84 protein-coding genes and 2 riboswitches (1 of these 86 only partly in view) are annotated in these 96,385 nt (G+C 71.0%); of the genes, 35 read left to right on the plus strand and 49 right to left on the minus strand.

From position 1 onward, the window contains the following. Positions 1 to 635: the 3' portion of an IclR family transcriptional regulator gene (locus tag ACFYWS_RS18415; RefSeq protein WP_389277096.1), read on the plus strand. 145 nt of this gene lie to the left of the window's left edge; the window shows 635 of its 780 coding nt (coding positions 146–780); the start codon falls outside the window, past its left edge; it ends in the stop codon at positions 633 to 635. Positions 636 to 672: 37 nt separating this feature from the next. On the opposite strand, the gene ACFYWS_RS18420 is transcribed toward ACFYWS_RS18415, so the two are convergent. The 10 genes from ACFYWS_RS18420 to ACFYWS_RS18465 all read right to left on the minus strand — a co-directional run bounded on the left by ACFYWS_RS18420 (position 673) and on the right by ACFYWS_RS18465 (position 17,022). Further along, positions 673 to 1,479, minus strand: coding sequence for an NAD(P)H-dependent oxidoreductase (locus ACFYWS_RS18420; protein ID WP_389277101.1), 807 nt, complete (start codon positions 1,477 to 1,479; stop codon positions 673 to 675). Positions 1,480 to 1,552: 73 nt separating this feature from the next. Further along, positions 1,553 to 3,343: a serine/threonine-protein kinase gene (locus tag ACFYWS_RS18425; RefSeq protein WP_389277104.1), complete on the minus strand. Its 1,791-nt coding sequence runs from the start codon at positions 3,341 to 3,343 to the stop codon at positions 1,553 to 1,555. Between the two features lie 236 nt (positions 3,344 to 3,579). After that, entirely contained in the window at positions 3,580 to 5,136 is a 1,557-nt protein-coding gene (locus ACFYWS_RS18430) for an MDR family MFS transporter (RefSeq protein ID WP_389277107.1), read from the minus strand. A gap of 38 nt (positions 5,137 to 5,174) precedes the next feature. Further along, a complete protein-coding gene (locus tag ACFYWS_RS18435) occupies positions 5,175 to 5,876 on the minus strand; it encodes a TetR family transcriptional regulator (protein ID WP_389277110.1) in 702 nt (233 codons plus the stop codon). 28 nt (positions 5,877 to 5,904) lie between these two features. Next, positions 5,905 to 6,558 carry an aspartate/glutamate racemase family protein gene (locus ACFYWS_RS18440; RefSeq protein WP_389277113.1) on the minus strand — a complete coding sequence of 218 codons (654 nt, stop codon included), beginning with the start codon at positions 6,556 to 6,558 and terminating at the stop codon, positions 5,905 to 5,907. Positions 6,559 to 6,585: 27 nt separating this feature from the next. Then, the gene (locus tag ACFYWS_RS18445) at positions 6,586 to 8,541 is read right to left on the minus strand and encodes a glycoside hydrolase family 127 protein (RefSeq protein ID WP_389277117.1); all 1,956 of its coding nucleotides are present in this window, start codon (positions 8,539 to 8,541) and stop codon (positions 6,586 to 6,588) included. Between the two features lie 65 nt (positions 8,542 to 8,606). Continuing rightward, positions 8,607 to 9,899, minus strand: coding sequence for a four-carbon acid sugar kinase family protein (locus ACFYWS_RS18450; protein ID WP_389277121.1), 1,293 nt, complete (start codon positions 9,897 to 9,899; stop codon positions 8,607 to 8,609). Further along, positions 9,899 to 11,146: a ribulose-bisphosphate carboxylase large subunit family protein gene (locus tag ACFYWS_RS18455; protein WP_389277124.1), complete on the minus strand. Its 1,248-nt coding sequence runs from the start codon at positions 11,144 to 11,146 to the stop codon at positions 9,899 to 9,901. The genes ACFYWS_RS18450 and ACFYWS_RS18455 overlap by 1 nt, the downstream gene beginning before the upstream one ends. Positions 11,147 to 11,178: 32 nt before the next feature. After that, positions 11,179 to 13,821, minus strand: coding sequence for a family 78 glycoside hydrolase catalytic domain (locus ACFYWS_RS18460; RefSeq protein WP_389277126.1), 2,643 nt, complete (start codon positions 13,819 to 13,821; stop codon positions 11,179 to 11,181). A 138-nt stretch (positions 13,822 to 13,959) separates the two neighbouring features. Beyond that, positions 13,960 to 17,022, minus strand: coding sequence for a glycoside hydrolase family 2 TIM barrel-domain containing protein (locus ACFYWS_RS18465; protein ID WP_389277129.1), 3,063 nt, complete (start codon positions 17,020 to 17,022; stop codon positions 13,960 to 13,962). Positions 17,023 to 17,294: 272 nt separating this feature from the next. On the opposite strand from ACFYWS_RS18465, the gene ACFYWS_RS18470 reads away from it, so the two are divergent. Next, positions 17,295 to 18,314, plus strand: a complete 1,020-nt coding sequence (locus ACFYWS_RS18470; protein ID WP_389277132.1) for a LacI family DNA-binding transcriptional regulator — start codon at positions 17,295 to 17,297, stop codon at positions 18,312 to 18,314. 162 nt (positions 18,315 to 18,476) lie between these two features. On the opposite strand, the gene ACFYWS_RS18475 is transcribed toward ACFYWS_RS18470, so the two are convergent. Next, the gene (locus ACFYWS_RS18475) at positions 18,477 to 20,567 is read right to left on the minus strand and encodes a beta-galactosidase (RefSeq protein WP_389277135.1); all 2,091 of its coding nucleotides are present in this window, start codon (positions 20,565 to 20,567) and stop codon (positions 18,477 to 18,479) included. Further along, the gene (locus ACFYWS_RS18480; RefSeq protein WP_389277138.1) at positions 20,564 to 22,078 is read right to left on the minus strand and encodes a DUF4038 domain-containing protein; all 1,515 of its coding nucleotides are present in this window, start codon (positions 22,076 to 22,078) and stop codon (positions 20,564 to 20,566) included. The genes ACFYWS_RS18475 and ACFYWS_RS18480 overlap by 4 nt, the downstream gene beginning before the upstream one ends. 154 nt (positions 22,079 to 22,232) lie before the next feature. On the opposite strand from ACFYWS_RS18480, the gene ACFYWS_RS18485 reads away from it, so the two are divergent. The 4 genes from ACFYWS_RS18485 to ACFYWS_RS18500 all read left to right on the plus strand — a co-directional run bounded on the left by ACFYWS_RS18485 (position 22,233) and on the right by ACFYWS_RS18500 (position 27,066). Beyond that, a complete protein-coding gene (locus tag ACFYWS_RS18485; protein WP_389277141.1) occupies positions 22,233 to 23,231 on the plus strand; it encodes a hypothetical protein in 999 nt (332 codons plus the stop codon). A gap of 693 nt (positions 23,232 to 23,924) precedes the next feature. After that, the gene (locus ACFYWS_RS18490; RefSeq protein WP_389277144.1) at positions 23,925 to 25,250 is read left to right on the plus strand and encodes an ABC transporter substrate-binding protein; all 1,326 of its coding nucleotides are present in this window, start codon (positions 23,925 to 23,927) and stop codon (positions 25,248 to 25,250) included. A 17-nt stretch (positions 25,251 to 25,267) separates the two neighbouring features. Beyond that, a complete protein-coding gene (locus ACFYWS_RS18495) occupies positions 25,268 to 26,164 on the plus strand; it encodes a carbohydrate ABC transporter permease (protein ID WP_389277147.1) in 897 nt (298 codons plus the stop codon). Continuing rightward, entirely contained in the window at positions 26,161 to 27,066 is a 906-nt protein-coding gene (locus tag ACFYWS_RS18500) for a carbohydrate ABC transporter permease (protein ID WP_389277150.1), read from the plus strand. The genes ACFYWS_RS18495 and ACFYWS_RS18500 overlap by 4 nt, the downstream gene beginning before the upstream one ends. A gap of 57 nt (positions 27,067 to 27,123) precedes the next feature. On the opposite strand, the gene ACFYWS_RS18505 is transcribed toward ACFYWS_RS18500, so the two are convergent. Further along, positions 27,124 to 27,330, minus strand: coding sequence for a hypothetical protein (locus ACFYWS_RS18505; RefSeq protein ID WP_389277153.1), 207 nt, complete (start codon positions 27,328 to 27,330; stop codon positions 27,124 to 27,126). A gap of 343 nt (positions 27,331 to 27,673) precedes the next feature. On the opposite strand from ACFYWS_RS18505, the gene ACFYWS_RS18510 reads away from it, so the two are divergent. Together ACFYWS_RS18510 and ACFYWS_RS18515 are read left to right on the plus strand one after the other, a co-directional pair. Beyond that, positions 27,674 to 30,856 carry a glycosyl hydrolase gene (locus ACFYWS_RS18510; RefSeq protein WP_389277156.1) on the plus strand — a complete coding sequence of 1,061 codons (3,183 nt, stop codon included), beginning with the start codon at positions 27,674 to 27,676 and terminating at the stop codon, positions 30,854 to 30,856. A gap of 135 nt (positions 30,857 to 30,991) precedes the next feature. Next, entirely contained in the window at positions 30,992 to 31,519 is a 528-nt protein-coding gene (locus tag ACFYWS_RS18515) for a GNAT family N-acetyltransferase (protein WP_389277391.1), read from the plus strand. A gap of 32 nt (positions 31,520 to 31,551) precedes the next feature. On the opposite strand, the gene ACFYWS_RS18520 is transcribed toward ACFYWS_RS18515, so the two are convergent. Together ACFYWS_RS18520 and ACFYWS_RS18525 are read right to left on the minus strand one after the other, a co-directional pair. After that, complete coding sequence (locus ACFYWS_RS18520) at positions 31,552 to 32,979, minus strand: sugar porter family MFS transporter (RefSeq protein ID WP_389277159.1); 1,428 nt, start codon at positions 32,977 to 32,979, stop codon at positions 31,552 to 31,554. Then, entirely contained in the window at positions 32,972 to 33,853 is an 882-nt protein-coding gene (locus ACFYWS_RS18525) for a phytanoyl-CoA dioxygenase family protein (RefSeq protein WP_389277162.1), read from the minus strand. The genes ACFYWS_RS18520 and ACFYWS_RS18525 overlap by 8 nt, the downstream gene beginning before the upstream one ends. A 183-nt stretch (positions 33,854 to 34,036) precedes the next feature. Between ACFYWS_RS18525 and ACFYWS_RS18530 the strand changes: the two genes are divergently transcribed. Beyond that, a complete protein-coding gene (locus ACFYWS_RS18530; RefSeq protein ID WP_389277165.1) occupies positions 34,037 to 35,056 on the plus strand; it encodes a LacI family DNA-binding transcriptional regulator in 1,020 nt (339 codons plus the stop codon). A gap of 39 nt (positions 35,057 to 35,095) precedes the next feature. On the opposite strand, the gene ACFYWS_RS18535 is transcribed toward ACFYWS_RS18530, so the two are convergent. After that, positions 35,096 to 36,145: an aldo/keto reductase gene (locus ACFYWS_RS18535; RefSeq protein WP_389277168.1), complete on the minus strand. Its 1,050-nt coding sequence runs from the start codon at positions 36,143 to 36,145 to the stop codon at positions 35,096 to 35,098. 68 nt (positions 36,146 to 36,213) lie between these two features. Between ACFYWS_RS18535 and ACFYWS_RS18540 the strand changes: the two genes are divergently transcribed. Further along, positions 36,214 to 36,750 (plus strand): TetR/AcrR family transcriptional regulator, encoded by a 537-nt coding sequence (locus tag ACFYWS_RS18540; protein ID WP_389277171.1) that lies wholly within the window; start codon positions 36,214 to 36,216, stop codon positions 36,748 to 36,750. Positions 36,751 to 36,832: 82 nt separating this feature from the next. Here ACFYWS_RS18540 and ACFYWS_RS18545 read toward each other — a convergent pair whose 3' ends face one another. The 3 genes from ACFYWS_RS18545 to ACFYWS_RS18555 all read right to left on the minus strand — a co-directional run bounded on the left by ACFYWS_RS18545 (position 36,833) and on the right by ACFYWS_RS18555 (position 39,824). Continuing rightward, on the minus strand, positions 36,833 to 38,188 hold the full coding sequence (locus ACFYWS_RS18545; RefSeq protein ID WP_389277174.1) for an MFS transporter: 1,356 nt from the start codon (positions 38,186 to 38,188) through the stop codon (positions 36,833 to 36,835). Between the two features lie 125 nt (positions 38,189 to 38,313). Then, positions 38,314 to 38,778 carry an RpiB/LacA/LacB family sugar-phosphate isomerase gene (locus tag ACFYWS_RS18550; protein WP_389277177.1) on the minus strand — a complete coding sequence of 155 codons (465 nt, stop codon included), beginning with the start codon at positions 38,776 to 38,778 and terminating at the stop codon, positions 38,314 to 38,316. Between the two features lie 50 nt (positions 38,779 to 38,828). Then, positions 38,829 to 39,824: a LacI family DNA-binding transcriptional regulator gene (locus tag ACFYWS_RS18555; RefSeq protein WP_389277180.1), complete on the minus strand. Its 996-nt coding sequence runs from the start codon at positions 39,822 to 39,824 to the stop codon at positions 38,829 to 38,831. A gap of 138 nt (positions 39,825 to 39,962) precedes the next feature. Between ACFYWS_RS18555 and ACFYWS_RS18560 the strand changes: the two genes are divergently transcribed. Together ACFYWS_RS18560 and ACFYWS_RS18565 are read left to right on the plus strand one after the other, a co-directional pair. Then, positions 39,963 to 40,730, plus strand: a complete 768-nt coding sequence (locus ACFYWS_RS18560; RefSeq protein WP_389277183.1) for a haloacid dehalogenase type II — start codon at positions 39,963 to 39,965, stop codon at positions 40,728 to 40,730. Positions 40,731 to 40,821: 91 nt separating this feature from the next. Further along, positions 40,822 to 41,115, plus strand: coding sequence for a hypothetical protein (locus ACFYWS_RS18565; protein ID WP_389277186.1), 294 nt, complete (start codon positions 40,822 to 40,824; stop codon positions 41,113 to 41,115). A 241-nt stretch (positions 41,116 to 41,356) separates the two neighbouring features. Here ACFYWS_RS18565 and ACFYWS_RS18570 read toward each other — a convergent pair whose 3' ends face one another. From ACFYWS_RS18570 to ACFYWS_RS18590, 5 genes are all read right to left on the minus strand, one after another. Further along, on the minus strand, positions 41,357 to 41,605 hold the full coding sequence (locus tag ACFYWS_RS18570; protein WP_389277189.1) for a hypothetical protein: 249 nt from the start codon (positions 41,603 to 41,605) through the stop codon (positions 41,357 to 41,359). A gap of 33 nt (positions 41,606 to 41,638) precedes the next feature. Beyond that, complete coding sequence (locus tag ACFYWS_RS18575; protein ID WP_389277192.1) at positions 41,639 to 42,313, minus strand: (2Fe-2S)-binding protein; 675 nt, start codon at positions 42,311 to 42,313, stop codon at positions 41,639 to 41,641. Continuing rightward, positions 42,310 to 42,696 (minus strand): (2Fe-2S) ferredoxin domain-containing protein, encoded by a 387-nt coding sequence (locus ACFYWS_RS18580; RefSeq protein WP_389277195.1) that lies wholly within the window; start codon positions 42,694 to 42,696, stop codon positions 42,310 to 42,312. The genes ACFYWS_RS18575 and ACFYWS_RS18580 overlap by 4 nt, the downstream gene beginning before the upstream one ends. Positions 42,697 to 42,757: 61 nt before the next feature. Then, positions 42,758 to 42,880, minus strand: a riboswitch (cobalamin riboswitch). 252 nt (positions 42,881 to 43,132) lie between these two features. Then, positions 43,133 to 44,605 (minus strand): PepSY-associated TM helix domain-containing protein, encoded by a 1,473-nt coding sequence (locus tag ACFYWS_RS18585; RefSeq protein WP_389277198.1) that lies wholly within the window; start codon positions 44,603 to 44,605, stop codon positions 43,133 to 43,135. 145 nt (positions 44,606 to 44,750) lie between these two features. Beyond that, complete coding sequence (locus tag ACFYWS_RS18590; RefSeq protein ID WP_389277200.1) at positions 44,751 to 45,494, minus strand: hypothetical protein; 744 nt, start codon at positions 45,492 to 45,494, stop codon at positions 44,751 to 44,753. A 97-nt stretch (positions 45,495 to 45,591) separates the two neighbouring features. Next, positions 45,592 to 45,734, plus strand: a riboswitch (cobalamin riboswitch). Positions 45,735 to 45,763: 29 nt separating this feature from the next. Here ACFYWS_RS18590 and ACFYWS_RS18595 point away from each other — a divergent pair. The 5 genes from ACFYWS_RS18595 (at position 45,764) to ACFYWS_RS18615 (ending at position 50,835) form a co-directional block, all read left to right on the plus strand. Continuing rightward, positions 45,764 to 46,822 (plus strand): ABC transporter substrate-binding protein, encoded by a 1,059-nt coding sequence (locus tag ACFYWS_RS18595; protein WP_389277203.1) that lies wholly within the window; start codon positions 45,764 to 45,766, stop codon positions 46,820 to 46,822. Positions 46,823 to 46,872: 50 nt separating this feature from the next. After that, a complete protein-coding gene (locus ACFYWS_RS18600; protein WP_389277394.1) occupies positions 46,873 to 47,925 on the plus strand; it encodes a FecCD family ABC transporter permease in 1,053 nt (350 codons plus the stop codon). Then, on the plus strand, positions 47,922 to 48,713 hold the full coding sequence (locus tag ACFYWS_RS18605; RefSeq protein WP_389277206.1) for an ABC transporter ATP-binding protein: 792 nt from the start codon (positions 47,922 to 47,924) through the stop codon (positions 48,711 to 48,713). The genes ACFYWS_RS18600 and ACFYWS_RS18605 overlap by 4 nt, the downstream gene beginning before the upstream one ends. A 54-nt stretch (positions 48,714 to 48,767) precedes the next feature. Continuing rightward, entirely contained in the window at positions 48,768 to 49,454 is a 687-nt protein-coding gene (locus ACFYWS_RS18610) for a haloacid dehalogenase type II (RefSeq protein WP_389277209.1), read from the plus strand. Positions 49,455 to 49,581: 127 nt separating this feature from the next. After that, complete coding sequence (locus ACFYWS_RS18615) at positions 49,582 to 50,835, plus strand: amidohydrolase (protein WP_389277212.1); 1,254 nt, start codon at positions 49,582 to 49,584, stop codon at positions 50,833 to 50,835. Between the two features lie 39 nt (positions 50,836 to 50,874). On the opposite strand, the gene ACFYWS_RS18620 is transcribed toward ACFYWS_RS18615, so the two are convergent. Together ACFYWS_RS18620 and ACFYWS_RS18625 are read right to left on the minus strand one after the other, a co-directional pair. Next, the gene (locus ACFYWS_RS18620; RefSeq protein ID WP_389277215.1) at positions 50,875 to 51,393 is read right to left on the minus strand and encodes a DinB family protein; all 519 of its coding nucleotides are present in this window, start codon (positions 51,391 to 51,393) and stop codon (positions 50,875 to 50,877) included. Positions 51,394 to 51,553: 160 nt separating this feature from the next. Next, on the minus strand, positions 51,554 to 53,041 hold the full coding sequence (locus ACFYWS_RS18625) for a glycosyltransferase (RefSeq protein ID WP_389277218.1): 1,488 nt from the start codon (positions 53,039 to 53,041) through the stop codon (positions 51,554 to 51,556). Positions 53,042 to 53,347: 306 nt separating this feature from the next. Between ACFYWS_RS18625 and ACFYWS_RS18630 the strand changes: the two genes are divergently transcribed. Then, on the plus strand, positions 53,348 to 54,745 hold the full coding sequence (locus ACFYWS_RS18630; protein ID WP_389277221.1) for a DUF6056 family protein: 1,398 nt from the start codon (positions 53,348 to 53,350) through the stop codon (positions 54,743 to 54,745). A gap of 1 nt (position 54,746) precedes the next feature. Here the strand turns inward: ACFYWS_RS18630 and ACFYWS_RS18635 are convergent, their stop codons facing one another. The 4 genes from ACFYWS_RS18635 to ACFYWS_RS18650 form a co-directional block, all read right to left on the minus strand. Continuing rightward, complete coding sequence (locus ACFYWS_RS18635; protein ID WP_389277224.1) at positions 54,747 to 55,592, minus strand: HpcH/HpaI aldolase/citrate lyase family protein; 846 nt, start codon at positions 55,590 to 55,592, stop codon at positions 54,747 to 54,749. Then, positions 55,589 to 56,473: a hypothetical protein gene (locus ACFYWS_RS18640; RefSeq protein WP_389277227.1), complete on the minus strand. Its 885-nt coding sequence runs from the start codon at positions 56,471 to 56,473 to the stop codon at positions 55,589 to 55,591. The genes ACFYWS_RS18635 and ACFYWS_RS18640 overlap by 4 nt, the downstream gene beginning before the upstream one ends. A gap of 32 nt (positions 56,474 to 56,505) precedes the next feature. Continuing rightward, a complete protein-coding gene (locus tag ACFYWS_RS18645; protein WP_389277230.1) occupies positions 56,506 to 57,855 on the minus strand; it encodes an MFS transporter in 1,350 nt (449 codons plus the stop codon). Between the two features lie 153 nt (positions 57,856 to 58,008). Next, on the minus strand, positions 58,009 to 59,010 hold the full coding sequence (locus ACFYWS_RS18650) for a LysR family transcriptional regulator (RefSeq protein ID WP_389277233.1): 1,002 nt from the start codon (positions 59,008 to 59,010) through the stop codon (positions 58,009 to 58,011). A gap of 121 nt (positions 59,011 to 59,131) precedes the next feature. Between ACFYWS_RS18650 and ACFYWS_RS18655 the strand changes: the two genes are divergently transcribed. Beyond that, positions 59,132 to 60,346 carry a CaiB/BaiF CoA transferase family protein gene (locus tag ACFYWS_RS18655; RefSeq protein ID WP_389277236.1) on the plus strand — a complete coding sequence of 405 codons (1,215 nt, stop codon included), beginning with the start codon at positions 59,132 to 59,134 and terminating at the stop codon, positions 60,344 to 60,346. 61 nt (positions 60,347 to 60,407) lie between these two features. Then, complete coding sequence (locus ACFYWS_RS18660; RefSeq protein WP_389277239.1) at positions 60,408 to 61,577, plus strand: acyl-CoA dehydrogenase family protein; 1,170 nt, start codon at positions 60,408 to 60,410, stop codon at positions 61,575 to 61,577. Here the strand turns inward: ACFYWS_RS18660 and ACFYWS_RS18665 are convergent. After that, positions 61,552 to 61,929, minus strand: coding sequence for a recombinase family protein (locus tag ACFYWS_RS18665; RefSeq protein WP_389277241.1), 378 nt, complete (start codon positions 61,927 to 61,929; stop codon positions 61,552 to 61,554). The two genes, ACFYWS_RS18660 and ACFYWS_RS18665, sit on opposite strands and share 26 nt — an antisense overlap. Before the next feature lie 93 nt (positions 61,930 to 62,022). Beyond that, a complete protein-coding gene (locus ACFYWS_RS18670; RefSeq protein WP_389277244.1) occupies positions 62,023 to 62,481 on the minus strand; it encodes an ATP-binding protein in 459 nt (152 codons plus the stop codon). A 192-nt stretch (positions 62,482 to 62,673) separates the two neighbouring features. Here ACFYWS_RS18670 and ACFYWS_RS18675 point away from each other — a divergent pair, with 192 nt between their 5' ends. From ACFYWS_RS18675 to ACFYWS_RS18685, 3 genes are all read left to right on the plus strand, one after another. Continuing rightward, a complete protein-coding gene (locus ACFYWS_RS18675; RefSeq protein WP_389277247.1) occupies positions 62,674 to 63,543 on the plus strand; it encodes a helix-turn-helix domain-containing protein in 870 nt (289 codons plus the stop codon). Then, positions 63,540 to 63,791: a DUF397 domain-containing protein gene (locus ACFYWS_RS18680; protein WP_389277250.1), complete on the plus strand. Its 252-nt coding sequence runs from the start codon at positions 63,540 to 63,542 to the stop codon at positions 63,789 to 63,791. Before ACFYWS_RS18675 ends, ACFYWS_RS18680 begins: the two co-directional genes overlap by 4 nt. An 82-nt stretch (positions 63,792 to 63,873) precedes the next feature. Beyond that, positions 63,874 to 64,689, plus strand: a complete 816-nt coding sequence (locus ACFYWS_RS18685) for an SAM-dependent methyltransferase (RefSeq protein ID WP_389277253.1) — start codon at positions 63,874 to 63,876, stop codon at positions 64,687 to 64,689. Here ACFYWS_RS18685 and ACFYWS_RS18690 read toward each other — a convergent pair. Beyond that, positions 64,679 to 66,139 carry a hypothetical protein gene (locus ACFYWS_RS18690; RefSeq protein ID WP_389277255.1) on the minus strand — a complete coding sequence of 487 codons (1,461 nt, stop codon included), beginning with the start codon at positions 66,137 to 66,139 and terminating at the stop codon, positions 64,679 to 64,681. The genes ACFYWS_RS18685 and ACFYWS_RS18690 overlap by 11 nt on opposite strands. A gap of 235 nt (positions 66,140 to 66,374) precedes the next feature. On the opposite strand from ACFYWS_RS18690, the gene ACFYWS_RS18695 reads away from it, so the two are divergent. After that, entirely contained in the window at positions 66,375 to 67,067 is a 693-nt protein-coding gene (locus ACFYWS_RS18695) for a DUF899 domain-containing protein (RefSeq protein ID WP_389277258.1), read from the plus strand. 13 nt (positions 67,068 to 67,080) lie between these two features. Here ACFYWS_RS18695 and ACFYWS_RS18700 read toward each other — a convergent pair whose 3' ends face one another. Both ACFYWS_RS18700 and ACFYWS_RS18705 read right to left on the minus strand, forming a co-directional pair. Further along, positions 67,081 to 67,302 (minus strand): hypothetical protein, encoded by a 222-nt coding sequence (locus ACFYWS_RS18700; protein WP_326016114.1) that lies wholly within the window; start codon positions 67,300 to 67,302, stop codon positions 67,081 to 67,083. Between the two features lie 122 nt (positions 67,303 to 67,424). After that, positions 67,425 to 68,309, minus strand: a complete 885-nt coding sequence (locus ACFYWS_RS18705) for a universal stress protein (RefSeq protein WP_389277261.1) — start codon at positions 68,307 to 68,309, stop codon at positions 67,425 to 67,427. A 192-nt stretch (positions 68,310 to 68,501) separates the two neighbouring features. Between ACFYWS_RS18705 and ACFYWS_RS18710 the strand changes: the two genes are divergently transcribed. The 9 genes from ACFYWS_RS18710 to ACFYWS_RS18750 all read left to right on the plus strand — a co-directional run bounded on the left by ACFYWS_RS18710 (position 68,502) and on the right by ACFYWS_RS18750 (position 79,545). Beyond that, positions 68,502 to 69,707, plus strand: coding sequence for a serine hydrolase domain-containing protein (locus tag ACFYWS_RS18710; RefSeq protein ID WP_389277264.1), 1,206 nt, complete (start codon positions 68,502 to 68,504; stop codon positions 69,705 to 69,707). Between the two features lie 30 nt (positions 69,708 to 69,737). After that, positions 69,738 to 70,451, plus strand: coding sequence for a TetR/AcrR family transcriptional regulator (locus ACFYWS_RS18715; protein WP_389277267.1), 714 nt, complete (start codon positions 69,738 to 69,740; stop codon positions 70,449 to 70,451). 417 nt (positions 70,452 to 70,868) lie between these two features. After that, positions 70,869 to 71,396 (plus strand): cupin domain-containing protein, encoded by a 528-nt coding sequence (locus tag ACFYWS_RS18720; protein ID WP_389277269.1) that lies wholly within the window; start codon positions 70,869 to 70,871, stop codon positions 71,394 to 71,396. Positions 71,397 to 71,539: 143 nt separating this feature from the next. After that, positions 71,540 to 73,303: a PP2C family protein-serine/threonine phosphatase gene (locus tag ACFYWS_RS18725; protein ID WP_389277272.1), complete on the plus strand. Its 1,764-nt coding sequence runs from the start codon at positions 71,540 to 71,542 to the stop codon at positions 73,301 to 73,303. Positions 73,304 to 73,497: 194 nt separating this feature from the next. After that, on the plus strand, positions 73,498 to 75,111 hold the full coding sequence (locus tag ACFYWS_RS18730) for an AMP-binding protein (RefSeq protein WP_389277275.1): 1,614 nt from the start codon (positions 73,498 to 73,500) through the stop codon (positions 75,109 to 75,111). 44 nt (positions 75,112 to 75,155) lie between these two features. Further along, positions 75,156 to 76,349 carry an acyl-CoA dehydrogenase family protein gene (locus tag ACFYWS_RS18735; RefSeq protein ID WP_389277278.1) on the plus strand — a complete coding sequence of 398 codons (1,194 nt, stop codon included), beginning with the start codon at positions 75,156 to 75,158 and terminating at the stop codon, positions 76,347 to 76,349. After that, positions 76,346 to 77,704: a phosphotransferase family protein gene (locus ACFYWS_RS18740; protein WP_389277281.1), complete on the plus strand. Its 1,359-nt coding sequence runs from the start codon at positions 76,346 to 76,348 to the stop codon at positions 77,702 to 77,704. The genes ACFYWS_RS18735 and ACFYWS_RS18740 overlap by 4 nt, the downstream gene beginning before the upstream one ends. A gap of 44 nt (positions 77,705 to 77,748) precedes the next feature. After that, positions 77,749 to 78,579: a crotonase/enoyl-CoA hydratase family protein gene (locus ACFYWS_RS18745; protein WP_389277284.1), complete on the plus strand. Its 831-nt coding sequence runs from the start codon at positions 77,749 to 77,751 to the stop codon at positions 78,577 to 78,579. Positions 78,580 to 78,630: 51 nt separating this feature from the next. After that, positions 78,631 to 79,545, plus strand: a complete 915-nt coding sequence (locus ACFYWS_RS18750) for an enoyl-CoA hydratase-related protein (protein WP_389277287.1) — start codon at positions 78,631 to 78,633, stop codon at positions 79,543 to 79,545. Positions 79,546 to 79,616: 71 nt separating this feature from the next. On the opposite strand, the gene ACFYWS_RS18755 is transcribed toward ACFYWS_RS18750, so the two are convergent. The 3 genes from ACFYWS_RS18755 to ACFYWS_RS18765 form a co-directional block, all read right to left on the minus strand. Then, a complete protein-coding gene (locus ACFYWS_RS18755) occupies positions 79,617 to 80,639 on the minus strand; it encodes a phosphotransferase family protein (protein ID WP_389277290.1) in 1,023 nt (340 codons plus the stop codon). After that, positions 80,636 to 82,186: an acyl-CoA synthetase gene (locus tag ACFYWS_RS18760; RefSeq protein ID WP_389277293.1), complete on the minus strand. Its 1,551-nt coding sequence runs from the start codon at positions 82,184 to 82,186 to the stop codon at positions 80,636 to 80,638. Before ACFYWS_RS18760 ends, ACFYWS_RS18755 begins: the two co-directional genes overlap by 4 nt. A 124-nt stretch (positions 82,187 to 82,310) precedes the next feature. Further along, positions 82,311 to 83,378 (minus strand): AraC family transcriptional regulator, encoded by a 1,068-nt coding sequence (locus ACFYWS_RS18765; RefSeq protein ID WP_389277296.1) that lies wholly within the window; start codon positions 83,376 to 83,378, stop codon positions 82,311 to 82,313. 205 nt (positions 83,379 to 83,583) lie between these two features. Between ACFYWS_RS18765 and ACFYWS_RS18770 the strand changes: the two genes are divergently transcribed. Then, positions 83,584 to 84,714, plus strand: coding sequence for an NDMA-dependent alcohol dehydrogenase (locus tag ACFYWS_RS18770; RefSeq protein ID WP_389277299.1), 1,131 nt, complete (start codon positions 83,584 to 83,586; stop codon positions 84,712 to 84,714). A gap of 37 nt (positions 84,715 to 84,751) precedes the next feature. Here ACFYWS_RS18770 and ACFYWS_RS18775 read toward each other — a convergent pair whose 3' ends face one another. After that, positions 84,752 to 85,435 (minus strand): GAF and ANTAR domain-containing protein, encoded by a 684-nt coding sequence (locus ACFYWS_RS18775; protein ID WP_389277302.1) that lies wholly within the window; start codon positions 85,433 to 85,435, stop codon positions 84,752 to 84,754. Between the two features lie 109 nt (positions 85,436 to 85,544). Then, positions 85,545 to 86,225, minus strand: a complete 681-nt coding sequence (locus tag ACFYWS_RS18780; RefSeq protein WP_389277305.1) for an acyl carrier protein — start codon at positions 86,223 to 86,225, stop codon at positions 85,545 to 85,547. 218 nt (positions 86,226 to 86,443) lie between these two features. Between ACFYWS_RS18780 and paaI the strand changes: the two genes are divergently transcribed. After that, positions 86,444 to 86,824, plus strand: a complete 381-nt coding sequence (gene paaI / locus ACFYWS_RS18785) for a hydroxyphenylacetyl-CoA thioesterase PaaI (RefSeq protein WP_389277397.1) — start codon at positions 86,444 to 86,446, stop codon at positions 86,822 to 86,824. Here paaI and ACFYWS_RS18790 read toward each other — a convergent pair. From ACFYWS_RS18790 to ACFYWS_RS18830, 9 genes are all read right to left on the minus strand, one after another. Beyond that, entirely contained in the window at positions 86,805 to 87,305 is a 501-nt protein-coding gene (locus tag ACFYWS_RS18790; protein WP_389277308.1) for a DUF1348 family protein, read from the minus strand. The genes paaI and ACFYWS_RS18790 overlap by 20 nt on opposite strands. 29 nt (positions 87,306 to 87,334) lie before the next feature. Beyond that, on the minus strand, positions 87,335 to 88,495 hold the full coding sequence (locus ACFYWS_RS18795) for a thiolase family protein (RefSeq protein ID WP_389277311.1): 1,161 nt from the start codon (positions 88,493 to 88,495) through the stop codon (positions 87,335 to 87,337). A 52-nt stretch (positions 88,496 to 88,547) separates the two neighbouring features. Further along, the gene (locus ACFYWS_RS18800) at positions 88,548 to 89,306 is read right to left on the minus strand and encodes a 3-hydroxyacyl-CoA dehydrogenase (protein WP_389277314.1); all 759 of its coding nucleotides are present in this window, start codon (positions 89,304 to 89,306) and stop codon (positions 88,548 to 88,550) included. A gap of 37 nt (positions 89,307 to 89,343) precedes the next feature. Then, on the minus strand, positions 89,344 to 90,501 hold the full coding sequence (locus ACFYWS_RS18805; RefSeq protein ID WP_389277316.1) for an acyl-CoA dehydrogenase family protein: 1,158 nt from the start codon (positions 90,499 to 90,501) through the stop codon (positions 89,344 to 89,346). Between the two features lie 78 nt (positions 90,502 to 90,579). Next, on the minus strand, positions 90,580 to 91,494 hold the full coding sequence (locus ACFYWS_RS18810; protein WP_389277320.1) for an acyl-CoA thioesterase: 915 nt from the start codon (positions 91,492 to 91,494) through the stop codon (positions 90,580 to 90,582). Further along, complete coding sequence (locus tag ACFYWS_RS18815; protein ID WP_389277322.1) at positions 91,491 to 93,170, minus strand: class I adenylate-forming enzyme family protein; 1,680 nt, start codon at positions 93,168 to 93,170, stop codon at positions 91,491 to 91,493. Before ACFYWS_RS18815 ends, ACFYWS_RS18810 begins: the two co-directional genes overlap by 4 nt. Before the next feature lie 23 nt (positions 93,171 to 93,193). After that, on the minus strand, positions 93,194 to 94,339 hold the full coding sequence (locus ACFYWS_RS18820) for a CaiB/BaiF CoA transferase family protein (protein ID WP_389277325.1): 1,146 nt from the start codon (positions 94,337 to 94,339) through the stop codon (positions 93,194 to 93,196). Further along, on the minus strand, positions 94,336 to 95,103 hold the full coding sequence (locus ACFYWS_RS18825; RefSeq protein WP_389277328.1) for a crotonase/enoyl-CoA hydratase family protein: 768 nt from the start codon (positions 95,101 to 95,103) through the stop codon (positions 94,336 to 94,338). The genes ACFYWS_RS18820 and ACFYWS_RS18825 overlap by 4 nt, the downstream gene beginning before the upstream one ends. 227 nt (positions 95,104 to 95,330) lie before the next feature. Beyond that, a complete protein-coding gene (locus tag ACFYWS_RS18830) occupies positions 95,331 to 96,203 on the minus strand; it encodes a universal stress protein (RefSeq protein WP_389277331.1) in 873 nt (290 codons plus the stop codon). Between the last annotated feature and the right edge of the window lie 182 nt (positions 96,204 to 96,385).

The raw sequence follows: 96,385 nt of genomic DNA on the forward strand, positions 1-96,385 counted from the left end.
CGGACGGCTTCGTGGTCCATCTGCCGGAGGAGCGGCGCTACGGGCTCGGGGTCAGCGCCTTCGAACTCGCCTCCGGCTACGAGCGCCAGGCCCCGTTCCAGCGCCTGGCGCGGGCTCCGCTCGCCGCGCTCGTCGACCGCACGGGACACAACGCGAATCTCGCCGTGCTGCACGGACGCGAGGTCATCTACGTCATCGAGGAACGCGCCCCCGGCCGTCCGCCCCTGGTCAGCGAGGTCGGCGTCCGTCTTCCCGCGCATCTGACGGCGAGCGGCAGGGCGGTCCTCGCCCTGCTCCCGCCCGCGCAGGTGCGCGCCCTGTTCCCCGACCGTTCCGCCTTCGTGCAACGCCATGGGGCGGGCCCGGCGACACTGACCGCGCTGCGCACCCTGCTCACCCAGGCACGGCGCCGCGGTTACGCCACGGAGGAGGGCGAGGTCACCCCGGGCCTGTCCTCGGTGGCAGCGCCCGTCCTCGACCACCACGCCCACCCGATCGCAGGGATCGCGGTGACGTTCCCTGAAGAGACGGCCGACGAGGCGGAGCGGCGGCGGATCGCGGAGCATGTGGCGCAGACGGCGCGGGAGCTGACGCGGCGGGTGGGAGGCGCCCCGCGGCCAGGCGGACCACGCTGACTTCTCGACGGCGCGGACGGCGCGGACGGCAACGGGATCAACTTCGGCGGCGGACCGGGCTGGCGCTTCCCTCGCGACGTTGGTGGACTCCCAGGTCGTCGCGGCCCGGCGCGAGTTCGGGGCGCAGGACGAGTTCCTCGTCGTACTCACCACCCGCCTCGGACCGGTACGCCAGCGGTTCCTCGTCGGGCAATGTGCGCAGGCGCTCGCGCAGAGCGGCGGACGTACGGGCGTAGTCCGCCGCGTCGTGCCGGTCCGCGCCGTACGCCACGAACGGTTCGAGCGGCGCCATCCCCGTGTACCAGAACGTGCCGTGCAGCAGCGGGAACAGCACCTGGTCCATCCGCCCGTGGATCCCGCGCGGCCCGAACCCGGACGGCCGGGCCCCCACCGACGTGACGATCAGAGCTCGTTTTCCGGCCAGACCGCCGTCGCCGTACCGCCGGGTGTGCCCGTCCGGTGCCTTCACACCGAACCCGAGCCCCTGCACCAGGACCCGGTCGAACCAGCCCTTGAGGATCGCCGGAGGCCCGAACCACCACAGCGGGAAGTGCAGGACCACTGCATCGGCCCAGGCCAGCTTCTCGATCTCGGCACGGATGTCGGCGCTCAACTCACCTTCCGTGTACGCGCGTTCCTGCTCGGCGCCGACGAAAAGGCGCTCCCTGTCGCACGCCCCGCCGCCGAAATCGTCGGCGTCGACCACCGCCTTCCACTTCATCGCGTACAGGTCGGACACCTGGTGCGCGTGCCCGAGTTCGTCCAGGGCGCCGAGTGCGTCGGTCATCAAGGAGCCGTTGAGGGAGCGCTGTTCGGGGTGGGCGAAGACCCAGAGGATGTTCATGTCTTGAGCGTGCGCCCTCACCCTCGTACGACATCAGTGGCCAGACGGCCATAGGGCGAAAGAATCTGGCCAGCTACCTCACGTAGTGCTTGTCCTCGGCGTTGCTGGTGAGGCGGTAGAAGCCGTCACCGTCGCGGTTGTAGATCTCGTGCGCCCCCATGGTCATGCAGTAGGCCCCGGCGGACGACTTGTCCGCGGCGGCCGAGCCGATCTTCAAGCGCCTTCCCGAATCCGTGACGGCCAAGAGGCGGCCGGTGTACGTGCACTGGGAATAGTCGCCAAGGGTGGAGTGGACGACGTTGTCGCCGACCTCCCCGTCGGAGATGCGAATGGTCGCGGGCACGTACGTGGTGGCTCCGCCACCGCCTCCCGAGAACGTCCAGGTACCGACGAAGTAGTCGGCCACCGCCCCCGACCCGCCACCGGACGAGGAGTCCCCGCCACCGGAGGAACCCGACGTCCCGGCCCCCGTCGACCCGCCCCCGCCGGAGACGTCCGCTCCCGAGCCCGTACCTTCGTCCGCCGCGGCGTCGTCCGCGGCCTCCCCGCCGCCCGATGCCCCCTTGCCGGGCGCGGGGCCCGGGTCCCGCTGCTTCTCACCTTTCTCCTTGCCGGACGCGGACTCGGATGCGGAGGCGGACGGCCGGGCCGGGGCGGTGGTCGCACTCCCGGCCGGTGTCGGGGAGGCGGTCGCGGCCGCCTCGGGGGTGCGGTCCGTGGCGTACGGGCCGAGCACCAGCGCGGTGCCGCCGCCGACCACCACGACCGCCACCACCGGCACGATCACCGGCCATCGACGCTTTCGCCGGCGCTCGGGCTCCGCGGTCGGCGACGGCGCGGGCGCCGGTTCCGGGGCCGCGGCGCGCGGCTTCAGGTCGTACGTCGCGCGGTCCGTGGGCTCCTCGCGCAGCGGCACCGCCTCGACGTCGAGCAGCATGGCCGCACGCTGCGCGAGGGCAGCGACGAGCTGCGGCGGCAGCCACGCCCCCTCGGCCGCCTTCGGGGTCGTACGGTCCGGCGCGTCGAGGAGACCGGCCACGGCGGGGCGCGCCCCGACGTCCTTGGTGAGACAGCGCGCGATCAGCTCACGCAGCGGGCGATCGCGCACCCGGCCGAGGCCGGGCTCGGACTCCACCGCGTGGTAGTTCACGGCGTGCTGATTGGTCGCGCCCTGTCCGAATGCCAACTGCCCCGTGGCCGCGTACGCGAGGACACAGCCGAGCGAGAAGACATCGCTGCCCGGGCCGATCTCCTGACCCTTGATCTGCTCGGGCGACATGAAGCCGGGCGAGCCGACGGTGACACCGGTACTGGTCAGCAGCGACTCGACCGAGGTCTCCAGGGCGCGGGCGATGCCGAAGTCGATGACGCGCGGCCCCGCGACGGCCAGCATCACGTTGGACGGCTTGAGGTCGCGGTGCACGATGCCCGCCGCGTGGATGTCGCGCAGAGCGTGCAGCAGTCCGTCGGCCAGGGCGTGCACGGAGGCGGCGGGCAGCGGCCCGTAGCGGCGCACGGCCTGTTCGAGAGAGAGCCCGGGGACGTAACCGGTGGCCACCCAGGGCCGGTCGGCATCCGGGTCCGCGTCGAGGACCGGCGCCGTGTACCGCTCGCCCACCCGGCGGGCCGCCTCGATCTCGCGCCGGAAGCGGGCCCGGAAGCGGGCATCGGCGACGTGCTCCTCGTGCACCACCTTCACGGCGACGGTGCGCCCGCCCTCGGAGCGTGCGAGGTAGACCCGGCCCATGCCTCCCGCGCCGAGTCGGCCGAGCAGCAGGTACGAGCCGATCCGGGCCGGGTCGTGGGCGGTCAGCGGGTCGAGGCCCTCGACGGCCCATTTCCCACTGTTGTTCTCCTCGCTCATACGTCGGCTGCCCCTTCGTGGCGTCCGCCCGAACTCCCGTGAGCTCGGGGCACATTGACACATTGACGATGCCGCAGATGATTGCGCATCTGGTGTGGTTCACGACGCCCAATGGGACAGGAAGGTTTCAACAGCCATGCGGAATCGGCACGTACGCCCGCCAAGTAATGAATCCAGTCCTGAAACGCACGGGACCCGAGGACGGATCGTCCGTCCTCGGGTCCCGTGCGTTCGGGTCAGCCGACCCGTGCCGCCGACGCATCGGCTCCGGCGTCGGCCTCCTCGGCGAGTCGCTCCATGCCGCTGGTGTCCTTCAGCGACTTCTCCTTGATGAACACGACCACGATCAGCGCGAGCAGCGCGAACGGCGTGGCCACGAGGAAGAGATCACCCGTGGCGACTCCGTAGGCGTGCTGCACGATCTCCCGCATGGCGGCGGGCAGTTGGGTCATGTCCGGGACGCTGTGACCGCCGCCCTCCGTGGCGCCCGCGGGAACCCCGGAGTCGGCCAGGCTCTTGGTCATCTCGGAGGTGACACGGTTGGCGAGGATCGCGCCGAGGACGCTGGTGCCGATGGTGCCGCCCATGCTGCGGAAGAACGACAACACCGAGGTTGCGGCGCCGAGTTCGGCCGCGGGGACATCGTTCTGCGCGGCCAGGACGAGGTTCTGCATCAGCATGCCGACGCCGATGCCGAGGATCGCCATATAGATGCTGAGCAGGCCGAAGTGGGTGTCCGCGCCGATGGTGGACAACAGGGCGAGGCCCACCGTCATGGCTACGGCGCCGGCGACCAGGTACGCCTTCCAGCGGCCGGTGGCACTGATGATCTGCCCGGCGACCGTGGAGGAGACCAGCAGGCCCAGGATCATGGGCAGACTCATCAGGCCCGCGACCGTCGGGGACTTGCCCAGGGACACCTGGAAGTACTGCGAGAGGAACACCGTGCCACCGAACATGGCCACACCGACCAGCAGACTGGCCAGTGTCGTCAGTGACACCGTGCGGTTGCGGAAGATGCCCAGCGGGATGATCGGCTCGGCGACCCGCGACTCGACGAAGATCGCGGCGGCGAGCAGCACCACTCCCCCGCCGGTCAGCGCGGCGGTCTGCCAGGACGCCCAGTCGAACTGGTTGCCCGCCAGGGACACCCAGATCAGCAGTGCGCAGATGCCGGCGACGATGAGGAAGGCACCGAGGAAGTCGATCTTCGCCTCGCGGCGGATGGTGGGCAGCTTCAGGGTGCGCTGGAGCAGCACGATGGCGAGCAGCGCGAAGGGGACACCGATGAAGAAGCACCAGCGCCAGCCCAGCCAGGAGGTGTCGACCATGACGCCGCCGATGAGCGGCCCGGCGACGGTGCCGACGGCGAACACGGCCCCGAAGATGCCGGCGTACTTGCCCAGGCGGCGCGGCGGGATGATGGCAGCCATCACGACCTGGGCCAGAGCGGTGAGTCCGCCCGCACCGATGCCCTGCGCGACACGGCTGAAGATGAGCAGACCGACGTCGTTCGAGAACCCGGCGAGCAGCGAGCCGACGACGAACATACCCAGTGACAGCTGGAGCAGCAGCTTCTGGTTGTAGAGGTCGGACAGCTTGCCCCACAGCGGCACGGTCGCCGTCATGGCCAGCAGTTCGGCGGTGACGACCCAGGTGTACGAGGACTGGCTCGCGCCGAGGTCGGCGATGATGCGCGGCAGTGCGTTGGCGACCACGGTTCCGGCCAGGATGGCGACGAACATGCCCGCCATCAGCCCGGACATGGCCTGGAGTATCTGCCGGTTGGACATGGCAGTCGGTGGCGCCTCTTCAGGCGCCGCTGTTGAAGTCACTTCGTCTCTTTCGCAATATGAGATTCGGGCAGCCCGGCGGCCACCTGCTCGAACACCTCGCGGAACACATCCGCGAACGTGGTCTCCTCCTGCCGTACGCACCAGTGCTCGACGGCGATGCGGACCGCCGTGGCGCCGACGGCGGCCAGCAGCCGGGGGTAGAGCCCCAGCGCCCGCCGCCGCTCCTCGTCCTCGGCGGTCGACCCCGTCCGGCGGTCGCCGGAGAACAGCGGGGAGCCGGCGCCGACCCGTTCGGCGAGCGCTTCGGCCAGACCGATCTCGTCGGCCATATGAGCGCCGATGCTGCGCGCCAAGAGGTCCGGGGAGCGGCGCAGCACGTCGGCGTGCAGACGCCACAACTCCTGCTGATTCTCGATCTCTTGGAGCTCCGTCGCCATGGCGTCGCGCAGTGCTTCGAGCGCCGTGGATTCGGGCGGCGCGTCGAGCACGGCGCGCCGGACCCGGGCGCTCGACTCCGCGCCGACCATGACGAAGACCTCGTCACGGGAGTCGAAGTAGTTGAAGAAGGTGCGCGCGGACACACCGGCCGTCTCGCTGATCGCGTCGACGGTCACGTTCTCCACCCCGTGCTCCGCGGCCAGCCGTATCGCCGCTTCCACCAGAGCGGCCCGCGTGGCCTGCTTCTTGCGCTCCCGCCAACTACTGTCCGGGGCTGCCCTCTTGTTCACACTTTGCATAATACGCAAAAATGCAGGATCTGCAATCTCACGTGATGTCGCCCAGCACCCCGGCGATGCGCCGCATCCCGAGCTCCGGGCTGCTCAGGACCGGAACCGTGTCGGTGGAGCGGCGGGCCGCCGTCGCCATGGACGCCTGGGCGAGGACGACGACGTCCGCTGCGGCGGCCTGGCGTTCGACGGCGTGCGACACCAAGATGTCGTGCTGCTCCCGGTCACCCGCCGCGACGGCCTCGAAGGCGCCCGCGACGACCACCTCCGTGAGCTCGACCTCCCGCCCGAGCAGCCGCGCCCGTTCCCGCAGGAGCGCCGCGGTGGGCCGGAGCGTGGTCTCCAGCGTCGCGACGACGCTCACCCTGTCCGCGCCGCCCACGGCTTCGTCCGCCATGGCCTCGTCGATGCGGAACACCGGGATGCCCAGTTCCTCGGCCAGCGGGGCCGCGTAGGCGGAGATGGACGAGCAGCTGAAGACGAGTGCCGAGGCCCCGGACGTCGCCGCCGCACGCCCCAGCGCCGAGAGCCTGGCCGCGATGCCCGCGGGGGCGGCCCCGCGGCCCAGGTCCGCGACGATCCGGTCGTCCAGGAGGTGCTGCACCTCCATGCCGGGCAGAAGCTCCGCGGCGAGCCCGGTGAAGGTGGGGATGACCACCGCTCCGGTGTGCAGGAATGCGATGCGCGTCATGGTGAGGTTCCCTTCGTCGGGGGGCGGCTAGCGGAGCAGTTGGAGCCAGACGGACATCTCGCCGGGGCCGCGGTTCGCCCACAGGGCATAGGGCACGAGCGTGAGGTCGAGGTCGGTGGGCGGGGTGGTGTCCAGCTCTCCGTAAAGGCGGCCCACGGGGACCTGTTGGGGCAGGCGGGCGGCCGTCGCGCGGAGCAGTACGTGTCCGGCGAAGATGCCGGCGCCGCGCTCCTCCGTGAACGTCGTGGACGCGCGGAGGGCCACCGATTCGACTCCGACGCCCTCGGGAAGGTCGGCGCTCTCGACGCAGTACACCACCGGGCCGCGTACGGCGCAGACCTGGTTGGTGACCTCCTCCACGAAGTGGTGGGCCACCGTCAGGCGCGTGCGCAGCGGGATCCGCACGGATACCGTGGTGTCGCCCCGCCACTCGCGGTCGACGACGACGTAGCCCTTCTCCCTGCGGTCGACCGCGACGCCGTCGACGTCGACCCGCATCTCGTCCGCCCAGCCGGGGATCCGGATGCGCAGCGCGCCGCGGGCCGGGGCCTCGGCGCTCACCGTGAGGGTCACATCGCCGGACGCGGGGAAGTCCGTCGACTGCTCCACCCTCACCGGCACACCGTCGAACACGGTCGTGGCGCGGCCCGTCACGAACTGATGCACCCACAGGTCGGTGGGGCCCGCCGCGTAGACGTAGTAGGGCAGTTCGGCGATGACACGGGTGACGTTCGGCGGGCAGCAGAAGCAGGCGCGCATGTACTCCTGGCGCATCCGCTGGTCCGACGCCGGCGGCACCGCGTCCTTCGGGTCGCCGGGGCGGCGCAGCGGGAACGGCAGTTCGCGCACCTGCCGCAGCGGATTCACGTAGAAGTACGTCGTGGCATCCGCGCCGATCATGGCGGGCAGCGCGTTGTACAGGACGCGCTCGATCGCGTCCGCGTACTGCGACTCCCCGGTCAGGGCGAGCATGCGCCAGGCCCACATGACCAGGCCGAGGGAGGCGCAGGACTCGTTGTACGCGGTGGTGTTGGGCAGTTGGTAGGGGCGGCCGTAGGCCTGGTGGGTGCGGGTGACCGCCCAGTAGTTCTGGCCGCCGTCGGGCGAGGCGCCGTCGTAGAGGGCGCCGCAGCCGCCGGTGACGTAGATCTTCGACCTGTCGAGGTCGGCCCAGATGCTTCTGAGCGCTTCGATCATCTGAGGGTCGCCGGACTCCAGCGCGTAGTCCGTCATGCCCGCGTAGAGGTAGTTGGCGCGCACCGCGTGGCCGACGGCCTCGCGCTGTTCGCGGACGGGCAGGACGTCCTGGTTGTCGTCGCCGCCCTCGGGGCCCTTGCCGCCGTGCAGGTCGAGGAGGCGTCCGGCCAGGTCGAGGTACTTGGCGTCGCCGGTGACCCGGTACAGCTCGACCGTGCCCATGTAGTGCGAGGGGCAGATGTTGCAGTCGGCCAGCAGTTCGGGCGTGATGTCGGCGACCTTGATCAGGAAGTCGGCGACGCGGATCGCCGAAGTCAGGAAGCTGTCGTCGCCCGTCATCCGGTGGTGGAGGCAGGCCAGGGTCATGAGGTGGCCGAAGTTGTAGGTCTCGAAGTCCATGCGCTCGGCGAACCGTTCCCGGCCCGGTTCCGCACGCTGCGCGATGGTCGTCTTCGTATGGAGGTACCCGTCCTCGTCCTGCGCCCGCCCGATCGCCGTCGCGGCCTTCGCCAGATGGGCCCGCAGTTCGCCGTCGTCGGTGTCGGCGACCGCGAACGTCGCCGCCTCCAGCCACTTGTAGAGGTCTCCGTCCATGAAGGGCGGGCCGTCGTGGGCGCCTTCGCTGTCTCCCGCCGCCACGAGGAAGTTCTCGTAGGCGTGGGCGACGGTCGGGGAGAACATGATGGAGCCCATGCTCGGGATGGTGGTCTCCAGGGCGCGCTTGCGGAGCGTCGCGAGCGGGCTCTCGCCCGTCATGACGCTGCCGCCCGCCACGACGGAGGTCATGCGCGCATGAGGGCTGGCGCTGGTGTCGGTGAGCATTGCTGCCTTTCGGGTGGTCGGGAGCGGTGTCAGGGGGCGGGCGTCGCGGGGAGGCTCGGATCCGCTGGGGCGCCGCTCTCGTGGCGGCGGCCCTTGCGTACGTCGTCGAACAGGTTCATGTGGCCCATCTGGCCGCCCTTGAGGACGACTTCGACCCGTCGCAGGTGGGGTGTGGAGCCGACGGCGACACACAGGACGACATTGCCCCAGGGCTGACTCTCGATGGAGAGTCGTCGGATGCCGAGGCGCCGGAGCACGTTGCCGGAGGTGTCGCCGCCGCAGAGCACCAGTCGGGTCGTCGGGTCCTGCCGCAGGCAGGCGTCGGCGATCTCGGCCAGTCTCTCCTCGATGGCGGAGCTCGCGAGGGCCGCCTGGGGCATGGACGCGGTCGAGTCCACCGCGACCTCCCGGCCGAGGGCGAGGTACCGGCGAATCCGCCGCACCGCGCCGGCGCCGAACGGGTCGACGGTCTTCCAGCCTGCTTCCCCGGCCGCCGTCAGCTGCCGCTGTGTCAGTGCGGAGCGGCTGCCGCTCAGCACCAGGGTGGGGCCGGGAGAGGCGGGGGCGTCGGTGCACAGGGCGCCGAATCGCTCGTCGACGTCCAGCGCGCGGCCGAGGGCCTTCGACAGGCCGCCGGCTCCGAGGGCGAATCGGGGCCTTGCCGAACCGGCCAGAAAGGCCACGGCGACAGCGTCGAGGTGGGTGTCGTCGAAGGCGTCGCACACGACGGCCGCCTCCGCCGCCTCACCGAGGACCTCGGACACGTGGGCCGGGTCGGCGAGCTCCGGCCAGTGCAGGGAGCCGAGGGGCAGTTCGGTCTGGGCCGCCAGGTGCAGGCGCAGGTCCGACTCGGTGGCCGGGGTGACCGGGTGGCTGCGCATGGTCGGCTGCCGGTCGAGCCGGTGCACCGTTTCGCCGTCGCGGGCGAAGTGATGGCCGAAGACGGTGTAGCGCCCGAAGTCGGGCTGGGCGAAGGCGACCGGCACGGGTCCGGACGTCGGGAACACCTCACGGGCGAGTTCGAGGACCCGTCCGAGGCTGCCGACCTCGGGCGACGAGTCGGCCGTCGAGCACGCCTTGTACTGCACCACCTCTACGTCCAGTTCCCGCAGCCGGGACAGGGCGGGCCCGACCTCCGCCGCCATGTCCGAGGTCGCGAGCGACCTGGCGGTACCGGCGATGCCGACCACCTGCGCATCACCCGGCGGGAGTTCCGCACCCGGCGAGGTGACCAGGACGCCGCTCAGCCCGGCCACCCGGTACTGAAGCAGCGCGTCCACCGACCCCGTGAAGTCGTCACCGTAGAAGCCGACGCGGGGCATCAGCGCCGCCCGAACGTGGCGAGGGCCGTGGCGAGTTCGGGCACGGCGGCGGCGCGACTGTCCAAGGGCTCCCCGTCGAGCGCCGACGCCCACGCCTCGCGCATGGCCCGCACCCCGGCGGCCGAGCCGTCCGGGTGTCCGTGGATGCCGCCGCCCGCCAGCACCAGCAGGTCCTGCGTGCCCACGGCCTCGTACGTGGCGTGGGCCAGTCCTGGGGTCTGGCCCGAGGAGAGCACGGGCAGGGCCGCGTAGCCGCCGAGCAGGGGTGTGCGGACGTCCCGGATCGAGGCGAGGACCTCGTCGTCGGACTCGTAGAACTTGTTCGCGATGCCGTTGGTGTGCAGGTGGTCCGCCCCTGCGAGCCGGGCGAGCTTCTGGAACGCCCGGAAGGCGATGCCCAGTTGGGGTGACCTGGAGTACGCGCCGAAACCCGCGCGGTGGCCGTGGATGGGCAGTTCGCAGCGGCGGCGGAGGTAGTCCGTCCCGGCGAGGCCCACCGAGTTGAGGCACACCATGACGCAGCTGCCGCCCGCGTCCCGTACGAGGTCGTGGTGGTACGCGAGCCGGTCGATGTCGTCGGTGATGTTGAAGGCGTACATCGGCATGTGGCCGGTGCGCTCGGCGGTCCGCTTGAGCACCTCCATGACCGCGGGCACCCGCTTCGCCAGCGGCAGGCCCGGCGGGTTGGCCTGGAGCTCGTCGTCCTTGATGAAGTCGATGCCGGCCTCGGCGAGTTCGGCCACCAGGGCGCACAGTTCGTCGATGCTCAGGCCGATGCTCGGCTTGACGATGGTGCCGAGCAGTGGACCCTCCGCGCGGCCGGCCAGGCGCCGGGTACCGGTCACCCCGAACTGCGGGCCTGGATAGGCATCGGCGAAGGCCGCCGGTAGGTCCAGGTCGACCAGGCGCAGGGCGGCGGCCTCGCGCAGCTCGAACAGGTTGCCCGCGACGGCGGCGAGCAGACTGGGCAGCGAGGGGCCGAAGTTGACGAGCGGGAAGTCGATGGTGACGCGCCCGCGGCGGATCTCCGTCGCCTCGCCGGCGGCTCCCGGGAGCGGAGTGGCGCCGCTGAGCGGCAGTTCCTCGACGGAGCGGACGGTGGCGGCGTGCCGGGCGCGCAGTTCAGCGGTCTCCCGGGCGACGGCCACGAACGTCCCGCACGACTGCTCCCCTGCCATCACCTCGGCGACCGCCTCCAGCGGCAGCGCCGACTCGATCTCGTAGACGGCCGTGACGGTGTCTCGCACGAAATCCTCCCTCTGGATGGTGGTGGCCGGTGTCATGGGCGGGCGAGTGCGGGGGAACCGGACCCGTCAGGGTGGCTCCGCGCGTCCGGATCGGCGGGCAGCGGGGCCGAGAAGGTGTGTAGGCCGCTCGTCACGTACTGGGCGTCGGCGCCGGGGAGTTCGACCACGCCGTCCGCGCCGGTCGGCACGGTGACGCTCACCTCCAGGCGGTCGTCGGAGATCTCCCAGGTGATGGCGGCGCGCCCGAAGGGTGTCTCGTGTTCGGCGTTCGCCCAGGTCAGTTCGCCGCCGGGGCGCGGCCGGAAGCGGATCGTGCGGTAGCCCGGCGCGGCCGGCTCCAGGCCCGCGACCACGCGGTGCAGCCAGTCGGCCACAGCGCCGAGCGCGTAGTGGTTGAACGACGTCATCGCTCCGGGGTTGACCGTGCCGTCGGGCAGCATGCTGTCCCAGCGCTCCCACACGGTCGTCGCCCCCTGGGTGACCGCGTACAGCCAGGACGGGCACTCGCGCTCCAGCAGCAGGTCGTACGCCGTTGAGGTCGCGCCGGACATGGTCAGCGCGTCGCAGATGATCGGGGTGCCGGCGAAGCCGGTGGCGATGCGGTTGCCCGCCTCGCCGACGAGCTCGGCGAGCCGCTCCCCGGCCGCCTTCAACTGGGCTTCGCCCGTGATGAGTTCGAAGGCGACGGCGAGCGCGTAGGCGGTCTGCGCGTCGCTGGTCATCCGCCCGTCGTCCCGGACGTACGCGGCGGCGAACGCCTCGCGCACCTGGTCGGCGAGCCGCCCGTAGCGGGCCGCGTCGTCCGCCAGACCGAGGACCTCGGCGCTGCGCGCGAGATGGCGGGTCGACCAGGCGAAGTAGGCGGTGGCGACAAGGTACTTGTCGGTGCGGGCATCGGCCGGGTCGTCCGGGGGAGCCGCCGGGTCGAGCCAGTCGCCGAGCTGGAACCCGTCGTCCCACAGGTGGGTGTCCCCGGCCAGGCGGTCCATCAGATCCACCCACGCCTTGGCGCTGTCGTACTGACGGCGCAGCACTTCGATGTCACCGAACCGCTGGTACAGCACCCACGGGGTGAGCACGGCGACATCGCCCCATACGGCGCCGGGACGGATCGGGGTCCACATGTCCTTCGCCGGGATGACGGGCACGTACCAGGGCACCGTGCCGTCCGGGAGTTGCTCGACGGCGACGTCCTTGAGCCAGCCCGAGAGCATCCCTGACACGTCGTAGAGGAACGAGGCCGTGGGAGCGAACACCTGGAGGTCGCCGGTCCAGCCGACGCGCTCGTCGCGCTGCGGGCAGTCCGTCGGGATGTCGAGGAAGTTGCCGCGCATGCTCCACACGACGTTCTCGTGCAGGCGGTTGACCAGCGGGTCCGAGCAGGAGAACCAGCCGGTTCGGTCGAGGTCGGTGTGCAGCACCCTGGCCCGGACGCCGCCCTCGGCCACCGCGGCCTCCAGGTCGCCGGGCCACCCCTCGACCTCGACGTAGCGGAAGCCGTGGAAGGTGAAGCGCGGCTCCCACTCCTCCGGTTCACCACCCTTGAGCACGTACACGTCGGTGGACTCCGCCAGGCGCAGGGGGCGCCGGTAGACCTCGCCGTCCTGCAACACCTCGGCGGTGCGCAGTGTGATGCGCCGCCCGGCCGCACCGCTCACCGTGAAGCGGACCCGGCCCACCAGGTTCTGCCCGAAGTCGAGGACGAGCGCGCCCTTCGGTGTGCGCAGGACCCCGACCGGGGTGACCTCTTGGGTGCACCGCACCGGCGGACCGTCCACGGCGACGAGGGTGGCCGGATCGCGCTCCGCGAGCTTGACGGGTGTCCACTCACTGTCGTCGTAGCCGGGGTTCGACCAGCCGGTCCGCTCCTCGCGGGCGTCGTAGACCTCGCCGTCGTAGTTGCCGGCGCGCAGGATCGGGCCGAAGGAGGCGCGCCACTGCGGGTCGGTGGCGACCAGGTCGCGGCTGCCGTCCGCGTAGAGGATCTCCAGTTGACCGATGAAGGACAGGTCGGAGCCGTAGAGGTTGCGGAACCCGCCGTGCCAGCCGAGCCGGCCGCGGTACCAGCCGTCCCCGAGCCATGCCCCGAGCACGTTCTCGCCCTCGTGCAGCAGGTCGCTCACGTCGTACGAGCAGTAGCGCAGCCTGCTGCCGTAGACGGTCCAGCCGGGTGCCATGACGTCGTCGGAGACCCGCTCCCCGTTCAGCTCGGCCTCGTACAGGCCGTGGGCGCTCGCGTACAGCCGCGCCCGGGTCACCGGGCCGCGCACCTGGAACGCGCGCCGGACCAGGGAGGGTCGCCGGTCGGACTCCGGGTCCTCGGGCCAGGCGCCGCCGACCGGCACGGCGGACCAGTCCGCCGCGTCGAGCAGGCCCGCCTCGACGACACCCGGTTCGCTCCACTCGGAGGGGGTGCCGTCGGCGCCGACGACACGGACACGGACGCTCAGGCGCTCGCGGGAGCACAGCGCGGGGGCGGGCCAGGGCACCAGCACCGAATCCTGTGATGCGACATGCCAGTTGGCGGTGGCTCGGTCACCGGAGACCTCGATCTCGTAGGCCGTCTGGCGCCAGCCCGGCTCGGCCCGCGTCTTCCACGACAAGCGTGGCGCGGGGACTCCGATACCGAGAGCAGCACCGAGATGCTCGAAGGTCGGGGCGGAAGGGGTGGCCATGGACGGGCACGTCCTCTCAGGTACGGCGAGGGGCGGTTGACGGGGTACGGCACCGCCCACGAGTACGGCGTGAGCATAACCATCCTTTGACACGTTCCAAAAGGGCGGTGACGACGTGAAAGACGGAGGCACGCGTCGTCAGCGACGGCTCGGGCGGCTTTCCTCTGCGAGCCGGAAGCGGACCTTGAGCGCCGCGGGTTCGAGCGGCACCTCGTAGCGGGCGGGCAGCGCGGGGCCGCAGGACGAGGATCCGAGGCCACGCTGTCGGACGTCCAGGTTCAGCCAGAGGGTGCCTGAGCGGACCAGGTCCACGGGATGACGGGCGCGCTCCAGCGCCTCGCTGGTCCACGGTCGGGCCGTGAAATCGAAGGTCGTGCCCGGCGCCGCCTCGACGCGCAGCGCGGGAACGCCGGGGCCGCGCAGTACCAGCCAGCGGGTCTCCAGGTGGTTGCCGTTCTCCTGCGGCACCTCGAACGGGACCTGCAGCGCGTCGATCCCGGCACTGAACCGGCCCACTCGCGAGGCCGCGCACGCGTCGGCGTAGGACTGTCCCGGACCACGGCCGAACCACTCGACGCTGTCGTACGACCCGGGCAGTCCCAGCCGGAGGCCCAGACGTGGCGGCCGCACGGTGTGGTGCCCGTGCGGTGTGTCGTCCCAGTGGCCGGTGAAGTCGAAGGACGCGTCCAGGTCCACCCCTCCCCCGGCGGTCGCCGTCCACGTGAGGCCGGTCCACAGGGCGATCGTCTGGGTCGCGGGACCGCTGCGCACGCGCACCCGCAGTGTGTCCTCGTCGTGGGACACCCCGAGTGTGCGGTGGAGGAACCGGTCGAGGCCGACGGCCTTCCACGACCCCGCCGCGTTGTTCCGGGCGCCTTGGCCGCGGTCGTTCTCGGTGGGCGCCCGCCAAACATCGGGCATGACACCTTCCACAGGGATACCGAGCAATTCCGTGATCCGGTTGATCGCTCCGTCGTGACGGACGAGCGCGGAGAGTTCTCCGCCAGAGGGCCAAGTACCTTGCTGTGAAGGCTTGTTGTGCGCCGGTGTACTGTCCGCCCGCGCGGCAGTCGTGTGTGGCCGCGAGCCAACGCGCACCTGACCGCTCCCGACCACATGTCCGGCCGGCGCCCACGGCGCCGCCTCCTGGAGCACCGCCGTGACCGTGAGCCACTCCTCCGCGCTCCCGTCCGGCACACGTTCACCGACCAGTCCCTCGGCGGGCAGCTCGATGTCCCGGTCGGCGCGGGGCGCTGTCGGCGGGACGGCGAGCGTGCCGGACCGAACGGGTGTGCCGTCCGACTCGACGGTCCAGGTGAAGGCGAACGCCGACGTGTCCGTCGTGTCCTGCGCGTTCCGGATGCGTACGGTGCCCGCGGCCAGGTCGAAGCCGAACCTGACGACCGCGAAGGCCGCCGCGAGTTCGGCGTACGCGGGTGTCGGCGAGCGGTCGCTGTTCAAAATGCCGTCGAGACAGAACCGGCCGCCGTTCGGCCGGTAGGAAACGTCCGCGCCGTGGGCGAAGATGCGCCGGCCCTGGGGGTCGACCGCCGCGAAGCCGTGGTCGATCCACTCCCAGACGAACCCTCCGCAGAAGCGCTCGTACGACTCAAGGATCTCCCGGTAGTCGAGCAGCGACCCCGGGCCGTTGCCCATGGCGTGGGCGTATTCCACCAGCAGGAACGGCAGGTCCCGTCGCCTGACGTCCGCGGGCGAGCCCGGTTCGATCCCCTCCGGCGTCGGTTCCTGACGGCGCCCGATCGCCTCAAGCGCGTCCAGCGCGGGGTACATCACCGAGTAGAAGTCGGAAGGGGCGTACGAGGGGTCACGCTCGTACAGGACCGGGCGGCTCGGGTCGCGCTCGCGCAGCCACGCACGGGCCGCCATGAAGGCCTCGCCGGAGTCGCTCTCGTTGCCGAGCGACCAGACGACGACGCTGGGAGCGTTCTTGTCCCGCTCGACGGTGCGCCGGATCCGGTCCAGGATCGCCCCGTGCCAGCGCGGTTCCGCGGGCGGGTTGCCCTCCCAACCGGCGTACACGAAACCGTGCGTCTCCACGTCGGCCTCCGCGACCACCCACAGGCCGTACTCGTCGCACAGCTCGATGAACGCGGGATGCGGCGGATAGTGGCTGGTGCGGACGGCGTTGACCCCGGCACGCTTCATCAGGACGACGTCCTCGCGCATGGTCTCGACGTCCAGGGCCCTGCCGCGCTCGGCGTCGTGCTCGTGGCGGTTGACCCCGCGGAAGAGTACCGGGACGCCGTTCACGAGGAGCCGACCGTCCTCGATCCGCACGGTGCGGAAACCGATGCGCAGCGAGACCGTCTCGCCCGGGGTGCGCAGCGTGCCGTGGTAGAGGCGCGGGGTCTCGGCCGACCAGGGCTCGACCCGGTCGACGCGCAGGGTGCGGCCCGCGCGCGTGCGGATGCCGAGTTCGGGGATCTCCAGCTCGGCCGGTACGTCCGTCTCGACAAGCAGGGTGCCGGATCCGTCGCGGTGGTCGTAATCGGCGACCACGCGATGGTCCCCGATGCCGTCCGCGGGCCGGTGCAGCAGGTCGACACCGCGGAAGATGCCGGGGAGCCACCACATGTCCTGGTCTTCCAGGTACGTTCCGGCGGACCAGCGGTGCACGCGCACCACGAGCACGTTCCCCCCGGGCTTGAGCAGGGCGCCGACCGGATACTCCACGGGCAGCCGGCTGCCCGTGGACCAGCCGACGGGCTGTCCGTTGAGCCACACGGCGCCGCAGGAGTCGACTCCCCCGAACCGCAGCAGCGCGCCCTGATCCAGCGGCCAGCTCCGCGGAAGGTCGAACCGGAGCCGGTAGTCGGCCGTCGGCGCGTCGTCGGGCACGTACGGAGGGTCGATGGGGATGGGGAAGGCGGTGTTCGTATAGAGCGGCCCGTGCTCGTCGAGGCGCGGGGCCGGCAGCTTCGGCTCGTCGGCCCAGGGCACGGTCACGTCCTCGAGGACCCAGTGGGACGGCACCTGGATCTCGTCCCACGTACTGTCGTCGAACTCGGGCTCCAGCGGCGCTTCGCCGCCGCCCTTCGCGGTGGGCCACAGGCGAAAGCGCCACCGGCCGTCCAGACTGAGGGCGGCGGCGTCGCTGTGCGCCCAGGCCCGGGGTTCCGTGCGGCCCGAGCCGCCGTTGGTCGACTCCCAGTACCGGTCTTCGACTTGGTGGTCCGACACACTCTTCTCCTCGCAGACACGGGTCCCGCGCCGCCCTCCTGGACAGGAAGACGCCGGGCCCCTCCCCGAGATGCTAAGCAGGAGTTTGACACGTTTCAAGAAGGCGTTCGGCCGCCCTCGACGCTCCGGGGCCACGCTCCGACCACGGCGGTCTTCGCGTAGGGTCGTCCGCGAAAGCCCCTGCCGCGACGGGGCTCCCGTGGCGCGGCGCATGACGGAGTCAAACCGTGCTTGACTCGTATCAAGGCGGGCAGAGGAGGACAGGGAACGCCATGGCAAGAACCGGCATCCGGGACGTCGCCAGCCTGGCGGGGGTCTCGCACGGAACCGTGTCGCACTACCTCAATCATCCGGAGCGGGTGTCACAGAAGCTCGCGGAACGCATCCAGCAGGCCATCGAGACGCTGGAGTTCGTCCCGAACAACGCCGGACGCCAGTTGAGACGAGGCTCCAGCACCGCCCTGGCCTACATCGCCCCCGATGTCAGCAACCCGTACTTCGCCAGCATCGCCGAAGGCGTCGAGGAGCAGGCCGCGGCGCGGGGCTTCTCCGTCTTCATCGCGAACTCCAATCGCAGCCGCACCCGCGAGGACGCCTACCTCGACCTCTTCCAGCAGCATCAGGTGAGCGGGATGCTCGTCGCCTCGCACGAGCCGATCGAAGACCGGCTCTCCGTCATCAGGCGGCGCGGCACCCCGAGCGTCCTGATCGGACAGGCCGCCGTCGATCCGAAGCAGGCCTCGGTCTCCGTCGACGACGTGATGGGCGGCAGACTCGCCGCCGAGCACTTGGTGTCCGTGGGCCGCCGCAGGATCGCCTACGTGGGCGGCCCGTTGGGCGTCAAGCAGGTCGGTGACCGCCTGGACGGAGCCGGGGGCGTGCTCCAGGCGACGCCCGGCGCGGTCATGGAGATCCTCACCCTCACGGACCGGACCATCCGCGGCGGGCGCTCGGTCGCCCGGCAGATCCTCGACCGTCCCGACGGCTACCGCCCGGACGGGATCTTCGCCGCGAACGACCTGATCGCACTGGGACTGATGCACGAGCTGGTCAACGCGGGCGTGCGCATTCCGGAGGACATCGCCGTCATCGGCTACGACGACATCGAGTTCGCGGCGGCGTCCATCATCCCGCTCAGCTCGATCCGGTCCCCGCACGAGGGGTTCGGGGCGACGGCGGTCGACCTCCTGGTGGACAGCATCGAGAATCCCGCCGCGGCCCGTCACTCCGTGTTCCAGCCGGAACTCGTCGCGCGCGCCAGCACGGTGGGGGCGGCGGCGGGGCGGGAATAGCGGGTGGGCGGTCACCTGGCGCCGACTGGGGCACCAGGCCGCGGGGCTCCGCCGCGGAACCGGGGCCTCGAACGCCGCGGAGGCTTGAAGGATGTCCGGCCGTCGCTCGCCGGCCGAGGAAAGGAATCGGGCCGACGCCTCGCACCGCCCCGATCCCCCCGCCTACCCCCGCTCGGCCCAGACCGCGACGCCCCAGGCGGTGAGCCGTACGGAGCCGCCTCGTGTGTGGTCCACGGAGGCGAGCACGTCGCGCACAGATCGCGCCAGTCGTACGTCGACGGGGTCCGGGGACCAGTTGTGCACCACCCACACGCGGCCGATCGGCCCGGCCAGGGAGTGCGCGGTGACGGTGGACGGCCGCTCCGTCAACGGTGACTCGACGGCTGCCGGGCCCGCGGCGCCCGCGATGACACGCGCCATGAGCGCCCGGTCCAGGAGGGTGCCGACGACCGTGATCTCCCCGCGTCCGACCGTACGGCGGGTGGCCGCGGCCCACCGCCCGTAGTGCGGATGCCGGTAGCGGGCCAGCACCTCCGCGTCGTCGGCCACGAGCGCGTCCATCCAACGGCTTCCCTCCCCGCTCTCGCCGTCCAGCTCCACCGCGACGGGCTCGGCGAGCGCCGCGAACTCCTGGTAGTGGACGCCCGCCGGGCCGCTCAGGACCGCCGGTGCCCGCTCGGCGCGCAGGCGTCCCTCGTCGTCCCCGTAGCCGGTGCGGGGCCCGATGACGAGCCGGCCGCCGCGCCGCGCGTACTGCGCGAGAACCTCCAGCGTGCGGTCCCCGGCCGCGATCAGTCCGGCGACGACCAGCACCGGGAACCGGTGCAACAGCTCGCCTGCGTCCGGTAGTTGACGCTCATTCACGTACTGGACCTGCAGGCCCGCGTCCAGGGCGCCACGGCCGAACGCGCCGACGACATGCGCGTACGAGGCGCGGTCGCCGCCTCCGGGACCGGCCAGCGGCGGCTCGAAGGCCGTCATCCACTCGCTGTCGTGCGCGTACAGGAGGCCGACGGTCGCCTCCGGCACGGCGTCCGCCAGCCAGGGCGCCGCGAGTGCGAACTGCCGCCCGATCCCGGCGATCTCCTCGTACACGCGCCCGGGTCGCAGGTCGTGGCCGAGGACGCCGCCCCAGTGCACCTCGGCGCCCGAATGCAGGCTGTGCCAGTGCCAGTACGAGACGAGCCGGGCGCCACGGGCCGCCAACAGCCAGGCGACCTGGCCTAGTTGGCCGTCGTACGGCGGGCGGGTCAGATGCGCGGGGCCGATGGAGGCGGCGCCCGTCTCGGTCACCAGGAACGCGTCCTGCCGGGTGGCCCGCATACGGTCGGCCATCAGCACGAGCTGCGCGACGTCGTCCGCGTACCACTGCCCGCCGGCGCCCTCCCGGCTCGCGTCGAGACCGTCCTGTGCGAGGTAGTAGGCGTTGCCGCTCGCGATGTCCAGCTCGGCACCGACCGCGACGTCGTCCATGGCGGGACGCTGCAGCGCGATGCAGGTCGTGAGGAACGTGTCGTCGGCGACCAGCTCGCGGGCGATCCCGGCCTGCCAGCCGATGAACTCGGCCGTGAGTTCGGCCTGGAACCGGCGCCAGGCCAGGTCGTAGGCGGGCGTGGTGTTGCCGGTCGGCGCCCAGAGCTCGTCCCAGTCGGCGATGCGGTGCGACCAGTAGGTCAGCCCCCACTCCCGGTTGAGGGTGTCGGTGTCCTTGTACCGGTCGGCGACCCAGCGGCGGAATCGCCCGACGACGTGGTCGTTGTGGATGAGGTGCAGCCCGGCCTCGTTGTCGAGCTGCACGCCGATGACTGCGGGGTGTCTCCCGTGGCGGCCGAGGACGGCGCGGATGATCCGCTCCGCGTAGCCGCGGAAGACGTCCGATGTGAAGTCCACCTCCTGGCGTGCTCCCCACGGCACGGGCTGCCCGTCCCGGCGGACGACGGCGAGTTCGGGATGTTTGCGGCTGAGCCACGGCGGGATCGCGTAGGTGGGTGTGCCGAGGACGACGTCGATGCCGTGCTCGGCCGCGGCGTCGAGGACCGGGGTGAGCCACTCCAGGTCGAACTCGCCGTCGCGCGGCTCCCATGTCGACCACACCGACTCCCCCACGCGTATGCAGGTGATGCCGGCCTCCGTCATCAGGCGCAGGTCGGTGTGCAGGCGGGAGGGGTCGGGCAGGTATTCGTTGTAGTAGGCGACGCCCAGGCGCGGGCCGCCGCGCCAGGCCCTGAGGCGGTCGGCGCTCCGTCCGGTCACCTGACGACTCCTTCCTCGCGCGTGATGCGCAGGGCGATCGCCTCACCGACCGGGAGGTCGAGCGGGGCGGACTTCCCGTCGAAGGCGTCGTTGCGCCGGGTGCGCGTGACCGTGAACGGCCGCTGTACCCGGGTGACCGTCATGTTCCAGGTGTCGATGACCTCCACCGTGAAGGTGTCTCCCTCCTGGACCCGCTCACCGGGACAGCCGATGGGCAGCCGGAAGTCCCACCGCGCGGGCGCCGAACGGCCGAGGTACTGCACGTACTGGCGGCGCGGCACGCCCGCGACATGGGCCGGGTCGTCCCACTTGTCGATCGGGTCGAGTCCCGGTACGGCGAGTGTGTCGAGGACGTCCCGCAGGAACCACAGACGGGCAGGTGACGTGCCGCGCAGCTTGCCGCCCTCGACCATGTGCAGGCTCCCGCTCTCGGTGCGGTAGCTCTCGCCGTGCGAGGCATAGCAGCCCGCCACGGTCGTGATCCAGAACTGGTGCACCAGTTCCCGGGCGTCGAGGTTGCCCCACCGTTCGGGGATGTCCCCCTCGTACTTGATCTCGTCGAGCACCACCGGCTTGCCGTACACGTCGCGGTACAGGTTCGCACGCCCGAAGTCCGTTGTCGCCGAGCCGTTCTGGAGCGAGGCGTGGGTGACCCACGGCCGGTTGTTGTCGTACAGCTCGATCCAGTTGTGGATGGATCGCGGATGGTCGTGCGGGTCGATCTCGGCGAGCAGGGTGCCGGCGCGGTCCCACCGTTCGGCGGGCCGTTCCATCTGGTCGAACTCGTTGCACAGGGACCACCACACATGCGGGTACCCCGAGAGCCTGGCCACCACGTAGCGCAGGTAGATGGCGTCCTGTTCCTCGGTGAGCGTGTCGAAGCCGAAGTGGCCGCGGTCGTAGGCGTTGTAGAGCAGCACCTCGGCCTGGATGCCACGCTCCCCCAGGAGTTCGACCGCGGCGTCCAGCCTGCGGAAGAAGGCGACGTCGGGGCGTGTGACGTCCCAGCCGTCCGCTCCGCGCTCGAAGGGCAGCAGGTCCGGGTAGTGCTCGACGTACCCGCCGGCCTGCGGAAACACCATGAACCGCAGCTTGTTGAAGCCGGCGTCCGCCAGCGCGTCGACCGTCGAGGAGAAGAGTGGCTCCTCCTGGTGCAGCCAGTTGTACGCCGTGGTGCCCACCGGGTGGAACGGGGTGCCGTCGGCGTGGGCAAAGTGGAATCGGTGGGCCACCCGCACCGGGCCGGGGTCGTCGCCGGGATGCACCTCGAAGTCCCCGGAGGTGTGTCCGGTCCGGACCCTGTTGCCCTCGACGGACCATGACCACACCCCGGTGGCACTGGGCGAGAAGCGGACACGGTAGGTCGTGCCGCCGTCCCAGAACCCGGGCACCACCTGCTCTCCCGCCTCGGGGTGACGCAAGCGGATCGACAGGGGCGGCTCGTCGGACAGGGGTGGTGTGTCGTCCCCTTCGAACGACAGCACGACCGGACGGTGGAGCTCGTAGCGCATCGTCAGCCCTTTCGTATTCCTGGACGCGAATTCGGTGCCGCCCCACCAGGGCTGTGCGGTCGACCGTCCATGGACTATTATTTTTGACACGTTTCAACAACACCAGATCCGCCCGGTGTTTTCCATACGGGCACCCAGAGGAGAGGTCCACACCGTGGCCACGTTCCCGCCGCAGGCGCTTCCCACCCACCGCACACCGGAACTCGTCGTCGCACCGACCTGGCGCAGCGGCGACTGGAACAGTCACGGCGTGGACTGTCCCTTCGTTTTCCGCAAGGAGGGCCGCCTCGGGATGACCATGGTCGGCTGGGACGGCATCGGGTACCAGACGGGCCTGAGCTGGTTCGAGGGCGGCCGGTGGGCGCCGCCCCGGCTGATCTTCGCGCGGGACGCCTCCTCCGCCCACCGGCGGCACAACGCGGCGCTCACCTCGATCCTGCGCGACGAGCAACTCCTCGGCGACGGCGAGCTGTTGTCCGTCGACGGCTGGTACTACGGCACGTACCACGCCTATCCCGACGCCGGCTACGAGAGCGGGTCCGCCGTCATCGGGACCGTCCGCTCGCGCGACCTCCTGCACTGGGAGGAGTACGGCGAGCTGCTGCACCCCGAGGACGGGGGCGCCTGGGAGCGCGGCGGTCTGTACAAGTCGTGGCTGCTGCGGCACGGGGGGAAGTACTGGCTCTTCTACAACGCCAAGGACCGCTCCGAGGGGCGCTGGGTGGAGCAGACCGGCGCGGCCGTCTCCGACGACCTGGTCCGGTGGCGGCGGGTCGGCGCCGAGCCGCTGCTCCCGCACGGCGGAGCGGACGCGCCGGACGCGCGCTTCGCCTCGGACCCGTGTGTGCTGCGCGCACCGGACGGCACATGGGTCATGTTCTACTTCGGCCTCGCCGCGGACGGCCACGCACGGGAGTTGGCCGCCACGTCCGACGACCTTGTCACGTGGCTGAAGAGCGGGGACGTCCTCGTCGATGTGGGCCGCCCCGGCACGCTGGACGACTGGCACGCGCACAAGCCCGCGGTCATCCGCAACGGGGGCCGACTGGAGCACTATTACTGCGCGGTCGGCCGGCTCGGCAGCCCCAGGCTCATCGGCGACTACGCCCAACCCGAGCGCCGGGGCATCGGCATGGCCTGGTCGGCGGTGTGACAGGCGGCGGGCGACAGGGGACGATCGTTCGGGCATGCAGCGTCCGGGTCGCCAACGCCCGGTCTCCGGCGGCTCGTTCGCGGGGCCAGTCCTGTCGTGCATGTGATGGGGCCCTTCCGGTCGTGCGATCGACACCAAACCCGAGGGACGACGGCGACATCGAGGCATGCCGACCGCGACCGCCACCGCGAACTTGAATCGCTTCATCCCGTGGCATCCTGCGACTCGGGCGCGCACCCGTCAAGGGCGCGCACCGCTTGCGACAACAGGGCGGCCCGCACCCGGCCGCCTTCTTTCCCGCGCTCGTCGCACACATGACCAGGCCGGGCCATCTCCACGAACTCCCAGGCCAGAACGGCGTGGTGGTGGACGCGCCGACCACCCTCGGCCGCACACCGCAGGGCGGCCTTCGGAAAATATCGATGTCGGCTTCCTTGTGCTGGCACGTCGAGGCATCTAGCGTCTCGGCACGCGGCCGACTGCGCGACGATCTCACCGAGCCCGCGCATCTCAGGACCGCGCGGCCGCACCCCACTCCGCATCTGAGCCACCCGGGACATCTCGCGCACAACAGAGAATCGGCCTGGTCGACGCAGTCCGGAGCCGCGACCACCGGTCGCATCCGCCGCACCTCGCCCCCCTCCCCGCCCCGGACGCTCCGGCCCACCCGAGTCTCACTCTGGAGTACGCGACATGTTTGACACGTTCCAAGGCGGCCGTCGGTGCTCGGTTCGGCGGGCCCTGTCCGCCGGCATCGTTCTCGCCCTCACCGTCACGGGCTGTGGCGCCACGGCCGGCGGCTCGGTGGGCAGTCAGACGCCCTCCGCCTTCACGTTCCTGTCCGCCACCGAGAACCCTCAGGTGGCCGATGAGCTCAAGAGCCTGGCGGCGGGCCCGTGCAAGGCGCAGGACACCGCGCTCCCTCTGAAGATCCAGACCCTGCCGCAGGCCGAGGTGAACAACCGGGTGACCTTGCTGGCGAGCCAGAAGGCCCTGCCCGTCATGTTCATCAGCCCGACCGAACAGGCCAAGGAGGGCGGCGACATGAACCAGGCGGGCGCCCTCGTCGACCTGTCCAGGGAAATGGAGCGGCTCGGCGTCCGGGACGATCTCCTGCCCGCGGCGACGGACGTCGCCGAGGCCGCGTACGGCTCGGTCGTCTCGCTCCCGTTCCAGTACAACATCGAGGGCTTCTGGTACAACAAGGCCCTCTTCCGCAAGGCCGGCATCACGGTCCCGACCACGTGGTCCGGGTTCCTCAAGGCCGCGGACCGGCTCAAGAGCCGCGGCGTCCAGCCGCTCACCGCGTCGGGTGCCCAGCCCTGGACGATCACCCGGTATCTCAGCACCTATCTGGCACGCACCGTGGGCGTGAAGGCCCTCGAACAGGTCAAGGAAGGCAAGGCCCGGCTGACCGACCCCCGGTACGTGCGGGCCGCGCGGCAGCTCGCCGCCCTGGGCACGTCCAAGTTCTTCGGTGACGGCGTCACCTCACGTGACTACAACTCGATGATGCAGGACTTCTTCGGCGGCACGGCCGCCATGATGTACCAGAGCAGCTCGGTCCTCGCGAACGTCTACGACACCAAGACCAACACGGTCGGCAGGGGCGACGTCGGCTTCTTCCCCTTCCCCGCCGTCAGCGGGGGCAAGGGACACATCACCGACTACCCGTCCACAACTGGAACGGTCACCGCCCTCTCGGCGGTGCAGTTCAACGGCGAGGTCGGCGACTGGGTCTCCTGCATCGCGCGGAACTACGGCAGCAGCCTGCTGAATCACCAGGGCGCCATCTCCGGGTTCAGGCGCAACCAGCCGGTCAAGGAGTCCCGCCCGCTGGTGCGGGACATCCTGCGCCGCATGCAGCAGACCACCGGCTCCTTCCCGTGGTTCGAGGCGCAGTTCTCCCAGCGGTTCGCCGACCTGGCGACCCTGTACGCGCCGTATCTGCTCGACGGAAGCATGTCGCCCAGCACCTACATGAAGAAGCTTCAGAACTCTCTCGACGCCGGCCGCTGAACGGGGAACGCATCGCCATGCACAACATTCTCGGCGACAAGAAGACCATCGCGATTCTTCTCGCCCCCGCCCTCCTTCTCTACACGCTCATCAAGGTCGTTCCCATCGCCTGGTCGCTCGGCCTGACCTTCTTCGACGGGAACGTCCTGCGGGGTATCCACCCGGTGGGACTCAAGAACTTCAGCCGGCTGCTGCACGACGATGTGTTCTGGCAATCGGTCGGCTTCACCCTCAAGTACGCCGCCGTGGCGACGGTCTTGCAGGTCGTGGCGGGCTACGCCCTGGCCCTGCTGTACGTGTTCGCGCTCAAGCGGTCCTCGCTGATCGTGCGCACGGTCTGCTTCTTCCCCGTCATCCTGCCGACGGTCGCGGTGTCGCTGCTGTTCAAGCAGATCTTCGCCATCCACCCCGAGCCCGGACCGGTCAACGCGATCATCGAGTTCTTCGGCGGCACGAGCGTGGACTGGTTCGCCGGTGGCGAGAGCACCTTCTGGGTTCTGATCACCATGGACGTGTGGCGGTCGATGGGCTTCTTCGCGGTGCTGCTGTTCGCCGGCCTCGTCGACATCCCTGACGAGCTCATCGAGTCGGCCCGCCTGGACGGTGCCACGGGCCTGCGGCTCATCCGGCACATCGTGGTCCCGCTGTCGCTGCCGGTGCTGCTCTCCGCCGTCGTCTTCGCGATCAACTCCACCATCAAGGTCTTCGACGCCGTCGTCGCCCTCACCAATGGTGGTCCGGGCTTCGAGACCACACCGCTCACCCTGTACATGTTCCGCACCACGTTCACCTACAACGAGTACGGCTACGGCAGCACCTTGGCCCTCGCTCTCACGTGCCTGGCGTTCCTCGTCACGCTCGCGGTGTTCCGGTGGTCGCGGCGCGACATCACAGCACCGGAGGCCAAGGCATGACCACCGTGACCACCCTGCGCCGTCCCACGGCGGCCACTCCTCCTCCGGCGCGGCGCCGCCACCGGCCGAGCGCGACCGCAGCGTTGCGGAGGCTGCCACTGCGGCTGCTGGTGGGCCTCCTGATCGTGGTCGAGGCCGGCCCGATGGTGTGGATGCTGCTCAGTTCGTTCAAGTCGCAGAACGCCATCGTCAGCGGCGGGGTGTTCAGCCTGCCGTCCTCCCTGGAGTGGTCCAACTACAGCGAGGCGTGGCTCACCGGGGACTTCGCGCACAACGTGTGGATCTCCGTTCTCGTGACGTTCCCGGCGCTTCTTCTGCTGCTGCTCTTCGGAGCCGCCGCCGGATTCGCCCTGGAGATCATGGTGTGGAAACGGCGCAACAGCACCCTGCTCTATTTCGTCGCGGGCATCATGGTGCCCGCGCAGATGCTGCTGGTCCCGTTGTTCCTCGCCTATTTCCGGCTGGGGCTCACCCAGACGGTGTGGCCGTTCATCCTCACGTACTCGGCCATGGGCCTGCCGCTCACCGTGTTCATGATGGCCGCGTACTTCCGGGCGCTGCCGCGCGAGGTCTTCGAGTCCGCGACGCTGGACGGCGCGAGCATGCTGCGCTGCTTCTTCTCGATCGCGCTTCCGATGTCGTCCAACGCACTCATCACGCTGGGCCTCGTGGAGTTCTTCTCCATCTGGAACGACCTGCTGATCGCGCTGACCTTCGTCACGAATCCCAAGCTCGCCACGGTCCAGGTCGGCCTGCTGAACTTCAGCGGCGAGTTCGGGCAGACAGCCTACGGGCCGCTCTTCGCGGCGATCTGCATGAACGTGCTGGGGACTCTGGTGATCTTCCTCGTGCTGAACCAGCGCATCATGAAAGGCATGGTCTCCGGCGCCGTCAAGGGGTGAGGCGCCGCGCCCGCTCGTGCAGGCGTGGAGAGGTCGTTCCCGTGCCGGGTGGCGTTCCTACTCCACCAGGGAGAGGGCGAGCGCCACCACGATCAGCCCGCTCGCCAGCCCGACGAGCACGAGGCGCAGCGCCGCCTCGCGGTTGCGCCTACGTTCGGAGTCGTCGCGCTCGCAGGCGGTCCGCCCGTTTCCGAGCGCGGGTGAATCGAGCCAGTACGGATCGGTCGGCTCGGCCTGTTCCTCGGCGCGCACGGTGTCGCTCATACCGGGGAAACGACACTGCGCCGCACGCGGGCGCGGACCTGCCCGAACCGTTATGGCGCCCTCACCGAATGGTCACAGTCCGGCGGCGGCGGTTCCCTCTGCTCGCTGGTTCGCCGCCTGACGATTGAAAGCGTTCAATCACTGCCGCGCCGCTTCTTGCCGCGCCCTCAAGTACGCACGTAGGCACCGGATTTCCCGCACGGCATCGGGAAATCCTGTCCACCTCATTGACGCCCCGCAGCCCCACCCATACCGTCCGCCTAAATCGATTCACCTACGCTGCGAGGTCATCGTGATCAGTAGAAGGAGCGTCCTGACAGGGACCGCCGCCGTCCTGGGAGTCGTGGCAACAGGGCCCCTCGGGTCCCTGCCCGCAGCCAGTGCCACCGCCGCTGCCGCCGCGGGTGGCGCGTACGCCTTCGCCGACCGGATGCGGCAGGCGTACCTCGGTGTCGGCGTCGAGTTCCGGCCCGAGGTGCGGTGGTGGCTGGCCGAAGGGCTGAACACGGATGCCACGTTGCGCGGGAACGTCAAGCAGATCTCCGATCTCGGCTTCGGCGCCGCGGAGTTCCTCGCCATGCCGGAGGAGGGCGCGGACGACAAGACCTACGGCTGGGGCTCCGACGAGTGGACGCACGACTCGCGGCTCGTGATCGAAGAGGCCACGGCGCGCGGGCTCGGCTTCAGCCTGACCAGCGGTACGCACTGGGCGACGGCCAACCTCCCCGACACGTTCACCTGGGACGGCGCGGCGTTCGACTACGACAACAAGGCGGCGTCGAAGGAACTCGACTACGCCACCGTACTGTTGGACTCCGGTGAGGCGTTCGAGGGTGCGCTGCCGCGTGCCGTGAAGCCGAAGGAGTCGGCGGACTCGAAGGAGAACGTCTTCGAGGGAGTCGTCGCCGCGAGGGTCGTCGAGCCCCGCACCGACAGCGGCCAGGCCCCCGGGTACGGACAGGGCACCGGCACCGGCAAGCTCGAATTCGGCTCCCTCACCGACCTCTCCGACAAGGTCGTACGGGACGGCGACACGTACACACTGAACTGGACGGCCCCGGACGACGGCCAGTACGCCCTCTTCGTCTACTGGATGCACGGCACCGGCGAGATCTTCGATCCCTCGACCAGCAAGAACTACACCATCAACTACGTCGACCGGTACGGCATCGACGCTCTCAAGGACTACTGGGAGGCGAATGTCCTCACTCCCGAGCTGAAGGAGACGATGTGGCGCAACGGCCGCGGCGAGATCTACATGGACTCCCTGGAGCTCGCCAGTTATGGCGCGGCAGGTGTGCTGTGGGGCCACCACTTCAAGGACGAGTTCCGCTCGCGGCGCGGCTACGACGTGACTCCGTACCTCCCGATCGTGTCCTGGGACAAGACGCGGCACGACTCCGGCACACCACCGCGGTTCGACTACGCCGTCGCGCGCGACGCGGACACCGCCCGTGTCCAGAAGATCCGCAACGACGTCAACCAGACGTTCTCCGAGCTCTACGAGGAGAACGTGCTGAAGCCGCTTCAGGCCTGGCTCCACGGGCTCGGCATGACGCTCAGGGCCGAGCCGTCGTACGGGATGGTGTACGAGATCTCGACGCCCGCGAAGTACCTCGACGGTGTCGAGACGGAGACGTTCGCGCAGAACGGTGACCTCGATGTCTACCGCGGCATGCTCGGCTCCGCGCACATGTACGGCCGCCCGTTCTCCAGCGAGACCGGCGCCGTCGGCGGCCACAACTACTACTACGACATGGACTACTGGACGCGGATCGCCTATCTGCAGTTCGCGGGAGGCGTCAACCGCACGGTGTTCCACGGCTATTCGGCCATCGAGGGGTCCGAGGCGGACACCCACTGGCCGGGGCACGAAGGCATGTACTCGTTCTTCTCCGAGCGGTTCGGGGGCCGTCAGCCGGCGTCGATGATGTACCCGGAGTGGACCGAGATGCTCGGCCGCGTCCAGAAGGTGCTGCGGCAGGGCAAGCCGCGCCGGGACATCGCGATCCTCAGAACGGACAACGCGTTCATCTCCTACGGCCAGCCGCGCGCCAACACCCCGGCCGAGAACAGCTACTTCATGAACGACAAGCCGTACTTCTGGCGCGATCTCGCACTGCAGCACGCCGGTTACACCTACGACTACTTCTCCCCGCAGCTCCTGGAGGACACGGCGAACGTCCGGTGGACTCGGGACGAGCTGCAGCCGGACGGGCCGGGCTATCAGGCCGTCATCCTGTACCAGGACTCACTGGAACTCTCCGCCGCCAAGCGGCTGTTGGCGATCGCCAAGGGCGGGCTTCCGGTGCTGTTCGTCAACAACACCTCCGAGATCAGGTCGCACGAGGGGCCCGAGATCGCGTACGAGAAGGCCGCCTCGACCACCCGGTTCGCGCAGGACAGCGAGGAGGAGCTGGGCCGGGTCGTCGCCCGCATCAAGGCGCTGCGCAATGTCGCCGAGGTCGACCGGGCCGAGGACGCCCTCGCGGCGCTGAAGAAGCTCGGCGTCGAGCCGCGGGTCGCCTACGCCTCGCCGAACGACACGATCATGACGATCTCCCGGCTCGACGAGAAGACGAACGTCCTTTACACCTTCGCCTACAACTTCAAGTTCGAGAAGAACAAGGGCAAGGCCGCCACCGCCTTCACCCTTTCCATGGCGGCGCGGGGCAAGCCGCACACCATCGACGCCTGGACGGGGGCCATCGAGCCGGTAGGTGCCTACGACGTCAGCGGCGGGCGCACGAACATCGAGCTGTCACTGAAGCCCGGCGAGGCCGCCGTCATCACGCTCGACCTCAAGGATCGCGCCCGGCGCACCCACGCGGTCGCCACCACGGCGGACCGGGTCGTCGAGGACGGGGCGCGGATGTCCGTCCTGGCCACCCGGGGCGGCACGTACACCACCACGTTGAGCAACGGCCGCAAGGCGCGCAGCCACGTGCGGGTTCCCGACCCGATACCGCTCGAACGCTGGGACATCACCGTCCAGGACTGGAACGAGGGCGAGCGCAAGGTCAACACCGAGAGCAAGTTCGGCCACGAGACGAAGGAGGTGTACTACACGACGAAGAAGACGGACCTGTCCTTCCCCGACAGCCGGCTCGTGCCGTGGAAGGACCTACCGGCGACGGACGAGCAGCTGTCGCGGCTCGCGGGCGACGACCCGTCGATGTCACACGTCTCCGGCATCGGCACGTACGAGACGACGTTCCGGCTCCCGCGCAGCTGGAGCAAGGCCAACGGCGCGTACCTGCGCATCGGTTCGACCAACGGCGACCAGGCCCGCGTCCTCGTCAACGGCCGCCGAGCGGCCGGGCTCGACCTTCGCAGCCTTCAGGTCGACATCTCGGACCTGCTGCGCGCGGACGGCGAGAACACGGTCGAGATCATCGTCGCGACGACACTCACCAACCGCCTCCTCCAGCGCGGCTACGAGACGCAGGGCGGGACGCAGGACTACGGATTGACCGGCGATGTGTCGATCGTGCCGTACACCGTCGCGGAGGTGTCCGCCGGCTGACGTAACGATCACGGCACTTCGGCTGTCAGTGGCCCCGCGGCGCCGCACGATGAGCACATGTCGGACGCCACTGACCGCCGAAGAGGCACACACACGACGTACGTGACGCGGCTCGGCTCCATCGCGCTGGAGCACATGGACGGGGCCGCGGCCGTGCGGGCCGAGGGCGCCTTCAAGCTGGTCTACGCCGAGGCGTTCGCCGGCCCTCCGTACGACGAGTCCGAGGACGACGTCGACGCCGCCTTCCGCCGCTTCCCCGTCCAAGCTCGGAAGCCCGGCTTCCGCGCCGCCCTCGCCCGGACCGAGGACGGCGAGCCGGTCGGCATGGCGTACGGACACGCACTCGGCCCCGACGCGGTGTGGTGGGACGAACTGACCGAGCCGGTGTCCGACGACATGCGGCGCGAGGACGGGCAGCGCACCTTCGGGCTCATGGAACTCGCGGTGCGCGACGCGTGGCGCGGGCGGGGTGTCGCACGGCGTCTGCACTCGATGCTGCTCGACGGCGTCGGAGCCGAGCGGGTGCTGCTGAACGTGCACCCGGCGAGCGGGGCGGCACCGGCCGCCTACCGCTCGTGGGGATACCGCAAGATCGGCGAGGCCAGGCCGGGAGGCCGGGCAGCCGTCGACCTGCATGACGTGATGCTGCTCGGCCTGCGGTGAGGCGGGCCTGCGGGCGGCCGTCCCACCGTCTCTCAGCCCTCCTCCAGCGCCTTCCGGAACGGCAGCGGGCTGTGCAGTGCCTGTTCGATGCGTTCCAGTGAACGCCCCTTGGTCTCCGGCACCTTCAGGGCGACGAAGGCGATGCAGGCCACGTTCATCAGCGCGTAGAAGAAGAATGTGCCGGAGCGGCCGATGGTGTTGATCGCGGTCAGGGCGGTCATGGCGATGAGGAGGTCGAAGCCCCACAGGCAGACCGTCGCCAGGCTGGTGGCTTGGCCGCGGACGCTGAGCGGCAGGATCTCCGGGCCGATGAGCCAGACGACGGCCTGCATGCCGACACCGTTGAACAGGATGTAGGCGAACAGCGCGATGATGACGGTCCAGCGCTGGGTGGCGGAGTCGCCGAGGACGCCGAAGGCGAGCGCGAGGACGGTCATCGCCAGGGCGGAGCCGGGCAGGAACCACAGGATCGTGCGGCGCCGGCCCGTCTTGTCGACGGCGATGGCGCCCACCACTCCGGCCACGACGAGCATCGTGCCGATGCCGATGCCCGTGAGGAGGGCCACCGAGTCCCCGAAGCCGGCGTCGGCCAGGATCGTGGGCGCGTAGTAGACGATCGCGTTGATCCCGGTGAGCTGCGAGAACGCGGCGATGCCCACGGCGATCAGCAGCGCGGGGCGCAGCCAGCGCTGCCCGAGGCTCCGCCAACTGCCGCCGCCCGCCGGCGCGTTGGCGGTGACGGCCGTGATCTCCGCCGCCTCGGCCGCGACGTCCGTCCCTGCCGGGCGCAGCCGCCCGAGTGTGCGCAGCGCCGCTTCGGTGCGGCCGTTCTCGATCAGCCAGCGGGGGCTTTCGGGCAGGAAGGTCATGCCGATCGCCAGGGCCGCGGCCGGGATGACGGCGAGGCCGAACATCACCCGCCAGCCTCCGCTGTCGTTCAGCGCCCAGCCGCATACGTAGGCGATGAGCTGGCCGATGGCGACCATGAGCTGGAAGACGACCATCAGCCGGCCGCGGATCGCGGGCGGGGACAGTTCGGCGATGTAGACCGGCACCATGTTGGACGCGCCGCCCACCGCGAGGCCCAGTACGAAACGGGCTGCGATCAGTGTCGCCACGCCGGGCGCGAGGGCGGCCGCGATCGCTCCCAGGGCGAAGATCACCGCGACGGCGGCGACCACCCTGCGGCGTCCGTGCCGGACGGCGGCGCGGCCCGAGACGACGGCGCCGACCATCGCCCCGAGGAGGATGACGCTGACCACGATCTCCTGCTCGCGCGAGCTCAGGTCGAGGTCGTCCCGGAGGTGGAGCAGGGCGCCGGAGATGATGCCGGTGTCGTACCCGAAGAGCAGGCCGCCCAGCGCCGAGACGGCGGCGACGGCGTAGACCAGCGCGGGGGTACGCACCTTGCCGGTGCCCTGGTCGGGGCTCCGCGTGGCCAGCGTGGTGGGCTCAGGCATCGCCCATGACCAGGCCCTCGATGGTGTGCTTCTGGGTGACGGGCGTCAGTTCGTCGACGACCGGGCAGTCGAGGTGGCGGCGCACGCGCTCGGGCAGCGTCTCCCAGTACGCGTGGGTGACGGCGGTGTCGTGCCGGTCGCCGTTGGTGGCTTCGGGCCCATCGATGCCGAGGATCAGCACCGGCCGGGAGGTGGCCGACTCGTTCTTGGTGCCCCGGTGGATGGTGAGCGCGGTGCGGGCCGAGATGTCGCCGCGCTGCGGGTACTTGCGTACGGCGCGCTCCTCGTAGCGGGCGTAGTGCTCGCGGGGCGGGAACATGCCGTGCTCGAAGTCGGGTTCGTCGTCCCACTGGGTGCCGGGGGCGATCTCGAAGGGACCCATGTCCTCCTTCGTGTCGACGGCGGTGACGTTGAACGCGAGGGAGGTCAGACGGCGTTCGGTGCGGGTCTCGTCCGGGATGGGGAAGTCGCGGTGCCAGGGCTGGTTGACGGCGCCCTCCAGCGGTACGTCGAAGCCGAGTTCCACGATGCGGTAGTCGGGGCCGAGTGCGGCCGTGGCCACCGAACGCACCCAGGGGTGGTCGACCAGGTCGACGAAGCCGCGCAGCTGTTCGGGGTGGATCTCGACGTAGTAGCGGTTCGGTCCGCGGCCCACGGCGCCGCCGGGCCGGGCGCGCGCCTCTTCGTAGGCCGCCTCGATGTCCTCGCGCAGCCGGTCGGCCCACTCGGCGGTGAAGGCGCCCTTCCGTGCGGTGATGCCGTCGGTGTACAGGTTCTCGACATCCACGGACACGTCGACATCGAGCTCGGCGGGAACGACGCCGGGGAATGCGCCTCCGGGAGATACGACGCCGGTCGAAGCGTGCACAGCCATCCTTGCCTCCTTGCAAGCAGAACTTTCGCGAACAACATTGCATCGATGTATGCAACGTTGCAATACCCTTCTGGAAAGCAATTTCGAGACGACGGGCCGGTGCGGGCCACCGCAGGCGTGACGCGAGTACGACGGCGGCCACGCGCCTCAAGTGCCACACGGGCCGCGTGAAAGGATGAGCCGGTGAGCAGCCGTCTGAAGGATGTGGCCGCGCGGGCCGGGGTCTCCGTGCGCACGGTGTCGAACGTCGTCAGCGGCTCCGCCGCGGTGGCCGCCGAGACCCGGCAGCGCGTGGAGGAAGTCATCGAGGAGCTGGGCTACCGGCCCAATCTGGCCGCGCGGAGCCTGCGGGCGGGCCGCACCGGGATCATCGGCCTGGCCATCCCCGAGCTGCACTCCCCCTACTTCGGCGAACTCGCGGGCCTGCTCGTGGAAGAGGCCCAGCGCCGCTCCTGGACCGTGGTGATCGACCAGACCCGCGGCGACGCCGACGCCGAGCGCCGACTGCTCACGCGCAGCGGCGGACGCGTGGTCGACGGGCTCATCATCAGCCCGTGGGCACTGGACCCGGCCGAGCTGACCGAACTCGCCGCCACCGCCGCTCCGGTGGTCCCGCTCGTCCTGCTGGGCGAGCGCAGCCCGCGCGGCGCCCTGGACCGGGTCGCCGTGGACAACGTCGCCGCCGCCGACGACGCCACCACCCACCTCGTGCGTCTCGGCCGACGGCGGATCGCCGCCATCGGCCTCCAGCCGCACCTGCAGAACGGGACGGCGCAGCAGCGCGCGCAGGGCTACCACCGGGCACTGGAGCGGGCAGGGCTCCCCCGCCCAGCTGACGCTCTGCAACGCACCGTCGCCGCGCTTCACCGCGCGGACGGCGCCCGCGCCATGGCCGAACTGCTCGACGGCCCCGAGCCCCCGGACGCGGTCTTCGCCTTCAGTGACGAACTCGCCCTGGGCGCCCTGCACTTGGCCCACGAGCGAGGGCTGCGGGTGCCGGAGGACATGGCGATCGTCGGCTTCGACGACATCGAGGACGGGCGCTACAGTCATCCCCCGCTGACCACGATCGCCCCCGACAAGCACCAGATCGCCCTGCGCTCACTGCAGTGCCTGGCCGACCGCATATACAGCCCCGACAACGCCGTGCCCGCACAGGATCTGACGGTGTCTCACCGGTTGGTGGTGCGGGGGACGGCGTGAGGCGAAAGCAGCCCCAAGTCCTGGACTGCGGGCGGTGTTTCACATCACCGGGACGACCGGTCCGTCGAGGAGGCTCCGGTCTCCGTCCGTACCGTGGGCCAGCGCGGCGGACACGTCGTCGTGCGGGGCGCCGAGCCGGATCGCGCTGACCTCGTCCAGTTTCTGGTAGTGGTGCGGGGCGAGTTCGACGTTCAGGGCGTCGAGGTAGCCCTCCAGGTGGGCCGGGGTGCGGGGTCCCACGATGGGGAGCAGCGAGGTCCGGGCCCGCGCCGCGCGCTCACGGAGCCAGGCCAGTGCGACCTGGACCGGTCCTGTGCCCAGCTCATCGGCCACGGCGAGGACGGCGTCGAGCACGGCGGTGCGCCGGTCGCCACCCTCGCCGTCCACTGTGGCCCGCGCGCTGAGGCGCCCCTGCTCGCCGCGACGGTACTTTCCGGTCAACAGGCCGCCGGCCAGCGGTGAGTAGAGGACGACGCCCAGTCCGTGCGCCTCGGCCATCGGGAGGAGTTCTCGTTCCGCGGAGCGTTCGGCCAGGCTGTACTCGGTCTGGACGCCGACCAACGGCATCCGGCCGCTCAGCTCCGATCTGACGGCGGCGCCCGCCACCCGCCAGGCCGGGAAGTTCGACAGCCCGCCGTAGCGGATCTTGCCCGCCCGGATCAGGTCCTCGAAGGCGGCCAGGATCTCCGGCAGCGGGGTGACCCCGTCGGGAAAGTGCGGCATAAGGACATCGACGTAGTCGGTCCCCAGCCGCCGCAGGCTCTCCTCCAGGGACCGGACCATGGTCTTGCGGCTGTTGCCCGTGGTGCCGGGGCGGACCTGGGCATCCCTGCTTCCGCTGTACTTGGTGATCACGACGTAGTCGTCGCGCTCGCGGCCCAGCAGCTCGCCGAGGACGGTCTCGGCCTCGCCGTTCTGGTAGATGTTCGAGACGTCGAAGGTGGTGCCGCCGGCCGCCACGAACGAGTCGAAGATCGCCCTGGCCCCCTCCACCCCTGCCGCGGCCGGAGCCGAGCCGAAGTTGGCCGTGCCCAGCACGTATTCCGACACCCGTAGGCCGCTGTGCCGTCCGAAGGTCCGGTAGCGCATGGGATCCCTCCTCGGATTCTGCGGTACGGTCGACGACACTAACACGTAAAACGAATGGTCATTCTCTTATGCCGAAGGTCAGCCAGGCCCACCTCGCCGCCCGCCGCCAGCAGATCATCGACGCCGCCCGCACCCGCTTCGCCACCGACGGCTTCGCAAGGACGTCCATGCCGGACATCGTCAGGGCCTCCGGGCTCTCCACCGGGGCGATCTACCGGTACTTCAAGGGCAAGGACGAGATCGTCGCGGCGATCTGCGAACAGTCGAGCCAGGCGTTCCCCGCGGAGCTGACCGCCGAGGCCGTCCAGGACTTCCTTGAGCACATCCGCACCCTCGCGCGCGAGGAGGGCCACGCCCGACTGGTCGCCCAGATCTACGCCGAGGCCGCCGTCTCGCCGAGCCTCGCCGCGCTCGTCGACCACCAGCTCGACGAACTGCGCGCGGCGGTCGTCGCGCTGCTGCCGGGCGACGACCCCGCGCGCGCGGGCCGGATCGCCGAGACCTTCGTGGCCCTCTGCCAGGGCTACAGCCAGCAACTCGCGGTGCGGGGCGATGTCGACCCCGCCCCGTACACGGCGGCTCTGGTCGCGATCATCCAGTCGTAGATCCGGGTCGCGCCGCAGGGTGTCCTCGCTCGGCGACCACATCCGCTACGAACACCAGCTGCTCGGCGCGCCCGCAGGACACTCAGGACACGGGGGACGCCGCGGCCGGCGCCGCGCTCTGTTCCTCGGCGACAAGGCCGCGTACCCGCTCGCGCTCGGCACGCCCCCAGGTCTCCTTCGTGACCAGGATGCCGATGAGGCCGATCACGGCCGCGCCGAGATAGAGCAACGCCGCGCCCGGCCAGCCGAAGGCCCCCACGAGGGCGGCGGCGAGCAGGGGCGCGAAGCCGCCGATGGCCGCCGCGATCTGGTAGCCGAGCGAGGCGCCCGACGTGCGCGTCGCGGTGCGGAACTGCTCGGTGAGCAGGGAGCCCTGGGTGCCGGTGAGCGAGGCGTGGATGAGGCCGATGCCGATGATGAACACCGTGACGACCAGGGCGGGTTGGGCGGAGTTGGTGAGCAGGTACATGGGGAACGCGAAGAGGATGGCCGCCGTGCACCCGGCGAGGTAGATGGGTCGGCGTCCGATGCGGTCGGTGAGCGCCCCGGCCAGGAAGGTGACACCGATGGCCAGGACGCTGGCGACGGTGATCGCACCCAGGGCGACGGACCGCAGCTCGGGGTGGTGGTCGGTGATGTAGCTGAGCAGATAGGTCGCGGTGGAGTAATAGGCGAAGGACTCGACGACGCGCAGCGCGATGACCCGGAGAATTCCGCGCCAGTCGCCCGCCAGCGTCGCCAGGAACGGGTTCTTCTCCGTCCTGCCCTCGGCCCGCGCCTCCTGGAACTCGGGGGATTCCGAGAGCCGCGAGCGCACGATCAGCGCGGCGATCACGAGGACGGCGCTCACCAGGAACGGGGTCCGCCACTGCCAACTGCCCTCCAGCGTGGCACTCCAGGCGAACACACCACTGGCCAGGGCGATGCCAAGTGGGTTGCCCGACTGGGGTATCGCGGCGAACATGCCGCGCCGGTGCCAGGGCGCGTGTTCGTACGCCATGGTGATCGCCCCGCCCCATTCGGCGCCGAAGGCGAGGCCCTGGACCATGCGGATCACGGTGAGCAGGACCGGGGCGAGCACACCCACCTGTTCGTACGTGGGGAGCGCGCCGATGAGGAAGGTGGCCGCACCCATCACGATCATCGCGGCCACGAGGACGGGCTTGCGGCCGAACTTGTCGGCGAAGTAGCCCCCGACGGCGCCGCCGAGCGGGCGCATGACGAAGCCGACCGCGAGCGTGGCGAACGAGAGCAGGGTCCCGACGAAACGGTCGCTGTCGGGGAAGAACACGGCGCCGAAGTACAGGGCGGACGCGGTGCCGTAGGCGATGAAGTCGTAGTTCTCGACACTGGTGCCGAAGGCGGCGGCGATCGCGGTTTTGACGCGGTCCTTGGAGCCGAGCACGCTTGGCTGCCCGGCGGGGGTGCGGGTGGACATGGGGATCTCCTGCGGGTTCGGGGCACGTGCGGGTACGCCGAGGGGACGCGCGGCGCGCACTGCGCGCGGGCGTTGGGCAAAGGAGCGGGGGTGGTGCGGTGCCTGTGCGGCGGGAGGGGGACGCGTCAGGCGGTCGTGGGCGTGCTCGTCAGGTCGTCGAGGGCGTTGAGTTTCGCGACGCGGCGGCGGGTGTCCGCGTCGTCGTCGAAGGTGGCGCCCAGGAACTCGCGGACGATGTCGGGCACGAGCGCGTGCGGCACGAGCCAGGCGCCCATGGCGATGGCGTTGGCGTCGTCGTGCTCGACCGACTGATGGGCGGAGTACGGCTCGTGGGCGAGTCCGCAGCGGATGCCGGGCAGCTTGTTGGCCGCCATGACGGCGCCCTGTCCGGTGCCGCACACGAGCACGGCGCGGTCGGCGGCGCCGCTGAGCACCGGCTCGCACGTGGCGCGGGTGATGTCGGGGAAGTCGACGGGTTCGCTGCTGTGGGTTCCGCAGTCCACGATGTCGTGCCCGAGCGCCTCGATGGCCTGCCGGACGGTGTCCTTGAGCGCGAAACCGGCGTGGTCCGCTCCGAGGGCGACCCTCATGTGGTGTCCTGCCTTTCGAATTTCCGTGTACGCAAGTGCCGTGCGGACACTCACTGTTGGGCTTTGGGCGCCCGGTCGACGAAGGTCGTGGGGACGCGCTGTCCGGTCGCCTCACGCCCGGCGATGAGGTCCACGACTCCGCGTACGCCGAGCCGTCCGATCTCCGCCGCGTCCTGGCGGACCGCGCTGATGGGCGGCGAGGCGAACTCGAACCAGTCGAGGTCGTCGACGGACACGATCTCGATCCGGGCCGCCCGTTCGACGCCGAGCCGCTCGCGCAGCGCACGCACGGCGCCCAGCGTGGTGAGACCGTTCGCGCCGAACACTGCCGTGAACGGGACGCCCCGGTCGAGCACGCGGTTCATGGCCTTGGCCGCCCCGTCGGCGAGGAAGTCACCGGCCTCCATGAGCCCTTCGTCGGTGCTGATGCCGTGCTGTTCTCGCCCTGCGAGGTAGGCGGCGCGGCGCTCGGCGCCGGTGGAGATGGTGTCAGGGCCCCCGATGAAGGCGACGTCGCGATGCCCGCGCCGTCGCAACCAGTCGAGGACCTGCCCGACGCCCTGGGCGTTGTCCGTCCCGTACATCGGCGCGTCGATGCCCTCGATGGTGCGGTTGAGGAAGACGAGCGGAAGACCGGAGGCGACCGTGGCGGCGAGCTGCGGCGACACGGTGCTCTGCGGGGCGAACAGCAGGCCGTCGATGCGCTGGGAGGCGAAGGTCTGGAGGTAGGCGTCGGCCTGGTCGGCGTCCTCGTTGGCGTTGGCCAGCAGGACGGTGTAGCCGTGCCGGCGGGCCTCCTGCTCGGCGGCGTGCGCCAGTTCGGAGAAGAACGGGTTGCGGATGTCCGAGACGAGCAGCCCCAGTACGTCGGTGCGCGCACGCCGCAGCGCACGGGCGGGGCCGTGGGCGACGTAGCCCAACTCGGCGGCCGCCGCCAGCACCCGGGCCCGCGAATCGGCCGAGGTCTGACTGCTCCCGCTGAGCACCCGCGACGCGGTCCCCAGCGCGACCCCGGCCCGCGCCGCGACGTCCTTGATCGTGGCCATCCGTTGCTCCACCTCCTTGTGGGTTCCGTCTCCCCGCGAACCTCATGGAAACGTTTCCATAGCGTGGATGACTTTAAGATCGCATACGGGCCGGTCCTCGGGCAAGGGTTCGGCGTGCGCCTACGAAGGGTCAATTCAGTGGATGGGCGAATCCAACAGGTCGAGGCCGTGCTGTTCGACACCTTCGGCACGGTCGTCGACTGGCGGTCCGGAGTCTCGGCGGCCGTCGACACCTTCGCCGCGCGTCACGGCCTGACGCTCGACGGGACGGCGTTCGCCATGCTCTGGCGGGAGCTGTACCAGCCGGCGATGGAACCCGTACGCACAGGCGAACGTGACTTCGCTCCGCTCGACGTCCTCCACGCGGAGAACCTGCGGACCGTCCTCGCCGAGCAAGGAATCGACCCCGCCGCCTTCGACGAGGTCGAGCTGACGTGGCTCAACGAGGCGTGGCACCGGCTGCCCGCGTGGGCTGATTCCGTACCCGGCCTGGAGCAACTCGCCCGCAGCGTAACGACCGGAGCACTGTCGAACGGCAACCTCGCGCTCCTGTCCCGCCTGGCGAAGCACGCGGGCCTCCCCTGGGACGTCATCGTCGCCTCCGACGTCACCCGCGCCTACAAGCCGCAACGACAGGCCTACGAGCGGGCGGCCGCCTTCCTGGGGCTGCGCCCCCACCAGGTCATGCTCGCGGCGGCCCACAACGAAGACTTGCGGGCCGCCCGGGACGCGGGCCTTCGGACCGCGTTCATCGCGCGGCCGACCGAGTACGGGCCTACGCAAACGAAGGACCTGGCCCCCGACGCGGACTGGGACCTGGTGGCGGGAGACCTGATCCAGTTGGCGAGCCTCGTGGGCGACCGGCCCTGGACCGCGGACCGTCACTTGGAGCCGTGCCCGGGGTGAACTGCGGTGGACACGGCAGCTGCACGGTGCGCGCCGAAGAGGAAGCCGCGATTCGGTGAACGTCCGCCGAGACTGTTCGTAGGATGCCGGGGTGCCCAGACCGATACCGACCAGCCGCCGCACATGGGTTGCCGCATGGGCGGTGCTGTGCGCGGCCGGCCTCGCCGCCACCTACGGGCTGAAAGCCGCCTCGGAACCCGACCCGCCACCCGAGAAGCCCGTCAGCGCCCGGTGCGCCGAGCTCATCGCGGGGATCGAGAGGCAGTTGGCCGAGAACGAGCAGGACGGCGAGAAGGGCGGAGTGGTGTCGTTCTCGCACGTGCGGAGCGCCGACGAGGACGATTGCCGCGATGCGCTCCACGACCGCTTCGGCGGTGAAGGGTGATCCGCGGCGTCTGGCTCGCCGCGTTGGTGGTGGTGGTCACTGCTGGCGTGGTCATCGCCATGGTTTCCGCATCGGAACCGGAGCCGCGGCCCACTCCGTCCCGGGTGTACTCATCCTGTCTGGCGGCGGACACCCGGTCACTGGCTCCGGGCGAGGACCCGTGCGAGGCGCCCTGATACTGAGCAACTCCATTGCCTCTGCTACGAGTTACCACCCACGCCATGGTGCCTGCCCGCCGCGATCACGGTCTCGACGGACTGCAGCGCCCCGAGATCCACGAGCGGGTCACCGTCCCGTGAAGGCTCAGCGCGCGAGCCGCGTCCGTCGTGGCCATCGCGAGGACGCGGTCGTTGGGCAGGCCCAGGTGCTCGTGGAACGTGAGGTTGTTCCTCGGCGCCGAGCGTTCCGAGGCCATGTTCGGCGGCCTGATGTTCCGCTGGACGATCTGGTCGAGCACGTCCTGGCGGACCTCGAAACCGTCGGCCGTCATCCACGTGCCGGCTCCACTGGTGCCGTGCAGCGATCACCGCACCAAGCAGCAGTCTCCGCACTTGCCGCCGCCGGGCGCGCGGTAGAAGAGGCAGCAACTGCGCCGCCGGAACGCCAGATCGGGGCCGGTGATCCGTCCCGTCCCCCGCAGTCGGCCCGTCTCCAGCAGTTCCTGCGTCACATGCCTGACGTCCGTACGCAGGTCGGGCCGGGATCTGAGCAGTTGCGCCGCCGAACCGACGAGCGCGGACGCGGAGTTGCCGGCCAGCAGGCGCGGCGCCACCTTGACGGTCAGGCCGTCCTCGACCGCCGCCAGGACGCCGTCCACCTCCGCGTGGATCGCGTCGGCGAGCGAGGCGGCCGGTCCCGACGGGCGTCGTCCCTCGGGGCGGGGCAGGCGGAGCGCCGAGCCCTCCCCGGACCATTCCACCGTGCTCATCGACGGCACGATCCCGTGTACGAGCGCGCAGGCGAGGACCGGTGACCAGAGGCGGGCCGCAAGGCCCAGGTGGGCGATGGAGGCGCCGATGCGGGGTTCGGTGGTGGCGTAGTGGTCGTTGACCGCCTGGGCCCGTGCGGAGAGCCCGGCGTCGGTGAGCCGTACGTCGGGCGGCCGCGTCGGGATCGTGTCGAGGGCGAAGAAACCGCCCAGGCGCGACGCCACGTCGCGCAGCGCCTCGGCCACCTCTTCCGGCGGCACTTCGCTCATGAGGTCTTGGCCCGGCGCGGCGCAGCGATGACGTACAGGCCCAGGATCTCGGGGCACGGCGCCACACCCGGTCCGCCGGCCCGCACCCAGTCCGCTATGTCCTCGGTGGCGTCGGAGTCGTTGACCAGGCCCAGCCAGACCGGCCGCGCTCCGGCCGCCCGCCCCGCGGACGAGGGCTGTACGACGATGACGTTGGCCTGCTCGCAGACGTCCAGGCACTCGGAGATGCGTGTCGGCGCGATCTCGCGCAACCGCGCCGTCTGCGCTCCGTGATCACCGTTGACCTTGACCGTTCCGCAACAGCAGTCGCGGCACACGACCACGCGGCAGGGAACCGCCCGATCCGTTACGGGGGCCGTCTCTTCGGCGAGCCGTTCAGGCATGCCGCATCCTCCCTCTCGCCGGGGAGTTCCGCCCCGGATCGCTTCGAGGGGGCGGCGGCGTGAGTCTCCTGGCTCTCGGGTCCGCGCTCGTCCCGGCCTTCCCACCCCCGCGGGGCAGTGGCCTTCCGGGATCCGCTCGCCGATCACAGTGGCGGTACCGCACCGGATTCGCACCGGTTTCCTCGGGCCGCCGTCGCCCGTGTTCAGGGTCATCATGTCATCCGGCCCAGGCTGGGCGGACGTTGTGGCGCGTCGCGCACGCGGCGTCCGGGAAGCGACGACACCAGAGGCCCGCCCTTTCGGGTGGGTGTGCCCGCGAGTCCGAAGAAGACCTGCCGGTTGCCCGTGCACGGACGACACGTGCGCCGACAGACTCTGAGGTCCTCGCCCCTGGTGCCGACTCCGGCACCAGGGGCGAGAAGCTCACCGGCCCGCCTCAGGCGGCCGGCGTATACGTGCGCTTCCCCCGCCTGTACGCGATCTCTCCGAGCGCGATGTCGCAGAGCATGAACGCCGCGAGCGGGATGCCGAGCAGCGGCACGAAGTAGCCGAGCAGGGCGATCGCCACCATCAACGGCACCACGACGTACGGCGGTACCTGCTGCCAGGCACCGCGTGGGACCGGGCGGCCGAAGGCGGAGCCGCGCCCGCGCTGCCACCACATGCGGTAGCCCCACACGATGAGGAACACCACCGCGAGCGCGAGAGCGGCGAGGGCGATCTGGTTGACGATGCCGAACAGGTTGCCGGTGTGCAGGTCGATGCCCCAGCGGGACAGCTTGGCGAGCACCGGGTAGTCGGCGAACCGCACCACGTCCGTGACCTCGCCGCTCGCCGGGTCGACGGCCACGGCGTCCTGCTTCTCCGGCCAGCTTCGCTGGATCTGCTGGACGACGTACGCCGAGGATGTGTCGCCGGGCGGGACGATCTCCACGGGGTTCGAGAGGCCTTCGGCGCGGGCCGCCTTCAGCACCGCGTTCAGCCCCACGTCGCTGCCACCGGCACCGCTCGCGGATCCGGATCCGCCCATGTCGTGCCCGGCGTGTTCACCACCGGAGGTGACGGCCGCGGAGACGGTCGGCGTCGTCTGGCCGAGCGCGGCACGCAGGTCAGTGATGTTCGCTCCTGCGTACGTCGACCAGGTCAGGCCCGTCGCGGACAGGAAGAAGAGCCCGAGCGCAGCCCAGACACCCACCGATCCGTGCAGCGACAGGGTGCGCCTGCGGCCGGTCGCGCCGCGGATCGCGCGACGGGAGCGGCGCCGACCGAACCAGAGAACGAGGCCGCCGCCCGCGATCACCCACATCCAGCTGGCGGCGAACTCGCTGTACAGACGGCCCACTTGACCGAGGTGGAGGTCGCGGTGGAGCTCGTCGATCCAGGTGCGCAGCGGCAGCGCGCCGGTCGATCCGTACTGTTCGAGGGCGCCGCGGACCTCTCCGTTGTACGGGTTCACGAACACCGCGAGCGTGTGGTCGGCGTCGACTCCCGCGACGCCGGAGAGCATGACTCGGGTCGTCGCCCCGGCCTCGGGCGAAGGCCGCACGGCACTGATGTCTCCTTCCGGGTGGGCCTTGCGGGCGGCGGCGACCTGATCGGCGATCGGCAGCTCGGACTTCCCCACGGGGACGTTCAGTTCATGGGCGTACACGATCTTCTCGGCCTGGAACGAGCCCGCGTAGAGCAGGCCCGTGACCGCGGCGACGAGCAGGAAGGGGGCGACGAACACCCCGGCGTAGAAGTGCAGCCGCAGCACGAGCGGGCGCAGCGACGCCCAGGCGGACCGGGCGGCGGGCGGGCCCTGACGGCTCTCTTCCGCGGAGCGCGGCTCAAAGGCGTCGGAGGCGTCGGAGGAATCGGAGGAATCGGATGTGTCTGAGGGTTCGGAGGTTTCGGAGGTGAGGGACAACGTGGTCCTCCAGTTTCGGGCAGCACGGAATCAGGGCGCGGGCCGCTCGGGCCTGGGCGCATCCGGATCCGGTGCGTTGCATGGGGACTCGGCCGCACGGCCGACGCCCGAGGGTGCGGCGCAGCCTCGGGTGAACCGGCTGTCGTCAGGCGACAGCGTCCCCTGCGGGCGGGCCCCTGGAGGTGATCGTGTACGCGAGGAGGAGGTCACGCGGCGCACGGTCGCTCCGCGTGCGGCGGATCTGGACGCGCGGCCGGTGGGGTGGAGTCGGAAGGCGGAACGGGAGCCTCAGAGGCGCGACGAGCCGACCGACCACGGACCTCGCGATGCGGTGCGCGGCCCGCTCTCCGTACGCGAGCCAGAGGCCGCTCAACACGGCGGCCAGCAGGTGGGCCGCGAGCATGCCGGACGGTGACATGCCGCCCATGTCATGACCTGCCGAACCCATCGCATGCATGTCACCCATGGCGCCCATGCCGTCCAGGGCGCTCATGTTGCTCAGGTCGCTCATGGAGCCGGCCGGCATGGCGTCCATGCGCATATCGCCCATGGCAGAGGGCTCCATGGCCGTCCGGCACAACACATGGTCCAGCCACCGGCCCGCGACGGAGCCTCCCGACGCCGCCGGGTGTGCGAGGACCTGCGCCCACGAGAAGGAGAGGTGAAGTGCCGCCTGCGCGGCCACGGCCAGGCCCACGACGGTCAGGAGCCCGCGCTCACGTCCGGCCGACGCACACGCCGATCCACCGATGGTCACGAACCCGGCGGCCAGGACCCACCAAGGCACCGTGTCACCCGACATCAACGTGTGCGCGAGTGCCGTGAGCAGCACACAGACGGCCGCGAACACCGCGGCCCGTCCAGCGCGAGCACCCCAGCCTGTAGTCATGGCGGCCCATCTTCGCACCGGCGACCCAGTGATCACCGGTAGGTGGTCAACTCCCTGACCGCCGCCCACTTTTGCCCGGCCTTTGCCTTTCGCCCGCCACTGCGTACTATCGCCAGGTCATCGCCGCGACGGGAGACAGGAAGCCGGTGCGAATCCGGCACGGTCCCGCCACTGTGACCGGGCAGCACGAGTCAGCGCTACCCGGGAGTCAGGTCACTGACCCGTCGCGGGCTTGTTCCGAGGAGCGCGGACTCCGCAGGAGGCTTCACGTGTACGACGGTCCGAACCGTCCCCATGCCCTTCCCTTTCTCCATGTGCGTCGACGGCGCTTCGCCGTGCGCGTCGCGGCCGCCGTCGCCGCACTGTCGGCGACGGTGCTCGCCGCCGCCGGTTGCGGCCCGTCCGGGTCGGCCGCCGGGCGCGCCGAAGGCCCGCGGTCGTCGACCGCCAAGGGCTTCCCCGTCACCATCGACAACTGCGGCGTCAGGACGACGTACGACAAACCGCCGTCGCGCGCGCTGACCATCCATCAGCACCCCGCCGAACTCATGCTCTCCCTCGGTCTGAAGGACCGCATGGTCGGAACGTCCTTCCCCGACTCCGCAGTCCTGCCGAGCCTGCGCAAGGACTACGAGTCGATTCCCGAACTGTCCGCGAGAGCGCCTTCGTTCGAGAAGGCCCTCGAAGCCGAACCCGACTTCGTCTACGGCGGCTACTCCAGCGCGTTCGACGAGAAGGAGGGCCGCTCGCGCAAGGCGTTCGCCGACGCGGGCATCGACACGTACCTCAACCGCGAGTACTGCGGCGAGAAGAACGTGACGATGCGCGACACCTACGCCGAGATACACACCGTGGGCAAGATCTTCGGGGTCTCCGACCGCGCCGACGCCCTCGTCTCCGACCTCCGTCGTCGGGTCGGCAAGGCGAGCGCCGCCGTCAAGGGCGAGCCGGAGGTCCCCGTGTTCGTGTACGACAGCGGCGACAAGTCCGCCTTCACCGCCGGTGGCAAGGGCCTGGGCACGCAGCTGATCCGCCAGGCGGGCGGCCGCAACGTCTTCGCCGATCTGGACGATGTGTTCGGGGACGTCTCCTGGGAGCAGGTCGTCGACCGCAAGCCCGAGGTCATCGCGATCTACGACTACGAGGGCGACAAGAACGTGGAGCAGAAGAAGCGGTACCTGCTCTCGCAGCCGGCGCTCGCGGACGTGCCCGCCATCAAGCACAAGCGGTTCGTCGTGCTGCCGTTGACCGCGACCCTGGTCGGTGTCCGGTCGGCGTACGCGGTGGAGGGCCTGGCGCGCGGGCTGCACCCGGCGAGCTTCACGTGACGGCGTCCGTCACGATCGACAAACGACCGGACGGCGTGCGGCAACGACACATGGGCCAGGGGGCACGGCTCACCGCCACCCTGATCCTGCTCACCGCACTGCTCGTCGTCTCGCTCACGGCCGGGCTCGCCATCGGCTCGGTGCATGTGCCGCCCGGCCAGGTGTGGGACATCGTGACGCACGCGCTCGGCGCCGACTGGTGGGGGGACGCGGACTGGCCGCGGGCGCGGGAGACGATCGTGCTCGACGTGCGGGCGCCGCGCGTCCTGCTCGGCGCCATGACAGGGGCCGGACTCGCGGTCGTCGGCACCGCCCTGCAGGCGCTGGTCCGCAATCCGCTCGCCGAGCCGTACCTCCTCGGCGTCTCCTCCGGCGCTTCACTCGGCGCGGTCGCGGTCCTCGTGTTCGGGGTCGGTGTGTTCGGGGCGATGTCGCTGTCGGCGGCCGCGTTCGCGGGCGCGCTCGGCGCGCTCGTCCTCGTCTACGCCACCGCGCGCACTGGCGGACGCATCACGTCCAGCCGCCTGATCCTGTCCGGTGTGGCGGTCGCGTCGATCCTCAGCGCGCTGCTCAACCTGCTGCTGCTCACCACGGACCGCGGCAACGAGGCACGTACGGTCCTCGCCTGGACACTGGGCGGTCTGGGCGGGGTGTCCTGGAACTCGCTGTGGCTGCCGGGCCTGGCGCTGCTCCTCGGGGTCGGCGTCCTCATGGTGCAGGCGCCGAACCTGAATCTGCTGCTCGCGGGCGAGGAGGCCGCCACGACGATGGGCCTGGACGTGGCCCGCTTCCGCGCCCGCATGTTCGTACTGGTTTCGCTCATCACCGGCGTGCTGGTCGCGGCGGCCGGGCCGATCGGCTTCGTCGGCCTGATGCTGCCGCACATCGTGCGCCTGCTCGTCGGAGGCGACCACCGGCGGGTGCTGCCGACGGCCGCCCTCGGCGGTGCGGTGTTCCTCGTGTGGGCGGACATCGCGGCGCGGACGGTCGCCGCGCCGATGGAGATCCCGGTCGGTGTGCTGACGGCGTTGTGCGGCGGCCCGTTCTTCCTGTGGCTGATGCGACGGGACGCGCGGCGCAGGAACGCGGGAGGTGCCGGATGACGGCGGCCGATCTCCACGTCGAAGGTGTCACGCTCACCGCGGGCGCGCGGCGGCTTGTCGACGATGTCTCGCTGACCGCCCGCGCGGGCGAGACCATCGGCCTCGTCGGCCCCAACGGCAGCGGCAAGTCCACGCTGCTGCGGGCCGTGTACCGCGTGCTGCGCCCGGACGCGGGGACGGTGCGCGTGGACGGCGCCGACGCGTGGTCGCTGCCGGTACGCCGGCTGGCCCGAACCGTCGCCGCCGTCGTGCAGGACGCGGGGGCCGACGTGGACCTGACGGTGGGCGAGGTCGTCGCGATGGGCCGTGCCCCGCACAAGCGCCTGCTGGCGGGCGACACGGCCGAGGAAGCCGCCCTGATCGAGGCGGCACTCACGTCTGTCGATGCCGCCGACCTCGCCCACCGCCCCTTCGACCACCTCTCCGGCGGCGAACGCCAACGCGTCCTCATCGCCCGCGCCCTGACCCAACAACCGTCCCTGCTCATCCTGGACGAACCCACCAACCACCTCGACATCCGCCACCAGCTGGAGATCCTCTCGGCCCTTCGCCGCCTGCCCGCCACGGTCCTGGTCGCCCTCCACGACCTCAACCTGGCGGCCCACTACTGCGACCGTCTGTACGTACTTCGGGGAGGGCAGGTCGTCGCGTCGGGCCCACCGGCCGAGGTCCTCACCCCACAACTCCTCTCCGAGGTCTACGAGGTGACCGCCGAGGTCGCCGTCCACCCGCGTACGTGTCGGCCACAGGTGACGTATCTGCCGAGCGACGAAGGCGGCCTTCGGTAGGGCGGCCGGGGCGATACGGGAATCCGGGGCTCTGCCGGCCGCGTTGGACCAGTCATGTCAGAGCCAGAGATCGATGCCCTCGTGTTCGACGTGCTGGGCACGCTCGTCGACGAACCCACCGGAATCCGCGCCGGCATTCGTCAACTCGCCCCAGCCATCGGCGATTCCAAGGTCGAGGAGCTCGTGGCGCTGTGGCAGCGGCACGTCGGGCGCGAGCAGCAGCGCGTACTCGACAGCGACAGGACCTACCTCGCGAGCGACCTCCTCGATCTGGAGGCCGCCCGGCTCGTCGCCGAGGCCGCCGGGGTCGACGATCCGGGCGCGGTGGCCGAGTTGGCCCTGTCGGGGCGCAGGCTCCCGCCGTGGCCGGACACCGTGGCGGGGCTCGCCCGGCTCGCCGAGCGGTCCCCGTTGATCGGGCTGTCCAACGCGAGCCGGACGGCGCTTCTCGGTCTCAACGCGCATGCCGGGCTGCGCTGGCACCAGGCGCTGTCCGCCGAGGACGCCCGGAGCTACAAGCCGGATCCGGCGGTCTACCGGCTGGCCGTCGCCGTCTCCGGACGACCGCCGGAGCGGCTGCTGATGGTCGCCGCCCACGCCTGGGACCTGCGCGCGGCACAGGCCCTCGGGCTGCGTACCGCATACGTGGCCCGCCCTGTCGGTGACCCGCCCGTCGCCTCGGACCGTTTCGATCTGTACGCCGACGACCTGGCCGGTCTCGCCGCTCGGCTCGGGGCGTGAGCGGCCCGGCTTCAGGTGCGCTGCAGGCAGCCGGCGATCTTGGGGCAACACGGCCCATCGCCGTACTCCCCCACCGCACACCCATGCGTGACACTGAACCGACCATACGGAGCGGAGAGGTTGAATCATGACGCAGGCTGTTGTCGCAGGGCTTGATGAAATCAGGGACGAACTGGCCGACCTCTACCGGGACCTGCACGAACACCCCGAACTGTCCCTTCAGGAGAAGCGGTCGGCCGATCTGCTCGCGCGGCGGCTGCGGGCCGCCGGCGTCGACGAGGTCGTCGAACACGTCGGCACGACCGGCGTGGTCGGCGTGGTGCGCAACGGGGACGGACCCGTGGTCATGCTGCGTGCCGACTTCGACGCGCTGCCGGTGGAGGAGAAGACCGGGCTGCCCTACGCCAGCGTCGCCCGCGCGGTGGACCGCGAGGGCAAGGACGTGCCGGTGATGCACGCGTGCGGGCACGACATGCACGCGACCTGTCTGATCGGCGCGGCGACCCTGCTGGCCGGGACGCGCGAGCAGTGGCGCGGCACACTGCTGCTGGTCTTCCAGCCCGCGGAGGAGCTCGGGTGCGGCGCCCGAGGCATGGTCGACGACGGGCTGTTCGAGCGCTTCCCCGTCCCGGAGGTCGTGCTGGGCCAGCATGTGGGGCCGCTGCCCGCCGGGTTCATCGGTCACGGCAGCGGTCCGGTGATGACCGCGTCGGACTCCCTGGATGTCACGCTGCACGGTCGCGGTGGGCACGGCTCCCGCCCGGAGGCGGCCATCGACCCGGTTCTGATGGCGGCTCACGTGGTGACCCGGCTGCAAGGTGTCGTCGCCCGTGAGGTGCCTCCGTCCGAGACGGCGGTCGTCACGGTGGGCCGCCTTCAGGCCGGCACCAAGGACAACATCATTCCCGACGCGGCGGAACTGGGCATCAACATCCGCTCCGCGACGGCGGCCACCCGCGAGCTCCTCCGCTCGGCGACCGAACGCGTCGTCCGAGCCGAGGCCGTGGCCGGCGGTGCCACGCGCGAGCCCGACCTCGCCTGGACCGGGAGCGTTCCCGCCCTGGTCAGCGACCCGGATGCCACCGCGACCACGCTGGCGGCGTTCGTCGGCCACTTCGGCGAGCAGCGCATCATGCCGATGCCGCCGGTCACCGCCAGCGAGGACGTGGGCGTGTTCGGCGAGTCGCTCGGTGTGCCGACCGTGTTCTGGTTCTGGGGCGGCCTCGACACGGGGACGGTCGTCGCCGCGCTTCAGGCCGGCAAGCTCGACGAACTCCCGGCCAACCACTCCCCGCACTTCGCCCCCGAGATCGAGCCGACCCTGAGCACGGGCGTGGAGGCGCTCACGGTCGCCGCGCTGACCTGGCTGGGCACGCCGTGACGACGTGACGGCGAAGGTGACGAACATCAGGACGTGGTGCTAGTAGTACCCCTTCGTCCCGTCGAGCAGCTCCCGCACGATGTCCGCGTGGCCCGCGTGCCGGCCGGTCTCCTCGATGAGGTGGATGAGCATCCAGCGGAGGTCCAGCTTGCCGTCGCCGTACTTGGGGTGGCGGCCGGTGTCGTCGAGGGAGGCCGTGGCCACGATCTCGTTGCTGCGGGCGCACTGGGACGCGTAGTCGACCAGCAGTTGCTCAAGGGGGACGCCGTCGGTGCGCCAGTCGGCGGCGTCGTCGTCCGACTCGTCGAAGGACGGGTTGACTGTCTCGTCGCCGCCGAGGAACAGCACTTCCAGCCAGGTGTGTTCGACCCAGCGCATGTGGCTGATGAGGCCGGCCATCGTCATCGCGGGTGATGTCGGGACGACGCTGCGGCGGGCGTCGTCCTCGCTCAGTCCTTCGCACTTCCATCGCAGGATCCGCCGCTGGAGGTCGAGCCATCCGATGAGCGCGGTGCGCTCGTCGGCCTGGAACGGAGGGCGTTCGAGTGAAGGGGCCATGCCTTCGGACGCTAGCGTGCGCGGTCCCCGGATGTCTCCGCCTTTTCGTCCGGACCGGGCGGGCAGCGCGTGCATGTAACGCCCAACGGTCGCTCGGCGCTGTCCCAAGCAGGGGTTCCTCGGCAGTCGGCGGCCGAGGAACCCCGTTTCGGGCACCAACTCACGAGCCCTGATGCTCCTTCTGCCTCACCAGATCCGCCGAACCGGGCTGCATCGGCGCCCAGTTGGGCTCCTGCTGCCCGACGACCTGCGCGCTGCCGGAGTTGATGGCCCAGCGGGCGATCACGAACGAGAGGGGCGTGGCCAGTACGCCCGCGAGCAGCGCCGTGATGTTCTTCTCCATCGCCAGGGAGTGGACGCCGAGGTAGAGCAGCGCGCCGCTGAACACCATGTTCACGAGGCTCGACAGGGGGAAGCGGAGGAACCCCGGCCAGGTCGGCTTCGTGCGGCAGGTGAAGTAGCTGTTCAGCAGGAAGGAACCGACGACGCTGACCATGAACCCGATGACGTGCGCGATCAGATAGGGGATCCACCGGTTGAGCGACACGTACACGGCCATATACACAGCCGTGTTGACGATTCCGATCAGCCCGAAGACGAGGAACTGCCGAAAGGTGCGCAGACCGGCAGTTGACCGAATCGGCTCCTTCGGCTGCACGATCGCGCCCACGGTGAGCGGAAGCTCCATTCCGGGCGCGGGGACGGTACCGCCCCGGCGCGCGTTCTCCTCGGTCTCTCGCACGACATAGGGCGGGCGGCGTTTGGTCTCCCCGTAGATCCGGCCGACGTATTCACCGATGACGCCGAGCGTGGCGAGCTGGATTCCGCCCAGGGCCACAATGGCGATCAGCAACGTGGCGAATCCTGGTACGTCCACTCCATGCATCACCACATTGGCGGCGATCCACAGCGCGTAGGCGAACGCCGCGAAAGCGAGCCCCAGTCCCACGTAGATGACCAGCCGGAGCGGACGGCCGTTGAAGGAGATCAGCCCGTCGATGCCGTAGTTGAGAAGTCGGCGGCCGCCCCATTTCGACCGGCCCGCGGCGCGGTTGACATTGTGATAGGTAAAACTGACGGTGTCGAAACCGATCCAGGAGAAGATTCCCTTCGAGAACCGGTTGGCCTCGGGCAGCGCGAGCACCGCGTCAACGGCCCGCCGTGACAGCAGCCGGAAGTCCCCCTCGCCGTCGACGACATCCACGTCCATGCAGCGCCCCATGGCCCGGTAGTACGTCGCGCTGGCGGTCCTGCGCAGCAGCCCCTCGCCGGAGCGGTCCCGGCGGGCCACGACCTGGTCGTAGCCGTGTCGGCGCAGTTCCAGCATCCGGTACAGGAGCCCAGGAGGGTGTTGCAGGTCGGCGTCCATGAGGGCCACGGCCGCGCCGCGGGACATGCGAAGACCCGCGAGCATGGCCGCTTCCTTGCCGAAATTCCGGCTGAAGGACGTATAGCGAACACGCTTGTCCTCGGCGGCCAGGGCGCGCAGCCGGGCACGGGTGCTGTCGCGGCTGCCGTCGTCGACGTAACAGATCTCGAAGGAGCGCCCCGTCCCTTCCAGGACTTCCATCAACGCACAGTGAAATGTGTTGATCACTTCTTCCTCATTGAAGCACGGCACAACAACTGAGATCCGACACGCTTCCATTGGCTGCCCCAGCACGTGTGATTCAACAATTTCCGTCTACGGCCACCACCATGACGCATCCGGCCGAGGCAACGGTAAGAAGGCTGGGCCGAACGCGCCGGGAGCCACCCGTGCCGCGTTATCTTTCGGTCGGGCCGACCAGCGGAACCGCTTATCGGCACACCGCAACCGTGTCTTCGTCTCGGGAAAATACTCTTTCCCGATATTCATTGGGGAAGGGGGCAGCCTGTGGTGCACGCACCGGAGAAGGCTGTTCAGGGCCAGCCCACCGCTGTCGCTCCCGCATCGCGGACGGCATGGTGGCGGATGCCCGTACCGCTGGGGCTGCTCTCACTTCTGCCGATCGCCGTGTGCGTCTTCGCGGCGTGGAACACGCGGTGGGTGCGCCCCGGCGGGGACGACTGGTGCTTCCTGCCGGTGGTCCACGAGGGCGGACTGCCCGCGATGGTGGAGAAGTTCTACCTCCAGGACAACGGACGGGTCGTCAACGCCGTGCTGGTGTGGGCGTATGCGCGCTTCGGCGAGCCGGGCCAGCAGTGGTTCGCGCCGGTCAGTGGCGTGCTCACCCTCGCGCTCCTGTGGGCCTTCACGGCCGCCGTTCTGCGCGTCACACGTCTGCGGGTCCCCCGGGGTGTCCCGCTTCTGGTGGCGTCGATGGTGACGGCCCTGTTCCTCTTCGGCTCCCCCAACACCTACAAGACGTTCTACTGGCCCGCCGCCTCCGTCTCGCACACCTTGCCGCCGGTGTTCGTCTGCGCGGCGGCCGTCCCCGTGCTGCGGGCGATGTCGCGGCGCGGCAAGCTCCTCGCGCTGGGCACCGTCGTCCTCACTGGGGTGTCCCTCGGGCTCGTCTCGGAGGAGACGAGCGTCGTCGCCGCGACCGTTCTGGCGTGCGCGCTGCTGATCAGCGGCCGCGTCATCCCCGAAGCACGACGGCGGTTCCTGCGCCTGTGCTGCACGGCCGGCGTCGCGAGCATCGTGATCGGCACGCTGATCCTGTTCACCTCCCCCGGCGCCTCGCGCCGCCGGGAACGCAAGCACGCGTCGACGATGTTGACCCCCGACTCACTGCTCGGCGCCCTGCACGGATTCGGCGAGATCGCCGCCACGTTGCTCACGACCTGGTGGTACCTGGGAGCCGTAGCGGTCGGTGTCATCCTCGGCGTGGTGTCCCCCGGTGTCATGGGCCGGGCCCCGTCCGGAAGGAAGTGTGTGCCGGTCCTGGTCGCAGGTGCCGGCGCGCTGCTCGTCTCCGGCTACGTGTGCACGGTCATCACGTACCCCGTGTTCAAGCACCACGTGGTGTCGTCGACCCGCCTGTGGAACGACTACCTGCTGCTCTACCTCCTGCTCCTCGTCTTCGTCGGCGCCCTCACCGGGCACGCCGTGCGGGACCGGGTGCGGCGCAGGGCGCCGGTCCTGGCCGTCGGCGGGCTGCTGTACGCCGTCGTCTGCGTCGCCCTGACCGCGTCGCTGGCGGGACTCGCGACGACCATGCAGACGCACGCCCGCGACTGGGACCGGCAGGACCGCTGGATGCGCGGTCAAGCCGCGGCAGGCGCCAAAGTCCTGCCGTACAAACGGCTTCCCCAGAGCAGGATGACCGAGCCGTTCCGCCACGGCGGGAAGGCGAAGTGGCCCGCTTCCTGCATTGCCACGTACTACGGCGTCGAAGACATCGAGCAGGCCCACAGGCTGCCGTGACTCAGCCCGTCCGCCCGGCCTGGGCCAGGAGGCGGCGGGCCCGTTCCAGGACGGGCTTGTCGACCATCTGGCCGTCGACGGTGGTGACGGTGTCACCCGCGGCAAGTACGGACCGCGCCCAGGACAGCTCGGCGTCGGTGGGCGCGAACCCTGCGGCCACGGACGGGAGTTGGACCGGATGGATGCACAGCTTGCCCGCGAAGCCGAGGCGGCGGCCGTGCGTGACATCGGCGGTGAGGGCGTCCACGTCCCGTACGGCCGTGGTGACACCGTCGATCGGCGGGCACAGGCCCGCGGCGGCAGCGGCGAGCACCACCTGGGAGCGGGCGTGCGCCAGGGCGAGGTGGTCGTCGTGCGCGACGCCGAGGTCGGCGGCGAGGTCCACGTTGCCGAAGGCGAGGCGGACCACGCCCGGCGCCTCGCTCACCTCGTGGGCGCGCAGCACGCCGCGCGCGGTCTCGATGAGCGCGATGAGCGGACAGCGGCCGGCCGTCCGCGCCGCGATCTCCGAAAGGGCCGCCGGGTCCTCGGACTTGGGCACCATCACGGGGCAGCCGTGTTCCGCCGCCATGGCCAGGTCGGCCTCGGACCAGGGGGTGCCGGGTGCGTTGACGCGCACGACCGGCCGGTGGCCGGCGGCCAGCCAGGCAGCGACATGCGTACGGGCCTCGTCCTTGTCGGCCGGGGCGACCGCGTCCTCCAGGTCGATGATGACGAGGTCGGCGCCGCAGGCGTGTGCCTTGGCGAAACGGTCGGGCCGGTCGCCGGGGACGAAGAGGAAACTGCGCGCGGCGACGATCGCCTCGCGGCCGTCGGATGTGACGGATGCGGCGGATGCGGCGGTCATACGAAGGTCACCTCCGCGGAGGCGTGTCGTGCCTCCCGGTGGGTCGCGACGCCGAGTTGGGCGCCCCGGCCGTCTGCCGTCGGTGTCCCGGCGGCCAGCAGGTGTTCCCCGGCGAAGACGGGACGGTGCAAGCGGTAGGAGAGCGAACTCACCTGTCGTTCGGGCGAGTTGCGTCGTACCAGGTCCAGCATCAGCAGCGCGAGCAGCGGGCCGTGGACGACGAGACCGGGGTACCCCTCGATGTCGCGGCAGTACGGGGTGTCGTAGTGGATGCGGTGGGCGTTCGCGGTCAGGGCGCTGACCCGGAACAGCTGCCGCTCGTCCGGCTGGGCGCGCAGCTGCCAGGGGGCCTCGGAGTGCGGGAGGGTCGTGCTGTCGACCGTGGTGGGATGTCCGGCCGTAGCGCTGCGGCCCGAGCGGTAGACGATGTCCTGTTCCTCGACGAGGCAGGTGCGGCCCGCCTGGCGGAACTCGCGGCGTTCGGTGACGAAGAGCAGTTCGCCGCTGCGGCCGCTCTTGGGTGTGACGGAGGCGAGGCCGCAGACGCGTTCGGCCGGTTCACCGAGTCGCAGTGGCTCCTCGACGTTCACGCGGCCGCCCGCGAACATGCGCTGCCGGTCGGGGATCGGCGGCAGGAAGCGGGCGTCGCCGAGGTGTCCGTCGGGGCCGAGTTCGCGCTGTGCGGGCCACTCCAGGAAGTACAGCCACTGCCACAGCGGGGGCAGCCGATCGCCCGCCTTCGCGGCCGGTTCGGGCAGGTCGAGGACGGCCGAGAGGGCGGCGGCCGGGCCCGGGGGCAGCGCGTCCCCGTCCGTCGTCGCGGAGGGCGCCCAGGACTCCACGTAGGAGCCGAGGGATGGCGTGGAGGCGGCGGGTTGCATGGTGGGGCTTGCCTTCCGTTGAGGGGCGGGCGTCACGCGGGGGTCGTGGCGTCGGGCTTGGCGGGGGCGACCGTGACATCAAGGTCGGTCTCCAGCCGGGAGTCGCGGGACGGTTCGCGCACGAGGAGCGTGGCGAGCAGCGTGAGGGCGACGCACCCGGTGACGTACCAGAAGAACACGGTCTCGTGCCCGTTCTGCTTCAGGGCCAGCGCGATCGGCTCGGTCAGCCCGCCGAAGGTGGCGGTGACGAGTGCGTGCGGGAGGCCGACACCCAGGGCGCGCACCTTGGTGGGGAACATCTCGGCCTTGACGATGGCGGCGAGGGCCGAGTACCCGGTGACGAACGCGAGGGCGAGGGTCATCAGGAGGAACGCGACCCACGGGTTGCTGGTGTGTCCCAGGAAGGTCATCACCGGGACCGTGAGCACCATGCAGCCGATCGAGAAGGCGAACATGACGGGGCGGCGGCCCACGCGGTCGGACAGCGCGCCGACCAGCGGCTGCAACAGCATGTATACGAAGAGGGCGGCGAAGCCGATGACCGTCACGGTCGACTTGGGGATGCCCGCGGTGTTCACGAGGTACTTCTGCAGATACGTCGTGTACGTGTAGAAGGCGACGGTGCCGCCGATGGCGAGGCCGAACACGGCGAGCAGCTGTCGCGGGTACTCCTTGAACAGGGCGATGAGTCCCTTGCGTTCACCCTCGGTGGCGCGGGCCTGCTCCTTCTGGAAGTGCGCGGACTCCTCCATGGTGCGCCGCAGGTACATGACGGTGAGCCCTGCCACCGCTCCGATGACGAACGGGATGCGCCAGCCCCAGCTCGCCAGTTGGGCCTCGGTAAGCACGTTCTGCAGGATGATCGCCACGAGCAGCGCGGAGAGCTGGCCGAGCACGATGGACACGTACTGGAAGCTGGAGTAGAAGCCGCGCCGCCCGCTCGGTGCCACCTCGGAGAGGTACGAGGCGCTGGAGCCGAACTCGCCGCCGACGGACAGGCCTTGGGCCAGTCGCGCCACGACGAGGAGTGCGGGCGCCCACAGTCCGATGACCTCGTGTCCCGGCGACAGGGCGATGACGAGTGAGCCCGCGCTCATCAGCAGCACGGAGAGGGTCAGTGCCCGCCGTCGGCCGAACCGGTCCGCGTACGCGCCGAGGAGCCAGCCGCCGAGCGGGCGCATGAGGAAGCCGACCGCGAACACCACGGCGGTGGACAGGAGTTGGGCGGTCTGGCTGCCCTCCGGGAAGAACACCGGTGCGAAGTAGACGCTGAAGGTGGCGTAGGCAAACCAGTCGTACCACTCGATGAGGTTGCCCAGGCAGCCGCGCACGACGTTCGCGGTGACGCGGGAGGGTGGGCTGGAGGCTGGTGTCTGGCTCATCCGTGGCGTCTCCGTGCTCAGTGCTCGATACGAGGTGGTGGGTCGGTCCGGAACGCCACTCATCATGAGCGCTGATGCGGGATGCGGAACAATAGAAACTCGTGATGTGTCCATGCGCCGGACGCATGGGAGGCCGCATCGGAGGCCACGGGCTCAGCGGGGCTCCGATGGAGCGCCGTCCGCCTCCGGAAGCCGCGCCGACGGCCATCTGCCGCTCTCCACGGCGGCGTTGACCTGTCGCACCAGCTCTTGCGCGACGACGTTCACGGCGGGCGGTGTGCGGCCGGCGCGGGGTGTGCCCAGCACGATGGAGCGCCACGCGGCGGGCTCGCAGAGCGGCGCGGCGCTGAGCTCCCCCGCCGCGACGTCCTCGGCGATGCCCACGCCGGGCAGTACGGTCCAGCCGTGTCCGGCCCGCGTGAGTTGCTTCTGTACGGGCATCGAGTTGGTCTGCGCCGCCACCTCGATGCGGACACCGGCACCGGCCGCCGCCGATTCGATGAGCGCGCGCAGCGCGTGCCCGGACGTCGGCATCACCAGGGGCCGCGCCGCCGCCTGAGCGAACGGGACGGGGCGCTCGGCGCGGAGCCCCGCCGACGGCGGGGCCGCCACCCACAGCCGCTCGCGCACCAGGGGCCGTACGTTCAAGGAGGGCGCGCTGTCTAGGTTGTAGAGCAGCGACAGATCGAGGTCGCCGTCGTCGAGCCACTGCTGGAGGTGGCCGGAGTACGCGGTCATCACTCGCAGCTGAACGCCCGGGTGGGCCTCGCGCATGGCCGTCACCAGTGGTTCCGCGAGCAGTTCGAGGGTGCTCTCCAGCAGGCCGACGGTCACGATGCCGGACACCTCACCGGGCGTGGGCCGCACCTCCGCGCGGGCCCGCTCCAGCTCGTACAGCGCCCGCCGGGCCCGCTCCACGACGGCCGCCCCGGCCTCGGTCGGCCGCATGCCCTGCCGCGTCCGCTCGAAGAGGGGCACGCCCAACTCCTCCTCCAGGGTGCGGATCTGGCGGGTGACGGCGGGCTGCACCAGGTGCAGGACCGTCGCGGCCCGCGTGACGCTGCCGACCTCGGCCACCGTCACCAGCGCCTTGAGCTGTTTGATGTCCATCGCGTCCCGCCCCTCGCCCGCCATCCGCGCCGCGCATGGTGGCATCACGATTTGCTATTTCCCGAGCATTGCCATGAAGACCCATGATGTTAGTCGTCACGGAGCGACCGGCTGCCTGCCACCCCCGTGCGCCCATATGACCACCCCCGCTCCTGGAGGTCACCGCATGACCGGGACGACCGACCGTGCCGCCGCACCGCCGAAGCACCCGCTGACCGGGATCACCGTCGTCAGCCTCGAACAGGCCGTGGCCGCGCCCTTCGCCACCCGGCAGCTGGCCGACCTCGGCGCCCGCGTCATCAAGGTGGAGCGGCCCGACGGAGGCGACTTCGCCCGCCGCTACGACACCACGGTGCACGGCGAGTCCAGCTATTTCGTCTGGCTGAACCGCGGCAAGGAGTCGCTGACGCTGGACGTGAAGTCGCCGGCCGGCCGCGAGCTCCTCGACGAAATCCTCGCGGACGCCGACGTGTTCGTGCAGAACCTCGGCCCTGGCGCCGCCGCCCGCCTCGGCCTCGACGCGGCCACGCTGGCCGAGACGTACCCGCGCCTGATCCCGTGCACCGTCTCCGGCTACGGCACCAGCGGGCCCTGGGCCGACCGCAAGGCGTACGACATGCTGGTGCAGTGCCAGACCGGCCTGGTCTCGCTCACCGGCACGGCGCGGGAGGCCGCGCGGGCGGGCGTGTCGATCGCCGACATCGCCGCCGGGATGTACGCCTACACCGGCATCCTCACCGCCCTGTTCACTCGCGCCACCACGGGCGTCGCGCACGCCGTGGAGGTGTCACTGTTCGAGGCGCTCGCCGAGTGGATGGGCCAGCCCGCCAACTACACCCGCTACGGCGGTACGCAGCCGCCGCGCATCGGCACCCAGCACGCCACCATCGCCCCGTACGGCGCCTACACCGCGCGTGACGGCAAGCAGATCCTGATCTCCGTACAGAACGAACGCGAGTGGCGCGCCCTGTGCGAACAGTTCCTCACGCGGCCCGAGTTGGCCGAGGACCCGCGCTTCGCCAACGGCTCCGCCCGCGTCGCCCACCGCGACGAGCTGAACGTCGTCATCGCCGAGCGCTTCCTGCGGTGCGACGGCGCCGACGCCGCCGAGGCGCTCGACGCGGCGGGCATCGCGAACGCGGGTGTCAACGACGTCGCCGAGTTCCTCGACCACCCGGTGCTCGCAGGGCGTGGACGCTGGCACGAGGTCGGCACCCCCGGCGGCCCCGTCCAGGCGCTGCGACCTCCGGCCGACCTGGCCGGCATCGACCCCCGGATGGACCCGGTCCCGGCCCTCGGCGAGCACACCGAACGCCTCCTGACGGAGCGGGGACGTACCGCCGAGCAGATCGCGGGCCTGCGCGCAGCGGGCACGATCTGACACCGCCCGGCCCACAGGGACCGGACACCGCGACAAGACAGCAAGCAGAGGAGAAGGCCCCGTGAGCACCCTGGACGCCCTGGACACCGACGAGCGGTTCGTCGTCGAGACCGTGCACGACTTCGTCGACAAGCACGTCAAGCCGGTCGCACAGGAGTTGGATCACTCCAACACCTATCCCGAAGCCCTCATCGAGCAGATGAAGGAGATGGGCATCTACGGGCTAGCCGTCCCGGAGGAGTTCGGCGGCACCCCGGTCTCCATGCCCGCCTATGTCCTGATCACCGAGGAGCTCGCGCGCGGCTGGATGAGCCTCGCGGGCGCCATGGGCGGGCACACCGTCGTCGCCAAGCTGCTCACCCTCTACGGGACCGAGGAGCAGAAGGCGGCGTATCTGCCCCGCATGGCGACCGGCGAGCTGCGCGCGACGATGGCGCTGACCGAACCGGGCGGCGGCAGCGACCTCCAGGCGATGCGCACCACGGCCCGCCGCCAGGACGACGGCACGTATGCCGTGAACGGCTCCAAGACGTGGATCACCAACTCCCGCCGCTCCGGGCTCATCGCCCTGCTGTGCAAGACCGATCCGGACGCCGAGCCGACCCACCGCGGCATCTCGATCCTGCTCGTCGAGCACGGCCCTGGCCTGACCGTCTCCCGCGACCTGCCGAAGCTGGGCTACAAGGGGGTCGAGAGCTGCGAGCTGTCCTTCGACGGATACGTCGCCGCCGCCGGCAGTGTCCTCGGCGGGGCGGAGGGCAAGGGGTTCGGCCAGATGATGAAGGGCCTGGAGACCGGCCGTCTCCAAGTCGCCTCGCGCGCCCTCGGCGTCGGCCGTGCCGCCCTGGAGGACTCGCTCGCCTACGCGCAGGAGCGGGAGTCGTTCGGCAAGCCGATCTGGCAGCACCAGGCGATCGGCCACTACCTCGCCGACATGGCCACCAAGCTCACCGCGGCCCGCCAGCTGACCCTGCACGCTGCCCGGGAGTACGACGCGGGCCGGCGGGTCGACATGGAGGCGGGGATGGCGAAGCTGTACGCGTCCGAGGCGGCGATGGAGATCGCGCTCAACGCCGTCCGGATTCACGGTGGTTACGGCTACTCCACCGAGTACGACGTCGAACGCTACTTCCGCGACGCGCCGCTGATGATCGTCGGCGAGGGCACGAACGAGATCCAGCGGAACGTGATCGCGGCTCAGCTCGTCAAGCGAGGGGGCCTGGACGCGTGAGCGGCGCCCAGGTGTAGCGGACGCGCACACCGTGGTCCTGGAGCCAGCTGGTCTCTCTGTGCCGCAGTTCGTGCGCGGACTCCGGGGCGATGGCGCTGGGCCAGCGGACGAGGACCGCGGTGACGTCGCCGGTCCTGACCAGCTGCCGCACCCGCCGCCAGCCGGTGCGCCGGGCCGGGTCGGGCTCGCCGTAGGTGTCGGTGACGACCTCGGCGATCGTCAGGCCGCGCTCCTGGGCGAACGCGCGGCCTTCGGTCTGCGCGCACTGCGTGGCCGTCCCGGGCGTGCCCGGGGTCCGGTCGGCACATACGTACAGCACGGCGGGTGAAGCGGTGTCGCAGTGGGGGGTCATGGGCGCCTCCTGTCAGTGGATCGAGGAAAATGGATTCCTCGCCGCGCGAAGGTGGAAGAGCGGAGCCGTGCGGCCCCAGCCGTCTCCAGGGGCTCAGGAAAAGGCCGTCAACTCGGCCCAGACGACCTTTCCTTCGGCCCGCGTCGAGCGTGCTGAGCCCCAGCGGTCCGCGAGCTGCTGCACGAGGAACAGGCCCCGCCCGCCCTCCTCGCCGGGTCCTGCGCGGCGCTCGGGCGGTTGCACCGGCGTGGGGCCGTCGTCGTGGAGTTCGATGCGCAGGCTCCGCTCGTCGCCGGTCAGCCTGAGCCCGCACAGGACCTGATCGCTGTCGGTGTGCAGCAGCGCGTTCGTGGTCAGCTCGGACACCAGCAGCACCGCGTCACAGCACGTGTCACCGGGCACCTCCCAGGACCGGAGGCGCTCGCGCACGGTGTCGCGGGCGGATCTCGCGCTCGTACGCAGGGCAGGCAGGCCGAACCAGAACTCCCGGCCGGGCGCGGTGGCTGCCAAGGCGGGGGACGAAGCCGGGGCCAGGGGCGTGGGGAGTGTCACGAATGTCGCCTTCCAGTGCCTTCCGCGGTGGTGCGGGCGCGGTGTGGGGTGCGGGCTACAGCAACTATGCGCGTGATCGTGCTCACGCTGCAACCGACTCCCTGATAATTTCAGAAAGGCGTCTATCACCCTGGCGTCGTCAATAAGTCACTGCAAGAATGGTCTTGTTGACGAATCCTCAGGAGGTTGGGCGTGGGTGAGGCCCGGGTCGGCACCAGCGCGCCGACAGTGCTGCGCATGATCCTCGGCCGTCGGCTGCAGGACAGGCGTCTGGCTGCCGGTGCCTCGCTGGAGGACGCGGCAAGAGCCCTGCGCGTGAAGACCCTGACGATCCGCCGGCTGGAAAAGGCCGAAGTCGCGCTGAAGCCTCTCTATGTGGAGAAGCTCCTGGAGACCTTCGGCGCGGACCGCCAGGAGATAGACGAGTTCGTCGACCTGGCCGAGCAGGCCAACGAGCCGGGCTGGTGGCACTCCTACCGGGACGCCGTCCCGAACTGGTTCACGGCCTACGTCAGCCTGGAGACCGACGCCAAGACCCTGCGCACCTACGAACCCCAGTACGTCACGGGCCTCTTGCAGACCCCCGACTACGCGCGCGCGGTGCTGCGCGGCGGGCTGCCGAACGGCAGCGAGGAGGATCTCGAGCGCCGCGTGGAGCTGCGACTGCGCCGCCAGGGCCTCCTGGACAAGGAGGACGCCCCCACGCTGTGGGTGGTCATGGAGGAGGCCGTCCTGCACAAGGAGGTGGGCAGCGCCGACGTGATGCAGGAGCAGATCGAGCGCCTCCTGGATCTGTCGGAGCTGCCGCACATCAGCCTGGACATCGTGCCCTTCTCCGCAGGCGCGCATGTCGGGGCGTGCGCCCCGTTCACGTACTTCCGGTTCGAGGAACCCGAGCTGCCCGACATCGTTTACAGCGAACTCCTGTCCGCATCCGTCTATTTGGACCAGCGCGCGGACGTGGTCGCCCATCTTGAGGCGCATTCGCGCATGGCGCTGCTGACGTCGTCGGACGACAGCAGGGCGCTCTTGAACCGTATGCGCAAGGAGTACTCAACATGACGGTCGTCGAAGAGGGCGTCTACAACGGGATGCCGGCCCGCAACCTCGGGGAGCAGGGCTGGGAGCGTCCCTGGAGCGGGCCCAACGGGGGGCAGTGCGTCGAGACGAAACTGCTCGCCGACGGCCGCGTGGCCGTACGGCAGTCGACCGACCCGGCCGGTCCCGCGCTGATCTACACGCCGGAGGAGATCGCCGCGTTCGTCCGCGGTGTCAAGCAGGGCCTGGCCGATCACTTGGCCGCCGGATGAACCGGCGGCCCGCGGGAGGGGCGCCGACGCCGGTCGCGTTCCCTGCCTGTGGACCGACAGTCACACCTATGAAGGGGAGCACATGACCACCAGGCAGTCCGGCCGGGACCTCGACACGAGCAAGGCCCACTCGGCCCGGATGTACGACTACTTCCTCGGTGGCAAGGACCACTTCGAGGTCGACAAGGAGGCGGCCATGGTCGCCGCGAAGGCCCACCCCGGCCTCCCTGTCACCGCCCGCGAGAACCGGGCGTTCATGCACCGGGCCACCCGCGTCCTGGCGCAGGAGCACGGCATCCGCCAGTGGCTCGACATCGGCACCGGCATCCCCACCGAGCCCAATCTGCACCAGGTCGCCCAGTCCCTGGTGCCCGAGGCCCGCGTCGTGTACGCCGATAACGACCCGCTCGTCCTCAAGTACGCCGAGCGCCTCATGCGCAGCACGTCCCAGGGGCGCACGGCCTACATCGAGGCCAACGTCACCGACCCCGACTCCCTGTTGGACGCCGTGCAGGACGCCGAGGTCCTGGACTTCGACAAGCCCATCGCGCTGTCCCTCAACGCGCTGATGCACTTCGTCACCGACCCGCACGACCCGTACGCCATCGTGCGCCGGCTGCTCGAACCGCTCCCGCCGGGCAGCGCCCTCGCCATGAACCACTGCACGCCCGACTTCGACCCCGAGACGTGGAACGGGGTGGCGGAGGCGTACACCAACTCCGGGACCCCGGTGCAGTTCCGTTCGCACAGCGACGTCCGCCGCTTCTTCGACGGGCTCGACCTGATCGACCCCGGCATCATCTGCTGCCACCGCTGGCGCCGCGACGACCCGGAGGACGGGACGGAGATCGCGGACGCCGAGATCAGCCTGCTGGCCGGCGTGGGCATCAAGCACTGAGCGAGCCGCGCCGGTTCCTCCGGTACCGGCGCGCCAGCACGAGTCCGCCCACCACGACGACGGCCCCGCCCGCGGCCGCCCCGCCGATGGCGAACGGGGAGATGGACGGCACGCGGCCGTTGATGTCGGTCAACAGCGCGGCGCTGTCGTTGCCGTGGGTGCGGTCGTACCTGCCGATGACGCGGACCGTGCCGCGTGCACCGGGCACGTCGTCGTCGATGCGGATGCGGACGGTGACGGACGTGTGGGCGCCCTCGCGGCCGTCGATCTGGTCGAACGCGTCACTGCTCAGGCCGCACCGCCACGCGCGGGAGCCCTTGCCCGTGGGAGCGCACGCGTTCTTCATGGGGTCGCCGTCCACCGTGTACGGCGTATCGGTGATCGTCGTGCCCTCGGGCGGGACGATCTCGAAGCGGTCCGGGTTGACGCCGGGCAGCTTGCCCCCGTTGACGTTGCGCGCGCCGATGCGCACCTGCACGGTCTGCCCGACCTTGCCGCGGACGGCTCCCTCGACGACCGGCGCGTAGTCGACCTGCGCGCTGCCGCGCACGATCAGTGCGCCCCAGGCATCGTCGCCTTCCTGGATGTCGCTGGTGGGAACGCGTTCGAGCGTCAGTTCCTGGCCGCTCCCCCGGTGCGGGTAGACCGCCTTGTCCCGTGGCTCGTAGGGCAGTTGATAGCGGACGCTCTCCGCAGGTATGTCCGCTTCCAGGTGGCCGATCATCGGTCGGGCGATCCGCCAGGCGGTGTGCGGCGGCAGTGGTGTGTCGAACTCGCACCAGACGCGTTCGGTCCCCGCCAGCCCCTCGGCCGAGGCATCGTCCCCGGCCTCGGGGTACCAGCAGTTGCGGTACTTGTGTTCCAGCGTCAGATTGCCGCCGTAGGCGCTCATGCTCAGCGCGAACCGCTTGACCGGCCAGCGGCTCTTGTTGGCGAAGCCCGGCCGCAGCGCGACGGGCTCCCCCGGCTCGACCAGGCCGGGCACCCGCTCCTTCCCGAGGGTCAGATCCGGTGGCTGGATCTCGATCCGCATGTCCGCGCGCACCGTCGCGGCGTTCTCGGCGCGTGCGGTGAGATGCACGGTCCCGCCGTCCCCGGAGGCGACGCCGTCCTTGCCGTACAGATGGAACGGGCGGACGTGCGTCCCGTAACGCAGGGAGCGCGGTGTGACGCGGCAGCGGAACACGGCGTCGTCGCCCGTGCAGCGGGGCCCGGGAGACACCGACCCGATGCCCCTCAACTCCCGGGCGTCCACGGTGATCTCGACATTGCGGGCCGGGCCGCCGTCAGGACGCACCAGTACCTTTGGCGCGTCGAATCGTGTCCCTACGCCGTCATCGGAGTCGTAGAGCCCGGACTCCTCGGGCGCGTCGAGCGTGAGCCGAACCTGCTCCTCCGCGGCGGCGCCGGGCGCCACGGCCCCGCTCATGGCCAGCTGGACCACCGTCACCAGTGCAGCGGCCCGCCCACCGAAGCGCCGGCCATGTCCGCGTATACGCAATGCCACTCCCCCGTACCCGGTCCTTCACGGCCCCCTTGGCCGACGAGCCCCCGAAGGCACCCTACGAGAGTGCTTTCGGGACGCCACACGCCGGCCAGTGCGACCGATGACTTTCGGCGCTCCGGGCAGTCCACCCCTTCGTACGACCAGAACGCGCGCGAGCGCCCCACCGTCCGGAGGCCCCATGTCCACCACCGGCAACGCCCTGCCGCCCATCGTCGACCGCTCCACGTGGGAGAAGGAACTGGAGGCGCTGCGGGTCCGCGAGAAGGCCGCCACTCGGGAGCTCGACGCCATCGCCGCGCAGCGGCGCCGGCTGCCGATGGTCGAGATGCCCGACTACGTACTGGAGGGCGAGGACGGTCCGGTGCGGCTCGCCGAAGTCTTCGGTGAGCACCCGCAGTTGATCGTCTATCACCACATGTGGCACGCGGGCGCGAAGTGGCAGTGCGGCGGCTGCACCGGCTTCACGTCCCAGTTCACGCGGCTCGCGGGGCTCGAGAAGTTCGACGCCCGCTTCGTGATCGTCACGCAGGGGCCCATCGAGGAGGCGCTCGCGTACCGGCGCAAGGTCGGCAACACGATGACCTGGTACTCCACCGCGAACAGCCCGTTCGGCGCCGACCTCGGCGCGCCGCCGAACGCCGGTTTCGCGGTCAACGTGTTCCTGCGCGACGGCGACTCGGTGTACCGCACCTGGCACACGGACGGCCGCGGCACAGAGCAACTGAGCTATCTGTTCGGCCTGGTGGACCTGCTGCCGTACGGCCGGCAGGAGGAGTGGCAGGACTCCCCCGCGGGTTGGCCCAAGTCACCGACGTACAGCCGGTGGGCGTCACCGCAGGAGATCGCGGCGGCGTACGGCGAGCGCGGCTGAAGCCGGGCTGCCGTCAGGCGTCCTCGACACCGAGCACGCGGTGCACGGTCTGCTGGGCTTCGTAGAAGTCGGTGTCGGAGACGTCCGGGTCGTCCTCGGTCTGCTCCAGCCAGTCGGACATCTCGTCGGGCGACCAGCGGTCGAAGTCCTTGGGGATGTCAAGCGTCGTCGTGTTCATGCGCAGCCGGGCGACGGCTGTCGCTTCCTCGACGCTGATGGTGTTCACTTCGGTCATCGCGCCCCTCCCATCGGGTTTCACGGGATCGGACGGGCGACCTTGCCAGACGCGCCCGGTGGGTGTCCAACCGTGACGTCACACACGGTGAGGAGCGGTCACCGGGTCCTCGCCCTCAGCGGTCACGCGTGGTGCTCCGCGCCGCCCCGCACGACGAGAACCGGGCAGTGGGCGTGAAGGAGCAGGGCCTGGCTGACCGAGCCCATGATCAGGCCCTTGAAGCCGCCTCTGCCCCGGGCGCCCGTGACGATCATCCGGGCCTCCTTGGACGCCTCGATCAGGGTGGGGCGCACCCTGCCCTCCAGCAGGCGCCGCTCCACGGAGATGTGCGGGTGCGCGATCAGGCCGGGGGCGAGGGCGTCGGTGAGGGTCTGCCCGGCCTGCTTGCGCAGTTCGCTGATGTTGGACACCAGCGGGGCCAGCGCGCCGGGCCGGTGGTCCGGGCCCTCGGCGCTCCACGTGTTCCAGACGTGCAGGGCCAGCAGTCCGGTGCCCCGGCGCTCGGCCTCGCCGAACGCGGCGTCGACCGCGGCCCGCGCGTCGCCCGACGAGTCGACCGCGACGGCGACGAGGCCGTCCGCGTCGGGCCGCCCCCGGACGACCAGGACGGGGCACTCGGCGTGGGCGGCCAGGTACACCGCGACCGAGCCGATCATGAGCCCTGTGAAGGCGCCCAGGCCACGGCTGCCGACGACCACCAGGTCCGCGTCCGCCGAGCGGACCGCCAGGACGGTCAGCGGCTCACCCGTCGCGACCTCGCCCTCGACGTCGCCGAGGTCGGGCTCCGCGGCGCGGGCGTGCTCGACGGCCGCCGCCAGCAGGGTGTCGGCCTGTCCGCGCAGCGCTTCCGCCGCCGCGGCGAGCCCGGCGGCACGCATCTTCGGCCAGATGAAGGCGTGCACGATACGCAGCCCGAGGCCACGCTGTCGCGCCTCCCGGGCCGCGACGGCCACCGCCTCCAGACTCGACTCGGACCCGTCGGCTCCGACCAGCACATGGCCTGCCATGCGTGTGCTCCCTGTCGTTCCCTGTCGCTACGTGAGGCCGCCTGTGGGGCCCGGTTCCAGCGTGACCCGGTCTGCCGGGCGGCGCACGGCGAGCCGCGGGAGGCAAAGCTCTGCCGCAGCCCCATTGCCCTGGGCGAACCACCGGTGTCACCATCGGTTCATAAATCGGTTGGAGCCCTCGGGAGCACACGTATGGCACGCACCGCGCGATGGATGGCAGGCGGAACGGCGGTCGCGGCCGCCGGGGCAGGGATGGCCTGGCTGTGGCGGCACCAGGAGGAGGTCGCGTTCCGGCGGCCCATGAACGAGTGGACGTTCACGCACATGTCGACGGTGCTCCCGGTGGCGGCCGTGCCCGCCGCCGCGCGGGTGCGCCCGCTGCCGCAGGGGGAGCTGCCGCCCGGATTCACGTACGAGTTCCGGGGCGCGCGCCACACCCTGGAGCAGCTGCACGCGCGGACGCACACCACGGGGTTCGCCGTCCTGCACCGCGGGCGGCTCGTGCACGAGAGCTACCCGGGCCGGTTCGGCGCTCCGGCGCGCCGCTTCCAGCTCTTCTCGCTCACCAAGTCGGTGACGTCCGTACTGCTCGGAATCGCCCTGGCGGAGGGCGCGTTGGGCTCGCTCGACGACAAGGTGGTGACGTACTGCCCCGAACTGGCCGGGTCGGCCTACGACGGGCCGACGGTCGCGGATCTGCTCGACATGACGAGCGGGGCCGGCGGGGTCGAGGACTACGAGGACCCGCAGGCCCCCGTCAACCGTCTGATGCGGGCCGTGACCGGGCGGGGCTCGGTGCTGGATGTGGTCCGGTCCGTCGACACCGGTGCGGCCCCCGGCACGTTCTTCAACTACTCGACCCTCGATTCGCAAGTCCTGGGCTGGGTCCTGGAGGGCGCCACCGGCATGCCGCTCGCGCGGTACGCCTCCGAGCGGCTGTGGAGCAGGATCGGCGCGGAGACGGGCGCGTACTACGGGCTCTCGCGCAGCCGGCCGCGGACCGCCGTCGGCGGCGGATCGTTCAATGCGACCGTGCGGGACATGGCCCGGGTGGGGCTGCTCATGGCGCGCGGCGGGTCCGTCGACGGGGAGCAGGTCGTCCCGCAGGAGTGGGTCGAGCGCGGACGCGGGAGCGGGAAGGAGTTGCTGCGGCCGGGAGCGCTCGGCGAGCTGTATCCCGCGCACTACGGCTACGCGAACCAGTGGTGGACGCTCGGCGGCGAGCACCGCGCGTTCACCGGTCTTGGGATCTACGGGCAGTTCCTGTGGGTCGATCCGGTGGCGGACGTCGTCGTGGTGAAGACGAGCGCCTGGCCCGTGGCCGAGGATCCGGACCGGGACGCCGAGACCGTGGCGGCGCTTTCGGCCCTGGTCACCCACCTGGCGACGACGCAGTGACGTGGCGGGCCGGTGCATAGGATTGGCGCCATGACAGACCACGGCGGCAGCACCCCGGCACCGGCCGCCCGAGCCGCCCGGCGCGGACGGCCACCGTCCACCGCGCTCAACCGGGACCGGATCCTGGACGCCGCCCGCGCCCTCGTCGAACGCGAGGGCCCCGACGCCCTCACCCTGCGCCGCCTCGGCGCCGAACTCGGCTCCAACCACACCGCCGTGCTGCGCCACTTCTCCGGCAAGGAGGAGATCCTCCTCGGGCTCGCCGAGCAGCTGATCGAGGAGGCGGTCACGGGGTACGAGCCGGCCGACACCTGGCGCGAGACGCTGGCCGGCCTGGCCCGCCGCGTACGCGGGGCCTGCCTCACCCACCCGCGGGTCGCCGCCGTCGTGGCCGGCCGGGTCTCCCGCCGCGACGCCGAGTTCCGGGGCGCGGACCTCGTCATCGGCGCGCTGCGGCAGGCCGGTTTCGGCGACCGGGAAGCCGCCCGCTACTACCGGGCGCTCGCCGACACCGCCCTCGCCATGGGCGCGCAGGAGGCCGCCGTCGCGGCCTTGGACAGCGCGGCCCGGGAGGGCGACCGGCTGGCCTGGCGGCGCGAGTACCTGGCCGTGTCGCCGACCGCCTATCCGCACCTCGCGTCGGTCGCCCCGCATCTGGCCGCCGCGGACGAGGACGACCAGTTCGAGACGGTCCTCGGGCTGCTCCTCGACGCGGTGGAGCTGCGGGCACCGCACAAGCGCTGACGGGGGCAGTGCGGCCCCGCGTCCGCCGGACCGCCGACTTCTGCAACTCCCTTTGCTTCAGGGGCATGTGACATGAGGGGGCCACTCGCGGGCACTTCCCGGTCAGCCGGCGGCCATCACCCATGCGTGGGCGGCGCGGCGCACGGCCTGCCGCGCAGCTACACCGGTGGCTACATGGCGAGGCAGCGCGCGCGTCCGTACGCTCCTGGCCCTCCAGGACGAGGACTCCGAGGCGGACGGCAGACTGCGCCAGTCGCATGCGTCGGGGCGCGTGCCAGCTACGGCCTGGTCCACCTCCCACCGGCCTACGTCCTTGGTCCTCCTCCGGCGGGTCCACGTCAATCATTCACCGGTCCGATGCCATCGCCGCCCAAGCCGGGGCAATCTTGTGGCCAACCCGCCGACAAGGAGCGCACGATGTCGTACTTCGAGAACATGCGGTACCCGGAGCCCCGCTACCACGGTGACAAGGGCGAGGTGAGCGCGTCCTTCCGCTCCGCCGACACCCCGCCGGAGGTGTCCTCACCCGGCGGGTCCACCAGCTACCTCGCCACGCAGGAGTCGACCGGTGGCGAATTCGGTCTCTACAAAGGGGTGTTGGGCCCGCGGTCTGCCGGGGCGAAGGAGCACTTCCACCGGGCGATGTCGGAGTCGTTCTACGTCCTGTCCGGCGAACTCGAGCTCTACGACGGCGAGAAGTGGGTGACGGGCCGGGAGGGAGACTTCCTGTACGTGCCGGCCGGCGGCCTGCACGCCTTCAAGAATGTGACCGACGACCCCGTGTCCATGCTCATGCTCTTCGCTCCCGGCGCCCCGCGCGAGGACTACTTCGAGCGGGTCGCGGAGATGTCTCAGCGCGGCCCCGAGGAGCTCAAGGAGTTCCGCGTCCGGCACGACAGCTACTTCGTGGAGGACTTCGACTTCGGGACGGGGCAGGCGGAGTAGCCGCGGGCCCCGTCGGCGGCGTCATGGAAGAAGAGCGCCACGAGGCACACCACCGCATGGCGTAGGCGGACTGGCCCGCCGCGGTCCGGCCATCGAGGCTGAGGGGCACCGGCCACGTCGCGCACAGGAGGCACTTCCCCCGTATGGACGCCACCTCACCGGTGCCCGACGCCCGCACCCACCTGGCGCTCCAGTCGATCAGGGAACTCCTGCGGTCCCAGCGACGACGGATCAGGAAGTACGCCGAGTCGTACCAGGAGCAGGACCAGGACCGGGACCAGGACCCTGGTGCGGCCGAGCCGACGGCCGCGGTCCTGTCCACTCTCCTGCCGTCGGCGCCCTCCGGCCGTGAGGTCCTGGAGGCACTGCCCGTTCCGGCGCTGCTCGTGGCCCCGCTCCTGGACGACGACGGCCGGATCCAGGATGCCCTGTACGTCGCCGGGAACGCGGCTGCCCGCGACTACGCCGCCGAGCGCCTCCCGCTCGGCGGCGTCCCCCGCTGGAATCGCCCCGGCTCACTGTTCGAACGGTTCCCCTCCCTGGCCGGGTCGCCGCTTCCCGACATGCTGGCCGAGGCCCTGCGCCTGCGTGCCCCGCAGGGGCCCACCTCGGTCGAATGGGTGCTGACCACGACGTACGGTCCGGTGCGGATCAACGATGAGGCACGGGTCACGCCGTGCGGCGAACACCTCCTGATCACCTGGGAACGCGGCCACCGACTGCACATGGCGGCCGCCGCCCAGCACCTCGTGCGCACCTGCTGGGCGGAGTGGAACCTGGGCGACGGCGGGGTCGACCCGTCGCGCGGATTCCGACAGGTGCTGGGCCTCGGCGCCCACGCGGACATTCCCACCCTGTCCGGTCTGGCGGCGACCGTGACCCCGGAGAGCCTGCCCGAGCTGTACCGGACGCTGTACGACGTCATCCTGCGCAAACGGACGGGCGTCTGCGAACTGCGCATGAACGGCGCCGGTTCCCGCGTGATCCGGATGACCGCCGAGCCGGTGCGGATCGCACCCGGCGGCCTGGTGTGGGCGCTGCGCGCCGTGCTCACCGACGTGACCGCCGAGCGGCGCCGCCGTGCGAGCGCCGAGCACGCGGAACGCGAGGCGCGGAGCCAGCGCGAGCGCGCCGAGGCCGTCGCCGAGGTCGCCGGCACCCTGCGCGAGGCGGTCCTCCCCCACTTCCAGGACGAACTGACCTCCTACGGACTCGAAGCCACCGCCGTGTACCGTCCCGACGCCCGGGAGGCCGGTGTCGGCGGCGACTGGTACAAGGCGCGCAGGCTCCCCGACAACCACCTCCTCGTCGCGCTCGGCGACGCCCGCGGGCACGGTCTGGCCGCGGTCACCCTCATGGCGAAACTCCGCTACGCACTGGCGGGCCTCGCCTACACCGATCAGCCCGTCGAGCAACTCACCCAGTGGCTCAACGAGTTGGCCTGCGCCGACGGCATCGAATCCACCGCGACCGCCGTCATCGCCCGCTACCACCCGGAGCGGGGCCTGCTGCGCTGGACCTGTGCGGGCCACCCGCGTCCGGTCCTCGTCCGCGACGGCGCGGCCCGCCAACTGCCGGAACCCGAGGGCGGCCCCGACCTGCCCCTGGGCGTCCTGCCAGGAACCCCGTACGCCGCGGCGCAGGCGTCCCTGCGCATGGGCGACATCGTCCTCATGTACTCCGACGGCCTCACCGAGCGCCGCGACAGCGACCCCGACCTCGACACGCGGCGCTTCCTCGACGCGGCGGAGCAGTGCCTGGGCGGCTCCGCCCCCGGTGCGGGGCACGACGCGCTCCAGGAGTACGCCGAGCGTGTCGTCGGCGAGCTCGACGGTCCGCACCGGTCCGACGACGCGACGCTCCTCGTCCTGCGGCGCGCCTCGATGTCCTCCCCGTCGGCGCCTTAACGACCGCTCAGCACCTACCCCGTGACGTCGGCGAACCCGGCCGGAACCGCCACGTTTCCCGCCGCGGGGGTTGTCGAAGGACCGCGGGCCTCTTAACGTTCGATCAGTCCTGGATCGGGTCCCCGCACAGGCCGCCGCGGCCGGGGTGACCCGGGCCGCCCGGCAGCTGTCGACGGGAGCCCCGCGTGTCCTTCGTGTCCGACGCACCTGACCCATCCGGTCCCACCGCACCGCCCGCCCCCTCACCCGACGCGTCCCTGCGGGCCGGTCGCCGTCTCTCGCTCGCCCACCAACTGGCGCGCCAGGCACGGCGTACGCCCACCGCCCCGGCCCTGCGCCACCGGGACCGGGAGATCACCTACGCGGACCTCGACGCGCGGGTGAACCGCCTCGCGCGCGCCTACGCCGCGCGTGGCGTCGGTCCTGGCGACCGGGTCGCCGCGCTGACCACCAACCGGATGGAGACGGTGGAGGTCTGGTTCGCCGCGCTGCGCCTCGGTGCGATCGCCGTGCCGGTCAACTTCCGTCTGGTGCCCGCGGAGGTGGCCCACGTCCTCGGCGACTGCACGCCGACCGTGTTCGTGGTCGACGAGCCGCTGACGGAGCTGGGCCTCGAAGCGCGGCGCCTGGCCGGTTCCGACTGCCGGGTGCTCCACCTCGGGGGAGGCGAGCACGGCGCACCGGACGGCACGGAGAACCTCACCGCGGTGCGCGACACGTACGACGACGGGCCCGTCGAGGCCGATGTCGACGAGAACGACCCGGCGTTCCTGATGTACACCTCGGGAACCACCGGACGCTCCAAGGGCGCCGTGCTCAGCCACCTCAACCTGGTCGTGAACACCCTGCACATGGTGGAGGTGCAGCAGCCGAAGCCCACCGACCGGGGCCTGTTGAACATCCCGATGTTCCACATCGCGGGCGTCGACTCGATCGTCGCCTCCATGCTCTACGGCACCTGCACCGTCATCGGCGCCACCGTCGGATTCGACGCCACCGAGACGGTCGACCTGCTGGAGCGGGAGCGGATCACCAGCTGCTTCCTCGTGCCCAGCCAGTGGAAGGCGATCTGCGAGGTGCCCGGCGTCCGTGACCGCAAGCTCGTGCTGAACAGCCTGAGTTGGGGCGCGTCCGTCGCCCCGCCCTCCGTCCTGGAGGCGATGAACGACACGTTCCCCGGTGTCGTCATCAGGAGCGCCTTCGGCCAGACCGAGATGGCGTCGGTGACCTGCTATCTCGACGGCGAGGACGCGGTGCGCAAGCTCGGCTCCGTCGGAAAGCCCGTGCGCCACGTGGACGCGCGGATCGTCGACGAGGAGATGCGGGACGTGCCCGTGGGCGAGGTCGGCGAGATCGTCTACCGCGGCGGCAACCTCATGCTGGGCTACTGGAACAACCCCGAGGCCACCGCCGACGCCTTCGAGGGCGGTTGGTTCCACTCCGGCGATCTGTGCCGGATGGACGACGAGGGCTACATCTATGTCGTCGACCGCAAGAAGGACATGATCATCTCGGGTGGCGAGAACATCTACTCCGCCGAGGTCGAGGCCGTCATCGACCAGCACCCGAAGGTCGCCGAGGTGGCCGTCGTGGGCGTGCCGCACCCCGAGTGGGTGGAGACCCCGCGCGCGTACGTCGTGCCGAGGGATCCGGCCGACCCGCCCACCGAGGCGGACATCACCGACCACTGCCGCGAACGGCTCGCCTCGTACAAGAAGCCGACCTCGGTCGTCGTCATCGAGGCGCTCCCGCGCAACGCCGCCGGGAAGGTGCTCAAGGTGCGGCTGCGCGAGGCCGCCCGCGACTGACCGGACGCCCCCGACGACCCGCACCCCCGACTGGACGGATCCGCATGCCTGACCGGACACATGAAGACCTGACGGAACTGCGCGCCCGGATGGCCGCCTTCATCAACGACGAGGTGATCCCCGCCGAGAGGGTCCTCGGCGGCCGCACCCCGGAGGCCCGCGCCACCCTCGCCGCCTTGCAGGAGCGGGCGAAGAAGCTGGACCTGTGGATCCTCGGCCACCCTGCCGAACTCGGGGGCAGGGGCCTGCCGTTGTACGAGTTCGCGCTCGTCAACGAGATCATCGGGCGTTCCGAGTACGGCCAGCTGGCCGTCGGCACGTACACCATGCAGGACTCGATCATGCTCGACCTGTACGCCTCCCCGGCGCAGCGCGAGCGCTGGCTGGGGCCCCTCGTCAACGCCGAGATCAGCCCGAGCGTCGGACTCACCGAACCGGAGGTGGCCGGCTCCGATCCCACCCGGATCGCGACGACCGCCGTGCTCGACGGCGACGAGTGGGTGATCAACGGTCACAAGTGGTTCACCACCGGGGCCAGCCGGGCCGCCTTCACCACGGTCTTCGCCCGCACCGACGAGGATGCCGCGAGCCCGCACGGCGCGGTCTCCGCGATCATCGTCCCGGCCGGCACCCCGGGCCTGGAGATCTCCCGCGTCCTGGAGACGATGGGTGACACCGAGGGCGACCACTGCGAACTGCGCCTCACCGACGTACGGGTCCCCGCCGACCATCTCCTCGGCGAACGCGGCGAGGGGTTCACCATCGCGCAGCGCCGCCTCGGCCCCGGCCGCATCTTCCACTGCATGCGCTGGCTCGGACAGGCGCAGCGCGCCTTCGAATTGATGGTGCAGCGCGCCAACACCCGCTACGCACATGGCTCGTTGCTCGCCGAGAAGGGCGAGATCCGACGCTACGTCGCCGAGTCCGCAGCCGAGATCCAGGCGGCCCGGCTGATGACGCTGGACGCGGCGCGCCGCTACGACCATGACGGGCAGGCCCGCCTGGAGATCAGCATGGTGAAGTTCTGGGGTGCGCAGGTCCTGCACAACGTCGTCGACCGTGCCATCCAGGTGCACGGCGCACTGGGCGTCACCGCCGACACCCCGCTGGAGGCCATGTACCGGCGGGCCCGCTACGCGCGCATCTACGACGGCCCCGACGAGGTGCACCGCATGGTCGTCGCGCGCAAGCTGCTCGCCGATGTGAGCAAGGCGCCGTGGGCGGGGCTGCCCGCGTGAGCGAACCGCTTCAGGACGAACTACGGTCCCGTCTGGTCGAGTTGTGGGGCGGGCCCGTGACCGTCGAGGGTTGGCGGCGCCTGTCCGGTGGCGCCAGCCGGGACACCTTCTCCCTGGACGCCACGGCGGCCGATGGTGTCTCGCACCCCCTGATCCTGCGCTGCGACCCGTTGGTCAAGCCGAGCCCCGAGGTGATGGCTCGGGAGGCCGCGGTCCTGGCCGCGGCGGCGGAGGCCGGGGTACCCGTGCCCCGCCTCGTCGACCAGGGCACCGTGCTGGGCCGCGCCCACCTGCTCATGGAGCGCGTCGAGGGCGAGACGATCCCGCGCCGCCTGCTGCGGGACGAGCGGTTCGCGGTCGTGCGCCCGAAGCTGGCGCGCGAGCTCGGCCGGGTCCTCGCGCGCATCCACACGATCCCGGTCGCGTCCGTCCCGGACCTGCCCGAGGCCGACCCGCTGCAACAACTGACCGACCTCTACCGCCAGTTCGACGACCCGCGCCCGGCTCTCGAACTCGGCTTTCGCCGGCTCGCCGGCCACCGCCCGCCGATCACCCGTCCGGCCTGCGTCGTGCACGGCGACTTCCGCAACGGCAACCTGATGATCGACGAGACAGGTGTGCGCGCCGTCCTCGACTGGGAGCTCACCCACATCGGCGATCCCGTCGAGGACCTGGGCTGGCTGTGCGTGAAGGCCTGGCGGTTCGGGTCGGCCGAGCCGGTGAGCGGCTTCGGCCCGCGCGAGGAACTGCTCACCGGGTACGCCGAGATCGCGGGGACCCGCCCGAGCGAGGACGAACTGCGCTGGTGGGAGGTGTACGGCACGCTCCGCTGGGCGGTGCTGTGCCGCATGCAGGCGGAGCGCTTCCTGTCCGGCGCCGAACAGGCCGTCGAGTACGCCGTGTTGGGCCGCAAGGTCTGCGAGCAGGAGTACGACGTGCTGCTCGCGCTCGGCGTGACCGAACCCGGCCCGGTGCCCGACGTCCTCGCCGGCCGCGACGACACCGCCGCGGCTCCCCCGCACGACCGGCCCGGCGCCGACGCGCTGCTGCGTTCCGTCCAGACCTTCCTCACCGAGGAGTCGGCGGGCGATGCCCGGCTGCGCTTCCTGTCGAAGGTGGCGGCCAACGCCGTCGCGATCGCCCGCCGCGAGGCGCTGCTCGCGCCCGACCAGGCCGAGGTCCACGCCCGCCGCCTGGCCGCGCTCGGCTTCGCCGACGACCGCGCTCTCGCCGAGGCGATCCGGGCCGGGGCCGTGGCGGCGGACGATCCGGCGGTCCTCGAAGCCGTACGAGGCGGCGTCACGGACAAGCTGGCGGTCGCCAACCCGGCGTACGCGGGGCAGCTCGCACGGTGAGCACCACCCCGAACCCGTAGGAACAAGAACCGAGGAGCACACGCATGACCAGCACAAGGACCGGCCCCGAAACCGCCCAGCGGGTGACGGTCACCGTGACCGACGGCGTCGCCGACGTACGGCTCAACCGGCCCGACAAGCGCAACGCGCTCGACCCGGCCATGTTCGAGGCGCTCGTCTCCACGGGTGAGCGGCTGAAGACCGAGGAGGGCGTCCGGGCTGTGGTGCTGTCCGGCGAGGGGCCGGACTTCTGCGCCGGGCTCGACTTCGGCTCCTTCGAGGCGATGCGGGACGGGCAACGCCTGTCCGGGCTCGCCGCGCTGCCGCCGTCGGGCGGGCCGGCGCAGGCGGCCGGGCAGCGCGCCGCATATGTCTGGGCCGAGTTGCCCGTGCCGGTGATCGCCGCGCTGCGCGGCAACGCGCTCGGCGGCGGGTTGCAGGTCGCGCTCGGCGCCGACATCCGCATCGTCGCGCCGGACGCCCGGCTGAGCGTGTTCGAGGTGGCGTGGGGGCTGGTGCCAGACATGACGGGAACGCAGTTGCTGCCCGAACTCGTGGGCCGCGACGTGGCGAAGGAACTCACGTTCACCGCCCGGATCGTGGGCGGCGAGGAGGCGGCCCGCATAGGCCTGGCCACGTACACGGCGGATGATCCGGTGGCCGCCGCGCTGGAGACGGCGGGCCGGATCGCGGCGCAGAGCCCGCACGCCGTACGCGCGTCCAAGCGGCTCCTCGATCTCGCGGGCCGCACCGACCTCGCGACCGGCTTCGCCGAGGAGCAGAAGGAGATCGGCGCGCTCATCGGCAGCCCGAACCAGGTCGAGGCGGTCGCCGCCCGCTTCGGGAAACGGGCACCTCGCTTCACGGACATCTGACTCGCCGACTCACCGACTCCCCTACGGCACAGAGAGCTTGAGGAACCACGCATGACGGACGCCCAACAGGCCACCACCGACACCGACTTCACAGAGATCCGGTACCGGGTCGCCGACCACATCGCCACCATCACCCTGCACCGGCCCGAGCGCCTCAACGCCTTCACGCACACCATGGCCGCCGAAATCATCGCCGCGTTCGACGCCACCGACGCCGACGACGACGTCCGCGTCGTGGTCCTGACCGGCTCGGGACGCGGCTTCTGCGCGGGCGCGGACCTGGCGGGCGGCGCCGCCACCTTCGATCACGAGGCCGTGGGCCGTGCCGGTGGGCGCACGGACTTCGGCACCATCGACGGGGTGCCGCGCGACGGCGGCGGGTGTGTGGCCCTGCGCATCGCCGCCAGCGTGAAACCGGTCGTCGTGGCGGTCAACGGGCCCGCGGTGGGCGTCGGTTCGACGATGACGCTGCCCGCCGACATCCGGATCGCCGCCGAGTCGGCCCGCTTCGGCTTCGTCTTCGCCCGCCGCGGCCTGGTGCCGGAGGCGGCGTCGAGCTGGTTCCTGCCACGGGTCGTGGGGATCTCGCAGGCGATGGAGTGGGTGGCGACCGGCCGGGTCTTCGACTCGGCGGAGGCACTCGCCGGGCGCCTGGTCTCGCGCGTCGTCCCGGACGACGAGCTGCTGGCGACCGCGTACGCGCTGGCCGCCGAGATCGCCGAGAACACCTCCGCCGTCTCGGTCGCGCACTCGCGCCGCCTGATGTGGTCGATGCTCGGCGCGCCCTCCCCGTGGGACGCCCACCGGCTCGACTCCGCGGCCATCCACCGGCTCGGTCAGGGGCCGGACGCCGCCGAGGGCGTCATGTCCTTCCTGGAGAAGCGTCCGGCGAAGTTCCCGGCCGTACTCGCCGACCACGAGGACACCCTGCCCGCGTGGCCCGAGCCGCCGCAGGACGTGCGCTGAGCGCGCGCTGGCTCCGTAGCTGGTAGTGGGCCGGGAAAAGTGCCGCAGTTATACGTACAACTGCGACACTTTTACGACGGGTCGAGGCTACGCACCGCCTCGTACGCCGCCTCGCTCTGCCGCAGCACCTGCCGTCGCAGCTCCTCGACCGGCAGTTCGTTCTCGCCCATCACACCGGCCGCGAACCGGGCCGCGACCCCGGCGCCGATGCACGCCGAGCGCCAGCGGGAGAAGGCCACGTAGTACGGGAGCCGTGATACGTCGAGGCCGGACGCCTTCGCGTAGGCGTCGACCAGTTCGGTGCGGGTGCAGAAGCCGGGGGCCGTGCTCGGGCCCGCGGTTGTCGGCGGGACCGTGTCGCCCGGTTGCGCCCAGGTGGAGACGAGCCAGCCGAGATCCGCCAACGGGTCGCCCAGTGTGGCCAGTTCCCAGTCGAGGACGGCGACGACCGAGCCGTCGGGGGCGAAGGAGAGATTGCCCGGGCGGAAGTCGCCGTGGACGATGCCCGACGACTGCGGCGGTACGCGGGCGAGGAGTGCGTCGTGGACCGTGTCGAGGAGTTCCAGGTCGGGGGCGCCGGAGCGGTGCACCTGGCGCTGCCAGCGGTGCAGTTGGCGTTCGACGTAGCCGTGGGGGCGGGACATGTCGCCCAGGCCGACCTCGGCGGGGTCGAGGCGGTGCAGGGCCGCGAGTACCTCGACGAGGCTCGTGCCCGCGCGGCGCCGGGCGTCCTGCGGCCAGTGCGCCACGGCGTCCCGGTCCGCTCCCACGGTGCCGTCGACGAAGTCCATGACGTAGAACTCCGCCCCGCTGACCGACGTGTCGGCGCAGTAGGCGAGTGGTTCGGGCACCGGCACGTCCGTCGGGGCGAGGGCCGTCAGGAAGCGCCATTCGCGGCTCATGTCGTGCGCGGTGCTCAGCACTCCGCCCGTCGGGGGCCTGCGCAGCGCACGGACGGGGCCGCTCGCGTCGGTCACGCGGTAGGTGAGGTTCGAGCGGCCGCCGGAGACCAGGTCGTAGGTGAGCGGTGGGGCGATGCCGGGGACGTGCGCGGCCAGCCAGTCGTCGACCGCGGGGCCGACGCCGGACGTCACGCCGGTCCCTGCTGTGCGTACCGAGCCTTCAGTTTTCCCTTGACCAGCTTGCCCGTGGGCGTACGCGGCAGTTCGTCCACGAAGTCGACGCTGCGCGGCGCTTTGTAGTGCGCGATCCGTTCCCGTACGTACGCGATCAGACGCTCCTCCAGGTCGGGGCCCGGTGTCACGCCCGGCGCGGGCTGCGCCACCGCCTTGACCGCCTCGCCCATCTCCGGGTCGGGGACGCCGATCACCGCGACATCGGTGATGTCGGGGTGGAGGGCGAGGACGTTCTCGATCTCCTGCGGGTAGATGTTCACCCCACCCGAGATGATCATGAAGGTTCTGCGGTCGGTGAGGAAGAGGTAGCCGTCCTCGTCGAGATGGCCGACGTCGCCGAGCGTCACCCAGTCCGTGTGCTCCGGGTGCTGTGCGCCCTTGGTCTTGTCGGGGTCGCCGAGGTACTCGAAGGAGCCGTCGCCCTCGCGCGCGAAGTAGACCGTGCCGGTCTCCCCCGCGGGCAGCACGCGCCCCTCGTCGTCGCAGATCCGCGGCTGCCCGAGGATGGGGCGGCCGACCGAGCCCGGCTTCGTCAGCCACTCCTCGGAGGTGATCAGCGTCATGCCGATGCCCTCGGTCGCGGAGTAGTACTCGTACAGCTTCGGCCCCCACCAGTCGATCATCGCGCGCTTGACGTCCGGCGGGCAGGGCGCGGCGGCGTGCACGACCACGCGGTGGCTGGAGAGGTCGTAGGCGGTGCGGACCTTCTCGGGCAGCCGCAGCAGGCGGATGAAGTGGGTCGGCACCCATTGGCTGTGCGTGATGCGGTACCGCTCGACGGCGCGCAGCGCGTCCTCGGGGTCGAAGCGCTCCATCATGACGACCGTGCCGCCGAGCGCGTGCACGGAGGCGCCGTAGCGCAGCGGCGCAGCGTGGTAGACGGGCGCGGGCGACAAATACCTCGCGTCCTTGTCGAAGCCGTAGAACAGGCGCAGCAGTTCGACGAGCGTGTCGCCCGGCTCGTCGACCTGGCGGTCCGGCAGCTCGGGGCGGATGCCCTTGGGGCGGCCCGTGGTCCCGGAGGAGTAGAGCAGGTCGGCGCCGCGCGGCTGGTCGGCGGGCGGCTCGGCGGACGCCCCCGCGAGCGCGGCCGCGTAGTCGTCGAACCCGTCGACGCCGCCGCCGTAGGCGAGCCGGACGCGTACGGTCTCGGGGACCTGCCCCGCGACGTCCCGCGCCAGGTCCGCCAGGGCGTGCGAGACGACCAGCGCGGCGGCCCCGGAGTCGCTCACGATGTACGCGATCTCGGGCGCGGACAGATGGTGGTTGACGAGGGTGATGTAGAAGCCGGAGCGGACCGCCGCCCAGTAGACCTCGTACGCGTGGATCGAGTTGTCGGTGAGCAGGGCGACGACGTCGCCGCGGCGCAGACCCGCGTCCTGGAACACGTGGGCGAGCCGGATGGAGCGTTCGTCCAGCTCCCCGTACGTCAGCTGTTCGCCGGTCGACGCCATGATGACGGCGGGGCGCTGCGGATCACTGTGAGCATGGGCACCTGGATACACGGGACGCCTTTCGCATGGACGTGAACGCCGGTGGCCGTGGACTCTTTCTAAGTCACCCCGCGAGGCGGCAGCAAGACGTACGACGCGATGAATTGATCGTTCGTTCAGGGCGGGCGGGCACGACTCAACTCCCCTCGGACCGAAGAGAGTCGGCGGCCGTCCAGCGGCGGAAGGCCCGCATGAAGCTCGACGGCTCCGAGTATCCGAGCCGGTGCGCCAGCTCGGCCGCGGACAGCCGCTCGTGCCGCAGGCCGTCCTGTACGAGGGTGAGCCGTACGTCGTCGAGCAGGCGCCGGTAGGTGGTGCCCTCGGCGGCGAGCTTGCGGCGCAGGGTGCGCGAGGTGATGTTCATGCGGCGGGCGAGGTGCTCGATGCCGGGGTCGGGGCCGCCGCCCGCCAGCAGGTGCCGGCGCACCGTGCGGGCGGCGCCGCTGCCGCTCGCCCGCTGCGCCACGAGGCGTTCGCACAGCTCCTGGCAGATCTGCGCGGTGTGCGGGTTGCCGTGCGGCAGCGGACTGTCGAGGACGTCGGGGGCGTAGACGAGGGCCGTCGTCCCGGCGCCGTAGCGGACCGGCGCGCCGAGCACCGTGGGCGGCGCGGCGCCCGGCGGCGCGGGGAAGGCGAGGTCGACGCGGCGCAGCGGGACGGGCGGGCCGCCCGCGAACACCTGCCGGCCGAGGACGATGTTGGCGGCGCAGTCCCGTTCGACGAGGAAGCGCCGGACGTCGGCGGGGATCCGGCCGCCGTCCATGCGGTGCAGGACGTCACCCGCCGCGTCCACCACGGCGCTGTGCCGGGCGAAGCCGAAGGTGAGCGCCGAGTACCGCAGCCCGTACCGGAACACCTCGCGCATCGTCGGGGCACTGAGCAGCGCGTAGCCGAACAGGCCGAAGGTGGTGACGCGGTAGCGGGCCCCGACCTCGATGCCGAGCCCGGGGCGGTCGCCGAGCCCGTGCAGCAGATTGCGGACGACGGCGATCTCCTGCGAGGCCTCGACGAGATGGTGCGGGTCGCCGAGCGCGGCCGCGTCGATGCCGGAGCCAGCGAGGCAGTCGGCCGCGGCCAGGCCCCGTTCCGCGGCGAAGTCGAGCAGCAGGACGACGCCCGAGGCGGCGCGCGGAAAGTCCCAGTCGGTGAAGCCCTCGGCGATGACCTGCGGCTGCGCGGCAGCCGTGTCCTCCGACACGGTCATGACCGGCCTCCGTTTCCCGCCGTCACGCTGCCAACGCCCGTATCCGTCAGGGGCGTTCATGACAGCACGGCGCTCTCGGAGGCCACAACCCGGCTGCGTGTCCGAATCTGTCCCGGCGTTGTCCGCTTCGGTCATGGAGGCGCTCGCGCGTACCGCCCTAGCGTGAGGCGGGCGCGGCAATGTCGCCGAAGCTGGGAGGACGCACATGCAGACCAAGGGAGCCCTGCTCCACAAGCCCGGCGAGGACTGGACGGTCGAGCCGATCGAGGTCGGTGACCCGGTCGCGGGCGAGGTGCAACTGCGCCTGGCCGCCTCGGGCTTGTGCCACTCCGACGAGCACTTCCGGGGCGGGGCGAACCTCGCCGCGTCCTATCCGCTCCTCGGCGGGCACGAGGGCGCGGGCGTCGTGACAAAGGTCGGCCCCGGTGTCAGCGACGTCGAGGTGGGCGATCACGCGGTCCTCGGCTTCATCCCGGCCTGCGGTGTGTGCCGCCCCTGCTCGCAGGGGCTTCAGAACCTGTGCGACCAGGGCGCCAATCTGCTCACCGGACAGTCCATCGCCGACAACACCTTCCGTACGCGTACCGCGGGCGGCGACCCGGTCACACCGATGTGCCTTCTGGGCACGTTCGCCCCGTACGTCACCGTCAGCCAGTCCTCGGTCATCAAGATCGAGAAGGACATACCGCTGGAGACGGCCGCGTTGCTGGGCTGCGGCGTTTCCACGGGCTGGGGTTCCGCCGTCTCCATCGGGAACACCCGGCCCGGTGACACGGTCGTGATCGTCGGTGTCGGCGGCGTAGGCATCAACGCGGTGCAGGGCGCGGCGGCGGCCGGCGCGCGGTTCGTGATCGCGGTGGACCCCGTCGAGTTCAAGCGGGACAAGGCACGGGAGTTCGGCGCCACGCACACCTTCGCGTCGATGGAGGACGCCGCGGGTCCTGTCGCGGAGCTGACCTGGGGCGCGCAGGCCCACACCGTCATCCTGACCGTCGGCGAACTCCAGGGCGACCAGCTGGCCCCCGTGCTCGCGATGACCGCCAAGGGCGGCCAGGTCATCGTGACGGCCATCGCGGACATGACGCAGATCGACGCCAAGGTCGGGCTCTTCGACCTGGCGCTGATGCAGAAGCGGATCCAGGGCGCCATCTTCGGCGGCATCAGCCCGCGCACCCAGATCCCGCGCCTGCTGGAGCAGTACCGCAGCGGACAGCTCAAGCTCGACGAACTCACCACGCGCACCTACCGCCTGGAGGAGATCAACCAGGGCTACCAGGACATGCGGGACGGCAAGAACCTGCGCGGTGTGGTCCGCTACACCGACGCCGACTACTGAGCCATCACAGGACCGACGTGGGGCGCGTCCTGGAAGGTCACAGGCCGCCCTTTTCGCTCACCCGGCGGGCCACCTCACGGAGTTTGACGTTCTTCTCCTGCGAGTAGCGGCGCAGCGTGGCGAACGCCTCCGCTTCGGTCAGGTCGTGGGCGGCCATCAGGATGCCCATGGCCTCGCCGATGACGTGGCGGGTCTCCACGGCGCGGTACAGGGAGGCGTGCTCGCGGGCGCTGGAGAAGGCCACGGCGGCGTGCGAGGCGAGGAGCCAGCCGGCGGTCTCACTGGCCTCCGTGAACGCTCCGGGCTTGGCGGAGTAGAGGTTGAGGGCGCCGAGGTCGCCCTCGTCCTCGGTGTAGAGCAGGAAGCCCATCATGCTGCCGACGCCGAGTTCGTGGGCGCGCGGGGCGTACGAGCGCCAGCGCGTCGTCTCGGTGGAGAGGTCCTTGATGCGGAACACGGGATGCCCGGTGCGGGCCGCGTCGAAGCACGGTCCCTCGCGAACGCGGCCCTGGAGCCGGTCGCTGTCGACGACGAGCTGATCGGTGGCGACCAGCGTCTCGACCTGCCCCTTGCGCAGGACGAGGATGCCCGCCGCATCGCAGCCCTCGACCTGGTCGACGGACCATGCGGTGATCTTGTGCAGCGTCGCGTCCACGGACTGCTGCGCCAGCAGCTCGCGCGCCATGGACGCCATGTTCAGGGCGAACTCACGCCATTCCATGCCGCGCTCCTCGGCCTCGGGGTACATCGGTTCCTTGCGTTGAGGTCAGCCTGCCACGCCCGCCCCGGGCCGAACCCGTCGGGCCGGGGCGGGCGGGCCGAGGGGCGTGTCAGCCGGTCGCGGCCGAGGTGTTGGTGATGGGGAGCGGCTTCTCCGCTCCCGCCACGTAGAGATCCCGCGGGGCCGTGCGCAGCACGAACTTGTTGTCGTCGCTGTCGACCCGCACGGACATGACGAAGAAGCCGTCGTGTTCGGTGGTCGTCTTCACGTCGACCTGGCTCTCCCAGTACGTCTGCAGAAAGACCTCGGTGTCGTAGGGGTCGACTCCTTGAGGCGTGGTGACCCTGCCCTGGACGGTGAGGATGTCGCCCGCCTTCACCTTCCGCTTGTTGACCTGGTAGCTGACGGTGCTGGACCTGCGCTCGACACCCACGGTGGTGTCAGCGAAGTAGCCGTCCTGCGGGGTGTCGAGGTCTCCGTCCTCGTCGTAGAACGCCGAGATCTGCACCTCCTGCTCGACGTTGAGCAGGCTGCCGGCGCCCTCGTGGTCGATGCTGACGTCGGGGATGGTGAACTTCCCGCTCGCGTCGCTGACCGGTGTGCCCAGCTCCCGCGGCTCGTAGTAGTTCGGGTCGATCGGGTCGCCCCACGGGTTCCAGGTGGTGAAGCGGATGACCTCCTTGACGGTGACGGGGATGTTCGGAGCCGGGGTGCCGTCGGCCTTGGTGACGGTGCCGGTGACATCGACGCGGCGGTCGTCGTAGGCGGTGCTGGTCGGGTTGGTGGTCACGTGCAGGACGTAGACGTCGCCGGGTGCGGCGTCCGCGCTCTGCGCCGAGGCGGCGGGAGCGGACAGGGCGCCCTGGCGGGGGGCACCCCCCGGGCCCCTTGACAGGCCTTCCCGACCTTGATTGCTTGGCTTCACCACGCACCGAATGGTCGGTCGGTACGTCGAACGGGAGGGGAAGCAGCGTGAGGGAATCCGACGAACCGGGCCCCGCGGAGCGCATGTTCGCCGCGGACCTGGCCTCCCAGCTCCTCGGCATCGAGCTCCTGGAGCACGGCGCGGGACACGCCGCGCTCCGGATGAAGGTGACGGCGTCCATGGTCAACGGGCACGGCATCGCCCACGGCGGCTACGTCTTCCTCTTCGCCGACACGGCCTTCGCCTGCGCCTGCAACAGCGAGGGCCCCGTCACCGTGGCCTCCGGAGCCGACATCACCTTCGTCGCGCCCGCCTACGAGGGCGACCTGCTGGTGGCCACCGCCCGCGAGGTCACCCGCTTCGGCCGCAACGGCCTGTACGACGTGCGGGTGACACGCGGGGAGTCGGTGATCGCCGAACTCCGGGGGCGCAGCCGCAGCGTCGCTACAGACCCAGGTCGCTGAGACCCGGGTGGTCGTCGGGGCGGCGGCCCTGCGGCCAGTGGAATCGGCGGTCGGCCTCGGCGATCGGCAGGTCGTTGATGGAGGCGTGGCGCCTGCGCATCAGGCCGTTGTCGTCGAACTCCCAGTTCTCATTGCCGTACGCGCGCTTCCAGTTGCCCGCGTCGTCGTGGCACTCGTACGCGAAACGGACCGCGATGCGGTCGCCGTCGAACGCCCACAGTTCCTTGATCAGCCGGTAGTCGAGCTCGTGGTTCCACTTGCGGGTGAGGAAGGCGACGATGTCGGCGCGCCCGGCGGGGAATTCGGCGCGATTGCGCCACTGGCTGTCGGGCGTGTAGGCGAGCGCGACGCGCTGCGGGTCCCGGGTGTTCCAGGCGTCCTCCGCGAGCCGCACCTTCCGCACGGCCGTCTCGCGGGTGAACGGCGGAAGGGGCGGGCGGGCGGTGGCGGGCTCGGGCTCCGGGGCTGCGTGATCGGTCATGATGGGGATCTTCCCCCGCCGAGGCGGCTTCAGAGCAGTTCGAGCACCGTCGCGTTGGCCATGCCGCCGCCCTCGCACATGGACTGCAGGCCGTAGCGGATGCCGTTGTCCTTCATGTGGTGCACGAGCGTGGTCATGAGGCGGGCGCCCGAGCCGCCGAGGGGGTGGCCGAGGGCCATCGCGCCGCCGTTGGGGTTCAGCCGGGCGTAGTCGGCGCCGGTCTGGCGCTGCCAGCCGAGGGAGACGGAGGCGAAGGCCTCGTTGATCTCGTACGTGCCGATCTCCTCGATGGAGAGGCCCGCGCGCTGAAGGACCTTGGCGGTGGCCGGGATCGGGCCCTTGAGCATGGTGATCGGGTCGACGCCGGTGACGGTGCCGGTGTGGAAGCGGGCAAGCGGCGTCCAGCCGTTGCGCGCGGCCACCTCGGAGGTGGTGACGAGGAGGGCTGCGGCGCCGTCGGAGATCTGCGAGGCGTTGCCCGCCGAGATGACCCCGTCCTCCTTGAAGGGTGTCTTCAGCCCGGCCAGCTTCTCGACCGTCGTTCCGCGCCTGACACCCTCGTCGGTGTCGAAGAGCGTGCCGTCGGCGAGGGTGACCGGGGTGATCTGGTTCTTGAAGCGGCCCTCGTCGATGGCGCGGGCGGCCTTCTCGTGCGAGTCGGCGGCGTGCTGGTCGAGTTCGGCGCGGGTGAGGCCGAACTCCTCGGCGATCATCTCGGCGCCGACGCCCTGGTTGAAGACGACGTGGTCGTAGCGCTCGCCGACGAGCGGGCCGAACGGCTTTCCGGCCGCGCCGCCCGCGCGCGAAGAGCCCATCGGGACGCGGGACATGGACTCGACGCCGCCCGCGATGGCGATGTCGTACTGTCCGGCGATGACCCCGGCGGCGGCCTGGTGGACGGACTGCTGCGAGGAGCCGCACTGGCGGTCGATGGTCAGTCCCGGCACGGACTCGGGCCAGCCGGCGGCGAGCACCGCGAACCGGCCGACGCCGCCCGCCTGTTCGCCGACCTGGGACACGCAGCCCCAGATGACGTCGTCGACGGTGGCCGGGTCGAGGCCGTTGCGCTCGGCGAGGGCCTTCAGGACATGGGCGGAGAGGTCGACGGGGTGGATGCCGGAGAGCGCGCCGCCCGGCTTGCCCTTGCCGACGGGGGTACGTACGGCGTCGACGATGACTGCGTCACGCATGGTGAACTCCTCAACGTAGTAAAGGGGTTGGCGCGGGCGGGCCGTTCACGGCCTACTTGGGGGCCATGCGGATGGCGCCGTCGAGGCGGATCGTCTCGCCGTTGAGCATCGGGTTGGTGACGATCGACTCGACCATGTGCGCGTACTCGGCCGGCTGCCCGAGGCGGGCCGGGTGCGGAACCTGTGCGCCGAGCGAGTCCTTGGCCTCCTGCGGAAGCCGGCCGAGCAGCGGTGTCTCGAACAGGCCGGGCGCGATGGTCATCACGCGGATGTTCATGCGCGCGAGGTCGCGGGCGATCGGCAGGGTCATACCGACGATGCCGCCCTTGGACGCCGAGTACGCGCACTGGCCGATCTGCCCGTCGAACGCGGCCACGGAGGCGGTGTTGACGATGACGCCGCGCTCGCCGTCGACCGGTTCGTTGCCGGTCATGGCCTGGGCGGCGAGGCGGATGACGTTGAAGGTGCCGATCAGGTTGATCTCGACGACCTTGCGGAAGGTGTCGAGGACGTACGGGCCCTCCTTGCCGACGGTGCGCCCGGCGGAGCCGATGCCCGCGCAGTTGACGGCGACGCGCAGCGGGGCGAGCGCGACGGCGGCCTCGACGGCGGCGGTGGCGTCGGCCTCGCTGGTGACATCGCCGGCGACGAAGGTGGCACCGATCTCCTTGGCGACGCTGACGCCGTCGGAGGTGGGCAGGTCGAAGATGACGACCTTGGCGCCCGTGGCGGCGAGCCGCTCGGCGGTGGCGCGGCCGAGGCCGGAGGCGCCGCCGGTGATCAGGGCGGAGGACTGGGCGTCGATCTGCATGGCAGGTCCCTTCTTGGAGCCGGTGGTGGAGGGGGAGTCAGAGGCCGAGCGACTTGGCGATGATCGTCTTCATAACCTCGTTCGTCCCGCCGTAGATGCGCGAGACGCGGGTGTCGGCGTACAGGCGGGCGATCGGGTACTCGGTGACGTAGCCGTAACCGCCGTGCAGCTGAAGGCACTTGTCGATGACGCGGCCCGCGACCTCGGTGCAGAACAGCTTCGCCTTCGCGGCGTCGGCGACGGACAGCTCGCCCTCGTCGTGCAGTTCGAGGGCCCGGTCGGCCATCAACTGCGCGGCCTCGACCTCGGTGGCGCACTCGGCGAGCACGAACTTGGTGTTCTGGAAGTGGGCGACGGGCTTGCCGAAGACCGTACGCTCCTTCACGTAGTCGGTGGCGAAGCGGAGCGCCGCCGCGGCCGTGCCCGAGCCGCCCAGGGCGATCATCAGGCGTTCCTGCGCGAGGTTGTGCGACAGGTAGGAGAAGCCCTGGCCCTCCTCGCCCAGCAGGTTCTCGGCCGGCACCTTGACGTCGACGAAGGCGAGTTCGGCGGTGTCGGAGGCCTTGAGGCCGATCTTCTGGAGCTTGCGGCCGACGGAGAAGCCCTCACTCGCGGACTCCACGACGAGGATCGAGAGTCCGCCGCGGCGGTCCTCGGGATCGTAGGGAGCGGTGCGCGCGACGACGAGCACCAGGTCGGCGAGGGCGCCGCCGGTGATGAACGTCTTGGCGCCGTTGAGCACGTAGTGCGTGCCGTCGGCGGAGCGTTCGGCCCTGGTCTGGATGTTGGCGAGGTCGGATCCGGTGCCGGGTTCGGTCATGGCGATCGCCGTCATGAGGTCGCCGGAGGCGAAGCCGGGCAGCCAGCGCTCCTTCTGCTCCTGCGTCGCGTACGTCATCAGGTACGGCAGGATCAGATTCGAGTGCACCGAGTAGTTGCCGAAGGTGACACCGGCCCGTGTCGTCTCCTCGACCGCGACGGCCGCGAATTTGAGGCTGTCCTCGCCCGCGCCGCCGAACTCCTCGGGCACCTGGATGCCAAGCACACCCAGCTCGCCGAGCCTGCGGTAGAAGTCGCGCGGCGGGTGGCCCTGTTCCTCCCACTCCTGGTGGACGGGGGTGACTTCCTTGGCGATGAAGTCCCGCAGCATCCGGCGGAACGCCTCATGGTCCTCGTTGAACAGCGTACGGCGCACAGCGGCGGCCCCTTCTGCCTGTATAGAACGATCGTTAAGTTACGTCGGCGTACCGAGCCCTGACAACCCTTGCGCGAGTCACCGGGGAGCGGGCACATGGAGCAGCGCCTCCTGGGTGACCGAGGCGACCAACTCCCCGTCCCTGGTCCAGAATTCGCCCCGCGCCAGGGTCCTGCCGTCCCCGGCCACCACGCTGTGGCACGCGAACAGCAGCCACTCGTCGACGCGCGCGGCGCGATGGAACCACATGGCGTGGTCGAGCGAGGCCAGCGCGATGCCGCGCGGCCGTGGCTCGCCGTAGGCCACGAGGGCGGTGGGGGCGAGCGGGGCGTCGCAGATGTAGGCGAGGACGCAGGCGTGCAGGCCCGGCTCGTCGGGCATCGCGCCGACCGTGCGCATCCAGACGTAGCGGTCGATGCGTCCGCCGTCGATCCGCCCGCCGTCCCGGTTCCGTTCCAGTGGCACTTCGCGGTACGCGGTCGAGGTGTACAGCGGATGGTCGCGCGGGCGGTGCGTCCAGCCTTCCCGCAGTCCTTCGGGTCCCGGCACGTCGGGCATGCCGGGCTGGCGCCAACTGCCGCCGGGCTGCGGCTGCTTGAAGGAGACGCTCATGGCGAGCGACTCCTTGCCGTCCTGGACGCCGGTCACCTGCCGCATCGAGTAGCTGCGACCGTCCCGTACGACCTCGGGCGTGAAGCGCACCGGCCGCTCGGGCGACAGGGCGCGCAGGAAGTAGGCGTGCAGCGAGTGCACGACCCGGTCCTCGTCCACGCTGCGCTGCGCGGCGTCCAGGGCCTGGGCGAGGACGGCGCCGCCGTAACTGCGGGCGGCCGCGCGGCCGGAGTGGCAGTACCCCTCGTAGGCACCGTCGCCGGTGGCCTCGACACGGACGTGTCTGCCCTGTCCGAGTTCACCGAGCGCGACAGGGGGCGCTTCGTCCGTCTCCCGGGACGCGTCCCGGGCCGTCGCCTCGTCGACCATGCCGCCGCTCACGCCTGTGCCACTCCCGCTTCGTCGGCGGCCGCGTAGCGCTGCCGCAGGTCCGTCTTGAGGATCTTCCCGGCGGCCGAGACCGGAAGCGCGTCCAGGAAGTGGATCTCCCGCAGCCGCTGGTACGGGGCGACGTGTTCGGCCACGAACGCCATGAGTTTCTCGGCCAGTTCGGGGCCTGACGGATGCCCGGAGCGCGGTACGACGTACGCGACGGGGATCTCGCCGACTCCGGGCCTCGGCGCGCCGATGACGCTGGCGCCCGCGACGGCGGGGTGCCGGTGCAGCAGGTCCTCCAGCGGGGTCGGGTAGACGTTGTACCCCTTGTAGATCAGCATGTCCTTGGCCCGCCCGACCAGGTACAGCCAGCCGTCCTCGTCGACGCGTCCGAGGTCGCCGGTGCGCAGCCAGCCGTCCTGGAACTGATCGGCCGTCAGGTCGGGGTGGCCCTGGTAGCCGTCGGTGATCTGCGGGCCGCGCGCCCACACCTCGCCGGTGTCGCCGACGGGCAGGACAGGACCGCAGCCGAGGTCCCTGATCTCGACGTCGGTGTCGAAGACGGGGGCGCCGACGCTGCCCTCGGGCACGGGATTGTCGTCCACGAGCGGGTGCGCGGCGAGTGCCATGGTGGCCTCGGTGAGTCCGTACCCCTCGACGATCGTGGCGTTCGGGAACAGCGCGGCGAGGCGGCGCATGGTGTCCGTGTCGACGGGCGCGGCACCGGAGTTGACGCTGCGTACGGAGGAGAGGTCGAGCTTCTCGACGCCGGGCAGTGCGAGCAGCGCGTGGAAGAGGGCGGGCGAGCCGGGGACGGACGTGACGCCGTGCTCCTCGATGAGCCGCACGAAGCGGCGGGGTTCGAAGCGGCCCGCCATCACGACCGTACTCGCCACGGCCACACTGACGGACTGGCCGACCAGGCCCATGGCGTGGAAGAGCGGAGCGAGGGCGACCACGGTGGAGGTGCCGAGGTCCATCGTGTGCGCGGTGCGCGCGGCGGGCACGGAGTCGAGTGCCACCCGGCCCTCGCCGTCGGTGCCTAGCACGGCGGCGCCGCGCCAGCACGCCATTTGCAGGGCGTTGGCCAGGACGTTGCGGTGCAGCACGCGGACCGCCTTCGAGCGCCCTGTCGTGCCGCCGGTGAAGGCCAGGTGCGCCAGATCGCCCCCGCTGACGGCCACCCGCTCCCCCGGTTCGGTGGCCAGCAGCTCCTCCAGTGGTACGCCGTCGGGAGCGGCGCCCTCGTCCGCGGCGGGCGCTGTGGCCGTCGCCGGGACGAGGACGGTCAGGCGGACGCCGGGCGCGGCGGCCTCCGTGAGGGCGGGCGCGGTCGCCGGGTGGGTGAGCGCGGCGACGGCGCGCGCTTCGTCGAGCTGTTCGCGCAGCGCCGTGGGCGGCAGGGCCGGGTTGAGGGGGACGACGACCGCGCCTGCCAGCACGATGGCGTAGTAAGAGACGGTGAACCAGGCCGAGTTGGGCTGGTGCAGCGCGACGGCGTCGCCGTTCCGGATGCCCCGTGCGCGCAGCCCGGCGGCGAGCCGTAGCGCGGTGTCGTACGCCTCGCTGTAGGTGAAGGTGAGTTCGCCGTCGCGCAGCGCCACGCGGTCGGGGTGGCGGTGGGCGGTTCCGGCGAGCAGGTCGCCGACGGCGGCGTCGGGGTAGCCGATGCTCTGGGGCATGCCCGGGGGCACATAGCGCGTCGTCAACCGACGATTCCCTTCTCGCGGAGTGTGTCGATGTCGTCGGGGGCGAGTCCTGCCAGCGTGGTGAGGACCTCCGTGGTGTCTGCGCCGACGCGCGGGGCGGGGGCGGGCTCGCCGGGTGGTGTGGTGGTGAAGCGGGGTGCGGGCGAGGGTTCGGGGCCGCCGTGGGGGCCGCGCCGGTAGGTCGAGCGGACGCTGTTGTGGGGGTGCTCGGGCGCCTCGGCCAGGGACAGGACCGGGGACACGCAGGCGCCCTGCCCGTCGAAGGCGCGGGCCCACTCGTCGCGGGTGCGGGTGACGAAGAGCCGCGCCAACTCAGCTTTCATCGTTGCCCAGTTGGCGCGGTCGTGCTGCCGGGCGAACCGCTCGTCACCTTCGAGGTCCAGGACGCGCAGCAGTGCCGCGTAGAACTGCGGCTCGATGGCGCCGACGGCGATGTGCCGGTCGTCGGAGCAGCGGTACACGGCGTAGAAGGGGGCGCCGCCGTCGAGCATGTTGACACCGCGCCGGTCCTGCCAGCCGCCCTTGGCCAGGAACCCGTACGTCATGGCGAGCAGCAGCGCGGTGCCGTCGGTCATGGCAGCGTCGACGACCTGCCCCTCGCCGCTGGTGCGGGCGTGCAGCAGCGCGCTCACGAGGCCGAGCGCGAGCAGCATGCCGCCCCCGCCGAAGTCGCCCACCAGGTTGAGCGGTGGCACGGGGTCCCCGTCGGCGGGCCCCATGGTGTGCAGGGCCCCGGCGACGGCGATGTAGTTGATGTCGTGTCCTGGCTCCTGGGCGAGCGGGCCGTCCTGCCCCCAGCCGGTCATCCGCCCGTACACGAGCTGCGGGTTCGAGGCGAGCAGGACGTCGGGCCCCAGGCCGAGGCGTTCGGCGACGCCGGGTCTGAACCCCTCGATGACGGCGTCGGAGTGCGCGATCAACTCCCGTACGACAGCTGCCCCTTCGGCGTCCTTGAGGTTGACGGCGACGGAGCTGCGGCCCCGCAGGATGACGGGGTGGGGGCTGTCCTTCCCTGCCTCGGCGGGGCGGTCGACCCTGATGACCTCGGCGCCGAGGTCGGCGAGCAGCATTCCGCAGAACGGAGCGGGGCCGATGCCGCCCAGTTCGACGATCCGGATCCCGGCGAGCGGCCCGGTGCTCACCGGCCGGTCCAGCGCGGGGCGCGCTTCTCGGCGAAGGCGCGGGCGCCTTCCCGCGCGTCGTCGGATGTCATCACCGGGCCCGCGATCTCCCGCATGCGCTGCCACTCCTCGGCGGCGGACCAGTTCGGCGCGTTCGCGACGATCTCCTTCGTGGCGCGGACGGCGAGCGGTCCGTTCGCGGCGATGGCGCGGGCGAGCGCGAGCGCGCCTTCGAGGGCGGCGCCGGTTTCGGTGACCCGGTTGACGAGGCCGTACGTATGGGCGCGGTCGGCATCCAGGAAGTCGCCGGTCAGGGCGATCTCCAGGGCGACGGAGTACGGGATGCGGCGCGGCAGCCGCAGCAGCCCGCCCGCCGCGGCGACGAGCCCCCGCTTGACCTCGGGTATCCCGAACTTGGCGTCGCGCGCGGCCACGACCATGTCGCAGGCGAGCGCGATCTCGCAGCCGCCGGCCAGGGCGTATCCCTCGACTGCGGCGATGACCGGCTTGCGCGGCGGCGCCTCGGTGATCCCGGCGAGGCCGCGCCCCTCGATGCTCGGGGTCTCGCCCTTGAGGAATGCCTTGAGGTCCATCCCGGAGCAGAAGCTGCCGCCCGCGCCGGTGATCACGCCGACCACCTGGTCGTCCCTGCGGTCGAGTTCGTCGAGCGCGGCGGCCACGCCTTCGGCGACGACACGGTTGACCGCGTTGCGCGCCTCGGGGCGGTTGAGTGTGATGACGGTGATCCCGTCGGCACGGAATTCGCTGAGCACGGCGTCGGTCATTGCGTGGCTCCCGGAGTGGGTCGCGGACTGCGTACGCTGCGACGGAGCGACCGAGGACCGCTCCGCCCGGCACGGCTCGTCCTCGCCCACCCCGCATTGAACATTCGTTAAGCTACGAGGGTGGGTGCCGGGCTGTCCAGACCCGTGATCAATTCCGGGATACGGCAGCGGTGTTCACGCCGCGCGCACGGCGCCCCGTAAGAACGGTGAGGCTCTCCCCGATGGCCTCAGCGGCGGGTGACGAGGACCGGGCAGTCCGCGTGGTGCAGCAGCGCCTGGCTGACCGAGCCGAGCAGCAGCCCCTGGAAACCGCCCCGGCCGCGCGCGCCGACCACGAGGAGGCTCGCCTCCTGCGACGTCTCGATCAGGCTCGGGCGCACCCGGCCGTGCACCGAACGCGCCTCCACCTCGACGTCGGGGTGCCGGGCCCGGCCGGCGGCCAGCGCCCCGGACAGCGTCTGCTCGCTGTCCTCGCGCAGCTTGTCCGTGTCGAACCAGAGCGGCGCGGGCCCGCCGGGACCCGAGGGTCCCGTGCCGCTCCAGGTGTTCCACACGTGCACGGCCAGCAGGCCCGTCCCGCGGCGCGCGGCATCACCGAAGGCCACCTCGACCGCCGCCTTCGCGGCGTCCGAACCGTCGACGGCGACCGCCACGGGACCTTCCGGAATCGCTCGGCCGCGCACGACGAGGACGGGGCAGTCCGCGTGCGCGGCGAGGTGCACGGCGACCGAGCCGATCAGCAGGCCGGAGAAGGCGCCCAGGCCGCGGCTGCCGACGACGAGCAGGTCGGCGTCGCGTGCGCGGGCGGCCAGGACGGTGAGCGCCTCGCCCGTGACGACCTCGCCCTCGACCGGGGCGAGGTCCGGCTCCTCGGCGCGGACCCGCTCGACCGCGGCCGCCACGGTCTCCTCGGCCCGGCGGCGCAGGGCCGGCTCCGCGGTCTCGGACGACGAGCCGTGCCGGATCTTCAGCATCGGCCAGGTGAACGCGTTCAGGACGCGCACACCGAGTCCGCGGCGCCGTGCCTCGTGCGCGGCGACCGCGACCGCCTCCAGGCTCGACTCCGACCCATCGGCTCCGACCAGCACGTGGCCCGCCATGTGTGCGCTCCCTCATCGACTCCGTCGTCCTGCCTGCGTGGTTCCACTCTCCAGCCTGACCCGGTGAGCGGCCCTTCGCACGGCGGGCCTAGGGCCTGTCTTCAAACTCCCGTCGTCGCCCGGAGGGCGGCGCGGCGGCGTCTGGTGCGTGCGATCGCAAGGCGCCGGGAAGTCCTCGTAGC

It is taken from the genome of Streptomyces sp. NPDC002795 (assembly GCF_042888725.1).
In the GTDB taxonomy this organism is placed as follows: domain Bacteria; phylum Actinomycetota; class Actinomycetes; order Streptomycetales; family Streptomycetaceae; genus Streptomyces.

Coding starts and splice junctions, on each gene's coding strand:
- ACFYWS_RS18825 (WP_389277328.1), bottom strand. CDS start 95,103: ATGACCGACGCCGTGCTCAGCGAATTCCGTGCCGACGGGATCACCGTC.
- ACFYWS_RS18645 (WP_389277230.1), bottom strand. CDS start 57,855: ATGAGCCAGACACCAGCCTCCAGCCCACCCTCCCGCGTCACCGCGAAC.
- ACFYWS_RS18765 (WP_389277296.1), bottom strand. CDS start 83,378: ATGACCGTGTCGGAGGACACGGCTGCCGCGCAGCCGCAGGTCATCGCC.
- ACFYWS_RS18590 (WP_389277200.1), bottom strand. CDS start 45,494: ATGACTACAGGCTGGGGTGCTCGCGCTGGACGGGCCGCGGTGTTCGCG.
- ACFYWS_RS18425 (WP_389277104.1), bottom strand. CDS start 3,343: ATGAGCGAGGAGAACAACAGTGGGAAATGGGCCGTCGAGGGCCTCGAC.
- ACFYWS_RS18500 (WP_389277150.1), top strand. CDS start 26,161: ATGACCACCGTGACCACCCTGCGCCGTCCCACGGCGGCCACTCCTCCT.
- ACFYWS_RS18700 (WP_326016114.1), bottom strand. CDS start 67,302: ATGACCGAAGTGAACACCATCAGCGTCGAGGAAGCGACAGCCGTCGCC.
- ACFYWS_RS18545 (WP_389277174.1), bottom strand. CDS start 38,188: ATGTCCACCCGCACCCCCGCCGGGCAGCCAAGCGTGCTCGGCTCCAAG.
- ACFYWS_RS18445 (WP_389277117.1), bottom strand. CDS start 8,541: ATGACCTCCGTCGTGGCGGGCGGCAGCGTCATGACGGGCGAGAGCCCG.
- ACFYWS_RS18575 (WP_389277192.1), bottom strand. CDS start 42,313: ATGAGCGAAGTGCCGCCGGAAGAGGTGGCCGAGGCGCTGCGCGACGTG.
- ACFYWS_RS18615 (WP_389277212.1), top strand. CDS start 49,582: ATGACGCAGGCTGTTGTCGCAGGGCTTGATGAAATCAGGGACGAACTG.
- ACFYWS_RS18490 (WP_389277144.1), top strand. CDS start 23,925: ATGTTTGACACGTTCCAAGGCGGCCGTCGGTGCTCGGTTCGGCGGGCC.
- ACFYWS_RS18640 (WP_389277227.1), bottom strand. CDS start 56,473: ATGCAACCCGCCGCCTCCACGCCATCCCTCGGCTCCTACGTGGAGTCC.
- ACFYWS_RS18710 (WP_389277264.1), top strand. CDS start 68,502: ATGGCACGCACCGCGCGATGGATGGCAGGCGGAACGGCGGTCGCGGCC.
- ACFYWS_RS18725 (WP_389277272.1), top strand. CDS start 71,540: ATGGACGCCACCTCACCGGTGCCCGACGCCCGCACCCACCTGGCGCTC.
- ACFYWS_RS18750 (WP_389277287.1), top strand. CDS start 78,631: ATGACGGACGCCCAACAGGCCACCACCGACACCGACTTCACAGAGATC.
- ACFYWS_RS18435 (WP_389277110.1), bottom strand. CDS start 5,876: ATGCAAAGTGTGAACAAGAGGGCAGCCCCGGACAGTAGTTGGCGGGAG.
- ACFYWS_RS18735 (WP_389277278.1), top strand. CDS start 75,156: ATGCCTGACCGGACACATGAAGACCTGACGGAACTGCGCGCCCGGATG.
- ACFYWS_RS18800 (WP_389277314.1), bottom strand. CDS start 89,306: ATGCAGATCGACGCCCAGTCCTCCGCCCTGATCACCGGCGGCGCCTCC.
- ACFYWS_RS18470 (WP_389277132.1), top strand. CDS start 17,295: ATGGCAAGAACCGGCATCCGGGACGTCGCCAGCCTGGCGGGGGTCTCG.
- ACFYWS_RS18680 (WP_389277250.1), top strand. CDS start 63,540: ATGACGGTCGTCGAAGAGGGCGTCTACAACGGGATGCCGGCCCGCAAC.
- ACFYWS_RS18625 (WP_389277218.1), bottom strand. CDS start 53,041: ATGGAAGCGTGTCGGATCTCAGTTGTTGTGCCGTGCTTCAATGAGGAA.
- ACFYWS_RS18495 (WP_389277147.1), top strand. CDS start 25,268: ATGCACAACATTCTCGGCGACAAGAAGACCATCGCGATTCTTCTCGCC.
- ACFYWS_RS18685 (WP_389277253.1), top strand. CDS start 63,874: ATGACCACCAGGCAGTCCGGCCGGGACCTCGACACGAGCAAGGCCCAC.
- ACFYWS_RS18610 (WP_389277209.1), top strand. CDS start 48,768: ATGTCAGAGCCAGAGATCGATGCCCTCGTGTTCGACGTGCTGGGCACG.
- ACFYWS_RS18650 (WP_389277233.1), bottom strand. CDS start 59,010: ATGCCACCATGCGCGGCGCGGATGGCGGGCGAGGGGCGGGACGCGATG.
- ACFYWS_RS18775 (WP_389277302.1), bottom strand. CDS start 85,435: ATGGAATGGCGTGAGTTCGCCCTGAACATGGCGTCCATGGCGCGCGAG.
- ACFYWS_RS18705 (WP_389277261.1), bottom strand. CDS start 68,309: ATGGCAGGCCATGTGCTGGTCGGAGCCGACGGGTCCGAGTCGAGTCTG.
- ACFYWS_RS18815 (WP_389277322.1), bottom strand. CDS start 93,170: ATGCCCCAGAGCATCGGCTACCCCGACGCCGCCGTCGGCGACCTGCTC.
- ACFYWS_RS18720 (WP_389277269.1), top strand. CDS start 70,869: ATGTCGTACTTCGAGAACATGCGGTACCCGGAGCCCCGCTACCACGGT.
- ACFYWS_RS18655 (WP_389277236.1), top strand. CDS start 59,132: ATGACCGGGACGACCGACCGTGCCGCCGCACCGCCGAAGCACCCGCTG.
- ACFYWS_RS18440 (WP_389277113.1), bottom strand. CDS start 6,558: ATGACGCGCATCGCATTCCTGCACACCGGAGCGGTGGTCATCCCCACC.
- ACFYWS_RS18620 (WP_389277215.1), bottom strand. CDS start 51,393: ATGGCCCCTTCACTCGAACGCCCTCCGTTCCAGGCCGACGAGCGCACC.
- ACFYWS_RS18420 (WP_389277101.1), bottom strand. CDS start 1,479: ATGAACATCCTCTGGGTCTTCGCCCACCCCGAACAGCGCTCCCTCAAC.
- ACFYWS_RS18715 (WP_389277267.1), top strand. CDS start 69,738: ATGACAGACCACGGCGGCAGCACCCCGGCACCGGCCGCCCGAGCCGCC.
- ACFYWS_RS18515 (WP_389277391.1), top strand. CDS start 30,992: ATGGACGGGGCCGCGGCCGTGCGGGCCGAGGGCGCCTTCAAGCTGGTC.
- ACFYWS_RS18505 (WP_389277153.1), bottom strand. CDS start 27,330: ATGAGCGACACCGTGCGCGCCGAGGAACAGGCCGAGCCGACCGATCCG.
- ACFYWS_RS18665 (WP_389277241.1), bottom strand. CDS start 61,929: ATGACCCCCCACTGCGACACCGCTTCACCCGCCGTGCTGTACGTATGT.
- ACFYWS_RS18520 (WP_389277159.1), bottom strand. CDS start 32,979: ATGCCTGAGCCCACCACGCTGGCCACGCGGAGCCCCGACCAGGGCACC.
- ACFYWS_RS18550 (WP_389277177.1), bottom strand. CDS start 38,778: ATGAGGGTCGCCCTCGGAGCGGACCACGCCGGTTTCGCGCTCAAGGAC.
- ACFYWS_RS18630 (WP_389277221.1), top strand. CDS start 53,348: ATGCCCGTACCGCTGGGGCTGCTCTCACTTCTGCCGATCGCCGTGTGC.
- ACFYWS_RS18540 (WP_389277171.1), top strand. CDS start 36,214: ATGCCGAAGGTCAGCCAGGCCCACCTCGCCGCCCGCCGCCAGCAGATC.
- ACFYWS_RS18460 (WP_389277126.1), bottom strand. CDS start 13,821: ATGGCCACCCCTTCCGCCCCGACCTTCGAGCATCTCGGTGCTGCTCTC.
- ACFYWS_RS18480 (WP_389277138.1), bottom strand. CDS start 22,078: ATGCGCTACGAGCTCCACCGTCCGGTCGTGCTGTCGTTCGAAGGGGAC.
- ACFYWS_RS18830 (WP_389277331.1), bottom strand. CDS start 96,203: ATGGCGGGCCACGTGCTGGTCGGAGCCGATGGGTCGGAGTCGAGCCTG.
- ACFYWS_RS18580 (WP_389277195.1), bottom strand. CDS start 42,696: ATGCCTGAACGGCTCGCCGAAGAGACGGCCCCCGTAACGGATCGGGCG.
- ACFYWS_RS18430 (WP_389277107.1), bottom strand. CDS start 5,136: ATGTCCAACCGGCAGATACTCCAGGCCATGTCCGGGCTGATGGCGGGC.
- ACFYWS_RS18525 (WP_389277162.1), bottom strand. CDS start 33,853: ATGGCTGTGCACGCTTCGACCGGCGTCGTATCTCCCGGAGGCGCATTC.
- ACFYWS_RS18795 (WP_389277311.1), bottom strand. CDS start 88,495: ATGCGTGACGCAGTCATCGTCGACGCCGTACGTACCCCCGTCGGCAAG.
- ACFYWS_RS18555 (WP_389277180.1), bottom strand. CDS start 39,824: ATGGCCACGATCAAGGACGTCGCGGCGCGGGCCGGGGTCGCGCTGGGG.
- paaI (WP_389277397.1), top strand. CDS start 86,444: ATGTTCGCCGCGGACCTGGCCTCCCAGCTCCTCGGCATCGAGCTCCTG.
- ACFYWS_RS18745 (WP_389277284.1), top strand. CDS start 77,749: ATGACCAGCACAAGGACCGGCCCCGAAACCGCCCAGCGGGTGACGGTC.
- ACFYWS_RS18450 (WP_389277121.1), bottom strand. CDS start 9,899: ATGCCCCGCGTCGGCTTCTACGGTGACGACTTCACGGGGTCGGTGGAC.
- ACFYWS_RS18770 (WP_389277299.1), top strand. CDS start 83,584: ATGCAGACCAAGGGAGCCCTGCTCCACAAGCCCGGCGAGGACTGGACG.
- ACFYWS_RS18790 (WP_389277308.1), bottom strand. CDS start 87,305: ATGACCGATCACGCAGCCCCGGAGCCCGAGCCCGCCACCGCCCGCCCG.
- ACFYWS_RS18600 (WP_389277394.1), top strand. CDS start 46,873: ATGGGCCAGGGGGCACGGCTCACCGCCACCCTGATCCTGCTCACCGCA.
- ACFYWS_RS18695 (WP_389277258.1), top strand. CDS start 66,375: ATGTCCACCACCGGCAACGCCCTGCCGCCCATCGTCGACCGCTCCACG.
- ACFYWS_RS18535 (WP_389277168.1), bottom strand. CDS start 36,145: ATGCGCTACCGGACCTTCGGACGGCACAGCGGCCTACGGGTGTCGGAA.
- ACFYWS_RS18570 (WP_389277189.1), bottom strand. CDS start 41,605: ATGACGGCCGACGGTTTCGAGGTCCGCCAGGACGTGCTCGACCAGATC.
- ACFYWS_RS18635 (WP_389277224.1), bottom strand. CDS start 55,592: ATGACCGCCGCATCCGCCGCATCCGTCACATCCGACGGCCGCGAGGCG.
- ACFYWS_RS18605 (WP_389277206.1), top strand. CDS start 47,922: ATGACGGCGGCCGATCTCCACGTCGAAGGTGTCACGCTCACCGCGGGC.